At 32.8% G+C, this 100,290-nt stretch carries 78 protein-coding genes, 8 pseudogenes and 2 riboswitches; of the genes and pseudogenes, 71 read left to right on the forward strand and 15 right to left on the reverse strand.

Annotation, left to right across the window (positions count from 1 at the left end; all coding sequences use genetic code 11):
- Positions 1-199: 199 nt before the first annotated feature.
- Positions 200-1,435 carry an MFS transporter gene (locus ABH960_RS23995; protein ID WP_404448843.1) on the forward strand — a complete coding sequence of 412 codons (1,236 nt, stop codon included), beginning with the start codon at positions 200-202 and terminating at the stop codon, positions 1,433-1,435.
- A gap of 273 nt (positions 1,436-1,708) precedes the next feature.
- Here the strand turns inward: ABH960_RS23995 and ABH960_RS24000 are convergent, their stop codons facing one another.
- Positions 1,709-2,038 carry a YkvA family protein gene (locus ABH960_RS24000; RefSeq protein ID WP_404448845.1) on the reverse strand — a complete coding sequence of 110 codons (330 nt, stop codon included), beginning with the start codon at positions 2,036-2,038 and terminating at the stop codon, positions 1,709-1,711.
- Positions 2,039-2,241: 203 nt separating this feature from the next.
- Between ABH960_RS24000 and ABH960_RS24005 the strand changes: the two are divergent.
- A pseudogene (locus ABH960_RS24005) lies at positions 2,242-2,673 on the forward strand (MBL fold metallo-hydrolase); the annotation flags it as partial.
- 44 nt (positions 2,674-2,717) lie between these two features.
- On the opposite strand, the gene ABH960_RS24010 reads toward ABH960_RS24005, so the two are convergent.
- On the reverse strand, positions 2,718-3,476 hold the full coding sequence (locus ABH960_RS24010; protein WP_404448847.1) for a hypothetical protein: 759 nt from the start codon (positions 3,474-3,476) through the stop codon (positions 2,718-2,720).
- Between the two features lie 90 nt (positions 3,477-3,566).
- On the opposite strand from ABH960_RS24010, the gene ABH960_RS24015 reads away from it, so the two are divergent.
- The 14 genes and pseudogenes from ABH960_RS24015 (at position 3,567) to spoIISB (ending at position 16,213) form a co-directional block, all read left to right on the forward strand.
- A complete protein-coding gene (locus ABH960_RS24015) occupies positions 3,567-3,836 on the forward strand; it encodes a hypothetical protein (protein WP_404448849.1) in 270 nt (89 codons plus the stop codon).
- A gap of 73 nt (positions 3,837-3,909) precedes the next feature.
- On the forward strand, positions 3,910-5,262 hold the full coding sequence (locus ABH960_RS24020) for a DEAD/DEAH box helicase (protein ID WP_113709454.1): 1,353 nt from the start codon (positions 3,910-3,912) through the stop codon (positions 5,260-5,262).
- A 276-nt stretch (positions 5,263-5,538) separates the two neighbouring features.
- Positions 5,539-6,018, forward strand: a complete 480-nt coding sequence (locus tag ABH960_RS24025; RefSeq protein WP_404448851.1) for a DUF1648 domain-containing protein — start codon at positions 5,539-5,541, stop codon at positions 6,016-6,018.
- A 395-nt stretch (positions 6,019-6,413) separates the two neighbouring features.
- A complete protein-coding gene (locus ABH960_RS24030) occupies positions 6,414-7,049 on the forward strand; it encodes a TetR/AcrR family transcriptional regulator (RefSeq protein ID WP_404448853.1) in 636 nt (211 codons plus the stop codon).
- Positions 7,050-7,095: 46 nt separating this feature from the next.
- On the forward strand, positions 7,096-8,358 hold the full coding sequence (locus ABH960_RS24035) for an MFS transporter (RefSeq protein WP_404448855.1): 1,263 nt from the start codon (positions 7,096-7,098) through the stop codon (positions 8,356-8,358).
- A 6-nt stretch (positions 8,359-8,364) separates the two neighbouring features.
- Positions 8,365-10,703, forward strand: a pseudogene (locus ABH960_RS24040) (ABC transporter permease).
- A 12-nt stretch (positions 10,704-10,715) separates the two neighbouring features.
- Positions 10,716-11,477 carry an ABC transporter ATP-binding protein gene (locus tag ABH960_RS24045; protein WP_113936504.1) on the forward strand — a complete coding sequence of 254 codons (762 nt, stop codon included), beginning with the start codon at positions 10,716-10,718 and terminating at the stop codon, positions 11,475-11,477.
- Positions 11,478-11,583: 106 nt separating this feature from the next.
- Complete coding sequence (locus tag ABH960_RS24050) at positions 11,584-12,294, forward strand: class I SAM-dependent methyltransferase (protein ID WP_113936503.1); 711 nt, start codon at positions 11,584-11,586, stop codon at positions 12,292-12,294.
- Positions 12,295-12,412: 118 nt separating this feature from the next.
- On the forward strand, positions 12,413-12,826 hold the full coding sequence (locus ABH960_RS24055) for a VOC family protein (protein WP_002012925.1): 414 nt from the start codon (positions 12,413-12,415) through the stop codon (positions 12,824-12,826).
- A gap of 450 nt (positions 12,827-13,276) precedes the next feature.
- Positions 13,277-13,753, forward strand: a complete 477-nt coding sequence (locus ABH960_RS24060) for a MarR family winged helix-turn-helix transcriptional regulator (RefSeq protein WP_002017049.1) — start codon at positions 13,277-13,279, stop codon at positions 13,751-13,753.
- Positions 13,754-13,906: 153 nt separating this feature from the next.
- Complete coding sequence (gene gpmA, locus ABH960_RS24065) at positions 13,907-14,644, forward strand: 2,3-diphosphoglycerate-dependent phosphoglycerate mutase (RefSeq protein ID WP_002032137.1); 738 nt, start codon at positions 13,907-13,909, stop codon at positions 14,642-14,644.
- Between the two features lie 338 nt (positions 14,645-14,982).
- Complete coding sequence (locus ABH960_RS24070; protein WP_113936499.1) at positions 14,983-15,723, forward strand: type II toxin-antitoxin system SpoIISA family toxin; 741 nt, start codon at positions 14,983-14,985, stop codon at positions 15,721-15,723.
- 112 nt (positions 15,724-15,835) lie between these two features.
- Positions 15,836-15,961, forward strand: a complete 126-nt coding sequence (locus ABH960_RS24075; protein ID WP_000588712.1) for a hypothetical protein — start codon at positions 15,836-15,838, stop codon at positions 15,959-15,961.
- A 75-nt stretch (positions 15,962-16,036) separates the two neighbouring features.
- Positions 16,037-16,213: a stage II sporulation protein SB gene (gene spoIISB / locus ABH960_RS24080; RefSeq protein ID WP_003189253.1), complete on the forward strand. Its 177-nt coding sequence runs from the start codon at positions 16,037-16,039 to the stop codon at positions 16,211-16,213.
- A gap of 20 nt (positions 16,214-16,233) precedes the next feature.
- Here spoIISB and ABH960_RS24085 read toward each other — a convergent pair whose 3' ends face one another.
- Entirely contained in the window at positions 16,234-16,623 is a 390-nt protein-coding gene (locus tag ABH960_RS24085; RefSeq protein WP_033733970.1) for a YxeA family protein, read from the reverse strand.
- A 251-nt stretch (positions 16,624-16,874) separates the two neighbouring features.
- Between ABH960_RS24085 and ABH960_RS24090 the strand changes: the two genes are divergently transcribed.
- The 28 genes and pseudogenes from ABH960_RS24090 (at position 16,875) to ABH960_RS24225 (ending at position 48,796) form a co-directional block, all read left to right on the forward strand.
- The gene (locus ABH960_RS24090) at positions 16,875-18,344 is read left to right on the forward strand and encodes an aminoacyl-histidine dipeptidase (protein ID WP_016102002.1); all 1,470 of its coding nucleotides are present in this window, start codon (positions 16,875-16,877) and stop codon (positions 18,342-18,344) included.
- A gap of 359 nt (positions 18,345-18,703) precedes the next feature.
- Positions 18,704-18,853 (forward strand): hypothetical protein, encoded by a 150-nt coding sequence (locus ABH960_RS24095; RefSeq protein ID WP_002069316.1) that lies wholly within the window; start codon positions 18,704-18,706, stop codon positions 18,851-18,853.
- Between the two features lie 376 nt (positions 18,854-19,229).
- On the forward strand, positions 19,230-19,889 hold the full coding sequence (locus ABH960_RS24100; RefSeq protein ID WP_404448860.1) for a CatB-related O-acetyltransferase: 660 nt from the start codon (positions 19,230-19,232) through the stop codon (positions 19,887-19,889).
- A gap of 721 nt (positions 19,890-20,610) precedes the next feature.
- Positions 20,611-21,372 carry an ABC transporter ATP-binding protein gene (locus ABH960_RS24105; RefSeq protein ID WP_404448862.1) on the forward strand — a complete coding sequence of 254 codons (762 nt, stop codon included), beginning with the start codon at positions 20,611-20,613 and terminating at the stop codon, positions 21,370-21,372.
- Between the two features lie 16 nt (positions 21,373-21,388).
- Positions 21,389-23,236 (forward strand): FtsX-like permease family protein, encoded by a 1,848-nt coding sequence (locus tag ABH960_RS24110; RefSeq protein WP_199627548.1) that lies wholly within the window; start codon positions 21,389-21,391, stop codon positions 23,234-23,236.
- A gap of 538 nt (positions 23,237-23,774) precedes the next feature.
- Positions 23,775-24,941: a hypothetical protein gene (locus ABH960_RS24115; RefSeq protein ID WP_404448930.1), complete on the forward strand. Its 1,167-nt coding sequence runs from the start codon at positions 23,775-23,777 to the stop codon at positions 24,939-24,941.
- A gap of 344 nt (positions 24,942-25,285) precedes the next feature.
- The gene (locus ABH960_RS24120; protein WP_113936495.1) at positions 25,286-25,972 is read left to right on the forward strand and encodes a response regulator transcription factor; all 687 of its coding nucleotides are present in this window, start codon (positions 25,286-25,288) and stop codon (positions 25,970-25,972) included.
- Positions 25,969-26,956 (forward strand): annotated as a pseudogene (locus ABH960_RS24125) (sensor histidine kinase). The gene ABH960_RS24120 and the pseudogene ABH960_RS24125 overlap by 4 nt, the downstream one beginning before the upstream one ends.
- Before the next feature lie 207 nt (positions 26,957-27,163).
- Positions 27,164-28,267: an efflux RND transporter periplasmic adaptor subunit gene (locus tag ABH960_RS24130; protein ID WP_404448865.1), complete on the forward strand. Its 1,104-nt coding sequence runs from the start codon at positions 27,164-27,166 to the stop codon at positions 28,265-28,267.
- Positions 28,264-28,938 (forward strand): ABC transporter ATP-binding protein, encoded by a 675-nt coding sequence (locus tag ABH960_RS24135; protein ID WP_016126976.1) that lies wholly within the window; start codon positions 28,264-28,266, stop codon positions 28,936-28,938. The genes ABH960_RS24130 and ABH960_RS24135 overlap by 4 nt, the downstream gene beginning before the upstream one ends.
- Positions 28,939-28,964: 26 nt before the next feature.
- Positions 28,965-30,116 carry an ABC transporter permease gene (locus ABH960_RS24140; RefSeq protein ID WP_483862332.1) on the forward strand — a complete coding sequence of 384 codons (1,152 nt, stop codon included), beginning with the start codon at positions 28,965-28,967 and terminating at the stop codon, positions 30,114-30,116.
- Between the two features lie 253 nt (positions 30,117-30,369).
- Positions 30,370-30,627, forward strand: a pseudogene (locus ABH960_RS24145) (rRNA adenine N-6-methyltransferase family protein); the annotation flags it as partial.
- A 225-nt stretch (positions 30,628-30,852) separates the two neighbouring features.
- Positions 30,853-31,539 (forward strand): response regulator transcription factor, encoded by a 687-nt coding sequence (locus ABH960_RS24150; protein WP_016126979.1) that lies wholly within the window; start codon positions 30,853-30,855, stop codon positions 31,537-31,539.
- A complete protein-coding gene (locus ABH960_RS24155; protein ID WP_113936491.1) occupies positions 31,536-32,615 on the forward strand; it encodes a HAMP domain-containing sensor histidine kinase in 1,080 nt (359 codons plus the stop codon). Before ABH960_RS24150 ends, ABH960_RS24155 begins: the two co-directional genes overlap by 4 nt.
- Before the next feature lie 523 nt (positions 32,616-33,138).
- The gene (locus ABH960_RS24160) at positions 33,139-34,452 is read left to right on the forward strand and encodes a D-alanyl-D-alanine carboxypeptidase family protein (RefSeq protein WP_002185854.1); all 1,314 of its coding nucleotides are present in this window, start codon (positions 33,139-33,141) and stop codon (positions 34,450-34,452) included.
- Between the two features lie 754 nt (positions 34,453-35,206).
- Positions 35,207-35,722: a transglycosylase SLT domain-containing protein gene (locus ABH960_RS24165; protein WP_002141806.1), complete on the forward strand. Its 516-nt coding sequence runs from the start codon at positions 35,207-35,209 to the stop codon at positions 35,720-35,722.
- A gap of 142 nt (positions 35,723-35,864) precedes the next feature.
- Positions 35,865-37,022 carry an acyltransferase family protein gene (locus ABH960_RS24170; RefSeq protein WP_404448870.1) on the forward strand — a complete coding sequence of 386 codons (1,158 nt, stop codon included), beginning with the start codon at positions 35,865-35,867 and terminating at the stop codon, positions 37,020-37,022.
- Between the two features lie 89 nt (positions 37,023-37,111).
- Positions 37,112-37,243 (forward strand): annotated as a pseudogene (locus ABH960_RS24175) (Fic family protein); the annotation flags it as partial.
- Positions 37,244-37,405: 162 nt separating this feature from the next.
- On the forward strand, positions 37,406-38,437 hold the full coding sequence (locus tag ABH960_RS24180) for a VanZ family protein (protein ID WP_404448872.1): 1,032 nt from the start codon (positions 37,406-37,408) through the stop codon (positions 38,435-38,437).
- A 169-nt stretch (positions 38,438-38,606) separates the two neighbouring features.
- Positions 38,607-39,200, forward strand: a complete 594-nt coding sequence (locus ABH960_RS24185; RefSeq protein WP_002127450.1) for an SGNH/GDSL hydrolase family protein — start codon at positions 38,607-38,609, stop codon at positions 39,198-39,200.
- A gap of 451 nt (positions 39,201-39,651) precedes the next feature.
- Complete coding sequence (locus ABH960_RS24190) at positions 39,652-41,625, forward strand: penicillin-binding transpeptidase domain-containing protein (RefSeq protein ID WP_483862331.1); 1,974 nt, start codon at positions 39,652-39,654, stop codon at positions 41,623-41,625.
- Positions 41,626-42,021: 396 nt separating this feature from the next.
- Complete coding sequence (locus ABH960_RS24195; protein ID WP_002085493.1) at positions 42,022-42,726, forward strand: response regulator transcription factor; 705 nt, start codon at positions 42,022-42,024, stop codon at positions 42,724-42,726.
- A 2-nt stretch (positions 42,727-42,728) separates the two neighbouring features.
- On the forward strand, positions 42,729-43,715 hold the full coding sequence (locus ABH960_RS24200; protein ID WP_404448875.1) for a sensor histidine kinase: 987 nt from the start codon (positions 42,729-42,731) through the stop codon (positions 43,713-43,715).
- Between the two features lie 128 nt (positions 43,716-43,843).
- On the forward strand, positions 43,844-44,614 hold the full coding sequence (locus tag ABH960_RS24205; RefSeq protein ID WP_002017024.1) for an ABC transporter ATP-binding protein: 771 nt from the start codon (positions 43,844-43,846) through the stop codon (positions 44,612-44,614).
- Positions 44,589-46,526: an FtsX-like permease family protein gene (locus tag ABH960_RS24210; protein ID WP_404448877.1), complete on the forward strand. Its 1,938-nt coding sequence runs from the start codon at positions 44,589-44,591 to the stop codon at positions 46,524-46,526. Before ABH960_RS24205 ends, ABH960_RS24210 begins: the two co-directional genes overlap by 26 nt.
- Positions 46,527-46,561: 35 nt before the next feature.
- Positions 46,562-47,242 carry a lipoprotein BA_5634 family protein gene (locus tag ABH960_RS24215; protein ID WP_016101987.1) on the forward strand — a complete coding sequence of 227 codons (681 nt, stop codon included), beginning with the start codon at positions 46,562-46,564 and terminating at the stop codon, positions 47,240-47,242.
- A 203-nt stretch (positions 47,243-47,445) separates the two neighbouring features.
- Positions 47,446-47,979 (forward strand): RNA polymerase sigma factor, encoded by a 534-nt coding sequence (locus tag ABH960_RS24220; protein ID WP_404448879.1) that lies wholly within the window; start codon positions 47,446-47,448, stop codon positions 47,977-47,979.
- Complete coding sequence (locus tag ABH960_RS24225; RefSeq protein ID WP_404448881.1) at positions 47,969-48,796, forward strand: SH3 domain-containing protein; 828 nt, start codon at positions 47,969-47,971, stop codon at positions 48,794-48,796. The genes ABH960_RS24220 and ABH960_RS24225 overlap by 11 nt, the downstream gene beginning before the upstream one ends.
- 11 nt (positions 48,797-48,807) lie before the next feature.
- Here the strand turns inward: ABH960_RS24225 and ABH960_RS24230 are convergent, their stop codons facing one another.
- On the reverse strand, positions 48,808-50,568 hold the full coding sequence (locus ABH960_RS24230) for a peptidoglycan D,D-transpeptidase FtsI family protein (protein ID WP_404448883.1): 1,761 nt from the start codon (positions 50,566-50,568) through the stop codon (positions 48,808-48,810).
- A gap of 410 nt (positions 50,569-50,978) precedes the next feature.
- Here ABH960_RS24230 and ABH960_RS24235 point away from each other — a divergent pair, with 410 nt between their 5' ends.
- Positions 50,979-53,114: a peptidoglycan D,D-transpeptidase FtsI family protein gene (locus tag ABH960_RS24235; protein WP_404448885.1), complete on the forward strand. Its 2,136-nt coding sequence runs from the start codon at positions 50,979-50,981 to the stop codon at positions 53,112-53,114.
- A gap of 282 nt (positions 53,115-53,396) precedes the next feature.
- Complete coding sequence (gene bla / locus ABH960_RS24240) at positions 53,397-54,323, forward strand: class A beta-lactamase Bla1 (protein ID WP_404448936.1); 927 nt, start codon at positions 53,397-53,399, stop codon at positions 54,321-54,323.
- Between the two features lie 7 nt (positions 54,324-54,330).
- Here bla and ABH960_RS24245 read toward each other — a convergent pair.
- A pseudogene (locus ABH960_RS24245) lies at positions 54,331-54,417 on the reverse strand (undecaprenyl-diphosphatase); the annotation flags it as partial.
- Between the two features lie 607 nt (positions 54,418-55,024).
- Here ABH960_RS24245 and hblC point away from each other — a divergent pair.
- From hblC to ABH960_RS24275, 6 genes and pseudogenes are all read left to right on the forward strand, one after another.
- A complete protein-coding gene (gene hblC / locus ABH960_RS24250) occupies positions 55,025-56,344 on the forward strand; it encodes a hemolysin BL lytic component L2 (protein WP_404448887.1) in 1,320 nt (439 codons plus the stop codon).
- Positions 56,345-56,406: 62 nt separating this feature from the next.
- Positions 56,407-57,636 (forward strand): hemolysin BL lytic component L1, encoded by a 1,230-nt coding sequence (hblD, locus tag ABH960_RS24255; RefSeq protein ID WP_404448938.1) that lies wholly within the window; start codon positions 56,407-56,409, stop codon positions 57,634-57,636.
- Positions 57,637-57,667: 31 nt separating this feature from the next.
- Positions 57,668-58,801: a hemolysin BL binding component B gene (gene hblA / locus ABH960_RS24260; protein WP_404448940.1), complete on the forward strand. Its 1,134-nt coding sequence runs from the start codon at positions 57,668-57,670 to the stop codon at positions 58,799-58,801.
- A 511-nt stretch (positions 58,802-59,312) separates the two neighbouring features.
- Positions 59,313-61,919, forward strand: coding sequence for a putative mucin/carbohydrate-binding domain-containing protein (locus ABH960_RS24265; protein WP_404448889.1), 2,607 nt, complete (start codon positions 59,313-59,315; stop codon positions 61,917-61,919).
- Between the two features lie 148 nt (positions 61,920-62,067).
- Positions 62,068-62,448 (forward strand): annotated as a pseudogene (locus tag ABH960_RS24270) (GNAT family N-acetyltransferase); the annotation flags it as partial.
- Positions 62,418-62,654: an SH3 domain-containing protein gene (locus ABH960_RS24275; protein WP_404448891.1), complete on the forward strand. Its 237-nt coding sequence runs from the start codon at positions 62,418-62,420 to the stop codon at positions 62,652-62,654. The pseudogene ABH960_RS24270 and the gene ABH960_RS24275, both read left to right, overlap by 31 nt.
- Positions 62,655-62,955: 301 nt before the next feature.
- Here the strand turns inward: ABH960_RS24275 and ABH960_RS24280 are convergent, their stop codons facing one another.
- Entirely contained in the window at positions 62,956-63,903 is a 948-nt protein-coding gene (locus ABH960_RS24280; protein ID WP_404448892.1) for an LCP family protein, read from the reverse strand.
- A 123-nt stretch (positions 63,904-64,026) separates the two neighbouring features.
- Positions 64,027-64,190, reverse strand: a riboswitch (M-box (ykoK) riboswitch).
- 416 nt (positions 64,191-64,606) lie between these two features.
- Positions 64,607-64,783, forward strand: a riboswitch (M-box (ykoK) riboswitch).
- A gap of 211 nt (positions 64,784-64,994) precedes the next feature.
- Between ABH960_RS24280 and mgtE the strand changes: the two genes are divergently transcribed.
- The 3 genes and pseudogenes from mgtE to mgtA all read left to right on the forward strand — a co-directional run bounded on the left by mgtE (position 64,995) and on the right by mgtA (position 70,397).
- Positions 64,995-66,323 (forward strand): magnesium transporter, encoded by a 1,329-nt coding sequence (gene mgtE, locus ABH960_RS24285; protein WP_404448894.1) that lies wholly within the window; start codon positions 64,995-64,997, stop codon positions 66,321-66,323.
- Between the two features lie 88 nt (positions 66,324-66,411).
- Positions 66,412-67,526 (forward strand): annotated as a pseudogene (locus tag ABH960_RS24290) (FtsW/RodA/SpoVE family cell cycle protein).
- 240 nt (positions 67,527-67,766) lie between these two features.
- Entirely contained in the window at positions 67,767-70,397 is a 2,631-nt protein-coding gene (gene mgtA, locus ABH960_RS24295) for a magnesium-translocating P-type ATPase (RefSeq protein ID WP_404448942.1), read from the forward strand.
- 638 nt (positions 70,398-71,035) lie between these two features.
- Here the strand turns inward: mgtA and ABH960_RS24300 are convergent.
- From ABH960_RS24300 to ABH960_RS24320, 5 genes are all read right to left on the reverse strand, one after another.
- Complete coding sequence (locus ABH960_RS24300) at positions 71,036-72,163, reverse strand: Ger(x)C family spore germination protein (RefSeq protein WP_404448896.1); 1,128 nt, start codon at positions 72,161-72,163, stop codon at positions 71,036-71,038.
- Positions 72,160-73,263, reverse strand: coding sequence for a GerAB/ArcD/ProY family transporter (locus ABH960_RS24305; RefSeq protein WP_404448898.1), 1,104 nt, complete (start codon positions 73,261-73,263; stop codon positions 72,160-72,162). Before ABH960_RS24305 ends, ABH960_RS24300 begins: the two co-directional genes overlap by 4 nt.
- Entirely contained in the window at positions 73,250-74,758 is a 1,509-nt protein-coding gene (locus tag ABH960_RS24310) for a spore germination protein (protein ID WP_002185801.1), read from the reverse strand. Before ABH960_RS24310 ends, ABH960_RS24305 begins: the two co-directional genes overlap by 14 nt.
- 850 nt (positions 74,759-75,608) lie before the next feature.
- Complete coding sequence (locus tag ABH960_RS24315) at positions 75,609-76,652, reverse strand: Fic family protein (RefSeq protein ID WP_016091364.1); 1,044 nt, start codon at positions 76,650-76,652, stop codon at positions 75,609-75,611.
- A 1,689-nt stretch (positions 76,653-78,341) separates the two neighbouring features.
- Positions 78,342-78,665 carry a hypothetical protein gene (locus tag ABH960_RS24320; RefSeq protein WP_002127477.1) on the reverse strand — a complete coding sequence of 108 codons (324 nt, stop codon included), beginning with the start codon at positions 78,663-78,665 and terminating at the stop codon, positions 78,342-78,344.
- A gap of 459 nt (positions 78,666-79,124) precedes the next feature.
- On the opposite strand from ABH960_RS24320, the gene ABH960_RS24325 reads away from it, so the two are divergent.
- Positions 79,125-79,418, forward strand: coding sequence for an ArsR/SmtB family transcription factor (locus ABH960_RS24325; RefSeq protein WP_002141834.1), 294 nt, complete (start codon positions 79,125-79,127; stop codon positions 79,416-79,418).
- A 185-nt stretch (positions 79,419-79,603) separates the two neighbouring features.
- On the opposite strand, the gene ABH960_RS24330 is transcribed toward ABH960_RS24325, so the two are convergent.
- On the reverse strand, positions 79,604-80,728 hold the full coding sequence (locus ABH960_RS24330; protein WP_404448901.1) for an alpha/beta hydrolase family protein: 1,125 nt from the start codon (positions 80,726-80,728) through the stop codon (positions 79,604-79,606).
- A gap of 147 nt (positions 80,729-80,875) precedes the next feature.
- On the opposite strand from ABH960_RS24330, the gene ABH960_RS24335 reads away from it, so the two are divergent.
- Positions 80,876-81,451, forward strand: coding sequence for a TetR/AcrR family transcriptional regulator (locus ABH960_RS24335; protein WP_404448903.1), 576 nt, complete (start codon positions 80,876-80,878; stop codon positions 81,449-81,451).
- Between the two features lie 288 nt (positions 81,452-81,739).
- Complete coding sequence (locus ABH960_RS24340; protein WP_404448906.1) at positions 81,740-83,116, forward strand: lytic polysaccharide monooxygenase; 1,377 nt, start codon at positions 81,740-81,742, stop codon at positions 83,114-83,116.
- Positions 83,117-83,269: 153 nt separating this feature from the next.
- Here ABH960_RS24340 and ABH960_RS24345 read toward each other — a convergent pair whose 3' ends face one another.
- Together ABH960_RS24345 and ABH960_RS24350 are read right to left on the reverse strand one after the other, a co-directional pair.
- Positions 83,270-84,685, reverse strand: a complete 1,416-nt coding sequence (locus ABH960_RS24345) for a phosphatidylinositol-specific phospholipase C (protein ID WP_404448908.1) — start codon at positions 84,683-84,685, stop codon at positions 83,270-83,272.
- A gap of 421 nt (positions 84,686-85,106) precedes the next feature.
- Positions 85,107-85,676: a methyltransferase gene (locus ABH960_RS24350; protein WP_404448910.1), complete on the reverse strand. Its 570-nt coding sequence runs from the start codon at positions 85,674-85,676 to the stop codon at positions 85,107-85,109.
- 599 nt (positions 85,677-86,275) lie between these two features.
- Here ABH960_RS24350 and ABH960_RS24355 point away from each other — a divergent pair.
- The 13 genes from ABH960_RS24355 (at position 86,276) to ABH960_RS24415 (ending at position 99,380) form a co-directional block, all read left to right on the forward strand.
- Positions 86,276-87,118 carry a metallophosphoesterase gene (locus tag ABH960_RS24355; protein ID WP_404448912.1) on the forward strand — a complete coding sequence of 281 codons (843 nt, stop codon included), beginning with the start codon at positions 86,276-86,278 and terminating at the stop codon, positions 87,116-87,118.
- Between the two features lie 216 nt (positions 87,119-87,334).
- A complete protein-coding gene (locus tag ABH960_RS24360; RefSeq protein ID WP_002017002.1) occupies positions 87,335-87,586 on the forward strand; it encodes a hypothetical protein in 252 nt (83 codons plus the stop codon).
- A 184-nt stretch (positions 87,587-87,770) separates the two neighbouring features.
- On the forward strand, positions 87,771-88,496 hold the full coding sequence (locus ABH960_RS24365) for an ABC transporter ATP-binding protein (RefSeq protein WP_404448914.1): 726 nt from the start codon (positions 87,771-87,773) through the stop codon (positions 88,494-88,496).
- The gene (locus tag ABH960_RS24370) at positions 88,493-89,512 is read left to right on the forward strand and encodes an ABC transporter permease (RefSeq protein WP_404448916.1); all 1,020 of its coding nucleotides are present in this window, start codon (positions 88,493-88,495) and stop codon (positions 89,510-89,512) included. The genes ABH960_RS24365 and ABH960_RS24370 overlap by 4 nt, the downstream gene beginning before the upstream one ends.
- A 24-nt stretch (positions 89,513-89,536) precedes the next feature.
- A complete protein-coding gene (locus tag ABH960_RS24375) occupies positions 89,537-90,190 on the forward strand; it encodes a TetR/AcrR family transcriptional regulator (RefSeq protein WP_404448918.1) in 654 nt (217 codons plus the stop codon).
- A gap of 4 nt (positions 90,191-90,194) precedes the next feature.
- Positions 90,195-91,163: a YbgA family protein gene (locus ABH960_RS24380; protein WP_404448920.1), complete on the forward strand. Its 969-nt coding sequence runs from the start codon at positions 90,195-90,197 to the stop codon at positions 91,161-91,163.
- Positions 91,164-91,379: 216 nt separating this feature from the next.
- Complete coding sequence (locus ABH960_RS24385; RefSeq protein WP_002032227.1) at positions 91,380-92,525, forward strand: acyl-CoA dehydrogenase; 1,146 nt, start codon at positions 91,380-91,382, stop codon at positions 92,523-92,525.
- Positions 92,526-92,540: 15 nt separating this feature from the next.
- Positions 92,541-93,878: an acetyl-CoA carboxylase biotin carboxylase subunit gene (locus ABH960_RS24390; RefSeq protein ID WP_404448922.1), complete on the forward strand. Its 1,338-nt coding sequence runs from the start codon at positions 92,541-92,543 to the stop codon at positions 93,876-93,878.
- Between the two features lie 26 nt (positions 93,879-93,904).
- On the forward strand, positions 93,905-94,120 hold the full coding sequence (locus ABH960_RS24395) for an acetyl-CoA carboxylase biotin carboxyl carrier protein subunit (protein ID WP_001985297.1): 216 nt from the start codon (positions 93,905-93,907) through the stop codon (positions 94,118-94,120).
- A 21-nt stretch (positions 94,121-94,141) separates the two neighbouring features.
- Positions 94,142-95,053: a hydroxymethylglutaryl-CoA lyase gene (gene mvaB, locus ABH960_RS24400; protein ID WP_002017011.1), complete on the forward strand. Its 912-nt coding sequence runs from the start codon at positions 94,142-94,144 to the stop codon at positions 95,051-95,053.
- A gap of 4 nt (positions 95,054-95,057) precedes the next feature.
- A complete protein-coding gene (locus ABH960_RS24405) occupies positions 95,058-95,846 on the forward strand; it encodes an enoyl-CoA hydratase (protein WP_113936467.1) in 789 nt (262 codons plus the stop codon).
- 2 nt (positions 95,847-95,848) lie between these two features.
- Positions 95,849-97,390, forward strand: a complete 1,542-nt coding sequence (locus ABH960_RS24410) for an acyl-CoA carboxylase subunit beta (protein WP_404448925.1) — start codon at positions 95,849-95,851, stop codon at positions 97,388-97,390.
- A gap of 49 nt (positions 97,391-97,439) precedes the next feature.
- Positions 97,440-99,380 (forward strand): AMP-binding protein, encoded by a 1,941-nt coding sequence (locus ABH960_RS24415; RefSeq protein ID WP_404448927.1) that lies wholly within the window; start codon positions 97,440-97,442, stop codon positions 99,378-99,380.
- Between the two features lie 441 nt (positions 99,381-99,821).
- Here ABH960_RS24415 and ABH960_RS24420 read toward each other — a convergent pair whose 3' ends face one another.
- Positions 99,822-100,019, reverse strand: coding sequence for a hypothetical protein (locus ABH960_RS24420; RefSeq protein ID WP_061690213.1), 198 nt, complete (start codon positions 100,017-100,019; stop codon positions 99,822-99,824).
- Positions 100,020-100,290: the final 271 nt, after the last annotated feature.

Below are 100,290 nucleotides of genomic sequence, written 5' to 3' on the forward strand. Positions count from 1 at the left end.
TGAACTTTCTCCGATCCCAATTTTCTCTCATTATACAAGAAATACCCTATAGAATAGACTTTTTTTTCAGTGTCTATTCTATAGGGTACATTTTATAGTAAGGCTACCTTTTTATTATTGTATTTTTGTTGACTAATCAACAAAACAGAGTTATTATTTTGTTGACTAAGCGACAAAATGTTTTAAGGAGAGAAGTTAAATGTCTATTTTTAGATCACAAAATGAAAGCGAAACTGAAAAAAACATAGATAAACATGCTTTAATATTCGGTCTTATTTCTGTATTTCTTTGTGGTATAGGTTTCAGTATCATTATGCCTGTAGTGCCATTCTTAGTGCAGCCTTATATAAGTAGTCCAGAAGAACAGGCTCTAGTTGTTACGCTACTGACCTCTGTTTATGCTGTCTGCGTGTTTTTCGCTGCTCCTGCAATCGGGGCTTTGAGCGATAAATATGGCCGTCGTCCATTACTTTTAATATGCCTTTTCGGTTCCGCAATCGGGTACTTAGTTTTTGGTATAGGAGGGGCTTTATGGGTACTATTTGCTGGACGCATAATAGAAGGAATAACAGGCGGGAGTATAAGTACAATTTTTGCATATTTTGCAGATATCATTCCTCCAGAACAGAGAACGAAGTACTTTGGATGGGTGAGTGCAGTGGTAGGTGCAGGAACCATTATTGGACCAACACTTGGGGGATTACTTGCCAAGTTTGGTCATTCTGTACCTTTATATTTTGGAGCGTTCATAACTTTATTAAATGTCTTATATGGGATGAAATATATGCCTGAGAGTCTTGACAAAAATAATAGGTTAAAAGAGATTACTTTTGTAAGGTTAAATCCTTTTGTACAACTTGCAAACATACTTTCCATGAAAAACTTAAAATGGTTACTTGTCTCAGCGTTTTTACTTTGGATACCTAACGGATCTTTACAAGCAATTTTCACACAATTTACGATGGATACTTTTAGCTGGAAGCCTGCACAAATCGGACTTATGTTTTCAATTATGGGCTTTCAAGATATCATTTCACAAGCTTTTATAATGCCAAAGCTTTTAATCAAGCTTAGTGATAAACAAATAGCTATACTTGGAATGGTTTCGGAGATTATTGGCTACAGTTTTATTGCAGCATCAGCTTTGTTTTCCCTATATCCTCTTCTAATCGTTGGGATGTTACTGTTTGGTTTTGGTGACTCGATTTTCGGACCTTCATTCAATGGGATGCTTTCAAAGTCTGTCGATTCTAGTGAACAAGGGAGGATTCAAGGTGGTAGCCAATCTATTCAAGCTTTGGCAAGAATGATTGGTCCAATTATTGGAGGGCAAATTTATGTATCACTTGGTCATGCAGCTCCTGCTTTTATGGGGATGATTCTTATAGTAGTGGTAATAGGAGTTTTGTATAAAGGGACGCATGTAACTGTATAAACTATCTGCACTATTATGGTCTTTCTTTATATAAGGATGTCTCTACGGGAATCTTTCCTGAATGAATTGTATAACAGATAAATATAAGAACAAATAATAGGGTGTCAGAACTTAGGAACAAGTACTGGCCCCTATTTGTTTACAGTTTGAGAGCTAAGAAAAATTAAGAATTTATTCTGTAATGCTCTCATGGTGAAGGTTAAATAGAACTATCAATAATTAAAGTTAGCTTTTTTGAAAGTAAAAAGCTATGTAAATGACTAGATAGTTTAATTATGCTTGTGCTGAAGTAAATAATGACTCCATTTTTACTTTGCTCTTTTCTCGAATTTCACTGTCCGCATAGCGCATTACAAATTTATGCGCTATAGCGATTGCTAAAACATCATCTAATAAGCCGATCCCAATAATAGCAGCTATATCTGGAATGAAGTCGATTGCTAATACGTAATAAGATAAAGCAGCTAATATTATGAATTTCGCTTTAGTAGGTAACCCTTTTTTTCTCATTGTGTAGTATAAAATAATACTTTCATATACGCTTGATTTCCCGAGGTTTGCTGAGCTTTTTTTGAATTTTTTCCAAAGGGTCTGTTTCTCCATATAAACACTCCTATTACAAAAACATAGATTTTTTAAAAGGATAGACAAAGAAGTAGGGAAATAATCAATTTTATTGTTTTTCTTATGTATATTCCATAAAAATAGGAAATTACCTGTTCAAAATAATATAATGTTTGTTTTGCAACGACGCACAGTGTCCCGTTACATAGTCTGTATTGTAAAATGTATGTGGATGATTTTATATTATTGCTAGTGAAATTGAATCTATCTATATTAGTGGTGATATAAAATCAGAGAGGTTGGTTCAAGCTGAAGAAATGCTAGAACATATGCAAAATGAAGAAAAGGAATTTGGTGAATGGTTTATACAGCAGTTAAAAAATGTAAGTCATATTCCTGTTGATGAAAAAGTACATGATGGTCAAATGATTTTGAATAATGAATGTAAAATACTGGCGACGCCAGGGCATACTTCGGGGCATATTTCATTATATTTTCCAAATTTGGATTGTGTAATTACGGGAGATGCAGCTGTTCAAGATAATCGAAAATTAGTAATTGCGAATCCGAACTTTTGTTTAGATATAGAAAAAGCGGAGGAGTCTTTAAAGAAGATTAAAAATCTTAAAGCAACAAGGTATTATTGCTATCATGGAGGGAAACTCACTGTATAAAATAATAAAAAAACGATCTATTTTAAAATAAAAAGATCGTTTTTTTAATTCATAGATTCTGCAATTTGAATCAAATCATTAACATTGAATTCTCTTTTTATATGCAGTTTGTTACCAATTGCAATTTTATATTGAAAACCAACTTTTTGAAATAGAAGCTCATATGCGAAATCAAAATGAGGATTATATAATGCTTTTATATTATTGTTTAAATGATAGAATTTGGTTCCTCTATGTACATATTGGTCTAATTTATTATGGACTGGTGAAACAGTGATTTTTAAAATTCCACTAATATCATCATTATAGTAACGTAGTTCCAAGTAATCGTTATAGATGTAACCGTGAAATCCCTGAATTTCGAATGGGAATTTTGTAGGTGTTAGTATATGCCGTTTAACCTTCAATTCATATTCTTTTACAATAGTAGCTTCTTTCATAAACGGATTAGTTCCATCATAAATTTGATTAATTTGAGATATTTTCTTATTTTTTGTTACTATTTCTAAAATGAAACCGATAGTACTTACATCATCAGTGTCTTTGAAATAAGAAATAAGAATTGTAGTGTCCTCTTTTGGAGATGGTACTACTTTAATTTCATGAATAGGTTTATCTTTTGGGAAAGTAGGTAGTTTAATCCCTTCTGTTACATATGACTGCATTAATTTTTTATCATTATTAAGTAAAGCGTGTTTAAACTTAATTATTATATCGGTTTGAGATTTGGCCATAATAATTGAGATGGATTGAAAAAATAGTAAGAAAAATATGCAAAAAATCTTTATTAATTTAGTGTTCACTTTTATCACCCTCTAACTATATTTCCGTAAATTTTAAATATATATGTAAAGGAACGTATATATGTAATAGAAGTCATAGGAGGGAAGGCTATGAGCTCTTTATTTGATGTGATTTCAGATATTATTTTGTTTTATCCTCGAAATGACATGAAATTAAAACATCATATTGCAAAATTAAGCGAATTTGAGTGGTTTCGAAGGTTACACGAAGATCAGAAATATACAAGTTTAATTTGGAGTAATAGAAAAATTAAAAAGTATATTTTGACTTCTGCAAATATGGAAGCATTAATAAAATCCGAGAAAAAACAAAAAGAATTTGTTCATCTAGTACAGGATGAATATAAAAAAAGAAGATAAGAATTTTTTTATTTTTCATATTTGGCGAAACAAATGGTACAATGAAAGCTAATGTGAAAAATAAGGAAAAGAAGTGGTCTATTTGAAAAACTTTTTAGAATTAGGAATTAGTGAAACTTTTAATCATACATTACGTGAAAATGGAATTACAGAAGCAACACCGATTCAGGAGAAGGCAATTCCTGTTATTATGTCAGGTAAAGATATTATTGGGCAGGCGAAAACAGGAACGGGTAAAACGTTAGCATTCGTGTTACCGATTTTAGAAAAAATCGATCCAGAGTCTAGTGATGTTCAGGCTTTAATTGTTGCACCAACAAGGGAACTAGCACTGCAAATTACAACTGAAATTAAAAAAATGCTTGTTCAAAGAGAAGATATTAATGTACTAGCGATATATGGTGGACAAGATGTAGCACAACAATTGAGAAAATTAAAAGGTAATACACATATTGTTGTAGCGACACCAGGACGATTATTAGATCATATACGACGTGAAACAATTGATTTAAGTAATCTTTCAACGATTGTACTAGATGAAGCAGATCAAATGCTTTATTTCGGATTCTTATATGATATTGAAGATATTTTAGATGAGACACCTGATAGTAAACAAACGATGTTATTCTCAGCAACGATGCCAAAAGATATTAAAAAATTGGCGAAACGTTATATGGAAGAGCCGCAAATGATTCAAGTACAAAGTGAAGAAGTAACGGTAGATACAATTGAGCAGCGTGTCATTGAGACGACAGATCGTGCAAAGCCAGATGCACTTCGTTTTGTTATGGATCGTGATCAGCCATTTTTAGCAGTTATTTTCTGTCGTACAAAGGTTAGAGCAAGTAAGCTTTATGATAATTTAAAAGGACTAGGTTATAATTGTGCTGAACTTCATGGTGATATACCTCAAGCGAAACGTGAAAGAGTTATGAAGAGTTTCCGCGAAGCTAAAATTCAGTACTTAATTGCGACTGATGTAGCAGCTCGTGGACTTGATGTAGATGGTGTAACGCACGTATTTAACTTTGATATCCCTGAAGATGTAGAAAGTTATATTCACCGCATTGGCCGAACAGGACGTGCAGGTGGATCAGGTCTTGCAATTACGTTCGTTGCAGCGAAAGATGAAAAACATTTAGAAGAAATTGAAAAAACGCTTGGTGCACCAATACAAAGAGAAATAATCGAACAACCGATGATAAAAAATGTAGATGAAAATGGAAAACCGGTACAAAAGCCGGCTCCAAAGAAATCAGGTCAATATCGTCAAAGAGATAGCCGTGAAGGTTCAAGAAGTGGTTCAAAAGGTGGACCAAGAAACGATTCAAGAAATAGTTCTAGAAATGATAACAATCGATCATTTAATAAGCCAAGTAATAAGAAAAGTAGTGCAAAACAAGGTCAGCAAAGACGTGGCCGTTAAATAGTTATAATTTTAAAAGAGGCGCAAATAATTGCGGCTCTTTTTTATTTTTATACAATGAAGTCGTTTGAAAGATAATGAGATTTTCTAAAAAATACGAGTCCTGTTATTTAATAATTGGGACATATTCTATAATAATCAATTGAGAAAATATCGTAAATTTGAGATAATTTGGTTATATGAATCGGAATTTAAAATGTAATACAGGATATGTATTACTATAGATATCGTAGAAGGGGGAGGAGAAATATAGTGAATTCATGGGGAAGACCTAGAATGAAAATCCAAAAAACAAAAAGTGAATGGATTTGGGATATCATTGGATATTCATTTTTCTTAGGATCAATAATTTTTTTGATCACCATTTGGGGAGGATTACCTGAGGAAGTACCGGGACATTATAACGCAAATGGGGCTGTAGATCGCTGGGGGTCAAAATGGGAACTTTTTACTCTACCAGGAATCGGGACATTTATACTACTTTTAATGCAGACTTTAGAGAAGTTTCCAGAAGTTAATAACTATCCACAAAGATTTAATGAATCGAATGCTAAGCAGTTTTATTTAAATAGCCGAAAAATGATTAATCAATTAAAAAATGTTTGTTTAGTTATTTTTGCTTTAATCCAATTTGAGACAATTTCAATAGTTTTAGGTTGGAGCGGGGGTTTAGGTAAATTATTTTTACCAATAATAATTATCGGAACAGTTATTCCAATTGTTATAGGAATAATAAGGAAACGGAAAATTAAATAATACGGAGTGAATAAATATTCTAATTTATGACATTATTTCGTTATCGGGCGCTATTATGGGATGTAATTTAGAATTTTAAATGAATTTATTATAAATTTCGTATAGGGAAGTTTTTTAAATCCAAAATTAAACAACTTTATTTTACCTCCATCTTAATTTTAGGACGGGGGTATGCGTGTTTGCAGTTTTAAAATTTAATAACCTTAATGTCTTTCTACAGGGGATGCCAAAAATGAAATTTTAAAATTTCATTCACCGTATTAAAAATAAATTTTAAAATTCATAAAGGAAATATAAAGTAGGTTGTTGTATATGTACGATAACAGGAAACTTTTCACATACTAAACATATACTTTAAATAAACCGACAGTCGGTCCGTAGGAAGGAGTACATGAATGAGGATCGTAAAAGAATATGGGGAGCGTAGAAATGAAATTTTAGAAACTGCTGAACGTTTGTTTGTTACAAAAGGGTATACGAAAACTACAGTAAATGACATTTTAAAAGAGATTGGTATAGCAAAGGGGACGTTTTATCATTATTTTAAGTCGAAAGAAGAAGTAATGGATGAAATTATTATGAGGATTATTAAAGCTGATGTTGCTAAAGCGAAAGCAATTGTCTCTAACCCTAATATCACAGTTTTGGATAAGTTATTTCGAGTTTTAATGGAACAATCACCAAAATCAGGAGATGTAAAAGATAAAATGATTGAACAATTTCATCAGCCAAATAATGCGGAAATGCATCAAAAAAGTATAGTACAATCAATTATTCATTTATCTCCTGTTTTAGCAGAGATTTTAGAACAAGGAATCGCTGAAGGCATATTTTCTACTCCATACCCACAAGAAACGATTGAATTATTACTCTCTTCAGCACAAGTCATATTTGATGAGGGTTTATTCCAGTGGAAGCCGGAAGAAATGATGAGGAGGGCTAAAGCTTATATCAAAATGATGGAAGCATCTGTTGGAGCGAAAGAGGGAGCCTTTGATTACATGGTGGAGGTTTTAATCAAACAGAAATAGTAATTTTCTGTTTGGATATTATCGACCGACAGTCGGTCTGAATCGAATGAAAGGTGTGATAAGTATGTCAGCTAGTATAAGGTCTTCGATGAAAGATTTTCACTTAATGGTGAGTGGACAAATCATTACTATTTTAGGTTCAACACTTTTACGTTTTGCCCTGTCATTATATGTGCTAGATATAACAGGGCGTGCTGATATATTCGCAGGATTATATGCGGTAACGAGTATTCCGTTTTTACTAGCTCCTCTCGGCGGAGCGATAGCAGATCGTTTCAATCGCCGTAATTTAATGGTTATTTTTGACTTTATCAACGCTGCGATTGTATTAAGCTTTATAGTTTTGTTATTTACTGGACCTGTATCTATTATATTGATTGGAACAATTATGTTTTTACTAGCAGTCGTTAGTGCAATGTATTCACCTGTTGTAATGGCGAGTATTCCGCAATTAGTTCCAGAGAATAAGTTAGAGCAAGCGAACGGTATCGTAAATGGTGTGCAAGCATTATCGAATATAGTTGCTCCTGTATTAGGAGGAATACTGTACGGCATAATTGGTTTGAAAATGCTCGTAATAATAAGTTTTCTTGCTTTCTTTTTATCTGCGATTTTAGAAATGTTTATTAAAATACCTTTTATAAAAAGAGCACGAGAAAGCCATATAATACCGACAATTGTAAAGGATATGAAAGAAGGATTTATATATGTTTTAAAACAACCATTTATTTTGAAATCTATGCTTTTAGCTGCATTACTAAATTTAATACTTACACCGCTATTTGTTGTTGGCGCTCCAATTATTATACGAGTAACAATGGAAAGTAGCGACACGTTATACGGAATTGGAATGGGATTGATCGATTTTGCTACTATTTTGGGTGCATTATCAATAGGTTTTTTTGCGAAAAAGCTACAGATGAAAACATTGTATTACTGGATGCTTTTAATAGCTTTATTAGTACTACCAATGGCACTATCAGTTACGCCAGTTATTCTTAATTTAGGATATTATCCACCATTTATCCTCTTTATACTTTCTTCTATTCTAATTGCAATGATCGTGACAATTGTATCCATCTATGTGATTACTGTAGTCCAAAAGAAAACACCAAATGAAAACCTAGGAAAAGTAATGGCAATTATAACAGCGGTATCTCAATGTATGGCACCAATTGGGCAAGTCATTTATGGTTTTATGTTTGAAGGATTCAGTATGAAAATTTATTTACCTATATTAGTTATTAGTTTCATAATGATAATAATAGCGATAGTGACGAAGAAAATATTATGGAATGAAGGGAACTAGCTCCATATGATTAGGAGAATGTTAAAAAGAGATTTCTCTCAAAATAAAATGATAATTACCATTCTATTTATGTTTATCATGTTATCAAGTCTTTTAATCGCAAGTGCTTCAAGTAACGTTATAAATCTATTGAACTCAACGGATCAATTGTTTAAAGCATCAAACGCACCGCACTTCGTACAAATGCATGCCGGAGAAATAAACCAAAAGTCAATTGATTCATTTGTAGCGCAAACTCCTTTTGTAAAAAAACAACAAACAGCAGAGATGGTTCAAATAGGCGGATCTAACATTTTTATAAAGAAGAAAAATCAAGCGGAACATAATAGTGTAATGGACATTAGCTTCGTTAAGCAAAATACTATTGTTGACTTTTTATTAGATTTAAATAATGAATTGATCGATGTTAGGAAAGGGGAAATAGGTGTACCAATTTATTATATGCAAAAATATAATTTGCGTATTGGAGATAAAGTAAGGCTTGTGAAAAATAATAATGAGCTAGAATTTACTATTTCGGCATTTGTTCGTGATGTTCAAATGAACCCATCACTTGTTAGTTCAAAACGATTTGTAATAAGCGATGAAGACTTCGAAAGAATAAAGGGTAATTTTGGAGAAAGTGAATATCTTATTGAATTCCAGCTAACAGATTTAAATAAAATAAATGAATTTGAAACTTTATACCAGTCATCAAACTTACCTCAAAAAGGTCCCTCTATTACGTATTCACTCTTTAAAACACTCAATTCATTAACAGATGGAATAATAGCTGCAGTGCTGATCATTATAAGTGCATTATTAATGCTAATCGCGATTTTATGTATTAGATTTACGATTATGACTTCAATGGAAGAAGATTATCGGGAAATTGGTGTTATGAAAGCTATAGGCATTCAAAGTAAAGATATTCAAAAACTATATGTAACAAAATATGTTGTTATTTCAGCTATCGGATGTATATGTGGATATATCCTTTCGTTATTTGTTACAAAAATATTTACCTCTAACATCGCACTTTATATGGGGACAGCTAATAAAAGTATTTTATATTATGTTGTGCCATTGATAGTCACAACATTGTTATTTCTAGCCGTTAGCCTTTTTTGCCGCATCATTTTGCGGAATTTCAGGAGAATTACAGCAATAGACGCTTTACGATCAAGAGATAAACTAGGAAAAAGAAAGATTAGAAGATTTTTTCTCTCTATCAAACTAAAATTACAAATGTAAATATATTTATTGGTATACAAGATGTAGTGAAACGATTTAAGTTATATCGAGTATTAAGTATCGTTTTAATTATTGCAGTGTTCATGATTGTTGTACCAGTTAACTTTTTGTACACGATTCAGTCACCGCAATTTGTTAATTATATGGGAACAGGAAAGAGTGATATACGAATAGATTTACAGCAATCTGAAAATATAGAAAAACGGTTTAATGACGTTATATCGTATGTCGGAAACGATGAAGAGGTAGAAAAATATGCAGCATTTGTAACGAGTACATTTAAAATGGTGAAAGCTGATGGTACACATGAAAACTTAAATGTAGAAGTGGGAGATTTCGCCCAATTTCCAATAGAATATGTTAAAGGTATGGCACCAAAAAATGAAAATGAGATCGCTCTCTCTTATATGAACGCAAATGAATTAAAAAAGAATATAGGGGATGAAATCGTTTTATTTGTAGAAGGAAAAGAGAAAATGCTAACTATTAGTGGTATATATCAAGATGTAACGAATGGAGGAAAAACAGCTAAAGCGAGTTTTTCTTATAATAAAGAAAATATATTATGGTACGTAGTAAATGTAGATATGAAACCCAAAGTGAATCTACAAGAAAAAGTGAAGGAGTATAAACAAAATTTTAATTCTGCAAAAATAACAGATACGGATAATTATTTATCTCAAACTTTAGGAGAGACAATTAAACAATTAAGACTCGTGACACAAGTGGCAATTTTGATTGCTATATTGATATCGGTTTTAATAACTGCGATGTTTTTTAAAATGTTATTGGTAAAAAATTCTTCGCAAATATTAATTATGAAAAGTATCGGCTTTTCCTACAAAGATATTCGTATACAATATGTTACTCGTTCTATTTCTATAGTATTAGTAGGTATTTTAACAGGGACATTTATAGCTGCTACGTTTGGAGAAACACTAATAAGCTGGTTAGGTTCATTTATGGGAGCAGCTCACATAAAGTTTGTTGTTAATCCAATCATTTCTTATGTAATTTGTCCAGCTATTTTATTTATATCTGTGACCGTAGCAACACTTTTCAGTAGTTTTACAGTGAAACAAACAAATGATTTAAAGCTAAATGGGGAGTAGGAGGTGTGTAATTTGAAAAAAATTTTAGAAGTAAAACAATTAAATAAAAAATACGAAATGGATGGAAATAAAACTTACCATATGTTAAAAAATATAAATTTAGAGATTTATGAGGGAGAGTTTATATCGGTTATGGGACCTTCTGGTTCAGGGAAATCGACGTTACTATATAATATTAGCGGAATGGATCAAATGTCATCAGGAAGTGTGAAAGTTGATAGTAAAGAAATAACATGTATGAAAGAAGAAGTGTTAGCAAAATTACGACTCAGCGAAATGGGATTTATTTTTCAACAGAGCAATCTTCTTAGAAATTTGAATCTTTTTGATAATATAGTTTTGCCTGCGTATTTAGCAAAATTTGAGAGCAGGAAAATAATAAATAAACGTGCACTTGAATTGATGAAAAAAACGGGAATTAGTCAAATTGCAACTAATAATATAACTGAAGCATCAGGAGGAGAATTACAAAGGGTATCTATTTGTAGAGCACTCATAAATAAACCTAATATTATTTTTGCTGACGAGCCAACGGGTGCTTTGAATTTAAAAGCGACAGAAGAGGTAATGGATATTTTAGCAAATATAAACCGTATGGGAACTACAATTTTGCTAGTTACTCATGACGTAAAGGTAGCAGCTAAAACAGAAAGAGTTCTTTTTATGGTGGACGGGGAAATTGTTAGCGAAATACAGATGGGTAAGTATAGAGACGATGATTTGAAAGTGCGAGAAGAGCAGTTGTTAAAATGGTTAACCGTACTTGGATTTTAAAGAGATAATATTTTTGACTCCTATTGAATATAGGAGTTTTTTCTTTGTTTGAAAGTTCAAAAAGAGATATAATAATTTTCTGACTATTGATTATGGAGGGGTATAAATGAAAAATGAAACGTTACGTACACAAGAAGATATATTAAAAATGCTTGATTCATTATTAAGACCTGCAGAACCATTTTGGAATGAATTTTATGTGAATAGAGAAAAAGATGTTCCGTTTTTTGAAAATGTTCCAGATGAGAATCTAGTTTCGTATATACAAAAAGAGAGTGTTTCAAAAGGGAAAGTATTAGAACTTGGATGTGGTCCAGGAAGAAACGCAATTTATTTAGCGAATGAGGGATTTGATGTAACAGCAGTAGATTTATCTATAGAAGGTATTAATTGGGCGAAAGAGAGAGCATTAGAAAACGGAATAGAAATACAATTTGTTTGTGAATCGATTTTTAATTTGGATTTTCAAGATGAATATGATTTTGTATATGATTCCGGTTGCTTGCATCACGTTCCACCACATAGAAGAATGAATTATGTTGATCTAGTTAAAAACTCATTAAAATCGGGTGGTTATTTCGGATTAACATGTTTTGCAGCAGGTGATTTGAATGAGCGAAATGGATCGGAAATAACGGACTGGGATGTGTATAGAGGATGGAGTTTGCAAGGTGGTCTTGCATATTCAGAAGAAAAGTTAAGAGAGATATTTAAAGAATTTGAAGTAATTGAAATTAGAAAAATGAAGCAAATTGAACAACCAAATAATATGTTTGGAGAATCATTTCTTTGGACAGCATTATTTAAGAAGAAATAAAACATAGATAATTGACAAACTCATGGTTTTTATAGACAATACACTTATAAGAATATACGTTCGGTTTTATTGTCCGATGTATGTTTTGCATAAATACATAACAAGGGGATGTCTCTAAATGGGTAACACAAATCAAAAAATCACTACATTTTTAATGTTTGAGGGCAAAGCTGAGGAAGCGATGAATTTTTACACATCGCTATTTAATCAATCAGAAATTGTAAGTATCTCTCGTTATGATGAGAATGGACCAGGTAAAGAGGGAACTGTAATTCATGCAACTTTTACGCTAAATGGACAAGAGTTCATGTGTATTGATAGTTATGTAAAGCATGATTTTACATTCACTCCAGCTATGTCTCTTTATGTAACTTGTGATACGGAAGAGGAAATCGAAACCGTTTTTAATAAACTAGCACAAGATGGAAAAGTTCTTATGCCTTTAGGTTCATATCCGTTTAGTAAAAAGTTTGGCTGGTTAAATGATAAGTATGGTGTGTCTTGGCAGTTAACTCTTGCTGGAGATGAATAATTAAAATAATATGGTGACATTAACGTCATAACAAAAGGGATGATTCAAGATTAATATGTATCATCCCTTTTATTTTTTGTTTTACAAACGTCACTGGTTTTTAAAAAACGTTGCATTGTTATAACTAAAGAAGAAAGACCATCGTTATTCAATAAGATTAAAATAGATTTAGCTACCCGTTGTATTTATAACAACTTTAGGTTTGTATATAATATAAAACTGCTAATTTAATTTTTTAGCTTATCTAGTAATGGAATTCATTAACTGGAAGAAGTCTTTAAAAAGTAATTTGGATACTTTATTTGAAGGTATGGTTTACGAATTAAACAACCTTCAAAAAATATAATAGTTGAAATTTGTTGGTTTTAGAATGAAGAAATTAGGCTCAATATACCAACTCAATTATTCATAATTGAGTTGTGGTATAATTTACATACAGGGGGAAAGTAGATGACACAACATAAAGAAGAGCAAATGAATGAGGCATTAGCATTATTTTACTTTGCATATAAAACTTTTACAGAAAAACCAGATGAAATAATAAAAGAGTATAGTATACAGCGTGTACATCATAGAATTCTGTTTTTTATCGCTCGTTTTCCAGGGCTTAGTGTAAATGAGCTGTTATCACTTTTAGAAATAAGTAAACAAGCTCTTCACGGACCGTTGCGCCAACTGTTAGATAAAGGACTTATTGAGAGTAATGAAGCTGCACATGATCGTCGTGTGAAACAGCTGTCTTTAACAGAAGAAGGAACAGACTTAGAGAAAAAACTGAGCGATGTTCAAAGAGAACAAATGGGAGCTATTTTCTCACAGTTTGGCGAATCGTGTGAAGAAAATTGGCATCAAGTTATGAATGAAATGGCAAATAGCCGTTCAGGATTTGATGCATGGACGTCTAAGCGTGAAATACCAGTAGAATAAAAGATAGAAACAGTATCTTGTTTTATAGTTTGAAAAATCATAAATTTTTATCTGTATATTTGGCAACTATGGATAAAAAATTCACATTGCCAAAAACTTTATATGTGTACGTATTGAAATTTTAAAATTCATATTTCCGAGAGGGGAATTATAATGATAAAACTTGTACTCATTCGTCACGGACAAAGTTTGTGGAATCTTGAAAATCGATTTACAGGATGGACAGATGTGGATTTATCAAAGAATGGATTAAGTGAAGCGAGAGAAGCAGGAACAATATTAAAAAAGAATGGATATACATTTGATGTTGCGTATACCTCGGTACTAAAACGAGCAATTCGTACATTATGGATTGTACTGCATGAAATGGATCTCACTTGGGTCCCTATACATAACTCATGGAAGTTGAATGAACGCCACTATGGTGCACTACAAGGATTGAATAAAGACGAAACTGCAAAAAAATATGGAGATGAACAAGTTCATATTTGGAGAAGAAGTATAGATGTGAGACCGCCTGCACTTACTGAAGATGATCCTCGATATGAGGCGAACAATCCAAGATATAAAACGTTAAAAAAAGATGAATTCCCATTGACTGAATGTTTAGAGGATACGGAGAAAAGAGTAGTTGATTATTGGCATTCAGAAATTGCACCGTCATTAAAAAGTGGTGAGAAAGTAATTATTTCATCGCACGGTAATACAATTCGTTCGCTAGTGAAATACTTAGACAACCTTTCAAGTGATGGTGTGGTTTCATTAAATATTCCAACTAGCATTCCGCTTGTTTATGAGTTAGATGAAAAATTACGTCCGATTCGTCATTATTACTTAAGTATGGATGGAGAAGTACCTGAAGGGGAAATTCCGAAACATATTTCTTTTTAACATGAAAATTTGAAACGCATGCTTGTCTACATATACAATGTAGATTCATGATAAAGTGAAACTTTAATCAGTGGAGGGTGTTCATCCCGCACTGATTATTAGCCTTCACCAATCGGGCTTTTATGGGCAGTTGATCCCGCACCTAACGTCTTTGCTTTCGCTGAATTTTGAGGTGGGGGGGCTTACTGCCCGTTAATGCGGGATAAAAGACGTGGCCTGTTTCTAATGTATATGCGATGTTGCTAACTTTAGAAGGTTGTCCACGTCTTTTGTCATAAAGAGAGCTGTTTGCGCATGTAATGGTATCGTGAGTAGTTTTGGAATGGAGGGTGATGTGATTGACGATCTCTAACATTCGAATTGGCTTATTTATTTTAGCAATCGTCTTTATTGTTCTTGTTTTCTTTTATTGGAGAAATGAAGAGTTGTACGAGGAGAAGAAACAACGAATTCGAAAAACGTGGTACGGTTTGTTCATAACATCAGTCACAGTTTATTTCACGATAAAAGGAATAGATTTAACCCTCTGGAAAAATCTTTTAATGTTTACTGCGATGGTAATTTTCGTTGATATTGCATTCATTTTGACACCAAATATTTCAGAAATATGGGGCGCAAAATTCAGCGATATTGGAAAGACGGTCCAATCAATTAAAAGGTCATTAATTGCTTCAAAAGCAAGGGGAGAAATATATACGACAATTATTCAAAATGTGAATCCAACAGCCTTTGGGACAATGGAATGGCATACGGAAGAGGAATATACAAAAAGCTTAAACACATTTTTAGATTCATATGGGGAAAAGATTGGTGCGAAAATTGTTGTATTTGAAGCGGTGAAGGAATTAAATACAAACTTTCGTGGTATCCGCTCTCAATTTAGTATTATGGTTCCATTAGAACACATCGAGCAATTGAATGAGCAGAAAGCGGTGCAAGTAGAAAATGTCGGAATTATACCAGCAAAAATAGTTAGTGATGTTTTCATTGTTATTGATGGGAAGAAAAATAACCTTCAAGATCGAGATTTTGAAAATGTATATAATTTAACAATTCATCATAGTTATTTTAGTAAATGAGGACAGAATCTTTTTCTGTCCTTTTCACCTATACATAAAGGGAGAACAAATTCAGACAAGCTTGTATAAAATTGGACAATCATTCCTACACTAGCACGTAGAGGTGATTGTAGTGATAAAAGATTATGACAATGATTTTTTTAAAGAAGATAATGAAGATACAACAGATTTCTCTTTAATAAAAGGAGATACTTTGCAGCAAGTAGAAGAGTTAGAAGAAGAATTAAAAAGAAAATGATACGTGTACACTCTGTCTGCATTTGCTATATAATATAAATAAAAGGTTGTATCTTTTTGAAAAGGGGGAGAAGAGATGGCAGAAGTAAATGCTCAAAAATCTTCGTTTTTTAAAACTAAAAAAGAAGAATCAAATACAGATTTCTCTCTTGTGAAAGGTGCATTAACAGAAAATATAAATCGTTTAGAAAAACTTATGGATAGTAATAGTTCGAAATATGCTCGAGTGAAAAAAATACAGGAAAATGCATAAGAGCATTTTCCTGTATTTTTTTATTTTGCATTAAACTTTTCTTTTACTTTTAAAGGTAAATCCGCTTTTTGAATTTCTTCATAGGATTTTACTTCAATCGATGATATTTCATTTTTATCTTTATTTTCTTGGTCTACATAAATGCACAAAAATGCCTTTTCATTTAATTTTTGATCGTTTGATTGTTTTTTACTTCTAAATGTAATTTGTTTTCTTACTCCATCTTCATCATATGCCGGCAATGTGTAGTTCCGTAAGTTTCTACCTTCTATCTTTTCAATAAACCCTTCACCTTTTATCTGTACGTAATATACATCCTTACCGATTCTATTTAGAGAAGCTCTTTCGCACCCGATAGTTAAGTTGCAAAATAATAAACTTAGTGTAATAACAGATAAAAATTTTTTCATTTTCATTATCTCCTTTAAATTATGTATTTAAAGTATGCGGTTATTTTTTAAATAGAAAAATCGATTTTGATTACAGCACTCTTACAATCTTGTAAGAGTATAGCTTATTTACACTAAATTAAAAAATATGAGGATGGAATGAATAGGTTATAATGAATTTTTGAAATCTTAAAATAAAAGTAAAATAATGAATCATGGTATAATAATAAAGGACGTACATATTATTTTGTCAATTGGAGAGGAGCTTAAAAATGTATTCTACTTTAGAACAATTAACAAAGCACCCTGTATTTTATCATTTTGCAGAAATTTCAAAGATTCCTAGAGGATCAGGTAATGAAAAAGAAATTAGTGATTACTTAGTGAGTTTCGCAAAGGAACGTAATTTAGAAGTTATTCAAGACGAAGCGTTAAATGTCATTATAAAAAAAGAAGCTACTTCTGGTTATGAGAATGTTCCAGCTATTATCATTCAGGGGCACTCTGATATGGTGTGTGAAAAAAACCAAGCGACAGTTCATGATTTTGAGAAAGATCCAATTGAATTAAGGATTATTGGAGATATGTTATATGCAAACGAAACTACTTTAGGTGCTGATAATGGTATTGCCGTTGCATATGCATTAGCATTATTGGATTCAACAGACATCCCGCATCCAGCTTTAGAAGTTGTTATTACAACTGAAGAAGAAACGACAATGGGCGGTGCATTCGCTGTTGATTCAAATCATTTTGACGGAAAAATATTTATTAATATTGATTCTGAAGAAGATCATAAATTACTAGTGAGTAGCGCAGGTGGTGCGAAAGCAGTTGAAACGATTTCAGTGATTTGGGATGAAGCGTCAGTAGATATGGACACATACCGACTATATGTTGGGGGACTTAAAGGTGGACATTCTGGTTTGGAAATTGATAAACAACGCGGTAATGCGAATAAAGTATTAGGACGAGTTTTACGTGATTTATCACTTCACATTCAGTTTAATATGAGTGAAGTTCATGGCGGCTTAAAAACAAATGCAATTCCGCGTGAAAGTGTAGCTACAATTTTATTACGTGCAGAAGATGTACAGCAAGTAGAAGAAAAACTAAAATCATGGACACGTATGTTACAAGAAGAGCTACGTGCTGTTGATCCGGATGTTCATGTTTCACTTACAAAAGTAGAAGAAAAGGCGGAAAAAGTCTTTTCTAAAGAAACACAAAAACAGCTTATTTCTTCATTATTCTTAATTCCAAATGGTATACAAAGTATGAGCATGGATATTAAAGGTCTTGTAGAAAGCTCAACTAATTTAGGAGTTATTCAAACACTGCAAGATGAGATTAAATTACGAAGCGAAGTGAGAAGTTCTGTAAGTAGCTTAAAACAACATATTGTAGATGAAATTAAGTATATTGCGGAATTAGTAGGGGCAACATTTGAAAAAGAGTCTGAATATCCAGAGTGGCCATATAATCCTAATTCGCCTATCCGTAATTTATTCGAAAAAGTGCACCAAGAAAAATACAGCAAAGATGCTGAAATCTTCGCAGTACATGCAGGAATTGAGTGCAGTGTATTTGTTCAAAAAATGCCTGAGTTAGATGCTATTTCATTCGGTCCAGATATCTTTAATGTTCACACTCCAGATGAACATATTAGTATTTCTTCTGTTGTGAATAACTGGGGATTTTTCGTTGATGTAATGCAGGGAACGAAAGAATTAGCTAAGTAATAAAAGACGGAATAAAAAGCAGCCTAAATTTATAGGTTGCTTTTTTGTATAGAATTTTATGTGAAGCAAAATAATGGCCAAGAAATTTACCTATTGTTGATTTAAAATAAAGTTTGATAAAAAGATCTATTTTGCAGAGTATCTCTTTCTTCAACAATCGGTCCATTTAATTGAATAAGACTACACAAAAAGTCGCTTTCCCTTACCTAAGAAAAGCGACTTTTTAGATTGGTTTTCCCCTTATTATCAAGCTTTTTACTTTAAGTTCCTTTGACTAATAAGGTTTACTTCAGTAAAATAAGGTATATTATATTTGTTGAATAGATTCTCTTTAAAGACAAGAAAAGTAGGTGAACAAAGTGGGGAAATATCAATTGGATTACAAAGGTCAGGCAGCTGTGGCAAAGTTTCATGAAAAACAGACGCCTGCCAAATTTGATAAAAAGCAGCAACTTGAAAAATTGCGTGCGGAGTATTTGAAAAAGAAGCAAAAACAAACAGATAAATAATACGTTATGTTTTTCTGAATTTTCTTTATGTAATGCAAACAAACACAAGAAAATAGGTAAGTTATTCATCGTTCAAATATATACAGGCTATTTTTTCAAACCTCTTACTTAATGAACTAAAAAGTCGATTCCTTGAGATGGAAATCGGCTTTTTTAATAAGTGACATTTCCTTAGCGTTGTAAATCCGCATTCTCGGATTTATTATAACTTGGTTAATTTGACTTGTGTAATTTATTACGTTATGATTTTTCATTATAACTGAAAGGCTTGAAGATAATGATTCGTCGTTTGAAAAAGTTTAAAAATGTCGCTGTCGTATTAAGCTTCTAAGGAAATTGCAAAAATCTACAATACTTAGAAGCGAGGAATATAGTTATGAAGCATCCATTATTTAATCATTGGTCTGAAACAAAGTATTTAAAAGATATAGTAACAAATCCACTCATTGAAGTAGGAGAGTACTCCTATTATTCAGGGTATTATGGAAATCAAAATTTTGAAGATGGTTGTGTAAGGTATTTATGGGGCGATGCTAAGTCCCAAACACTTTTCAATCCAATTGAACAGATGGGTTGGCATCTTGATAAGCTCATTATTGGAAATTATGTTTGTATTGCAAGTGGAGTTGTCATTCTAATGGGTGGGAATCATAATCATCACGCTGAATGGATTACAGTGTATCCATTCGCTGAGCAAATCGGACAATCTTATGAACCGAAGGGTGATACAGTCATTAAAAGTGATGCCTGGATTGGTATGAATGCTACAATAATGCCTGGCGTTACAATCGGTGAAGGTGCAATCGTTGCGGCAGGATCTGTCGTATGTAAAGATGTTCCGCCATATACAATAGTGGGCGGTAATCCTGCTAAGGAAATAAAAAAACGGTTCACTGATACAGAAATTAATATGCTAATGGAAATGCGTTGGTTTGATTGGGATAGAGAATTGATTGAGAAGGTAATTCCTCTTTTATCTAGTCCAGCCATTGAACCATTATTTACTTTTTATAAAAATGAAGTGAAAAATAAATAAATCAGCTAGAAAAACTACATTCAATATAGGATGTAGTTTTTTTATTATTTGTACTAGAAACAATTATGAAATAATCTCCCCATTATGGTTTAGTTTTTATAAATTATCTTAAGAAAAATTACGAAATATAACCAGTAGTTCTTAATATATTTTATTTATAATTCAAATGATTGAACAAAATTGTTTCTTCATTTTCCCTGTAAGGTTTTCCATCACGAAGTATTCGCCAGGAAGTAGAAAAAAGGTAGCTCATATATTAGAAGTTTCAGCGATATTCCAAAAGTATTCACCTGAAGTATTTGGTGGACAGCAACATGTGTACTTGTGCATGAGCCGGCCATTATACAGTTTATAAAATCTGCAGCAATGATTCTTTTTTTGTGAGATGGCGAAAAGGGATTTTTTATGTGCAATTCATTATGTTTTCTTAACAAAACATCTAGTGCTTTCTTATCTTAAAGGGGAACATATTTATTACTTAGATTGTCTATTACATGTATTACTAAAAATGGATATTCAAATTAAATACAATAAATCCCGTTTGATACCCATTTTTATGTATTACAAAAGTATGAAAGGACTTATTATTTTGAAAAATAAAAGGATGTGTATTGGTGGTGGACAAGTTTAATACTTTTACAGATGAAGCATTGCAAGTGGAAACGAAAAAGACATAACTCAAACAGTAGCTTATCAATCATACAAACGTAGGAGGATATATATGACGAAACCAGTTGTAGACGTAAAAAACATTCAAAAAGTGTACGGTAAAAAAGGTGAGAATCAATCACATGCATTAAAAGGTGTTTCATTCTCGATTCAAGAGGGGGAGTTTGTTGGGATTATGGGGCCATCTGGTTCTGGCAAAACGACATTATTAAATGTAATTTCAACTCTTGATAAAGCGACAGGTGGCGTTATTGAAATTGCAGGAACGGATATTACGAAAATGAAGCAAGGTGAGCTTTCTGATTTCCGTTCGCAAAAGTTAGGATTCATTTTCCAAGACTTTAATTTATTAGAGAATTTATCTATTTACGAAAACATTGCACTTCCATTATCCCTTCAAGGTGTCCCATCACGAAAAATTGGGCCGAAAGTAGAAAAGGTAGCTGATATGTTAGGGATTGTAACAATACTTCAAAAGTACCCATCTGAAGTATCTGGTGGACAGAAACAGCGTTCAGCAGCAGCACGTGCGTTAGTGCATGAGCCTGCAATTATTTTAGGGGACGAGCCAACAGGAGCTCTTGATTCTAAAAATGCAACTAGTTTACTTAATGCGATGACAAATTTAAATAAAGAACAAGGCGTATCGATTATGATGGTTACGCATGATCCATACAGTGCAAGTTACTGTCAGCGTATTTTATTCATTCAAGATGGTGAGTTATATAAAGAAATTTACCGTGGTGGTAAACGTGAAGAGTTTTATAAAGAAATTTTAGACGTGCTTGCAGATTTAGGCACACAAAAAGCGTAAGAAAGGAGGTTTGGGCATGTTATTTAAACTTTCCATGTCAGGGTTGAAAAGTAAATTGCAAGATTATATTGTATTACTTATTGGTCTTATTGTATCTATTTCTACTTTCTATATGTTTCAAACGCTATCACTAAATAAAGTGTTCCTTGAATCTAATGCAAACATTGGTCCTATTGTATTAATATTCCAAATAGGTTCCTCTTTATTAGCGATTGTAACATTTTTTTACATTATGTATGCAAACTCTTTCTTATTATCTCTTCGCCAAAAAGAGTTTGGTATGTATATGATGTTAGGAGCAAAAAAGTATAAAGTTACATTACTGATGTTCCTTGAAACAATTATATTAGGTGCGGCGTCACTTGTGATTGGGATTACAAGTGGTGTAGGACTTGCAGAAGGTATCGGACAGTTATTAATGAAACAATTGGAGTTGACTGGAGAAGGTTACCAAGCTTTGTACATTCCATCAATGGTCGTTACTTGCATCTTCTTCTTTGCATTATTTGTACTATCAGCAAGTATGAATAGTATTAAATTGTCACGTATTTCTATATTACAACTTGTACATGCAGGTGCACAAACAGAGCGTGGCGCGGTAAAAGGAAAAATGACAGTTGTAGTTGCATTACTTGGTCTGATTTTGTTAGGTATTGGTTATGCATCATTGCTCTATATACCACAGGCAAAAAATCTAGGAACCGTTCCTACATTAATGGCTCTTGGATTAATCGCAGCAACTGTTAGTACTTACATGTTGTTTGGATCACTTCTCCCAGTTATGATAAAAAAAATAAAAAGTAATAAAAAGCGTAGTGAAAAAGGGCTTAATGCTTTTACCTTTGCTCAATTAAACTTCCGCATTAATGGCTTAACAAATGTGCTTGCGACGGTAGCAATCTTAGTAGCCCTTGGAGCAGGTGGAATTGCGTGTGGTATGGCATTTAAAAACGACGTTTTAAAGCAGACTGATAAAGGAACAATTTACGATTCGGTAGTTCATAATCCAACAGCAGAAGAAAAGAACATTTTGAGTAGTATTTTATTTCAAGAGAAACTTGAATATCGTTACAAAGTAGATGATAAGTATGTTTATTATATAAAAGAAGAGCTAGAGAACAATCATCCTTTAGTAAAAGATAGAAAAAATGAGAAGATAATGAAAGTTTCAGAAGAGATTCCCATGGATGCATTTGCATTGTCAAGACAATGGGGTAAAGAGGATGCAAAATCAAAACAATGGAGCGACGCTTTCGAAACAATTCAGCCAAATTATATATATCCTAATCATAAAATAAAAATTGTAGATCAAAACATATACGATAGTATGAAAGGTAAAGAAAGTACTGTGTTTATTGGGAAAACAGATGATTTTGAAGCATATTTAAAAGAATGGAAAAAACTTGATGAATTACAGGTAGTTAAGTATAAAAATGTGAAATCTGAAGAGCTGTATAGTAAGTATCAACAATATATTGCAAATCAAGGTTTTTCCAGCGGACTAATGTTTATGGGGTTCTTCGTTGGAATTGCGTTTTTAGCAATGATGGCAAGTTGCTTAATGTTTAAAATTCTATCTGGTGCATCTAAAGATAGTATACGTTACCAAATGCTTCGTAAAATTGGTGTTCGCCAGGAATTATTAACACAATCGATTTATAAGGAGTTATCCTTCGTATTCTTAGTCCCAGCAATTATCGGGATTGTTCACATATTAGTTGGTATGAATATGTTTGGCCCTCTTTTAATCGATCCGTATTTTCGTATTTGGTTACCAATTGTTATTTTCATAGTGATTTACTCGATTTACTACTGGATTACAGTTCAATTGTATAAAAGAATTGTACTTCCGAAAGAAGGTTAATGTAATAATGTTATGTATACTAAGTATCATCATAATTGGCCCCCGTTATGATGAAGTGAAAAAATATCATGTAAGCAAAATAGAAAGTGGATTTGAGATACAAATATGCAGCAATGAGCGGCAGAAAGTGTTAGAAAAAAAGTAAATACAAGTAGGGGGCGCATTTCATGTATAACTTACAAGAAGATATGTATGAGCAATTAAAAGAGAAAAATACTATTCTTTCTATATCTTAATAATGAAGGGAAAAGAAGAGGGAAAATAGCATCGTTCCTACATTGAGTACTACTTTAACCTTATTTGTAGGAACTCTTGCACTATCCCCTTACAATAAAATTGAATAATCATCCAATATTAATTGTTAACTATTATCGGAATTTTGACAGGATAGAACAATTTTCAAAAAAATATCTTGTATTCATTGTGTCTATTATAGCTATTATTTAAAATTGGGTTTGCACCAAAAGAGTGTAAATAAACATAAAACTTGTAAACTTTATTCATCATAAGGATTATCGTTTTAGAAAAGGAGTGTGTGTTGAAAAAATTTTTAAAGGTAATTTTAATCTTATTAGTAATATTTATAGGAATTATGTTGGGAAGCATAATTTTAAATAAAACATATCATACAGAGTTTAAGTCTTTAGATAACACGGATCAAAACATGTTAAAAGAATTATCTACTATTTATAAGAGCTTCGAAGAATCGAGTGATAAACTTTGGAATGAAGATTATCGCTTCGAAAAAATGCCATTGGTTCTGATACGTAGTAATAAAGACGGGGGATTCTTTAGACAAGAAGCTTATGCAGTTAATGTAACGGGATTAGAAAATAGTATTTTTGCAAAGGAAATAAAAGTCTCAAATTCTCTGCATCTATCTAAAGTCTATCGCTTAACTCGTTTTGATTTTAGAACTATTTCTACCTGGATTCCTTGGAACCTTGGGACAATAAATATTAACGATATGGATGTATTTTATTTAAAATATCATCCTAAAATGTTTAGTAATCCAGATTTATATTTTGATTTTTCATCTTTCTTATTACATGAAGGTTTTCATGCTTATAAACAAAAAGATTGGACATATGATGCAAATGGTGGAGAGTCTATTCACGAATATCCGATTAATAAAGAAAATTACGCGCTAATGGGATTAGAATTTAAGCTATTAGATAAAGCAATGATTGATACGAACCCAGAAAGTATTAATCAGGCATTATATGATTGGACAATTGTACGTAACTATCGCTATAAAAAATGGCCTCAATTAATTGGAGAAACAAAAACTGAAGCAATAGAAGGTTCAGCACGATACTTAGAGTATCGTTATAGTAAATTAACTGGTGGAAATCTTATGGTACTTGCAAAGAAACAGAAGCCATATCATGTTACTTTTATGGAGGCGTTCAACTTCATTGCTAATGGACAGGCAGAATCTCCAAGGTTTTTAGAGCGGAATATGAGATATGAGACTGGTTCAGCCCTTGAATTAAGCATGGACAAAGTAAATATTCCATGGAAAGAAGCTATTGAAGATAGTGCAATCAAACAAGGAAAGACACCATATGAAGTATTAAATACGTACTTTAATATAAATAATACGCCCACAATTGAAAATAAAATCAAAGAAATTAAAGAGAACAATGACTATGAAACACTTTTAGAACAAGGAGAAAAACTGGTGAAAATAAGTAACGAGTAAAGAAAATACGATTTGAAAAAGAATTTTCTTTAAAGAGCGTATTGAAGAGGATTCTTTTTTCATTTTATAAGTTATATACACTACCGGTGTAATCAAAAAAAATTAATTAAAAGAAGGAATCTCAAAATAATTTTTTTTATTAAAAGCTAAATTTAATGAAGAAGAAAAATTATTAATTGTAAATGAATCTAAAGAAAATTTTGAACAATATTTAAGACGTTATCTTTTATATCGATTATGTTACTTTTGGTCATTCAATTGCAGGTTTACAAAAAAGAGGATAGAAATGTACCGTCTGCTTATGCTTTTAGTTGTTCAATATGAGAAAAATGTGGAGGAATCATATGGAGTCAAAAATTCTTATTGTTGATGATGATAAAGAGATTAGAAATCTTATCTCTGTATATTTGGAAAATGAAGGTCTGAAAACTCAAAAGGCAGAAGATGCTATTGAAGCGTTAGAACTGTTAGAAGAAAAGCGATTCGATCTTATTATTTTGGATGTTATGATGCCTAATATGGATGGCATTGAAGCGTGTATGAAGATTAGGGAAGAACGAAATATGCCTATTATCATGCTTTCTGCAAAATCAGAGGATATAGACAAAATTCAGGGTTTAGCCTCTGGTGCCGATGATTATTTATCAAAACCGTTTAATCCGTTGGAGTTAATCGCTAGAGTAAAATCCCAATTAAGAAGGTTTAAAAAATATAATACAAATACAGATAATGATAAAAGTGTCCTAGAAATTGGTGATTTGACCATAAATACAGATACACGTCAAGTATGGATAAGAGGCACGGAAGTAAGGCTAACTCCAAAAGAGTTTGATATACTCGAACTACTTGCTCGTAACAAAGGGATTGTTCTGAGTGTTGCAAAAATATATGAAGCAGTTTGGAAAGATGCTTTTTATAAATCGGATAATACCGTCATGGTGCATATTACAAAAATAAGAGACAAAATTGAAGAGGATTCTAAACATCCAATTTATATTAAAACTGTTTGGGGAATTGGGTACAAAATATGAAGAAGGTTAGTTTTAGAAATAAGATAATAATAAAACTTCTTGGTGCTGTTGCAGTTAGTTTTTTTGTTTCGTTTGGTTTAACAATCCTCACTTTTATATATATTATAATACCATTAAATCTAAATCACTATCTTGATGATCTTAGTACATTTGAAAATAATATACTTACATTTCTTATATTTGCGTTAGCGATCTTTACTTTTATTATCATTTTTTTAATATTGGTTCGAAAGAAAATAGTATATTTGAAGCTCATTTCTGATAATGTGAATGATATTGCCAATGGAAAACTGGGTTTGACAATTGGAACGTACAAAAAATGAACTCATAACCAACGTATCTCATGACTTACGCACACCGTTGACATCTATTATCGGCTATGTAGATTTATTAAAAAGAGGGCAATACGACAGTAAAGCACAATTACAGGAGTATCTCGAAACCACTTATTTAAAATCACAGAGATTGAAATATCTAATTGATGAACTATTTGAGTACACCCGTTTATCAGACATCGATGCTAAGTTAAACATTAACGAAGTTGATTTATCAGGCTTGTTGGAGCAAATAGTTGGAGAATACATTCCTATATTTGAAAAGGAAAGCTTAATCGTTCAAAAATCAATCACACAAGAAACAATACCTATCTTCATAGATGTAGAAAAAATGGTACGTGTATATGAAAATCTCTTTATGAATGCGATAAAGTACAGCATAAAACCATCCGAATTATCCGTATGTCTTGAATTAATGGATAACAAAGCAATTTTGAAAGTGTCAAATACAGTCGAGAAACCGCCTGTTAGCGATCCAAATAAATTGTTTGAAAGGTTTTTCAGGGGGGACAAGGCAAGAAAAGATGACCAGGGAAATGGTCTGGGGCTTGCTATCTCAAAAAGAATCGTTGAGCTTCATAATGGTAATATACATGCAGAATATAAAGACGACTGGATGTCCTTTATTGTTGAACATCCAATTAAATAGAATGGCTTATGGAATTATAGGTTCCATAAGCTTTTTTTATAAAACTTAAGAATTCTTAAGAATTTTATGGGGTGTTTCCTAATTTTCATAGTTTATCATGTATGTATTGAAAGCGATGAGGAGAGTGAAGAAATTAAAAAAGAAAATTTTCTTTGTAGCTTTCAGGTGGATACATAGTGACAATCTCATTGAAAAGGTGATAAATAGATGAAGAAGAAAAATAAAGTGTTAATTACTAGTGTATTAGCAATTGGAATTGCTGCTGGATCATATTTTGCATTTGCTGGCGGCGGTTCGGAAGTAGCAATGGAATATAGCGGTTATAAAGTTATAGAAAAACAAATTGAAAATGCACAAAAATTTGGCGGTGAAGTTATTCCAAATGGAATTGAAACAATTTCATTCGATCCAACAAAAGGTACGTATGAATCAGCTGTTAAAAAAGGCGATGAAGTGAAAAAAGGTCAGCTTCTGTTTAAATATAATGCCCCTACTGCTAAACAAGGTGTAACGGAAGCAGAAATGCAAAAGAAAATCGCACAAAAAGAAGTAACATTGTATCAAAAACAACTTGATGCAGCGAAACAAAAATTACAAAAAGATAAAAATGCTGGTCTTCCTCAGGAAGCATTAAAAGCATCGGAAATCGAAGTGCAACAATTAGAATCACAACTTGAAATGAAAAAATTTGAAGTTGAAAAATCTGATGAAATGATTAAAGAAGCAAAAGAGAAAGTAAACACACTTTCTGTAACGAGTCCTGCTGATGGTGTAATTGATGATATCGTAAAAACTGCTGATGAAAAAACAGGTATGAGTGGCATTACATTTCGTCACGCTGGTCCATTTAAAGTAAAAGGTCAACTTTCTGAACATGAACTTGCTAGCATGAAAGTTGGGCAAGAAGTAACTGTCTCATCAAAAACTGTCACTGGTAAGAATTGGATAGGAAAAGTAACAGAAATCGGTTCTACACCATTAAAGAGTATGGACGAAAATAAAACTGTTTCTAATTATCAATTCACTGTCACATTAGATAATAGTGAAGAATTACAAAACGGCTTCCATGTATACGTAACGAGTAAATCTGGCGAAGCAACTGGTACGATTGTTCCGAAAAGCAGCATCGTGAAAAAAGGTGACAAAAATGTTGTCTTCGTTGTAAAAGACAGTAAAGCGAAAGAACAAGCGATTACTGTTGAATTCGAGACAGATAGCGAAGCAAAAGTTTCTGGAGTGAAAAAAGGAGAACAAATTATCTCTAAACCTGAAAAAGATTTAAAAGATGGTATGGAGGTTGTCGTTGAATGATTAATTTAAAAGGCATCACGAAATCCTTCCAAAATGGTGCAGAAGCCGTTCAAATATTACACGGAATTGACGTAACTCTGAACCAAGGAGAATTCACTTCTATTATGGGACCGTCTGGTTCTGGTAAATCAACATTAATGAACATTATCGGTTGCTTAGATAAACCAACGACAGGTACGTACGAACTAGCTGGTCAAAATATTTCAAACATGTCTGAAACAGAACTTGCACATGTTCGTAATAAAGAAATCGGATTCGTATTCCAAAACTTCATGTTACTACCAAGACTTACAGCACTACAAAATATTGAATTACCTCTTATTTACGCTGGAGTCGATAAAAAAGAAAGACGTGAGCGCTCATTAGCTGCTTTAACAAAAGTAAGTTTAGCTGATCGTGCTACTCACCTGCCAAATGAATTATCAGGTGGACAAAAACAGCGTGTTGCGGTTGCTCGTGCAATCGTAAATAACCCGAAATTTATTTTAGCCGATGAACCGACAGGTGCACTTGATACGAAAACAAGTACACAAATTATGGACCTCTTTTATGAATTAAACAAGCAAGGCTCAACAATCATTATGATTACCCACGATCGTGAAATCGGTGAAGCGGCTGCCCGCCAAATTGTAATTCGTGACGGAAATATCGTCCAAGATTGGAGAGGTTAATTTTGAACACGAGTGAAACTATACGCATGGCCCTTTCCTCTATCTTTGCTCATAAAATGCGTTCTATCTTAACGATGCTAGGAATTATTATCAGTATTAGCGCCATCATTACCATCATTTCAATGGGTGATGGTACAAACGCAAAGTTTAAAAAAGAATTAGGGCAAGGAAAAGATACGGAAGTAACCATTTACTATAACAACCCCGATTATGGAACAGATAGTGCCAAAATCACAACTGATATGCTCAAACGTCTTCAAACTGTGCCAGGCGTTAAAGATGTTGATCCAGATGTGAGTATGAAAGTAAAAGCATCTTCTGGTTCAAAAGAAGTCTCTCTTAATCTAAAAGGTGGAACAGTCGCCTTTATGACAGATGCGAAAATAAAATTAGTTCACGGTCGGGAATTAAACGATAGTGAACTAAAACAAGCAATCTCTGCAGTTATTTTAAATGAAGAAACTTTCAACAAATTATTTAATGGTTGGGAACCAAATCTATATACAGACATAAAAGGAAAACCGTATAAAGTAGTCGGTGTTTATGAAGCAAAAAATGATTCCGGAATGGCTATGTCAGCAGGTTATACATCACTTGAAAATGCTCCTGTCATTTCAGGAGTGACTGAGTATGAATCTGTAAAATTAACACTAACTTCACCAACAGAACGTAAAAGTGTAGAAAAACAAGCTGTTTCTATTTTGAACGAGATGAAAGCTCCTAAATTTGAGCATAAATTTAAAGCTCAAGATATGGGTGAATTTACGAAGCAATTAGACGAATCAATCGGTATGATGAAAATGGTATTCGGTGGTATCGCTGCTATCTCCTTACTTGTTGGTGGTATCGGTGTAATGAATATTATGCTTGTATCCGTAACAGAACGTACACGTGAGATCGGTATTCGTAAAGCACTTGGTGCAACACGCGGTAAAGTATTAACACAATTCTTAATTGAATCTTGTATTTTGACTGGACTAGGTGGTTTCATCGGATTCATGCTCGGTATTTTCTTCGCTTGGATCGTCTCAATCTTTGCCGGATGGCCTCTCGTTGTCTCAACAGAACTTGGACTTCTTGCAGTAGGCATTTCAATGCTAATCGGTATTGCATTTGGTTTACTACCAGCTAACAAAGCTGCAAAACTTGATCCAATTGAATGTTTACGATATGAGTAAAAAAACGTAGGAGTGTAAACTCCTGCATTTTTTCTGTTGAAGCCGAGAAATTTTAACAGTTTTTTTAAATCTTAAGGATTATTAAGGATTTTCACTCCAGTTTCTTCATGTTTGGATTTTAAACTATGGTTGTAAAGTTAATCTATTGGAGTGACTAAATATGAAGCATTTGTCTTTTTTATCTCAATGTATAACTAATCCAAGAAACGTCGGTGCAGTACTTCCAAGTTCAAAGTTTCTCGCAGAAAAAATGATGGAAAACATTAATTTTGAGAACGCTAAATATATTATTGAATATGGGCCAGGTACGGGTGTATTCACTGAGAAATTACTTAAAAAACGAAATTCGAATACCACTCTTATGCTAGTGGAAAATAATAGAGAGTTTTATTTAATGTTGAAAGAAAAATTTAAAAAAGAGAAAAATTTATTCATTGTATGGGGGTCTGCGGAAAATATCGACGAGTATCTAAAAAACTTCTCTATTCCTTATGCAGACTATATTGTTTCTGGTCTTCCTTTTGCTAGTTTGCCCCAAAATGTTTCAGATGAAATTTTATTAACTACCACAAAAATTTTAAAGAAAGATGGGGTATTTATTACTTTTCAATATACAAAATTTAAAAAGAAGTTCCTTAATCAGTTTTTTGATACAATAGATGAGAAATGGGAGCTTAGAAACGTACCACCTGCTTTTGTTTTTAGCTGTTCAACACCAAAAATAAGGGAGAAAAATATGGAAGCTAAAATTCTTATTGTTGATGATGATAAAGAAATCAGAAACCTTATTTCTATTTATTTGGAAAATGAAGGTTTGCAAACTCAAAAGGTTGAAGATGCTATTGAGGCCTTAAAACAGTTGGAAGAAAAAGAGTTTGATCTCATTATTTTGGATATTATGATGCCTAACATGGATGGAATTAAAGCATGTATGAAGATTAGGGAAGAACGAACTATTCCCATTATCATGCTTTCTGCAAAATCCGAAGATATGGATAAAATTCAGGGGCTTACTTCTGGTGCCGATGATTATTTGTCAAAACCGTTTAACCCATTAGAATTAATTGCTAGAGTAAAATCTCAATTAAGAAGATATACAAAATATAATACTGAAACGAACAAGAATAAAAATATTATTGAAATTGGTAATTTGACCTTGAATACAGATGCACGTCAAGTATGGGTAAGGGGAAAGGAAACCAGGCTTACTCCTAAAGAATTCGATATACTTGAACTTCTTGCTCGTAACAAAGGGATGGTCTTAAGCATTGAAAAAATATATGAAGCTGTTTGGAAGGAGAATTTTTACAAATCGGATAATAATGTAATGGTACACATTACAAGAATTAGAGATAAAATAGAAGAAGATTCCAAACATCCCATCTACATTAAAACAGTATGGGGAGTAGGATATAAAATATGAGGATGTTTAAACTTAGAAATAAGTTAGTTGCAAAACTTCTTATTGCGGTAGCAATTAGTTTTTTTGTTTCACTTGGTGCGATATTTCTCTTCAGTAAATTGCTTTATCATCTATCCGTAAAAAATTATCTGCCCGAAGTTACTCTAGTTACAGGTTATATTTATACGCTAATTTTGTTTTCAATCATAATCTTTATCTTTATTGCAGTATTTTTGTTAATGGTGCGGAAAAAATTATTATATTTGAAACTTATTACCGAGAGCGTTCACCATATTGCTAATGGAAAACTTGGTTTAACAATCAGAATAGAAAGTAGGGACGAATTGACCCAACTTGCTCAAAATATTAATTATATGTCCAAGGAATTGGAGAATACATTTGAACAGGAAAGACAATTGGAACGTACAAAAAATGAACTCATTACCAACGTATCTCATGACTTACGCACACCGTTGACATCTATTATCGGATATGTAGATTTATTAAAAAGAGGGCAATACGACAGTAAAACACAATTACAGGAATACCTCGAAACCACTTATTTAAAATCACAGAGACTGAAATATCTAATTGATGAACTGTTTGAATATACCCGTTTATCAGACCTCGATGCTAAGTTAAACCTTAATGAAGTTGATTTATCAGGTTTGTTGGAGCAAATAGTTGGAGAATACATACCTATATTTGAAAAGGAAGGTTTAATCGTTCAAAAATCAATAACGGAAGAAACAATACCTATTTTCATGGATGTAGAAAAAATGGTACGTGTTTATGAAAACCTGTTTATGAATGCGATAAAGTACAGCATGAAACCATCCGAATTATCAATAAGTCTTGAACTAATAGGTAACAAAGCAATTTTAAAAGTATCAAATAAAGTCGAGAAGCCACCTGTTAGCGATCCAAATAAATTGTTTGAAAGGTTTTTCAGGGGAGATAAGGCAAGAAAAGATGACCAGGGAAATGGTCTAGGACTTGCTATCTCAAAAAGAATTGTTGAACTTCATCATGGTAATATACATGCAGAGTATAAAGACGGCTGGATGTCCTTTATTGTTGAACATCCAATTAAATAGAATGGCTTATGGAATGAAAGGTTCCATAAGCTTTTTTTTAAACTTAAGAAACTTCTTAAGTTAATAATTCAAGTAGGCCATTCATAGTAGACATGATACTGATAAGTTAATTTGATTTATTATTATAAAGTGATTAATCGAATAAAGGGGAAGTTCATTGATATGAATAATGTAAGAGACGATAGTAAATTTAGTAACCAGTGTGTTTTGGTATTCAACCGGGGCACACTGGTTTTATTTTTTTATAAATGTGGAACAAATGTATTACTTAGATTGTCTATTAAGTGTAATCCTAAAAGATATGAAAGTACAGATCATTTCGAAAAATACAAAGGTATTAAAAAGAGGGAGATGTGTGGGAACACTAAGTGTCAGTGTGCCTAAAAGGGTGGGATGGGATGGTCTATATGAAAGTGGTTCTAATGTCTTATATGTATATAGAATTTGATAACGCTGTCTATTTTTTGGAGGATTATGTTAAAATAACGTTTTTTTGAGTACAAAGATATTGGAGGTAACAGAAGTGAAAAGTATGTTTTGCAAGAGATTTATTACAATAGTAACAGTGCTTACACTATTTTGTAGCATGGCCGTTACATTTGGAAGAGCATCAGCGGAAACAGTTCCTGCTATAGACGTAGAAGCAGGATCAGCAATTTTAGTAGAAGCAAATTCCGGGAAAATTTTATATCAAAAAAATGCAGATGAATCATTAGCAATTGCTAGTATGACAAAAATGATGAGTGAATACTTAGTTCATGAAGCGGTGGATAAAGGGAAACTTAAATGGGATCAAAAAGTTAAAATTTCTGAATATGCATATAAGATTTCGCAAGATCGCTCATTATCAAACGTTCCATTAGAAAATGGTGGCTCTTATACGGTCAAAGAGTTATATGAGGCAATGGTAATCTACTCTGCAAACGGTGCAACAATTGCTTTAGCTGAAGAGATTGCTGGAAAAGAAGTCAATTTCGTGAAAATGATGAACGATAAATCAAAAGAGTTTGGAATGAAAAATTATAAATTTGTAAACTCTACAGGTTTAACAAACCATGATTTAAAAGGACATCACCCAGAAGGGACAACTCCAGACGAGAAAAATAAAATGTCCGCAAGAGATTGTGCGATTTTAGCACAACGTCTTATTCAAGATTTCCCGAAAATATTAGATACAGCAAAAATCCCTAAAAAAACATTCCAAAAGGGTGGCAAGTATCCGATTGATATGACGAACTTTAACTGGATGTTAAAAGGCTTAATTAAGCAATACGAAGGTGTAGATGGGTTAAAAACAGGAACTACTCCAGAAGCCGGAGATTGTTTTACTGGTACAGTAGAAAAAAACGGTATGCGTCTAATCTCTGTAGTTATAAAAGCAAACTCTCATACAGCACGTTTTGATGAAACAAAGAAATTATATGATTATGGATTTGCGAATTTTGAAGTGAAGAAGGTCTATGGAAAAGATTCAGTAGTAAAAGGTCATGAAACAGTGCGAGTAGCAAATGCAAAGGACAAAGATATAGTTGTTCAAACGAAGCAAGCTGTTTCACTTCCAATGCCAAAGGGCAACAAAGACGTTTATAAAAAAGAATTTAAAGTATCGAATAAAGAACAAGAAGCGCCTATTAAAAAAGGTGTAACAATTAGTCAAATGATTATATCGCCTAAAGATATTACAGATCCTGGGTTCTTATCAGGTAAATCATTACAAGTAGACCTTGTAACAAAATCTGAAGTAGAACAAGCAAATTGGTTTACACGTTTTATGCGCGAAATAGGATCTTTCTTTAGCGGTATGTGGAATAGTGCGGTTGATATAGTAAAAGGCTAACTTTGTAGGATAAAACTAAATATTAGCCTGAAATAAAAGGTTTCAAAGTATTATAGATTCTTATGTGGATGGCTTGGAATGGAAGATTGCATTAATTCTCAAATCTGGTTCTTCGGAACTTTCGGTATTGCAATCAAGCTAAGATAAATTTGTATCCATATAATCAAAAAATGCTATTCTTTTTGTAGAAATATACAGAAAGGATGGCGTTTATTATGAATTGTTCGATTCAAAGGGTTCTGGTGCAAGGCTAGTTTAATAAAGTTACATGATGAAAACACATTCATTATTCCATCAAGTGACAATAAAAATAAATACCTGGTACTTATTCCTGTTATTAAAATTTATAAAAATTTAATAAAATCTTTTCTTCTTATTAAATATTTTGTTTTAAATTAATTATATAAAGAAATGGAGGCCGAAAAATGAATTTTTTAAAGAAATTTAAGTATCTTTTTATAGTGTTTATCCCTATGTATATAGTTATTCTTTAATTTCAATCGAATAAAAAAGCAAGGTATTCGAGAAAAAAGTACGGTACCATACAGAGAAAACGCTCTCCCATACAAAAGTAAATTGTACCGAAAGTGATAAAAGCGAATGTTATATGGAGGGAACCCCCTAATAATTTCACCTGAAAATCGGTAATTAATGAAACAAACAATAACAAGATGATACATGATTACGAGTTAATATCCCCAAAAGATAGGATTACTAGTGACAATCTTTGATACTGACAATTGAGGTGACGTCGATGAGAGGGACATTAATAAAAAGTGGAGTATTTATTTTAGTTTTAACAGGAGGGCTATATCTTACAAAATACGCATATGACCATCATACTAACCGAGTTAAAGTAAGAGACACGATTCAACAAATATCAATAGAGCATGGTATACCGCCATGGATTCCTTTATCTATTGCATTCCATGAAAGTAAGTTTGATCGAAACGCAATTGGAGATCAGGGCACATCATTTGGACTGTTTCAGCTTCATCGAGGTGGACTAGCACCTAAAGATTTAACGAACGAAGATTTGAAAAATGCAGAAACCAATACTCGAATTGCAATATCTAATATGATAAATGCATATAACCGTGGTTTACAGCAAAATTTAAAAGGACCAGAGCTATTAAAATATGTTGCTAATACCTCAGGGTGGCCTGGGAATAAGGGTGTTCAATGGACAAATAAGCAGACAGACTATAACGAGGGTTTAGAAAACAGTTTTAAAATGTTTTCTAAACGACAATATGATTTTATAGAATGAGATTTCTTTTTTCTTTCTATTATTATATAACTTATGCCTAAATACGAAAGTTTCCTAAAACAGATACATAGATTGACTTTGTACTGCTTATATTAGGAATTTAAAGAAACAATATGTATAATTCTCCCACTACAATAGTATAGTGGCCTTTATTAACAGCAAAATCTACAATTTACAAGGAGAACATTTTATGAGTAAGAGAATAAAAGAATTAGATTCCATACGAGGGTTAGCGGCACTGACAGTGGTATTTGGACATTTTTGTTTAATGCTACCATCGTTACCTAATTCTATTAAATTTTCTCCGCTTAGGTTTTTATGGGCTGGCGGGGAAGCTGTAATCGTTTTTTATGTACTCAGTGGTTTTGTGTTATCTATGGCACTTTATCATTCAAAAACAAATTATTGGGGATATTTAATTAAGCGATTTGTACGAATCTATATTCCTTATTATTTTTGGATAATCATTACCTTTGCTTTATTTATTTTGTTCTCGCCGTATGAAGTGGCTGGACTACGGGATTGGTTCTATGATAGGTGGCAAGGGTCTATAACAAAAATAGATATTATAAACCATTTTGTACTTCTTAATAACTTTTTTACGGAAAATTATAATCCAGTTATCTGGTCATTGGCTCAAGAAATGCGTATATCTATTGTGTTTCCGTTGTTATTCCTTCTTTTTTATAAACTGAGTTGGAAGAAAACGATACTATTTGCTTTGAGCTTTTCTTTAATTAGTGTTTTCCTTAATATGTTGCATTTAGGGAAAGCAGAGGGATTTTATAATGGTTATGCCGATACACTGCATTTCACATCGATGTTTATGGTTGGAATGTTACTTTTTAAGCATCAGGAAAAGCTTATCTACTTATATAGGAATATGAAAAAATTTAATAAAGGATTTCTTATTGCATTAGGGATTATTCTATATTTATATTCCATTTTAATTTATGGTTTTTCCCGTAATGATACTACTTTCTTATTAAAAGATTGGGGTGTCGTAATCGGTGTTAGTATATTTATAATAATGGCCATGAGTAACCTAAAAGTGAAAGCATTTTTAAATAAGAGTGTATTTGTATACTTAGGAGAAATTTCATACAGTATCTATTTGTGTCATTTTCCAATCATGATGGTACTATTTAAACTTTTGTATACAAAGATACCTATCTTTTTCCTTCTTGCTTTGTGTATTTCAATGACAATACTTTTTTCTATAGTTTCGTATCATTTAATTGAAAAGAAATGTATCAACTGGGCAAAACAAAGAACAACAAATTTTCGAAAAAAAGTGTAATGCTTGAAGGAATTTTATTTCTTTAGTAAATATACGAATATGACCGATTCCTAAGTATATTAGGAATCGGTCAATTACGGATTCTATATAAATATACTAAAATTGAACGAATTTTTAATTTTATACTTAACTCCAAAAATCCTCTTACTAAAGAGAATCTTCGTAACGTTTTTCCAGACATAGCCGAAAGTACAATTAGTAAAACGCTAGTTTCCTTGTAGCTGCTTGGTCAAATAAAGCTAGTTTCAAGAGGAAGAAATGCTCAATGTATACAGGTTTAATTCTGTATTAATAATTATTAGGGGTAACAACACATCGCTATCTATATCTAAAATGTTATATAAAACTATTGAATATTTTATTCGTAAAAACAGAGGTGTAAAATGAATTTTATTTCCGAACTACTTGTTACCTTTGCAATTCCTACAATACAACTCACATTCTTGTTACTACTCATTTTTGTTTTTAGCTACTTTGTAGTATACAAAAAAGTATGTAAAGGAGGGGGGGAATTTACCGTACAACAAGTTATATTGTTTATATTGATAATAGGATATTATTCCCTTGTATTATCAGCCACTTCATTTGGTCGTCCAGATGATATAACTTTCGCAAGAACAATTGACTTTGATGTACTTAGTGTTTATAAAAAAGCATGGAACACCTTTTCATTTTCTTCTTTTTTCCATATCATTGTGAATATAGGTATGCTTTTTCCGTTAGGAATTTTATTACCTTTATTTAGTAATGTTTTTCAAAAAACAAAATGGATGTTAATCAGCTCAATTATAGCAAGTTTATTGCTTGAAATCCTTGAATTTATAATGCAACGTGGAAGTATGGAACTAGCCGATTTACTTCATAATACTTTAGGAATGATGCTAGGATATTCTATGTTAAATATAGTTCTTATATTGTTGAAGAAAAAAGAAACAGATACACAAATGACCAAATATTTATTTCTTCCGATTACAGTAAGTTTTGTTGCACTTGGAATAATGATTTCGTATCAAATGAAGGAATTTGGGAATATGCCTTTAGATCCCATTACAAAAACAGACATGACTGATGTCACTATAAAAACATCAATAGAGTTAAAAGACGAAGGTAATAAAATGCCTGTTTACAAAGAGGAAATTACAAAAATGCCTAATGACAATGAGCCAGTTACAAAAAAATCACATATTCGAGATGTCGAAATTCTGTCTCCCAAAGAAGTATTTCAAAAACTAAAACAAGGAGACTTTGATCCTATAATATCTTTCAAAGCAGGTGATACATTAGTCATTACAGATTATAATATAGATTACTACGCTGATACAAAAGGCTTTTCTCAACCTATATATGTTTTTCAAGTACGCTTAAATGATAATGGGAAAGATAGTTGGTCTCAACCTATTTCTGCGAGAAAATAACGTAGATTTTCATGTTTTTGTTCATGTGAAATAGTTTAATCGAGTTGTCTTGCTCATTTGAAAAATCTCCTATGGAATTTAATTGAAATTGAAAAACATTTAAGAAGAACAATTACGCTGTGGGCTATTGTATAGTGTAGATATGAATAACAAAAAAGGGGGACTATATATGTGGAAGCGATTTGTAGCGATTGGTGATAGTTTTACAGAGGGGATAGGGGATGAAGTTGAGGGAATAGCATTAAAAAGCTGGGTAGATCATTTTGTTCAACTGTGTGTAGATGATTTAAAATATGCTAATTTTGCAAAACGTGGGTTAGTAACTAAAGAAATTCGCTCACAGCAATTGGAACAGGCATTAACTTTTAATCCAGATTTGGTTAGTCTAATTGCAGGTGCAAACGATGTTTTAAAAGGACGTTGGAATCATCATGCATATAAGAACGATATGGAATTTATGATAGATACATTAAGTAAAGCAGGTGCTGATATTATTATAGCAAACCTTCCAGATTTTACTGTTAGGCTTCCATTTCCTTCTGAAAAAAAACAAGTATTAAAAGAACAATTATTAGAGGCAAATGAAGTTATACTTTCACTGAGTAGAGAGTATAAGCTTCATCATGTTGACTTTTGGAATCATCATTTAGTTAATGACAATACGCTTTGGTCTACGGATTTAATTCATCCAAACTCAAAAGGATATGTAAAAGTTGCTGAATTGATTTTTAGTAGTTTGCCTGTACACGACTCTTTTAAATAAGCTGTAGAATGACCTAAACTCCTGTCGCATGCTGTACAGGGGTTTTTGGTGCGAAAAAGAAGGATATAGAGTGCCTATAAATTATACTTTAAGTAATTCTTTTTATTGTTTATATCTTTGTTATTTTCTGTTGCAGAATCCTTATTATAAGGATTCTTTTTTTGTATCAATAATCTATAAAGAAAAAAGATGAAATTGGCGAAAATGAACTAAAAGGTATTTTAAATGAATTGTTAAAACAACACTAATAATGATAACGTTCGCTAAATATATTCGTCGTTTGTAAGAATTTTAAAATCTTCCCTTTTTGAATGCAGCTTAACCATAAATTTAATTTTTTTGTAAATGTGGAACTATTTCATTACTTACACTGTCTATTAAGCGTTAAAACATTTTTTATTTAACATATTTAGAAAGGAATAATCATTTTTAATTAAGGGAGAAGATTGAATTGAAAAAAATATGGATGCTGCTTTTCTTTTGTTTTGGAGTTATGTTGGTAGGATGCAATAAAGATGAGCCGCCAAAACAAGCATTTGAAGAATATATCAATTTATGGAATGATAAAAAATTTACAAATATGTATGATTATTTATCAGAACATGCAAAAAAAACGATTTCTAAAAAGGAGTTCACAGAGAAATATCAAAAAATTTATGAGGGTATTGGAGTTAAGAATTTAAAAATTAAAACGAAAGGAGAGAATACTAAAGATAAAGAACTTTTTCTTTTTGAAGTTAATATGGATACGGATGGAGGAACAGTTTCATTCATCCATGAAGCAAAACTCGTGAAAGATAAAGATAAGGAATCTTGGAAAATAGATTGGACACCAGACTTCATTTTCCCAGGTATGAAAAAAGATTACAAAGTACGTATGCAAACAGAGCAAGGAAAACGCGGAGAAATATATGATCGAAATGGAAAAGGGCTTGCAACGAATGGTAAAGCGACTGAAGTTGGAATTATTCCAGAGAAACTAGGTGAAACGGCAGCGCAAACAAAAGAAATAGTAGCACAATTACTTGATATGTCTACAGAAGAGGTCGATCAGAAGCTCGCAGCGAAATGGATAAAACCAGATTCCTTTGTACCAATTGGTATTTTAAAAGAGGGAACCAGACAGAATGATTATATTGAATTAGAAGGAGTTTCATCTCGCCCAGTAAATATTCGTACGTATCCATTAGGAGAAGCAGCGGCACACTTAACGGGATATATAGGAAAGGTAAATGCAGAGGAGTTAAAATCGCTTCAAAAAAAAGGTTATCAAGCAGATGATTTAGTGGGTAAGACAGGTTTAGAGAAAGTATTAGAGAATAAATTGCGTGGTGAAAAGGGTGGACGCGTATTTATGGAAGATGAGAACGGGAAAGAGATTAAAAACGTAGCAAAACAAGAAGCAAAAAAAGGAGAAAATGTTACGTTAACTATTGATGCTGCAATTCAAGAAAAAATCTTTAATGAGATGAAAAATGAAGCAGGATCTAGTGCAGCGGTCAATCCTAAAACGGGTGAAACAATCGCACTTGTAAGTAGCCCTGCTTATAATCCAAATACAATAGTTAGAGGAGCATCAAAAGCTCAACGGGAAGCATGGAATAACGACTCGAAACTGCCAATGATGAATCGCTTCACACAAGCATTTGTACCAGGTTCCGTATTTAAAACGATTACAGGTGCAATTGGTTTGGAAACAAACACAATAAATCCTAAGGAAGAATTTAAAATTCAAGGATTAAAGTGGACAAAAGATTCATCTTGGGGAAATTATTATGTAACACGTGTGAAGGATGCTAGTCCAGTTGATTTTGATAAGGCAATGAAGTACTCTGATAATATTTATTTTGCTCAACAAGCTTTGAAAATAGGAAAAGATCAGTATGTAAATGAATTTAAGAAATACGGATTTCATGAAAAATTACCAATTGAATACGAATTCCCTATTTCAATCATTGCAAAAGATGGGATAAAAAATGATATTCAACTAGCAGACACGGGGTACGGACAAGGACAAGTATTAATGACACCTCTTCATTTAGCATTGACTTATGCACCGATTGTCAATGAGGGTAACATTCCGTCACCGCATCTTATAAAAAAAACAAAAGAAGCGGGAAATTGGAAAGAAAATGTGATTTCTACCAAGAATCAAGAGATATTAAAAAGTGCGTTAATAAAGGTTATTAATGATCCTGATGGTGCTGGGAGAATTGCTAAAGTTGATGGTGTAACTCTCGCTGGTAAGACAGGTACAGCAGAACTGAAAGAATCGAAAGAAGCAGAGGGTAAAGAACTTGGATGGTTTGCAGCTTTCGATGCAAGCGCGCCAAACATGATTGTTACCATGATGATTGAAGATGTAAAAGGAAGAGGCGGGAGCAACGTTCCAGGTGAAAAAATAAAACATGTTTTTCAGAAATAATACTTAATTAGAAGGTGAAATTTACTTCTTTAGTAAATATACAAACCTTACCGATTCAAGATTATATTAGGAATCGGTTAATTTATGTCTAAACGCAGATTTTATGATTTTAATAATCGTATTTAATTACGTGTTTTTTTACACAATTAAATACGATTATTTTTTATTTAAAAATTATAAAACAACAAATTTTTAAATGTTAAATTAGATAGTTGAAATTTAAAAAATAAGAGCTATTATACTTAACTTTATTTTCAGAAATATTACAAAGCTGTTAGTTTGAAGTAAGGTTATTCAATATAAGTAAGAGGGGAATTTCTTTATACTAAAAGATAAAAGTATTAATTAGATATTTCTAGATAATAAATAGATACATAAATAAAAGGAGCTAAATATATGTATAAAATCATGATTGTAGAAGATGACCAAAAAATTTCTAAACTACTTCAATCCCATATTAATAAGTACGGGTATGAAGGAAATATTACAGAGGATTTTGAAAATATTTTGGCTAACTTTGAAAAAATTCAACCTGATTTAGTTTTATTAGATGTAAATTTACCGAGTTTTGATGGTTTCTACTGGTGCCGACAAATTAGAACGGTCTCTACTTGTCCCATTATATTTATATCAGCACGTAGTGGAGAGATGGAGCAAGTTATGGCACTTGAACATGGTGCAGACGATTATATCACTAAACCGTTTCATTATGAAGTTGTAATGGCAAAAATCCGAAGTCATCTTCGAAGAATTTACGGAGAATACGCACCGAAAGCGGAAGAAAGAGTTGTTCAGCAATCCGGTTTAATACTTTATCCAGAAAAAATGGAATTAAAGCTAAATGATAGCATGTGTATACTGTCAAAAAAAGAAACTGTTTTACTAGAAACTCTCTTACGACAATCTCCTAGTATTGTTAGTCGAGAGAAAATTTTAGAAAAACTTTGGGATGACTATACGTATGTAGATGATAATACGTTAAGTGTAAATGTTACACGTGTCCGAAAAAAATTAGAGGAAATCGGAATAAAAAATGCATTAGAAACAGTTCGTGGTGCTGGATATCGTTTGAAAATAACTTGGAAGAATGATGAGGTATAATAATGAATTTATTTTTACGTGAACATATCCCTTTCATTTGGTTCTCAATCATTCAGCTATTTGTCGTTCTAACTGTTTATTGGCTGGATGGATATAACCACTTATCTACTGCGTTATATAGTGTGTTTTTAGGAGGATGCTTTTTAATTGCGTTTTTACTTTATCGCTACTTTAGCCATCGTAGATTTTATAACAAATTATCCAACCCTTCTGAAACATTAGAGGACTCCTTAGAAGAACTCGATTCCACTCCATTATCAGTAGCACTTCAGCGTGTGTTAAAGACACAATACAGTCAATATCATCAACAGTTAAAGACTTGGGAATATAAACAAAAAGAGCACCTTACATTTATTAATCAATGGGTGCATCAGATGAAAACGCCCCTATCAGTTATTGAACTGATCACACAAGAAGAGAATGGGGAGGTTTTTGAAAGTATTGTGGAAGAAGTAGATCAAATGCAGTACGGATTAGAAATGGTCTTATATATGGCGCGATTACAAACGTTTGAGCAAGATTTTTATGTGGAAAGAGTTTCGTTACAGGAAATCGTTCAAGAAGTAATCCGTGAAAATAAACGTCTGTTTATCCGTAGCTATGTTTATCCAGAAGTAAAAGTAAAACAAACTATTATGGTAGAAACCGATAGAAAGTGGCTTCGGTTTGTTATTCATCAAGTGATATCCAATGCCATTAAGTATTCAGCAGGAAGTAGAAAAAACGTTACTATTACTACATTAGAAGAAGAGCGCTCAGTAATCCTTGAAATACACGATCATGGTGTGGGCATTCCAAAAGAAGACCTCCCGAGAGTATTCCGCCCATTTTATACGGGAATAAACGGTCGGAAATTTAAGGAATCTACTGGGATGGGATTATATCTTGTGAAAAATATTATAAAAAGATTGGAACATGATATTGAAATAAAGTCGGAAGTAGGAAAAGGAACAACAATCTGTATTATTTTCCCTTATGCAAATCGTTAGAACGGTGTTTAGTTTGATTTTTCAGAAACATTACAGGCCTGTTAGATATATGAAAGGTTAATCGATATGAGAAGAAGGGACGCTTAGATAAACTTAGGTTATTAAAAGATAAAAAGGAGCAAAACGATATGGAAATATTAAAGGTCTGTGAACTGAGTAAAATCTATACAGGAAAGGTATCTTATGAAGCGCTCGCCGACATTAATTTGAGTGTGAAAAAAGGGGAGTTTGTAGGAATAATGGGACCATCAGGAAGTGGAAAAACTACTTTGTTGAACATGGTTTCTACTATTGATTCTCCCACATCAGGAGAAATATTGATTAATGGAGAAAATCCATATCAATTATCTCAAAATGAACTGGCATTATTTCGAAGACGTGAATTAGGTTTTGTGTTTCAAGCATTCAATCTTCTTACAACATTAACTGTAAAAGAAAATATTGTTCTTCCTCTGACGTTAGATGGTACTAAAGTTGAGGATATGAATCAGCGTGTAGAAGGTATTGCAGAAAAATTAGGCATTCAAGATATATTAAATAAACGAACATATGAAATATCGGGCGGACAAGCACAAAGAACAGCAATTGCACGTGCTCTAATTCATAAACCTAAATTATTACTTGCAGATGAGCCGACAGGAAACTTAGATTCAAAAGCGGCTAATGATGTAATGGAGTTATTAAAACGATTAAATAAAGAACAAGATGCAACAATGATGCTTGTTACGCACGATCCAGTGGCTGCAAGTTTTTGTGATCGCGTTGTATTTATTAAAGATGGAAAATTATATAACGAAATTTATAACGGAGAAAACCAACAAATGTTTTATCAAAAAATTATAGATGTACTTGCATTACTAGGAGGTCGTAAGCATGACTTTTCAAAGATTCGCTTTTAATAATATCATTCGAAGTAAGCGGACTTATGCTGCACACTTTCTAAGTAGCTCATTTTCAGTTATGGTTTTTTTCACATATTCACTCTTACTTTTTCATCCTGATTTACAAGGAGAACTAGCCTCCACAAGTAAAACAATGAGCCTTTTAGGAACAATGGGGATGCAAATCTCTCAATATCTCATTTTTGTATTTTCATTCTTCTTTCTTTTATATTCGGTGAGTTCTTTTTTAAAAACAAGAAAAAAAGAATTTGGAATTTTAATCATGCATGGTATGACACCGGCGCAGTTAAATAAATTAATTTTTTTAGAAAATATGTTAATTGGAGTCGCTTCAATTACATTTGGTATCTTAATTGGTTTGATATTTTCAAAGCTCAATTTATTGGCAAGTGAAAATATATTAGCGATTGATAAGGGTCTTCCTTTTTACGTTCCTATAAAAGCTGTCTTTACGACAACTGGCGCATTTTTGATTCTGTTTCTAGTCATTTCGTTGTTTACTTCTAAAATGGTAAAAGCAAACAAGTTAATTGATTTGATGAAATCAGAGGAAAAGCCAAAACCAGAGCCAAAGGCATCAAAAGCATTAGCATTCCTTTCCGTATTATTAATTGGATTAGGGTATGGATGTGTGTTCTATTTCGTACTAGAAAGAAACTTCATTATGCCTTACTTACTTGGAGGGGTAGTCTTTGTAGTGATAGGGACATATTTTCTATTTTCACAGTTGAGCGTGTATGTAATACGTGTCTTAAAGAAAAAAGACACTTTGTTTTTTAATAAAACAAACCTTCTTACTATATCTGAATTGGCCTATCGTATGAAGGATAATGCAACTATGTTCTTTATGCTAGCGATTGTTTCCGCTGTGGCCTTCACAGGGATTGGTACATGCCTAGCAATGGGAAATAAGGGATTAACCGAAATGACCAACCCATTTGCATTTACATATACTTCGTTAGGAGAAAATGCACAAGAAGAAGAGCACATTACAGAAATAAAAAAACAACTTACTCGCTCAAATTTCTCTTATCAGGTAGCGGTTACGAATCCTAAATTCACGGAAAATAATTTAGTGCTAATCAAAGTATCAGAGTATAACAAGTTTGCAAAAATCTTCGGGTATGAAATGGAAAAGATAGATAATGATCAAGAAGCGATTATAGTACCCTCAATCATTTCGCAAAAAGAAAAGTATGCAAGAGGAAAAGATATACCCGAGAAAATAGATGTAGTACAGGAAAACTTAGAAATGTTCCTCCGGGTCAAGAAGGCGGTCCCACATATAGTTCTCCCAAATTCAATTGGAGCCATTATTGTTGTTTCGGATTCTCTGTACGATAAAATCCCTAACAGAAAGACGGAAGATGATTCTTACGTAATGAAAAGTCAATATGGTTTTGTCGTGGAAAATTGGGAGAAATCAAGAGTGGTTACAAAAAAATTAGAAGAAACAATGGGTAATCATAATTCGGGGCAAGCACATCATTATTTTAAAGCGTTGTATTCTGAATGGATTTCTTCGAAACAAGAGAACGGTATTTTACTTATTGTCAGTGTATTAGTAGGGATCGTATTCTTTACGTTTGCAGCCAGCCTATTATATTTCAGGCTATATGCAGATTTAGAAAGAGAACAACAACAATACGAAATGATTGCGAAGGTCGGTCTAAGTAGAAAAGAACTAAAGAAAATCGTAACACGACAGCTTATACTAATGTTCTTCTTGCCTATCATTATAGCGATTATTCATAGCGGGGTCGCTTTTATAGCCTTGCAACAGCTAATTGACTACTCTGTTTTAAAGATTTCGATTTTAATTATACTAGCCTTTATATCCATTCAAAGTGTGTACTTTTTCACTGTCCGTTGGCGTTATTTACAACGGTTATATAAAAAAATTATGTAGCGTATTGATAAAACAAGCAAAGAGGAGAAAAAGCAATGAAAAAAGTAATGAAAGTGTGCGTGGCAGGGATTGTATCTATTTCTATGTTAGGAGCTTGTTCTTTTGGGAAGAAAGAAGAACCAAGGAATGCCGCTTTATTAATTGGAGGAGAACAATCATTAAAAGGAATAGTAAATCAACATAAAAGTGAAATTAAGACCAACACTTTGTATAAAGTGAAGCAAGCAGAAATTGATGGTAAACAAGTATTAATGATGGATCAAAAAACAGCGAAAAAAATGGTTGGGTTAGGTGTATTAAGAGAGTCAGATAATGATGATGAAGTATGGAGTTCAGACCCAATTAAGTCAGTACCTTCAGTTCCAAAAGGTAAAGCTGTCTTACTAGCTAGTAAGAAAAATAAAAAAATCAAGGAATTAACAATTAATGAAAAGAAAATAGATGTCCAGTATGCTAGTGATACTTGGTTTGGTCACTATCGTAATCCAAATTACGAGGAATTGATTGTAATTGTTGATAATGCAACTTTCAATCAAATCCCTGTAAATGAAACATCAATGGAAATCCTTCATTTCAATAAATCGTATGGTGAAGATAGACCATATAACACAGATGATGTTACGGCTGTACAAGCAGAAACTGAATGGAAAAAACTCACTAAAACTATGGGGAGTCAAGTGGATGTATTAGATGCGGTTTCTATTATAAAAAAATAATGAAAATATATTTAATACAGAAAAACCAGGATGATTTTAAGAATTTATCCTGGTCTTTTTTATTACATTTTTTTAGAAATATCATCTGTCGAAAAAAAAGATAAACAATGGAACAAATGAAACTTGTATCATGTCTATATATTGAAACCATATTAAAAGTGAGGGCAGCTTTATGTTTATTCAAATAAGTTTGAGGTGTGGAAATGGAACAGAAGTTTATTGAAAAATGTAATCATGATGAGCTTGACTATGTTATAAAAGACTATTGGCAAGATGTATGGAATTATTCATTTATTATTACGAAAGATCCACACTTATCAGATGACATCACACAAGATGTATTTATTAAGGTTTTTAAACATTGGAATTCGTTTCGAAAGGAGTCATCTATTAAAACGTGGATATTAAAAATTACAAGAAATACGGCAATAAACTATTTGAAATCCTCTTATTTTAAAAGGATATCTTTAGTGGGATTTTTTAGTGACGATAAGCAATCTCCATCGGCAGAACAAGAATTTTTTAATCAAGAGGAAATGAATGATGTGTGGGATGTTGTATTAAAACTACCTAAAAAACACCGCGAAATACTAATATTGGACGCGAAATATGAATTATCTTATGAAGAAATGGCTGAAACATTAGGTGTATCCATTGGAACAGTCAAATCTAGGTTAAGCAGAGCAAGAAGTAAAGTTTCAAAATTAATAGGGGAGGATAGAAGTGATGAACAGTAAAAAAAATCCTGACTGGTATAGCAAATTAAAAAATGGACCAATGGAGCGTCGTAAAGATGAAGAAGCATTTATTTATAAAATAAAGCAATCGATATACCAAAATAGTGAAGTAGACTCTGTACCATACAAGAGACCATTTCGTAAAAAAGCATTGCCTATTGTAGTTGTTTTGGTTTGTACAATGTTATTTTTTATTGTTCAACAACCTTGGCTTGATGATAATAAATCACCGGTACAAAGTAGTACTCAAATTAAGCCTAAAACAAAAGATGAGTCTGCTCAAGATCCATCATTAAAACAATTTATGAATGAGTTATATCGAAGTACAAATTCAAAAAATGAAAATGACCTGTATAGAGCGTTAAATGATGAAGTTCTATTTAAAGGGAAAATTTATCAGAAGGATGAATTGAAGTTTGATGAGGATATTTTTCATGAGTTGCAAGTCGCTCTCACAATGGGGGGAGAATTTGCAAATGATACAAAGAAAGCATACAAAGTACCAAGTGGATTGACAGAAAGTAACCAACCAAAGCAATCGCATTTTATATATGCAACTGTTACTGGAAATAAAACGAAAATTTTAGCTGAACCAAAACGAGAATCACAAGTTTTATATGAAGTATCTAATGAAATGGTAAAAGCTTTGATTCCAGAAAAAGCGCAGAATGATGGATATATAAAAATATCGACAATTAACGGTTATACTGGATATGTACAAAAAGAGTATGTTTTAACTGATATTAAATATTCTTTCATATTTGAAAAGAATGATGAAGGTATATGGGAAATAACGAATATAGATTCTATATGGTAAAAGAGGAAGGTTCACTTTAATGAACCTTCCTCTTTATCTTTATCCTCTTTTTGAAGTGAATTCCAGCACTCTAAAATTTCTGATGTAACGAGAGCAGCAATATTTTTTTCCGAATTACTACCAGGAATAACGACAGAAATAGCAATTTTTGGATCTTCGGCAGGAGCATATGCAATGAAAAGAGAATGATTTATCATTCTTTCTTGCTCGTTCGGAGAGCCAGTTATCCCTGTTTTACCCGCGACATGAAAGGGCAAGTTTTTAATCTCCTCTATATTTTGACTCATCCCACCTTGCACGACACCCCAAAAATTCATAGGATAACGATTTGAACTTTCTAAGAGTGGTTTAAACTTTTTTGTTTCCTTATCGTCTTGACCAATAATAGCACTTATGATTTGAGGTTTATATTTATCACCTTTACTTGCCAAAGTTGCTGCATATTGAGCAAGTTGAAGAGGGGTGTGTACTTCATTTCCTCCCCAAGATGCATTTAATAAAGCAGAGATTCCATTTTCAAACTTATTAGATGGATGGAATTCATATTCCCCGTCTTCTTCAAAGGGTAAATCAATACCAGTTTTAGAGCGGAGGCCAAATTGCTTTAAATAATCTGTCCATATATTTGCTACTTTTTCTATATTCCCATTATTTCGGTTGAATAAGGGGAGAGCTACTTTTGCTGTCATAAATGTATTTGATGAATTAATGATAGCTTGACTCGGTGTAATTTCACCTGTTGGTGTTCCAGGAGCATTAGTGATGTTATTTTGATTATCATACTGAAAACTACCATTATCCAAATATGTATCTTCAGGTTGAAAAAGCTTTTCATTTAATCCGATTAAAATAGTAAGTGGCTTTATAGTAGAGGCCATATTTACATAAGATTCACCATACTTTAATTTTTGAATTGCTTTATTTTGCGAAAGGGATTTAATGTTTTCTTTTTTAGATGATACATGTGTATTTAATATATTTGGATCAAAAACTGCCGAATTGGCCATAGTTAATATTGCGCCAGTTTTTACATCGGTTACTACTGCATAACCAGCATTAGCATCAGGTACTTTCTTAATTTGAGATCTTAGTGCTTCCTCTGTTTTTTGCTGCAATTTAGAGTCTAAAGCTAGCCGGACATCTTTTCCTTTTTGTACTTTTTGAATGTTCCATAAGAACTTTTTATTATTCATTTTAAAAATCAGAGTTTTTCCGGGTTTTCCTTTTAAATCATTTTCATATTGAAACTCAATCCCACTTTTACCAACAGGTACATTTTTAGAATTAAGGTCATTTTCTACATACCCAATTACTTGTGAAGCAATTTCGTTCTTTGGATAATATCGAATGAATTCGTCTTTGATCACTACATTTTTAGGTTTATTCTTGTTTATGAATGAAATTTCATTTTCACTTATATCAGAGTATAAGGATGTTTCATTCATAGTCTGCTTATTACAGGATTGTTGTAATTGAGATTTTATGTCCTCTGTAGAAATGTCATGTTGAAACTCGTTTGAAAATTGATTGAAAAAAGCTAATGTGTTTGATGTATCTTTATTCGATAGTTTTTCATCATTAGAAGTGCAATATAGAGACTTAACTTTCTTATTTGTAGCTAGTATTACACCATTTTGATCAAGAATTTTTCCTCTTTCAGCTGAAGAAGTTGCGATAGTAATTGAAATGAAGTTGATTTTTAATAAAATTAGTAAAATCACACTTACAATAGAAAGAACCGCAAAAAATCTCCATCTTTTCGTATGTAACATATAACCCTCCCTTATGTAGCCTATTCCATCTTATAGTTAATTATTTTTTTTGTAAATGTGGAACAACTTTATGATTTAGATTGTCTATTAAGTATTACAGCATGAAGAAAGGAACAATCAGTATGAAAAAAAGTACATGTTAATAGTAAGTCTATGTGTAAGTTTAATATGAGTCATTATACAGTTTAGCATTTCTAATGCAGGCGACAAAAAAATAGAGAAAAAAACAGGAAGGGAGATTTATCAATTACACGGCTAAACCAAAAGGAATGGATGCTTACAAGGATTTAACAAAAAAGATAAGACACTATTATAACTGAATAGTGGTTTCTAATATATAGGGAACGCTTTTAGTATATTTATTTACTAAGTATTAGTGAGGATTTCCTGAAGAATTATATGGAGGATTTATGAAAGAACAAAAAGTAAAGAAACAGAAGACATATATATCTATTCGATTGAATATAATGTTCCTTTGCATATTTGTACTATTCTCAGCTATTATTATGCAGCTAGGAAAAGTACAAATCGTTGAGGGAGAGGCTTATAAGAACCAAGTGGAAAACAGTCAAAATGAAACAACTAGTATACCAGTTCCACGTGGACAGATTCTAGATCGAGAAGGGAAAACGGTCGTTAATAATAAATCTCTTCGCACAATTACGTATACAAGGGTGAAGGGGATTACGAGTGAAGATATTTTAAAAACAGCAAAAGACTTGGCGAAGGTACTTGAAATGCCTGAGCAAGATATAAATAAATTAACCGATATCGATAAAAAAGATTTTTGGATGCAATTGAATACGAAACGTGCGGAATCAAAGATTACTAAAAAAGACATAGGAAATTTTAAAGAAAAGGGAATAGAGGGAAAAGAACTAGACAAAAAAATTCAAGACTTAAGACGAAGTCGCGTTACAGAAGTAGAATTGGCAGAATTAACAGCACAAGATTTAAAGGTGTTAGCTATTAAAAGTAAAATGAGTTCAGGTTATCAACTGACACCACAAATTATAAAAAAAGATGTGACAGATCAAGAATATGCGCGGATAAGTGAAAAACTTGCGGAGTTTCCAGGAGTAGATACAACAGTTGATTGGGAACGTAATTATGTAAATGGTAATTTATTTCGTTCCGTGTTAGGTAATATTACAAGTAGTGAAGAAGGATTACCGAAAGAAAACTTAGATTCTTATTTGGTACGTGGATATAACCGTAATGATCGTGTAGGAAAAAGTTATATTGAACAACGATATGAAGATGTATTACACGGCACAAAAGAAGAAGTGAAAAACATTACTGATAAATCAGGAAACATTATAAACACAGAAATAATCTCTAAAGGAAAAAGTGGTAATAGTTTAACATTAACGATTGATATGGAATTACAAAAGAAAGTGGAAGAAAGTATAGAGAAAAATTTGAGAGCTTTTAAGAGTTCAGAGCCACTGTTGGACCGAGCGTTTGTCGTCATGACAAATCCAAATAACGGACAGATTTTATCTATGGCAGGCAAAAAGATTGTAGAAAAAGAAGGGAAAATAGAGATTGAGGATTTGGCATTAGGTAACATGACAACTTCGTATGAGCTAGGGTCAGCTGTAAAAGGCGCAACGTTATTAACTGGATATGAGACAGGGGCAATACAGCCAGGAGATCAATTTTATGATGCACCGATGAAATTTAAAGGTACACAAGCCAAGAAATCATGGAATGTATCCGGATTTGGTAATATTAATGATTTACGAGCTTTACAAGTATCTTCGAATGTATACATGTTCCAGACAGCTTTAAAAATTGCGGGAGTTAATTACGTACCGAATGGTTCATTGGATATTAAACAAGAAGCATTTGATAAAATGCGTTATTATTTTAAACAATTTGGTTTAGGGGTACCAACAGGTATTGATTTACCGAATGAAATAATTGGGCAAACGAGAAAAGTAGATAGTCAACCTGGGTTTTTACTAGATTTTTCTATCGGTCAGTATGATACGTATACGCCATTGCAATTGGCGCAATATATTTCAACTATTGCAAATGGTGGATATAGAATGCAACCCAAAATTGTACAAGAAATACGAGAGCAATCAATAAAAGAAGAAGAGGTCGGTAAAGTTATACGCTCTATAGAGCCTGTCGTATTAAATCGAGTTGATATGAAGAAAGAACATATTGATCGGATAAAAGAAGGTTTTAGATGGGTATTCCAAGAAGGTGATGGAACTGGCGTGAAATATTTCAAAAATGCGCCATATAAACCAGCAGGAAAGACAGGGACAGCTCAAACTGTATATGGTGGAGATGATCCAATTGGTAGAAATGCAAAAGGAGAACGTATGGAATGTTACAACTTAACATTAGTTGGATATGCTCCATATGATAATCCAGAAGTAGCATTTTCTGTAGTAGTCCCATGGCTTCATGATGATAAAAATGGAATTAATTCTATAATTGGAAAGGAAATTTTAGATGTATACTTTGATTTAAAAAAGCAACGTATACATGGTGAAGCTGCTAGTACAGATAGTTCGAATCAAAGATAGTAAAATTTGTGCACTTTTCTCAGGGGAAGAGACCCTGTTTATATAAAAGCCTTTATAAGTTAAAGAAAAAGGAAGATTTGAAATAAGAGATAGCGGCTATCATAGTTGCTATCTCTTACTTTTGTTAATATCTTGGCTACTAGTTAAAAAGGTTTTAAATTTATGGAACAAACTTGTTTCTTAGATGGTCTATTATGTGTACGTATAAAAACAGGTTTTCAAATAGGATACAGTGTATTGAATTTACTACTTGTTTTCAGTATTGAAAATTTGAAAGGAATGATGATTTTGAAAAACAAGAGGATGTTAAAAATAGGTTTATGTGTTGGTATATTAGGTTTAAGTCTTACAAGCCTAGAAGCTTTTACAGGAGGGGCATTGCAAGTTGAAGCGAAAGAAAAGACCGGACCAGTTAAACATAAAAATCATGCGACGTTTAAAGAATTCTCTCAACTTGAGAAAAAATTTGATGCTCGATTAGGTGTATATGCTATTGATACTGGTACAAATCGAACAATTGCTTATCGACCTAACGAAAGATTTGCCTTTGCATCAACCTACAAGGCATTAGCGGCAGGAGTATTGCTACAGCAAAACTCAACTGAGAAATTAAATGAAGTTATCACTTATACGAAAGACGACTTGGTGGAATATTCACCCGTTACAGAGAAACATGTAGATACAGGCATGAAACTTGGGGAAATTGCAGAGGCGGCTGTTCGTTCCAGTGATAATACCGCCGGGAACATTTTATTTAATAAAATAGGCGGACCTAAAGGATATGAAAAAGCACTTAGACAGATGGGTGATCGGGTTACTATGGCTGATCGCTTTGAGCCGGAGTTAAACGAGGCTACTCCAGGAGACATTCGTGACACTAGTACAGCGAAAGCCATTGCTACCAATCTTAAGGCTTTTACGGTCGGAAATGCACTTCCAACTGATAAACGTAAAATTTTCACAGAGTGGATGAAAGGAAATGCTACAGGAGACAAACTTATTCGTGCAGGCGTACCAACTGACTGGGTAGTTGGAGATAAATCAGGAGCTGGAAGTTATGGGACACGAAATGATATTGCTATCGTTTGGCCACCGAACAGGGCACCTATTATCATTGCAATCTTATCTAGTAAAGATGAGAAAGAAGCTACCTATGATAATAAATTAATTGCAGATGCAGCTGAAGTTATAGTTAAGGCTCTTAAATGATAATTTCTCAATTCTTTATGTAATGTAATTGAAAATAGGAACCTAGAAAGCGATTCTTTTTACTGTGAAAAGAATCGCTTTTTTGTATTCCTATAATGAATAGTAAGTATATAAGCGAAAATTATTATTTCATGGACAATTTATCCCCTAAAGTGCATGAGGGGAATTTTCTCCTGTGGTGTTCGTAGCAATATGATTATTATGTATACGATAATAATATTTTGGAGTAGTTAAGCTAGATACTCCTATATGGATATGTAATTTTACATATCCATATAAAAGACACATATGTGTTAATCACTATTAAATTATATTGAAATCATTTTTAAGTAAGGGATTCATATAGATTTAAGGGAATCAAAGAATTTTTATGTTTAATTATCATAGTATAATTATTTCACTTTATGAAATGAAATTTGTATTTAACTTTTTTAAATATAATATTTTTAAATTCGAATAATAAATATCTGAAAAATTAAATTTAATCAATGTGATTTTCAGGTTTACTTATGAAAAACATAGTGTTTAAAATGAGGGGGAAGTAAGGTCCTTATATTCTATCAAAAATAAATAAAAAACGAGATACGATTACTCTATCGAAACAATTTCTATCCTCAAGTGTGTGTGATGAAATCCTAACGTTAGGTTGTACAAAATTTACGATTAAAACTGTAAAAAACAATAGTGAAGAGGTGTACGGAATGAAGAATAAAATTATGACAGGATTTTTAATAACATCAATCGTTACTGGAGCGACTATTCCTATCAATACTCTCGCAATGCCAATCGTTCAGGCAGAAACGAAACAAGATAATATAGATATTTCCTCAGCATTACGAAAAATAGGTGCACACTCCAAATTAACACAAACCTATATAGATGGAGCCTTAGCAAGTCCGAATGTGCAACTTGAAGAAGTTCCATCTTTAAATACAACTCAATTTCTAATTAAACAAGATATGAAAGAGTGGTCATCAGAACTATATCCAAAATTAATTCTACTAAATTCAAAAAGTAAAGGATTTGCAACCAAATTTAATAGCTATTATCCAACATTAAAAGGATTTGTAGATAATAAGGAAGATAAAGAAGGGTTTATAGATAGACTGGAAGTTCTTCAAGATATGACTATAACAAACAAAGAAAACGTGCAACGTCAGATTAATGAGTTAACAGATCTTAAACTACAGGTAGATAAGAAACTGAAAAATCTTGATACAGATGTGGTAAAAGCACAGAGTGTACTTAGTTCAGAGGGAACAGGAAAAATAGACAAGTTAAAAAATGAAATGCTAAATACAAAAAAATCAATTCAAAATGATTTAGAGCAAATAGCATTATTACCAGGAGCTTTAAATGAACAAGGGCTAAAGGTATTCCAAGAGATTTATAGCCTATCAAAAGATATCATTGAACCGGCTGCTCAAACAGCGGTAGTAGCGTATAACAAAGGAAAAGAAATAAATAATACTATTGTAGAAGCAGAGAAGAAAGCAGAGCAGGAAGCAACAGAAAAGGGAAAATCAGCTATAGAAATTGAAGCTGCCAAAAAAGAAGCACGTGAAGCGATAGAGAAAAGTAAAAAAGGTGAAATTGCTGCAGCTGCAGTTACAAAAACGAAAGAGTATGATCTTATGAAGGTGATTGATCCTGAAAAAATTAAAAAAACATATAGTACCTTTGCCGAAATTAATAAACTAACAGCAGAGCAAAGAGTATATTTAAATGATTTAGAGAAACAAAATCAGAAATTATATGACTTAACAACTAAATTAACAGTAGCAGATTTACAAAAATCAATGATTCTTTTCATGCAAAATGATTTGCATACATTTGCTAATCAAGTAGATGGAGAAATTGAGCTAATGAAACGTTATAAAGAGGATTTGAATCTAATAAATAATAGTATTAAAAAATTATTGACTGAAGTTGATACTAGTAACACTCAGTCTCAAAAAGATACATTAAGACGACTAAAAAATGTAACAAATCAACTCGAAGAACAAGTTCATAGATTTTAATATTAAGAATTTAGGATTAATAAAAAGATAATAACTCAATTGAAAATAAGGAGGAGAATCAAATAATGAAATTTCCATTTAAGGTCATAACTTTGGCCACTTTAGCAACGGTTATAACTGCTACGAATGGTAGTACTATTCACGCACTTGCACAAGAACAGACAGCACAAGAACAGAAAATAGAAAATTATGCGTTAGGACCTGAAGGGTTAAAGAAAGTGTTGGCTAAAACAGGCTCTCATATTCTTGTAATGGATTTGTACGCAAAAACAATGATTAAGCAACCGAATGTAAATTTATCCAACATTGATTTAGGCTCAGGAGGGGGAGAATTAATCAAAAACATTCACCTGAATCAGGAACTGTCACGAATCAATGCAAATTACTGGCTAGATACAGCGAAGCCAAACATTCAAAAGACAGCACGTAATATTGTAAATTATGATGAACAATTTCAAAATTATTACGACACACTAGTAGATACTGTAAAAAAGAAAGATAAGGCGGGCCTCAAAGAAGGAATAGGGGATTTAATCGGTACAATTCATACAAATTCAAATGAAGTTACGGAAATTATTAAGATGTTAGAAGCTTTCAAAACAAAGTTGTATACAAATACTGTAGATTTTAAAAATAATGTTGGAGGTCCAGATGGACAAGGGGGATTAACGGCTATATTAGCGGGAAAACAAGCACTAGTCCCACAACTTCAGGCCGAAATTGAGAATTTACGTTCTACGCAGAAAGCACATTTTGATAATGTATTAGCCTGGTCAATTGGTGGTGGATTAGGAGCAGCTATTTTAGTTATTGGAACGATTGCAGGAGCGGTAGTAATTGTTGTGACCGGTGGCACAGCGACACCAGTTGTTGTTGGTGGTCTAACAGCTCTAGGGGCAGCTGGTATCGGTTTAGGAACAGCAGCTGGTGTTGAGGCATCTAATCATATGAACTCCTATAATGAAATTTCGAATAAAATTGGAGAATTAAGTATGAAAGCTGATTTAGCTAACCAAGCAGTTATTTCACTTACTAATACAAAAGACACTTTAACATATTTGTATCAAACAGTTGATCAAGCAATTATGTCTCTAACAAGTATTCAGCAACAATGGAATACGATGGGAGCGAATTATAAAGATCTATATGATAATATCGACCAAATGCAAGAACATAAACTTTCTTTAATACCTGATGATTTAAAGGCTGCAAAACAAAGTTGGAATGATATTCATAAGGATGCAGAATTCATTTCAAAAGACATTGCTTTTAAACAAGAAAAAACAAATTAAAAATCAATATATATGTATAGGAGGAATTGAAATGAATAAAAACTTTCCTTATAAACTACTTGCTGTATCGACGTTTTTAACTCTGACAACAACTACTGTAGTTTCTCCAGTGGCAGCCTTCGCAAGTGAAAGTAAAATGGAACAAACTAGTACCGAAGATATATCTCTTTCTGTAAACAGCGAAAAGATGAAAAAAGCTTTGCAAGATGCTGGGGTATTTGCAAAATCCATGAATGATTACTCTTATTTGTTAATTAAAAACCCAGATGTTAACTTTGAAGGGATTGACATTAAAGGATATACAAATCTACCTAGTCAAATTCTACAAGATCAAAAGAATGCAAGAGAGCATGCTACTAAATGGGATACGCACATAAAAAGACAACTTTTAGATACGTTGACGGGTATTGTGGAGTATGATACCAAGTTTGACAATTATTACGATACACTAGTAGAAGCCATTGATGAAGGAGATGGAGATACATTAAAAGAAGGAATTACAGATTTACAAGAAGAGATTCAACAAAACCAAGCGTATACACAGAATTTAATACAAGAATTAGCTAAGTTAAGAGATAGTATTGGAGAAGATGTCCGAGCATTTGCAGGTCATAAAGATATTTTGCATTCGATTCTGAAAAACCAGGCATCTGGAATTGATGAAGATGAAAAGCGCCTAAATGAAGTTTTAGAGCAAGTAAGACATTTTAAACAAGTAGAATCAGATGGAATAATAACTGTATCAATTCCCTCAATTCCTACGTGGATTGCTGGTGGTGTAATGATAGGGGTAGCAAGAAATAATTTAGGTACGTTAGAGTCGTTGTTAGCACAATTACGTCAGACTATAGATTATAAAGTAACATTAAATCGTGTAGTCGGTGTTGCGTATAATAACATTAATGAAATGCACAATGCAATTGGGTCGGCTATTAATGCTCTTACTTATATGTCTGCACAATGGCATGATTTAGATTCTCAATATTCAGGAGTACTTAGTCATATTGACAAAGCGTCCCAAAAAGCGGATCAAAATAAATTCAAATTCCTAAAACCTAATTTGAATGCAGCGAAAGATAGTTGGAAAACATTGAGCGCGGATGCGTTTACATTAAAAGAAGGGATAAAAACATTAAAAATGGATCCTGTTTCTTCAAAAAAATAGCGGAATACGGTATTTGTTGCAAGGGCATTTATATAGCTATAAAATGATTTTTTGTTCTTTATAAATTGAAAAGACGGAGGTATAATCAGGCCTCTGTCTTTTATTTTATTGAAATATTTTTATAATTCCATCCTATATGTAGAAAGTAGTTATACAAGTTTGAATTTTTAAGGTGAATGATTTTTATGAATTTTTCCGCAAAACCTAATCTATGATTAGTGAGCTTTATATTCTTATTTTCCTAATTGAATACTTTTATACAATTAGATGGAAGTTAACAATACTAAATCAAAACATAATAGGTTGTTATTGATGAGTTTATCGCAAAGTTGTTATTTTATGTGTCATCAAATAACATTTATAAACAATTAGAAATAAAGAAAAGGAGATTGTTATGAGAAAAAATAGAGTATTAGATACAACATAAATAGCGTAAATGATTTTCGGTGTAAAAATATAATAAATAAAATAATAATCCTTACATGCACTAAGGAAAAATGAGGGAGATAATATGGGGAATAATTCAAAATATAAAACTAGAAAAATACTTGCAGCTACTGCTACAGTAACTATGCTTACGACTGGAATGGTTTCTTCATCAGATGTCTTTGCAGAGGAAACAAAGCAGCAAAAAAAAATATCGACATCACTGCAAGAAGAAAAGTCAGTTAAATCAGAAAATAGAACATATACAGTCCCAGGAAAAGGGGATGTTGAGGTACTAAAACAACAGGAAAGAAAAAGTATGGCATTTAGTCCATATGAACCAACTGGTTTATATGCAAAACCAAATGAACAAATAACGATTAATGTAGAAGGAAATCAAGATATTCAAGCATACATTGGAACGTATTCGTATGATGCTTCTTGGAGAGAAGATTCTAAAATAAAATCATTTACATTAAAACCGGGGATAAACACAATCCAATCTCCAAATGGAGGGATGATTTATTTTTATAATAAACAACAAGGTGGTACCATTCGAACAACAGTCACAACAGGTGGAACGACTACTCCTTTTTTTGAACTAGGAAAGCATACGAAACAAGATTTAATAAACATGCTGGACCAATATCCCAATGCACATGCAGTGGAGTTAAAAGGAGAACGTATATTAATTACGGCCAGCCCTGCACGTGTTAAGAAATATTTGTTAGGTTCTAATACAGATCCTGTACAACTCTTAAAAAAGATGGATGAAGCTACTCGAATTCAAGACAAAGTAGCTGGTTTATCCGAGGAACAAGTAGATAAACATTATATTCATTACGTAGAAGAAAATCATTCTCCCGATTATTATATGTATGCAACTTCTTATCGAACCGCATATGTAGGAGATGCAATCCAATACGTGTTAGATATTAATAAATTTATAAAAGATGGCTGGGGTCCTTGGCATGAGGCAGGGCATTTGAGACAGCAATCACCTTGGAAGTTTTATAATATGACAGAAGTACAAAATAATATTTACAGCCTTTCTGTAGAAAAAGCATTTACATCTAATCAATCTTTTAGATTGCAACAGGAGGGCGCTTATACTAAGGCATTTCAATACTTAGAACAACCTAATAAAAATTATGACGAAGTTAGTGATGTTTTTGTTAAGCTTGTTATGCTTTGGCAACTACAGTTAGCATATGGAGAGGACTTCTATCCTAAATTGCATCAATTGTATAGAGACATGTCTTCAAGTGAACTTCCACAAACTGATGAAAATAAAAAACAATTATTTATGATTTCGGCATCAAAAGTAGCCAAACAAAATTTGATACCTTTCTTTGAGAAGTGGGGATTGCGTCCAAATAACGATACCATTCAAAAAGTGGCTGCATTAGGATATCCAATTTTAACAGCAGAGATTTGGAAGGGTACGGATTCTAATCCAATTAAACCAGATGTGCCTAATGAAAATAATATTTTAGAAGGAAGCCAATTTGCATGGTCACTAAAAGGGATTAGTGATTTCGAATTTGCTAAAATCAATTTCAATAAGTCGACAGAAGAAATGAAAATTGACTTAAAAGCAGGCGTACCGCATCATTATTTTAATGAAACATATGCGAGTATTAAAGTACAAAATGCATCAGGAAAAGTAGTATACAATAAAGACATCTATGGAAACAAACAACAAAATGCTGAATCGCAAAAAGTTCCAGTTAAAGTAGGAGATTATATTGAGTTAACACATCTAGAAGGTGTGCATAGAGCTACTTTCACAAATGTAGATAACAGTAAACAAGAAAGCTTTGGAAAAAAAGCAATGTACGAAGTTACAAAAGAAGGCTTGAAGAAAGTAGAAAAAATGCCAGAAGCAACAATTTTAGATGGAAATCAATTTGGCTGGTCACTAAAAGGAATTAGTGATTTCGAGTTTGCTAAAATCAATTTCAATAAGTCGGCAGAAGAAATGCAAGTGGACTTAAAAGCAGGTGTACCGCATCATTATTTTAATGAAACATATGCGAGTATTAAAGTACAAAATGCATCAGGAAAAGTAGTATACAATAAAGACATCTATGGAAACAAACAACAAAATGCTGAATCGCAAAAAGTTCCAGTTAAAGTAGGGGATTATATTGAGTTAACACATCTAGAAGGTGTGCATAGAGCTACTTTCACAAATGTAGATAATAGTAAACAAGAAAGCTTTGGAAAAAAAGCAATGTACGAAGTTACAAAAGAAGGTTTGAAGAAAGTAGAAAAAATGCCAGAAACAACGGTTTTAGACGGAAATCAATTTGGTTGGTCTTTAAAAGGATATAGTGATAGAGAAATTGCAAAAGTAAATTATAATAGGGTAACAGAGAAAATACAGGTGAATTTAGAAGCAGGCGTACCACATTCTTATTTTAATAATACGTATGCAAGTATTAAAGTACAGAATTCATCCGGTAGTGTTGTGTACAATAAGGAAATAGTGGGAAATAGACAGCAAACTGCTGAAAGACAAACTGTGCTAGTCAAAGTGGGAGATTATATCGAGTTTACCCATATAGAAGGGGAAGCAGTAAAGGAAAAGACACGGGCTACACTTATTAACCTTGAGAATAGTAAACAGGAATATATAGGTAAAAAAAGAACCTATCAAGTTACTTCTACGGGATTATTAATAAAATAGATTAAAAGATGTCTAAAGAACATAAGTTTTATAGACATCTTTTTTGTCTATAAAAAATATATAACTATGTATTATAAAGATAAAACTAAAAAATCTATGAAGTAACGGAATCTAGCTCACAGCAAATGTAGAGAAGAGAAGAAAGGTTATGGAGAAATATGATCAAGCTTTTTGGAAAACAGATCGTCTTATTTTGAGAAGGTTTAGTATTAATGACACTAAATAATTTCATTTCTATCGTCCTAATACAGAAGTAGCTAAATTTCAGTCATGGGATAATTATCAATATCATGAAGAAAAAACGTTTGTAAATGAACAAATTAATAATAATCCTAATTAACCAGGTACTTGGTTCCAGTTCGCAATTGCTTTGGCTGAGAATAACAAAATGCTTGGAGATTGTGCGCTTCACACGCTTTTAAGTGAGCCTCATATCGTAGAAAGCGGATTTATTCTTTCTCCAGAATATCAGGGAAATGGCTATGCAACTGAGGCTATTTGTACTTTATTACATTACCTATTTCATTCATCAATAATAAAATAGGTGTTGTTACCATAACTGGTTCTGGAGTAAATCTGCGCAAGGGACCCGGGACGGCTTATGAAGTAATTCGTAAACTAAATAAAAATGAATCATATTCTGTATATAAGGAACAAAATGGATGGTTAAGTATTGATGATGATCAATGGGTATATTATGATCCGAGTTATATCCTTTTTACTAAAAATAAATAGTTACTAAATGACTCGTGTAAAACAGAAAGCATTCTTGTTAGCAAGAATGCTTTCTACTTTTTTATATTTAAATTTCAAATATTGCGAGAGATTTATATAAGGAAATTTATAAATCATTTCATTTGTATAAATCTTGTTTGAAATAAAATACAGTGAGCCACTCGCCATTTAGCAATGCTTAAAGTGGAAGCTTCTCAGTTTCACGACGAAAGCAATCATTCATCTCCGACCTACCGTTGGGCTAGCGCCCTTCACACGCTTGAGGAAGGGGCATTCTTTCGGCACATTTGTTAAAGAACTCTTATTTCTTTTGTAATTCCTGTTTTAAATCTTGCGAAATCTGTTGAACACTTTCTATATCAGGTTGTGCATAGTAGATAGCATCTATAAATTTATCATCACATTTAATCTGCATTTTGTTAATGTTAGGTGAGTGGTCCATCATAGTTTTAGCAATAGAAAACATATCAGTTGTGGATAAATTGGTAGACATATGTGGACTAACTTCATCTAGTATACTATTCAACTTGCTTAATGAGTTCATGGTTAATATCTTTTTTCCAATCGCCTCTATAACTAATAACTGCCGTTGTCCACGCATAAAATCATTATCAATATGGCGTGTCCTAGTCAAGGCAAGGGCCTGTTCGCCATTTAGGTGCTGATATCCTTTTTCCAAATGAATAGCATCAGCTTGGTCTTGGCTATCCTGTTCTGTAAATGTGACGGGAACATCTACATCAATTCCTCCAATTGTATCAATAAGATTTAAGAATGAATCAAAATTAAATTTAATATAATAATCAACAGGAATATCCAAAAACTTTTCAACAGTATCGATTGTACTATCTATACCACCAAATGCATGTGCATGTGCAATTTTATCTTCTTTTGCTTTTATTGGTATATAGACTCGAGTATCACGTGGAATACTTAATAAATTTATTGCTGCAGTCTCTTTATTAATCGTAGCAACCATTAATGCATCTGACCTTGCGTTTTTTCCATATTCTCCTTCTCGTGTTTCACTATTATCCTCTCCCATGATTAAGATAGAGATATTATCTTTTAAAGGGGATATTTTATGTTCTCTTTTCATAGATTTGCGTCCTCTTTCAAGCTCACGATATGTTTTATCACTAAAATTATAAAATTGAGAGTATATATACGTTCCTCCCAATAGGAAAATAAAAAATAAAGTACCCAAAATAACTTTTATTTTATTTTGATAGATCCAATTTTTTTTCATGGAGATTCACCCTTCCTTTTTGTACTATATTCACATGAAATAGGCCTCTACTCATATGAGTAAAGGCCTATTCCAAGACAAACAAACCTTGTTAGGAAAAAGCTAAACAAGTCGTTTTATCATAAAGGTCCCCCTCATTGAGTTTTAGCACTGTACAGCATAGGTTTAAAACCAGCTACATTAAGAAGGGCCTTAATTCGACCGTTCCTGTTGACCCATTGGCGTCTCTCGACATTTTTGGGTAGCAGCGTTTCTCTATACAGGAGCCTCACCTAACAGAGACATATTTTATTTGCACTAATAAGCAAATTATATGTTGTGTTTTTATCTAATGTGAAAATAATGAGTTTAAAATTCATCCCTTTTCAAGATACAGGTTATATCGAAATTGAGAGGAAATCAAGTTGAAATTTTTGTTATCTATCGGACTTTTTTTGTTTTTTGAAATTTTTCCAAACAATAATCTTCAATAATAAAGCGTCAGGACACGTGTAATAATAAAAAAATAATTTAATAGTTTATAAAAATCATTGCATAAATTGTAAAGTTTGTTGTATTTATATAAATCATTATACAGATGTTTATCTCTGTGATTTGGGAATGTTATGATATCAAAAAGTGAAGAAATAGGTTTTATTATTACTTGACAAGTTCAAAAATAGTGGATATGCTTTAACACGAAACGAACAAAAAATTTTAAATATTTATAACCTGTTAGGTGAGGCTCCTATACAAACACAGGCTATTGCCCAAAAATATCGAAAGATGCCAATGGGTAGAACAGGAATTGTCGGATTAAGGCTCTTCTTAAGATAGCTAAGTGATGAAAGATTCATCCTTTACGTTGTATAGTGCCAAAACTCAACTAGGGGGAATGAGCTTTATTTAGCTATGTCTTTTTTAAATCAACCTCCTTTAGTTGAATCACTAGGGGAGGTTTTTTATATGCAAAATTTTATTTGTAATAAATCTCTTATAAAAGGAGGGAAAACTAATGATTGATGATATTGATCCCATATTTATTAAGAAATTTGTTTTCCCAGAAGTGGGAAAATGATAACAAGTACCACTGTCCTTAAGGAGGAATTACAATGAAAAAATGTTTACAACAATTATTAACGACAAAAGACATACACTTAGTGCAGGAGCTTATAAAAACTCAATCCTATGACATTGCAATGGAAATGAAAGATTTTCAACATAAAGATCAGATATCTTTAATGAAATGTTTTCCTACTGAAAAAGGTGCAAAAATTCTTAGTTACCTTACACCAGAGGAGCAATATAATATTTGTACCAACTTGCCTGTGGATAAAGGGGGAGAGCTATTAGCAAGGCAATCTATTGATGACCTTGTTGATGTAATTCTTTCAATTCATCCACTTCAGGCTGAAAAGCTGATACAACTTTTGTCTGAAGAATCTCAACAAAGAATTAGAAGTCTGCTGGTTTTTCAACCTGGAACAGCGGGCAGTCTGATGACAATTGACTATATTGCTGCAAGGGAAAATTGGAAAGTGAAAGATACGCTGTCGCATATTAGAAAAATTGGGGCAGGGGTTGAATCAATTTCGTATATTTATGTTCTGGATACGCGTGGTCAGCTTAATGGAATTGTTTCTATTCGTGAATTATTGCTAGCCTCAGATGATAAGACTTTATCGTCAATAATGGCATCAGATGTTACTTCAGTTTCAGTGGACCTAGACCAGCAGGAAGCTGTACAAAAGCTAATGGATTATGATTTATCTGCTATACCTGTAACAACGATGGATAATCGGATGATAGGTATCATAACCTTTGATGATGCAATGGATGTTTTTGAAGAAGAAGCAACTGAAGATATTCAAAAATTAGGGGGGAGCACCCCATTAGATAAGCCATATTTCGAAACCTCTATTTGGCAAATATACCGTAAACGTATAGGTTGGTTATTACTTCTGTTTGTAGCGGAAGCATATACTGGTTCTGTACTTCGACATTATGAAGAAACTTTGACTCATGTAGTTGCACTGGCTTTCTTTATTCCATTGTTAATTGGAACTGGTGGAAATACAGGCACACAGGTCGTAACTACATTGGTTCGTGCTGTAGCCCTAAATGAGGTGAAATTTAAAGATATATTTCGTGTTATGAAAAAAGAAGCATTAGTAGGTATTTTACTTGGGCTTACATTAGCCGTGGCGGCATTAATTCGTGCGTACACTTTAGGCGTAGGTACAGAAGTCGCACAAGTTGTAGCTATAACTGGATTATTCATTGTTATTTGGTCGTCTATTGTTTCATCTGTATTACCTTTAATTCTAAATAAGCTAAAGTTGGATCCAGCTGTTATTTCAGGTCCGTTCATTACGACATTAGTCGATGGGACAGGGTTAATTCTGTACTTTACCATTGCAAGAATGTTACTAGGTTTATAAAAAATTTATATTAGTTTTTATACCTAAGTTTGTTCACGTAAAGTTTGTAGATAAACTTGTTGGAAGCATGAAGAAAGAGAGAATAGAAATGAAAAAAGTATTCAAGTTACTAGATTATTCGTTGGTGTTTTCGCTTATCGTTACAATTATATTTGGAATTTTAATGATGTATAGTGCTAGCTCAATTGTTGCAGTAAAAAATTATGACTATAGTAGTGATTCCTTTTTTCGTTCTCAATTAAATAAACTATTTTTAGGTGTAATAGGGTTAATAATTTGTATTGGACTACCTTTTCATATATGGAAAAAACGCATCGTTTCAGTGTGTATTGTAATTGTAAGTATTGTATTACTATTTTAGTTTTATGGAAAGGGAAAGTTGTTAATAATGCACAATCTTGGATATTTGGAATATAGCCTGCAGAATTTATTAAACTGGGTGTGATTATTGTACTAGCAGGTTTTTTTTCAAAACGTCAAGAGGTACAAAAATCATTTTGGCAAGGCAGTGGCAAAGTTATTTTGTTTTTAATGTTTATGTTCTTTTTGATATACAAACAACCCAATCTAGGTTTTGCATTATTAATTTTAGGAATAGGGGCAAGTATGTTTATATGTTCTGGAATAAACATTATTATTTTAATGAAATGGATAACTGTTACTTCAATTGTTTGGGTACCGACTTTATACTTTCTTTTTAGATTTGGTTTATCTGATGTTCAAATCGCACGTATTACAACGGTGTTCAATCCATTTCTTGATGCAAAAGGGGATGGTTACCAACTTGTAAATTCATTTATTGCCATAGGATCTGGTGGAGTTAGTGGACGTGGGTATGGAAATAGTATTCAAAAGGAAGGCTTTTTACCTGAGCCTCATACTGATTTTATTATGTCAATTGTATCTGAGGAGCTTGGAATTATAGGGGTACTAATCATATTAACTGGTTTATTAACTATAGTAATACGTTCTTTTAAGATTGTTCAAGAGTGTAAAAGTCAATTTGGAAGTCTAATATCAATAGGAATCGGAAGTATGATAGGTCTTCAATCTATTGTTAATTTAGGAGGTGTCACGGGAATTTTCCCCCTTACAGGCACCCCACTTCCATTTATTAGTTTTGGTGGAAGTTCTTTAATGGCTAACTTAATAGCAATGGGACTGTTAATAAATATCTCAATTTTCAATAAAATAAACAGATAATATATTTGCTTTAGGAAACTTATAAATAAAAATTACTTTTTACGGTGAGAATAATACTATTTAAGTACAATTGCACTTCTAAATTTGATTAAAAATTCAGGGTAATTATAAAAATGTAGCTTTAAAATTATATTTTGAAAAAACAGGGGGATTTTATTTAATGGATAGGAGGTTAAGTTATTGCGATCTAATAAAAAAAAATCTTTTTATAATCAGGAAGTACTAGGCAAAAATTATAAAATGCTAAGTGAAATTGCAAAAAGTGATGTTGAGTCGACGTTTGCTTTTTTTAAAACGACGTCTCATGGACTTTCTCAGGAAGAAGCTACTAAGCGGCTTGAAGTATATGGGGAAAATAAAGTGATTTATCAAAAAAGAATAAAATGGTATATAACATTATTTAACTCTTTTAGAAGTCCGTTTATTTCTCTTCTAATCATATTAGGGATGTTATCTTTTCTTACTAATGATATAAAGGGTACTATTATTGTAGGGATTATGGTGGCTGTAAGTGTGTTAATTCGGTTCATACAAGAAATTCGTTCTCAGAAGTCTATAGAAAAATTAAAAAATCTTGTATATGGAAAGGTAACTGCTCTCAGGGGGGGAGATGTTTTATATAAGGAAAATAAGAGGGCGGTATTAGAAGAAAGTGGAAAGGTACAAGTTGCTCTTGAGAATCTTGTACCAGGGGATATTATAGAATTATCTGCCGGGAATATTGTACCTGCAGATGTACGAATCATCTCATCGGAAAATTTACTTGTAAATCAATCATCACTAACAGGGGAAGCATTACCCATTGTTAAAACAAATCAGTATTTCCATATGTACAAAAAACGTAAAATTAGAAAAATCCAAAATTTGATCGAATTGGAAAATCTCTGTTTTATGGGAACTCATATTATAAGTGGTACCGCAAAAGCAATAGTTGTAGGTACTGGAACAGATACTTACTTTGGTTCAATAGCAAAGAATCAGTTTAAACTGAACAAGAAATCTGATTCTAGATTCGATAAAGGGGTAAGCAAAGTTAGCTGGCTATTAATTAAATTTATGATTATCATGACCCCTATTGTTATGATAATACATGGATTTATAAATGGGAATTGGTATGAGGCATTTTTATTCGCTTTAGCTGTAGCGATTGGACTTACTCCAGAGATGCTTCCAATGATTGTGACCGCTAATTTGGCTAAAGGTTCTATTAATATGAGTAAAAAGAAGGTACTTGTAAAACAACTATCTTCTATCCATAATCTTGGAGCTATGGATATTCTCTGTACCGATAAAACAGGCACATTGACAGAAGATAAAATGGACCTGGTATGCCATACAGATACTAATGGAGAGAAGTCGGATGAGGTTTTGAAATTAGCGTATTTAAATGGCTACTTTCATACAGCATATAAAAATGAAATTGATCTATCGGTTATGCGTTATGTAAGAGATAGTAGTGAATATGATATATCTCAATACTCAAAAATAGATGAATGCCCATTTGATTTTAATCGAAGACGAGTTTCAGTTGTTGTAGAAACAAATGCTAACGAACGAATAATGCTATGTAAAGGTGCTGTTAGAGAAGTTATATCAATTTGTAGTTATATAAAAGAAAATAATAAGATAATTCCTATTACAGATGAAATCCAACGTAAAAATAAACACTTAATTGAACTCTGGCAGGAACGGGGGATGCGTGTTGTTGCAGTTGCATATAAGCAGTTAAAGAGTGATAAAGTGGGGAGTTACTCTATTGATGATGAATCAGATATGATACTTGTTGGATATGTTGGTTTTTCAAATCCACCCAAACAATCGGCTATGGCTGCACTTCATACTCTACAAAAGAAAGGGGTACAAGTGAAAATTTTAACTGGTGATAATGAGTCCGTGACAAGAAATGTATGTAGGAAAATGGGCTTGTATATAGGAGAACCAGTACTGGGTTATGAAATTGATAGTCTTCCTGATAAAGCATTAGTAAAACTTGCAAGTAAAACAAGTGTGTTCGCAAAATTAAATCCTAGTCAAAAATTTCGTATTATTAAGGCACTTCAAATGAATGGCCATACAGTTGGATTTATGGGGGATGGAATTAACGATGTGTTTGCTTTAAAACAGTCTGACGTTGGTGTATCTATCCATACAGCAGATGATATCGTTAAAGAGTGTTCAGATATTATACTTATAGAAAAGAATTTACATGTATTAGAAGATGCTATTGTGGAAGGGCGGACAACGTTTGGAAATATACTGAAGTATATTAAGATGACAGCAAGTTCAAATTTTGGAAATGTATTAAGTTTATTAATTGCTAGTGCATTTCTTCCTTTTCTTCCAATGCTACCAATTCAAATATTATGTCAAAACTTACTATATAATCTATCCCAACTTTCAATTCCGTGGGATAAAGTAGACAATGAATTTTTAGTAAAACCAAGAAGTTGGGATACAAAAGATTTATTTCGTTTTATTATTTTTATTGGGCCGGTAAGTAGTGTTTTTGATATAATCATTTTTATCGTAATGTGGAATATATTTGGTGCAAATATTCCTGAAATGCAATCCTTATTTCAAACGGGTTGGTTCGTAGTAGGGTTACTAACACAATTATTAATTGTGCATATGATTCGTACTCAACATATTCCTTTTCTACAAAGTACGGCTGCTAGACCTGTTTTGATACTTACAGGTTTAGTTATGATTATAGGGATTTCCCTTCCATTTACCAAGTTAAGTACCCAAATTGGCTTAACTCCACTTCCGTTGTATTATTTCCCGTGGTTATTTGGAATTCTAACAATATATGCTCTAGTTACTGAAATTATAAAGAAAATATACATCAGGAAGTTTAATCGATGGCTGTGAACTACTCGCCACTTAGCAAAGCTTGAAGTGGGAGCTTCTCAGTTCCACGATGAAAGCAAACTTTCGTCTCCCTGAGCGTTACTTCGGGGTGTTCCATCCCTAGATGTCCAACGCTTGGACGCTCTTTTGGTACGGTTGATATTTTACGCAGGAACCGAATGGCTTGGTTTTCGCACTCTATCTTCTTCTTGCAACCTCATATATCAAGTTATCAAAGAACTTCATATAGCTAGTTTATCAAAAGCTTTTGGCTATGCCAAACCGAAATTCATCTCCCACCTACCGTTGGGCTACGCCCTTCACACGCTTGAGGAAGGAGAATTATTTCGGGGAATTCGTTAAAACTAAAACATTTTATTGAAGTTCATTGTACGTTGAAAAGGCGGAGTCTCTTTGGAGACTTCGCCTTTTCGGTATATCATGAATTACAGGAATTACTAGTAGCCTCATAATATTTCCTCATATATTCATGCCTCTGTTTATCTCTTGAGAAACTTTGCACCAGAACCATATATACCCTAGAAACACATGTTTCCCTACAGGAAAGGTGAATTCATCTTCCACTTAACTTATTGGTGCTATGCACCTTCACACAAATTGAGGGGGAAGGTTTCTTGGCTAAAAATAATCTAGATAGTTTAATTTCTAATTGTTCCTGTATCTTTTATTTTAACGTGTGTATTCACACGTATTTTAGCTTTTGAAAAAGCGCGCAACCAATCTTCTTTTACCTTTTTCCATTCTTTATATTGAAAAGATCTAGCGTGTAATGATAAACCAATTGGATCAATTTTATTTCTCTGCATATCCTGTAACATGCCTTGTAATTTTTTATTGAACTCTTCCTGGATTTCATGTTCCAATCTACCTATATTCTTATTACCATGTAAACGAGTTTTAGTTAAGTTTCCGTTGGTTTTTTCAATTAAGGATACATTCATACTTACATCTATATTAAAAATAAATTTACCTTTTTGGAAATCAACACTAATTTTTCTCTTTGCATTTTGTACGAAAACAGACGCATTTGGCTTTTTATCAGATTTTTTTGGAGAAAGAACAAGGTGTAGTATCATCCGACCTGTATTTTTTGACTTATTAATAAGGTTAAAAAACTTCACATCGGTTTTAGGAATCTTCGTTAAGTACTTTCCTTGATGATTTAAAAATGCAATTCCTACCGTATCAATTTCATTATTTGTTTTCTTGATAATGGGAACAGTTTGCGTCATTCCCTGTTCATTTTTTTCTCTCATTAATTGTTGAATTGTAGAAGAGACGGATTGATTATTTTGAATTGAAGACTCGATTACACCATTTATATAAGATGGAAGTGATGGCTTATCAGGCCTATTAACTTTAAACATATCTTCTGCCGGTCCATCAACAAGCACTACTTTAGCATTAATGGTAGCGTAAGGATCACGGTAAGAGGAATCGAGCGCCTGTATCCAATTTTCTTCTTGTGCTAATTTATCCCCAATTAAAATAACTTCAGCTTTGGATGATGTCACATACCCTGTTAATTTCGTATCCATTTTGCTAAATCCATCATATATGGTTGACGCCTGAACCCAATGCTCTACAGTACTGCTTTGCTGTTTATGATGAAAGAGTGGTATGCTTGTGCCCACTTTTATGTTTCCATTAGAAGTACTATCTAAGCCGATTAAAAGGATTAAAGAAACTTTTTCAAGAGGAATTCTCTGACCACAACCAATTAAACATACACAACAGATTACAATCCATATCCATTTTCGAATCAAAGCTGTTTCCTCCTAGTAAACCAAGTAAAAACAATGCTGTAAGCGAAAAAGAAGATTGGTAATAGAATAAAGAAAAGGATATTTAAGATATCCATAAGAGAATATATAAATAAATATTGATCCACATCGGGATTTAGAAAAACGAATAAGCCGACTATTAAAAGCATAAAACCAACCAGCACCCAATTGCGAACGGTTTTTTGAAATAAAATGGTCACAGATTCGAAACTGAAAAATAAATACGGATATATTGTAGTGGAAAATACAATCAAATAGTAAGCGATATATAAAATTTCTAATCGTTCTATGAAAGAAAAACGAACTCCTTTTAACAGATGAAATACTGGCCAAATTACGTCTTTTATCCCCTCCGGACTAAAGTATATATAAGAAAGAATAGTCACATATAGATAGAAAAACATGGTTCCAGTATTCGCTATTAGTATTCCTTTTATGGCTTTTTGTTTTTTTTGTAAGAACGGATAAATAAAATATGCAATTTCTAAGCCCGCATAAGGAGTAATGGTTTCTTTTGTTGCCTTTACAATAGGGTATAAGCCATCTTTAAAAATAGGTAGTAGGTGTAAAGGATTGTAGTTACTCTTTAGTGAAAAAAGAAGAAATAGTGGCATCCAAGTAGTGAAGAAGAAAACAAGCATAGAATAACTAGTAAGAGCCCTTAACCCACTCAGGGTTAAAATAATAAAAGGCAATAGTAATAATATGGAGATTTGATAAGCAGGAGTGGAGGGGAATATCCACACTTTTACAATATCAGTTGCCTTTAATAAAGTATTAAAACCAGCAAAAAATAGATAAAAGGCATATAAAAGAAGAAAAATTGTTCCTAGCCATTTACCAAAGTATGCATTTAAGATCTGAGAGAAATTTTTGTTAGGATTTTTTTGTAACATTAATATAATAATTACGCCAATTATAGAAGTAATTATCCATCCCAGAATGATAGAAATCCAGCCGTCTGTACCAGCGGTAGTGGCAAGAGGGCTTGGCATAATTAGCATACCTGATGCTAGTTGCAGTGAATGAATGAAAACAATATATTCGAATGAAGTTATGTTTTGGAATTTAAGATTCCCCATGTGAACCACCTTCTTTTTTCTTTCTTTGTTTCGGCTGTCCTGTACTCGAGCGGGTGGTGATCATAGAAATTGGAAATCTTACAAAAGAATCTTTTAACTCTTGGAGACGAAATGGTGCAATTGGCAATCCATATGGTGAACCATAGGAAGTTAGTGAAACAAAATGAGCAAATAAGAGCATTAATCCACTAACAATACCTACAATTCCAAAAAAGTAGGCAAATAACATCATTGGAAAACGAATAAGCCGAATACAACTTGATAAATCATAATTAGAAACAACAAATGATGCAATGGCAGTAATAGACACGATAATAACCATAACATTACTCACAAGCCCTGCTTGAACAGCTGCTTGTCCAATTACAATACCTCCAACAATTCCAATGGTTTGTCCAATTGGTTGTGGTAGACGAATACCAGCTTCACGAAGCATTTCTAATGTGATTTCCATAATAAATGCTTCTAGTAAAGGCGAGAAAGGGACTTTAATTCTTGACGTTGCAATAGAAGTATATAGATCTAAAGGAATGATTTCAAAGTGGAATGAAACCATTGCAATATATATTGCGGGTAAAAATATAGCTATAATAAATCCTAAAAATCGTAATAAGCGAAAAGATGATGCAATCAGCCAATGTACATTATAATCATCGGGAGTCTGAAAAAATCCAATTAAATTCATTGGAACGATCATTGCACCAGGAGATCTATCAATTAACACTGCTACTTTACCATCAAGAATATGATTAGAAATAGCATCTGGGCGTTCACTTAAATAAGCCTGTGGAAAGGGAGTCCAATTTTGATCTTTTGTAAAGTTGGACAATTCTCCTACGCTCAATACTGTATCAGTTTTAATTTTACAGATTCTTGTCTCCACTTCCTGTACCACATCTTCGTTAGCTACATCGCCTAAGTAAAGTAAATATACAAAAGTAGTGGCCCGTTCTCCGATTGTCATTTTTTTAATTTTCAATTCAGTAGAAGGAATATATCGACGAATCAGACCTATGTTTTTAGTGACATTCTCAATAAACCCATCATGAGAACCTTTAATGGTAACTTCTGAAATAGGTTCCTGAATTGATCTTTCTGCCCATCCCTTTGTATTAATGAGAAGGGCTTTCTTTTCTCCTTCCATAAACAGTACACATTGTCCCTCAAGTAATCCTTCTTTAATTTCATTCCACGTATATACTATTTTGGTATGAGTAGCAATAATATTAGAATTAAATATTTGACTGTCTTCATTCACTTCTTGTAATAATGGTGTAACAACATTTCCTTTTAATGCAACACCATCTGTAAGGCCTTCAAAATAATATAGTAAAATATTCGTGTTTGTTTTTAATTGCAAAGGATGTTCAATCAAATCTGCACTAATATCAAAGATGTTATCTAATGTATTTTTAAGTTCTTTTAAGTTACTTGTTTGGATTTTTTCAATGGTTTTATCTGTCTTTGTTTCTAGGGTCTTTTCATTTAAGGACAAAATTGACACCTCTTTAATATATAACGATTAGTTGTAGTTATTATTTTTATATGTTTGAATTTTATTCACTAATTTAAACGGATTGAGATCAAGAATAACTAAAATTGAAGTACTATATTATAAATTCAATAATTGAGAGTAAAAAAGTAGATGTAATTTGTGTAGAAATCTAAGTATCAAGATAGAAGTGAAATTTGAATGATTATAATAAAAAAGAACCCTTGATAGGTTCTTTTTAATAGTTGGTAAATATGTTGTCAACAATAGATGGCGATAAAGGTAGTAATTTAGATGTCTTTATGTTACTCAGCTGAATTTTGTAGGAAGAATTATTTTTTCATACCTCAATGCTCAATAAAAAAGGACATTTCATTTATTTGGGTGTTTTAGTGTATTTGAATTTTGCACGCTAACAAATTTTGTTTAGGGACAAAATGTGAAGTTTTATTCTGAAATAACAGAAAGTTAATGCGGCAAAATTCCTATTGGTAATTTGGATAGGTATCAAATATTTCTTTGGCCTTATTTTCTTGATATGACCGTACGTTTATATGTTTCTAAGGGAAAGAAATATTTTCATTTTTATTACCATCTATTGTTTGATTAAGATGGTAACACGAAAATGAAACGTTTACAACCAGAAAATAAAGAAAAAATATTAAAATGCGACTTTTTTCGACAAATATTCCTATAAACCGTTTTGTGTTTTGTAGGAATTAGAAATAACTAAATTAGTAATAATAGCTTAATATATTAAAGTGAAATTCAATGAATAAGAGTCCAAAGGCATGAATTTAAATGATAAAGTTATAATTTTCTTTTTTGAACTGTAAGTGTTTTACAAGTATAGTTAAACTTTAATCCAACTAGCATTTCTTCCTTTTGTCACTAGCTTAATATGGCCAAACAATTGCAAGGAATTTAAAGCCTTACTGATTGTACTCTCTGCTATGTCTGGATATGTGTTACGAATACACTCCTTAGTAAAGGGTTGTTTTTGTTTAAGGATAAAATCCTGAATTCTCTCCACTTTAGTATGCTTACATATAGAATCTAGAACTGTATTATGAAGATCTTTGTACGCCTCTAATATAATAGTTAAAAACGTTTTTAACCAAAAGCTACTATTATGTTCCTCGCAGTACCAATTTACCGAAGATTTATAAATTGAATTGTAATATTCAGATTCGTTTTTCTTAATGTATTTATCCAGACATACATATTTTACAAATGTATTTCCACTCTTAATTAATAGCAATTGCATTAACATAAGTGCCAATCTGCCGTTACCCTGATTAAAAGGGACTATGCAATAAAAATTAAATATAAAACGAGCTATTAATAAAAGTGAATGATGGCCCTTACTAGAATTTAATGAGTTATATTGATCACATAATTGTTCCATTACTTGTGGAATAAGCTCATGTGGAAGAATGCGGTAACTATTTAAGTGCATTCCGTTTTCAGGAATACCTGGAATAGTAAACGGTTTTTCGCGCCATTTGGCACTGTCAGAGGTAATGTAATGTATTAATTGAAAATGTAATTCCTGTATAGTCTCTGGATTGATTAATAAATCACAGGAATTCTTATGTACAAAAGTAAGTGTTTGATAAAAACAAAAGATAGCATCTTCCGAAATATTTTGAGGTACTATATCATCTAAAATAAGTTCTTTTAATCTTTTATTAGGGACTTTTATATCTTCATAGGTAGTAGTAAAGTTTTTTATGTAATGAAGTGGTATGGTTTTTTCTAAGCTAGTAAATATATCAGGATTTTGTTCCTGATAAGCAGCTAATTTTCCTTTTAATTCACTAATTTCACTAATTATATTTAATAGTCTCCTTTTTAATTCAATATTTTTATACCTGTCATCGAAAAAATTTCTCATTTTTATTCCCCCTGTAACCCCTTAACATGCTGTTACATAAATCTTTCCATTCTAAAGATAGTTTACAACATTATTTTGAAATAACAATATATTTATTTGGATTTTGAACTTATTTTAGAATCAAAATTGTTATTTAAATTTGATTAACGAGTTAGAACTTATAATTAATCATGTTTGAATAAAGAATGAATATACACAGATAAAAAATATAGTTTGACTTAAATTCCTTTTTATGAATTTACGAGGTAAAAATATAATTTTAGAATTATTATTAGTGTAGTTTGCTGTATTATTGCTGGGAATTTACTAGAAAGTAACTAATTTTCACAAATAAAATAAAGAAATCTTAAAGAGGAATCAATAGGATCTAATTTGAATAGGCATAATCCTAACATTAAATGTGCAAATGTACAATAATTAAATGAAAAAAATATGAAAATATCGACTTTTTTCGACAAAATAAATTAAATAGAAAAACAATCTAATGTAAGAAAATTGTTGCTTTAGATGGTCTCTGCATTTCATAAATTAATATTGAAGGAATTATCAAATGATTTTTACGAGTAATAAAAGAGTAGATATATAAATTAAATTGTGACAATTATAAAGTTAGTATTCTCCATTTTCATTATTTAATTTAACAAATTTAATAATATTAAGGTGACTTTTCTATATTTAATATAAGTATTTGATGGGGTATGCTCATAAAAAGTGTCATTTTCTATATATCCATGTAGCATTTAGCGCTTGTATTGCGAAATATTTTGACATAAGTTAATTTAAATATTAGGTACAGAAACATTTTAAGGAAAAGAGTCAGTATAAAAGTAACCTGAAAAACGTTTCACCCTAAAAACGTTTTTCCTCAAGAGATTTTCAGGAGCACTAAAGTTTTTTAATTTGTTTCTGTGCCTTATTAGATAAAAATAATATAATAAGTTGTTTAGAAAAGGTGAAAAATTCCCCCATTATAAAATGAATTCATATCACTTAACGTCCGTATGTTCTAGTTAAAGTAGGAATTTAAAGAAAAGGAAAGGGCTAGCTCTAGTTATAATTAGTGCAATAAATAGGGGGCTACTCAAATTTTTTTGTTTGATTTGGTAGGAGTAATATTTACGTTTGTTGGACTAGGTGTTATTAAAGTGCATACCCTTTTTGATTCAACCGATGAGGCGCTAATCAAGGATTTAATCATCTAGAATTTAAAAAGGTTAAATGTGGAACTGAATTTTCTGCTAAATTAGTAGAAACTAAAACAATCCCCTTAAATTGAACTATTCACTACTTAACGTCCTGATAGATTGTTTGAAGTGTTAGTAGGCAAATCTAAAAATAAAAAAGGATATTCTACTCTTCTTTTATGTATATAAAACAAAGTGTAAGGTAAGTTCCAGATCCAAAGTGTTTTATTTAATATTCATTCAATCTCATGCGTACTACTTTTATTTTCTTAAGAGCATGTATTTGCGTGGATGCTCTTAAGAGAATAAAATGCCTAAAAAAATAAGTATAAGCATACATTTTAAAAATTGATATATCGTATATTATAAAAAACTCCTTGTTCTTCAAATAACGAACAATACAATGTGAATGAAACTCTCAGAAGAATTTACATATAGAATTCACCTTAACTCAAAAAAACACATTTTATGCAAAATTATATTTGCTGCTATAGAAGGGTGGGGGTTAACATGACCAAAACTTGGTGTAGGTTCGTATTCCTTGTAAAATAAGTGATTCTTTACTGTTTTCTCTAGTTGTATCTATTAATGATTCATCAGGTTTCCTTCCAGTGGAAGGGACATAAGTTGTTACTACCCTTGGAAATATATTAATAAACACCCATTCAAATTTGTCGATATTTCTATTTCCAAATTCTAATGTTTCAATTGGCTTAATTGTATTTTCTCTATCAAAAAATTTTATTATGTAAAACCTTTTTGAGAGGTCACTACTATGTTCAATAGTCCAAATTAAATTTTCCATTTTCTTGATTTGCAACAAGTCCATTTCCGAAAATCCTTTCATACATAAATATAGCGAATGTTCCTATTCTATACTATATATTTTGAAATTTAAATAGTTATCTTATACGATGGGATAAAAAGAAGTTAATACTCTAAAATTTATCTTAGAAAAGGACACACCTACGCATACATATGCTATAGTTGTGTCCTTTTTTAGTTGTTTATAAGTTTCCTACAGAGTTATTGAAGTAAAGTTTCAACAGTGTCTCCATAGTGAAGTGAGATTCATTATTTAAGATTCATTTAAACCGTATATTAAGTTCATATGAATCGCATATTGGAATTTTACAATATGTGTGTAAGGCGTTTCTGGAATTATATTATTTTGAAAATATAAACTTCAATATACCAAAAAGTAAGAATATTAAACCGTAATAATTTTAGAATATACTTCTAATTAAAAGACGTGCGGAAATGCACGGATAATAAAGGAGAATTTCTTATGACAATGTATAAAAGTGAAATGAAAAAGAGTGTAATAACTGAAGAGGATGTAGATATGTTAAAAATAATGGCACATCCAATTCGATTGCAAATTATAAACGAGTTAATTCAGTATAAAAAATGTAATGTTACACAATTGACGGAGCTTTTAAAAATTCCACAATCTACTGTTTCCCAACATTTATCGAAAATGAGAGGCAAGGTGCTAAAGGCTGAAAGAAAAGGCTTAGAGATGTACAATTATATTACTAATTTAAAGGCGAGTCAGATTGTAGGGATTTTAGGTTTGTAAATAAACAAAACTTCACACATATCATTATAAGTAAAGCACAGAATAATCCCCCCACAAATAAGTGGGGGATTTCTTTTATGACAAAATATCAGTTTTTTTGAGGAGTGTCACGATAGTCACCATGTTCTAATGTGTTATTAGTATATGAAAAATTTTGAAAGTGCTAAAATGCTTGATATTATTCACTAGAAGTTATGTCGCAAAAATCTTTTAATTTCATCAAAAGCTAAGTGACGATGACCAGCCTGACAATGTTGTTCACCACCAGTTTTCTTAGTGAAAACTACAGAAGTGATGGAGGCTGCATTACATAGCTCCGATTCGATTTGCGGTAATCGGCTAATTGGAACGTACTGATCGTCTTCACCAGCCAGGAGCAATACTTCTTGATTTATGAACTGACCGATTCCTGCCATCGTATGTTTTTCAAAGTTTTTAAGTAAGTTAAATGGCGTTTTTTCACCTGTATTTTCCATACCTTTTTTAACTTTCCAGTTCAGGTCGATGCTGGTGGCCATCATTTGTTTAAACATGGTATTAATTTTGTCAGCTTCATTAGTAGCCAGAAGCGTGGTCAATTTATTCCAGATATTTTCCGGCATGCGCATCTTGAGTGCATCAAGGCCACTATAAAAAATATTAAAGGCGATGACTTTGTCGATTCGTTTTTCAAAAGCGGCGGCACGCATTGCCAAGTAGCCGCCCCAAGAAGCTCCGAGAATACTAACACGGTCAAGTTTGAAATAGTCAATGACTGTGGAAACGGGCTTCTCCCAGTTGTGGATGAATTTTAAGCCGTTTTTCAGTGCTGTTCCTTGTCCAGGTCCATCAAAAACTATAATATTATAATTGATTCCTATGAGGTAGTTCATCATCTTCATCATTTCCTCCATGTAGGAATCGTAGCCTCCAAAGAAAAGTAGTGTACTACATGCGCCTGGTGTCATGAATTTGATTGCAGGAAGATAGGAATCTTCATAAGGAATTTGATAGGTTTCATACTCAAAGTCATGAAAGCCCTTATAAAAAGTTTCACGGTATTTTTGGTACACTTTTTCTTTTTTTTGATTGGATGATTCCATATAAAACTCGGCAGCCTGATAATAAACCGAAGCCAGATCGAAGTCTTTCTGATGCTCCCGCATTGCTGCATATTCTATCCAAGTGTTATACCAGCTGTCCGTGTCTGTAAGTCTTGGGATGATGGCTTGCAAATCCTGATTTGCCCGCTCATCGTCTTGATAGAAATCGTTGAAAAAACGGTTAATTTGCAAATTGAACTGTTCGTTGTTTACATACTGTTTAAACATAAAATCCCTCCTTATATTTGACTACAAGGTAAGGATAAGAGAAGTATATTATAGAAACAACAAGCAGGAAAGGGTAAGAAGTACGAAATCGAACCATAAGGATATAAATGGTTTGATAAGCAACTTTGGGAAGGAGATTGATTATTAATGGGAGAGGATGTTCGCGTTTATAAAACGAAGAAAAATATTTCTAATACACTTATTACCCTCTTGAACGAAAAAGAGTTTGGGCGAATTACAACTAAAGATATTTGCATACATGCTATGGTGAGTAAGTCCACATTTTACAGCCATTTTGCAGATAAATATGATCTTTTGGAAAAATTAGTGCAAAATTATGTCTGCTGGTTCAAGGAAGAAATTGAATTTCGTTTCGCATTAATAGAGAATGGAAATGTGGCTCAAGCTATTAATATGATAACCGATAAGATCTCAGCGCGAAAAAAAGAGATTTCAACTTTACTCCATGTACGTGTTCCCTCAGCGGATTTACGTTTAGAATTAGAATCCATTTTATATAATGCCTGCTATTCCTATTTGAAAGAGCAGCAGGTTGAAGTAAGTGTGCCGATTGACTTTGTAGCTCAGTTGTATACAGCAAACGCAATGGTGTCAATCAATTGGTCGCTGAGCAACGATAAAAATCCAGATGTGGTTGAACTAATCGATAATATGCAGGGATATGTTTTTGATCTGATTTTGTCAGGTGGCGAGAGAATGTAATAAATCATGAAATCTGCTTAATAATGTAGTTATCGTGTGGGGGGTGGTTGTAAAAAATTAAGTAATCGATATTTGGATTTTTTGTGAATCTTTATTGGTTTTTTATAAACTCTTTACTACATAATGTTACAAAATAGAATTAATTTGCTTAATTTAGCCCCATATCAGGTTAATAAATAAACTAAATGTGTTTATGTTATTGAACTATTAATATATTAGTAGGTGATTTGTTCGTTTATCCCTATATTGCTATTATATTAGCATAAACAATATATTGGGGGGACAAGTATGAATTTGAAGTTAACACCTAAGTTAGAAAGATTAAGAAAAAGTAAAAAAGGAATTGGTGCTTGTGTTTTAGCTGTAGGGTTGACGGCAATTACAATGATTCCTCAAAGTGCATATGCACATGGGTTTGTTGAAAAGCCGAGTAGTCGTGCTGCTTTATGTAGTCAGAATTATGGAGCATTAAATTTAAATTGTGGAAATGTAATGTACGAACCTCAAAGTCTAGAAGCACCTAAAGGATTCCCAGATGGTGGACCGATTGATGGGAAAATCGCTTCGGCAGGAGAACTGTTTGGAGGGATTCTTGACCAACAAACATCAAATCGCTGGTTCAAAAACACAATAAAGGGGGGAGCAAATACATTTACATGGAAATACACAGCGGCACATTCTACAAGTAAATGGCATTATTACATTACCAAAAAGGGATGGGATCCTAATAAACCATTAACACGTGCTGAATTAGAACCAATTGGAACTGTGAAACATGACGGTTCGGCAGCATCAAATAATTTAACGCATACAATTAATGTACCAACTGATCGCAATGGTTATCATGTTATTTTAGCTGTATGGGATGTAGCAGATACGTCAAATGCGTTTTATAATGTAATTGATGTAAATCTAGTAAATAATGAAGCTCCCGATACAGTAGCTCCAAGTCAACCAACTGGATTAAATGCGTCTAAAGTTTCTGCCAATAGTGTTGAACTAACATGGAAGGCCTCAAATGATAATATAGGCGTAAAAGAATATCAAGTGTTACGTAATGGAGAAGTAATTGGTACGGTACTAGGTACAACTTTTACTGATAAAAAACTAAAAGCAAATACGGAATATACCTATACAATAAAGGCATTAGACGCTGCTGGAAACATATCAAAAGAAAGTGAAAAACTAAAGGTTAAGACAACAAATGAAACTCCAGATAAAGAGGCTCCGACTCAACCAAAAGGATTACATAGTATGGGTACAACAGCGACAACTGTTGATTTGATGTGGAGTGCGTCTGAAGATAATGTAGGTGTTGATCATTATGTTGTATATAGAGAAAGCACTGGGGTTATGAATAAAATTGGGACAGCGGATAATACATCCTTTATGGATAAAGATTTAAAAACTAATACATCGTATAAATATGTAGTGACGGCGGTTGATTTAGCTGGAAATGAGTCTAGTAGAAGTGATGTTTTAACTGTAGCAACAAAACTAGAGGACTCTACTTATGAAAAATGGGATGCAAGAAAAGCATACAATAAAGGTGATAAAGTAGTACATGAGGGAAAAGTGTATGAAGCGATTCAAAGTTATCAAGGGAACGGCGATCCAAATTGGATTTTTGCACTATCGCTTTGGAAGCCAGTTTTAAATAAATGATAAGTGGAAAAGGGTAGTTATCACTTATTCTATGTGCAATACCGGAACAGGGGTGCAATTTTTACTCTTCATCCCAATATATACGAAATGAAATTATTAAAGAACCCCAATGGTATTCCATCAAAAAGGAATTCCATTGGGATTCTTTATTTTTTAATTTGTAATAGCGTATATTTTCACTGTAAATTTGTTAGTGGCACCAAGTGGGCTTGCAATATAATATTTAGCATTCGTATAAGCTTCAGTCCTAGATCCATGTGAAATATTTTTCCAACGAGTAGAATCTGTACCTAGGGAAACGTCAATCATTACATTGAAAGAGATAGAAGAAGGATGATCTTTTTCTGAAGGCTCAATAATCCATTTTAATTCCTTAGTACCTACAGGTAAACTATCAATTTTAAAGTTTTGACTGGATCGATTTTGTTGTCCGGATAAAGGGCTAGATTCGGATGAAATTTGCGAAATTAATATTTCTTTTTCATTCGAATGTATACCATTTAATTTAATGATACTATCAATTAAACCTGGACCAGGAAAATCAGCTGCGATAATACCAGAATGTTTAATTCCACCTTGTTGCAAGAGTTCGGTCCCAAGTGTATTCATTCCACCATAAAATACTTGACCATTTATATCACGAGGGAAATCTTCCCACGCATTAGTTGTAGCTTTTTGAATCATCTTGGGGTTACTATCAGTATTTCTGCTCTCTTTACCACTTGCAACAAACCAAGGATAAACATTATTTAATAATGCAGCAGCACCACCTGTGCCACTAAAATGGTTAAGATAGATTTTATCATTGTTAAAATTATTATTTGCATTTTGAAGGTGGGTTCTCACCGCATTCCATTTTTCATACATTCCGTCTGGTCCGTTTTCAATTTCAAATGTATCTTGTATATTTAAGCTATCGTAATTAATACCATATTGCTGAGAGGCTGTAAAGTTTTGTAAGATTACAATTTTCCCTCGGATGTCTCCTAGAGTAGGGTTATTTCTTTTTGAAGCTGGTACAGAACTTGGATCCCAAAAATAAGAAGAATTAAGGTCTTTGTATTTATTAAGTATTTCCTCGAATGATAGTGAGCCACTTTCAGGAGTAGTTTCTTCTTTTAAGCGCATTAAAATTGTTTCTGTAGGATGATCTTTTAAAAATTGAATTGCCTCTTTTAATACATCTTCAAACATTGCTTTTTGATTTACAATCCCATGGTACATTGCAAAAGAATCTTTTACACGTTTAACACGCATATCTACATATCGAATTCCGGAATTTAATTGTTGTGGTAGACTCATAGTTTGATTTCTTGTCAAATTTTCATCAAGAAAACTTGCTCCATGTAAAGCCATTGTACCGTGAGTCCCTGGAATAGATATTTCACTCAATTTTGTTGAATCTGCTACTTTCGACATCCATGCTGGGTTTTGATAGCCTATATTGGATTCATAGGAATAACCTGGATGACTATCAGCAAAAATAGTAGATGGTGTACTTAAACTTGCTAGTGTGAAACAAGTAAGGATACTAATTTTAAAAAAATTCCTCATTTTTATTTTGTTCATTTTATCTCTCCTGACTTTTAAACAATAGATATAATAAAACAAGATGATTTTTTACTACATCTATTGTTTTCATTCTTAAAGTAATGAATTTTTGTGTTTGAAAAAATCAAAATAGGGTAGGAAGTTATTTGAGATTTTAATAGTTTGTTGTAATAAATTGTATCTAATAGTCAAACGGATTCTTAAAGAATTGAAGCATAGATAGGTAAAAAACAAACTTTCCGCTGTACTGTATACAAACAAAACAGAAGTCTTAAAAAAGACTTCTATTTTGTGACATATAATGAATGATAAGGTGGTTAACAAATCAAGATAATGTGACTGAGTGGTAAAAATCTATTTATAGCTGTTTCAGAATTTTTTATAACAAGGTTACTTATGAAAAATGGGACTCTGTTAGGCTAACAAAAATTAAGAAATTCTACTCATTAAAACTTAAACTAACTACAGTTGCGATAGATTGGGCTGCATGTTCCCAGCTTCCATCTATCACTTTTCCAATCTGTTGACCAAGTGCATTTAAATCATTTGGATTAACTGGAATCCCATTATACGCAGCAAGAATTGATAAAAGTGGAGCAGCAAATGGTGTCCAACCACCTCTATCAATATTAAATACAGGCTTATCTATTACCTTTCCATCTTGCACTGTAAACTCATAATAAAATTGATCATCTGGACGAAAACTTAAATGATGAGAAATTTGTCCCTTAACATATGTTTTACCGCCACCTAAATTTACTACTTCAATTGGTTTTACATTAAATTCATGCTCAAATACTTTTATTTTTTTGACTTCTGGACCATTTAAGGCAGCGTCAACTGCTGTTTCCAAATTATTTTGTGCAAATGGTTGAATACTCATCTGTGTCTCTTCTTGTTGGATAGGAGCCTCTTTTTCAGCAGCAAACACCGATGTACTTGGTAGTGCACCTGTAGCCAATGTAGCTGCAAGCGCAGTCGTCATAATGACTTTTCTTTTCTTCTTCATAGTTTTCTTCCTCCTTTTAAGTTATGATATATAATCTTTTAAAGACTGACACGGGCAATATTTTGTTTCATAATGCACGCAAAAAACTAGTTTAAGAATTATGTGAAAATATGTCAGAAAATTAAAGTTAATTATATATGCACTTACAATGATAGCTATCTACACATGTTTTTTCAATTTTCTAACAAATAATACAGTAATACCTTTTCATAAGGCAATTTAGTGTTTCAATTCTCTCTTTGTACGTTTTAAACAAATTAAAATCGTAGTGGTAATAATATATTTGTAATCAAATGTCGTATATACTTCGAGAAAAGTACACAATATTTTTATAAAAAACTATAGGAATTATCATGATATAGTTATCAAACTAAGTAAGATAAATGTTAATATTATGAAGAGATTCCAGTGATCCGCTATAAAATTACTGAAAAATGAGCATGACATCATACACACATGCGATTGAAAAATTTTATAAGTGGCGTATAAAACTATAACAAATTCTACAAATCAATTAAAAAATTTCAGTTATTCTGAATGCGAAGGGCACGTAATATTTATTGTGAACTGTAGTACTGATTAAGATTTTAGGAGGAAGTATGAACAAGAAGACTAAAAGAATCATATTAATTATTGGTATATTAGTAGGCATTAGTATCTTTTTATATTTACAAAACAATTTAATAAGTATAACTGAGGTTAAAATAACCTCTAGTAAAATTCCCTCTTCTTTTAAAGGATATAAAATACTACAAATTTCAGATTTACATAATAAAAAATTTGGTGATAATCAAGACGTTTTAATTCAAAAAGTAAAAAGCATAAATCCAGATATTATTGCTATTACGGGTGATTTAATAGACAGTAAATCGTACGATGCAGAAATGAGTATGCAAGTAATACGAGAACTTGTGAAGGAATATCCGGTATATTTTGTGACAGGAAATCATGAAAAATGGTCAGGAAAATATAACAGTTTAGAAAAAAATTTAAAGAAACAGCATGTCACTGTTTTAAGAAATGAACATGTAATAATACAAAAGGGAGGACACGAAATAAACTTGTTAGGAATTGATGATCCGGAATTTAATACTGGAGATATTGATGAAGGAAGTATTGTAAAAGATGCAATTGTAAAAGCAAAAATTGAAACGCAGCCAGATAGGTATAATGTATTATTATCCCATAGGCCTGAATTTCTAGAAGAGTATGCTGAGGAGAAAGTAGATTTAGTGTTATCGGGTCATGCACATGGGGGACAAGTTCGGTTACCTTTTATCGGGGGATTAGTTGCTCCTAATCAAGGAATACTGCCCAAATATACAGCGGGTTTATATGAACAACAAAATACGTCTATGATAGTTAGTAGAGGATTAGGCAATAGTATCATTCCGCAAAGAGTTTTTAATAGACCTGAGATTGTAGTCGTGCAGTTAAATTAATCTGTATGGCTTTTTTGTTCAGGAGAATAATTTAAAGGTAGTTTTTCTTGAGTACAAGTTTCCATTACAATTTTGTTAAAATTTTTCAACGTTACATAAAGTAACAAAATTTGACCTATTGAGTTTGTTATAGTGTAAATAATCAAAAAACTTAAAAATTAGTCGAGTTAAAATAGTTATTATTAAGCAATATTAAAAATATAAAGGGGTGTACAAATGCATAAAGAATTTGAAATTGAAGAATATACGGCGATTGAGGAGCAAATTCATTATTATAGTACGTCTTTATTAGTAAGTCATCCTGAGCAAATTGTAAAGTATTTAGAAAAACGGTTGGAAAAGTATGCAGAAACGTTACAATATGCACATTTATATCCGGAAACGGTTATATTACCAATACAGCAAATAGTTATCGAATATTCTTTAGATGTTGCTAGAATTAGAAGGTATTTAAATTTAAAAACATAACAAAAATCGAATAATTTACAATGAAACAGAGTCGACTTTAAGAAAAGATATTCTAATGTCGACTCTGTTTCATTGATTTAGTAAATAACAGAAAAAATATATGTTTGAAAAGTTTGACATATAATAATTCGAGAGTAAAATAAAAGTGAGTACTCACTCATTTTAAAGAAAAGGGGGATTTTTAGTGCAGCAACCTTCAATTATTTTACGAGATGTATCAAAAAATTTTGGGAAAAAAGAAGTTTTGCATAACCTTTCGCTGCAAGTAGAAAAAGCAGAAATTTTTGGCTTGGTTGGACCTTCCGGATCAGGGAAAACAACACTCATTAAAATGATTGCAGGTATTAATGAGTCAACTACAGGGGATGTAATTGTTTTTAATACAAACATGCCTAATCTAAATGAAATGAAAAGAATTGGTTATATGGCTCAGGCTGATGCATTATACGAAGAACTATCGGCATATGAAAATGCAGATTTTATTGCAACGATGTATGGGTTAAAAGGTAAGCGTAAGAAAGAGAGAATCGTAGAAGTTTTTGAACTTGTGCAATTATCAGAGCATATGAAAAAGCAAGTACAGCATTTTTCAGGTGGAATGAAAAAACGTTTATCATTGGCGATAGCACTCCTTCATGAACCAGAAATATTAATTTTAGATGAGCCAACAGTTGGGATAGATCCTCTACTTCGAAAATCGATTTGGGAGAAGTTTTATGACCTTAAAAAGAAAGGAACAACTATTATTGTAACAACGCACATTATGGATGAAGCTGAGTTTTGCGAACGTCTAGGGCTAATTAGAGAAGGGAATTTAGTTGCGATTGGCACACCGGAGGAATTGAAAAAACAAACATCTTCTGGACGAATTGAAGATGTCTTTATGTTAGAAGGAGTGATTGAATCATGAGAGCTAATGGTGTAGTCATCCGTATCATTCGTCAATTTTTTCGAGATAAGCGTTCTTTAGCAATGATGTTTGGGGCACCAATGTTATTACTTTGGTTATTATCGCTAGTATTTACACAAAAAGACTATATACCGCATATTGCTGTAGTCGATGTACCTGCTCCTATAGTAAAAGCAATGAAAAATCAAGAAGCATCAATTTATGAATATAGTAAAGACAAAGCAATTTCGGAATTAGAAAAGCAAAAGGTAGATGCAGTAATTCATTTAGAAAATGGAAAAATGAATCTTCTATTAGAAGGCAGTGATTCATCAAAAAACCGTGCAGTACTTCAAGTATTGCAAAAGAGTACAGAGAAGAATGATGTATCAATGATGAAGCCTGAAGTGGATTATTTACATGGCTCTAAAGACATTACGATGTTCGATGGGCTTGGTCCCGTATTAATTGGTTTCTTTACATTTTTCTTTGTATTTATATTGTCCGGAGTATCTTTTGTAAGAGAACGTTTAAGTGGTACATTAGAGAGGTTATTGTCCACACCAGTGAGAAGATGGGAAATAGTTTTAGGATATATTATTGGTTTTGGAATCTTTGCATTTATACAATCTATTATAATTGTAAGTTTTTCAGTTTATATTTTAGATTTATATGTAGCTGGCTCAATATGGCTAACGCTACTTATAACATGTATGCTTTCTTTAACTGCACTAACATTAGGCACATTTTTATCGGCATACGCAAATAATGAATTTCAAATGATTCAATTTATACCGCTTGTTATCGTGCCACAAGTCTTCTTTTCTGGGTTGTTTCCAATGGAATCCATGAATACATGGTTACAAATGTTAGGTAAATTATTTCCACTCACATATGGTGCTGACGCTATGAGACAAGTAATGATTCGGAATCAAGGGTTTACAGAGATTGCATTAGATCTTACTGTATTACTACTTTTTTCACTATTATTTGCAGTAGGAAATGTATTTGCATTAAAGAAACATCGCAAAATATAATGATGATAAAAAGGAGCACAATAAATGAAGAAGGATTGGCTGGAAGAATTAGTTGCCGCAACGAATACTGATAAACGTAATGAACGTCAAATGCGTATATTAGAGGCAGCTGTTGATATGTTTGGAGAAAAAGGGTACGCCTCAACTTCAACGAGTGAAATTGCAAAGCGAGCTGGTGTAGCGGAAGGAACAATCTTCCGCTACTATAAAACGAAAAAAGATTTATTGTTTGCAGTCGTGATGCCGACCTTAACAAAGTTTGCTGCGCCATTTTTCGTACAAGCCTTTGCAAAAGAAATATTTAAAACAGAGTATGAATCGTATGAAGTGCTTTTAAGAGTAATAATTCAAAATAGATTTGAATTTGCTAAAAAGCACTTTCCAATGATAAAAATATTAATTCAAGAAGTACCATTTCAGCCGGAACTAAAAAGTGAAATACAACAATTAATAGAAACAGAACTGCTTGTACATTTTAAAAAGCTGATTGTAAAGTTTCAAGAAGAAGGGGAAATTATTGAACTTCCGCCATCTTCCGTATTACGTCTTACTTTATCAGCTGTATTAGGGTTGCTCTTAACGAGGTTTTTATTATTGCCGGAAGAGAAATGGGACGATGAAGTGGAAATTGAAAATACGATTCAATTTATATTGTATGGACTAACGCCACGGAGGTAATGTGATGCGACAATTTGCTAAACCGATAATTGTTGTAAGTAAATGTTTAGAATTTGATGCCTGTCGTTATAATGGAGAGATGGTTCCAGATTTAACAATTCGAAACTTGCAGCCATTTGTTACATTTATACCTGTATGTCCTGAAGTAGAAATTGGTTTAGGGACTCCTCGTGAAACGATACGTATTGTAGAAAAAAATGGTGCGAATATGCTTGTACAACCGTCAATACGAGAAGATGTAACTGAAAAAATGAATGAATTTTCAAATGCGTTTTTACAAACATTACCTGAAGTTGACGGTTTTATTTTGAAGAATCGTTCGCCAAGTTGCGGAACTCGTGATGTGAAAATCTATTCTGGTTTTGAAAAAGGGCCAGTAAAAGGAAAAGGAACTGGATTATTTGGCGGAGCAGTAATAAAAAAATTTTCGCATCTTCCAATTGAAGAAGAAGGTAGATTGTCGAATTTTATTATTAGAGAGCATTTCTTTACAAGATTGTTTACAATCGCGCATTACAAAATGATTAAACATACTAAAAACATAAAAGAACTCATAGCGTTTCAATCAGATTATAAGTATTTATTTATGGCATATAATCAGCTGAAACAAAAAGAATTAGGGCGTATTATTGCAAATCAAAAAAATGAAACAATTGAAGTCGTATTTGATAACTATGAGAAGATTTTATATGAATTATTTATTCGCGCGCCTCGCTATACATCGAATGTAAATGTATGTGAGCACATTTTCGGATATTTTAAAACAAAGCTAAAAAAACAAGAAAAAGATCATTTTCTAGAACTGATACAAAAATATGCAGAAAAGAAAATACCACTTAGTAGTTTGCTTACAATTTTAAAATCATGGGCCATTCGATTTGATGAAAAGTATTTATTAAGACAAACATATTTTGAGCCATACCCTGAAGGGTTAGTAGAAATTTCTGATTCGGGAAAAGGTAGAGATTATTAAACAATAAATTACATAATTCGACACAAAACCTCCTATGTTGTTGTAGAACAATGTAGGAATTTTTTTGTGCATTGGTACAGAATCTGTTTTAAAATTAAGTTATGACAGAATTATAGCAATTGTCTAACTAATATTCATGTCTTTTAAGAAGTAATGTTTGTAGTAGAAACTCGCACGCTGTCGAAACTCAATATTCGATAAGGGGTGTGTAGCGGAATGGAATTTACTCTAACTCGCGAAAAACAAATGATTAAAGAAATGGTACGTGATTTTGCTGAAAAGGAAATCGCACCGAAAGCTGTATATTATGACAAAACTGCGGAATTTCCATATGAAACATTTCAAAAAATGGGCGAACTAGGATTATTAGGTATCCCATTCCCAGAAGAGTATGGAGGTTCAGGTGGAGATACGTTATCGTACGCGTTAGCTGTTGAAGAAATTGGTCGTGCTTGTGGTGGAACAGGTTTAAGCTATGCTGCAACAATTTCATTAGGTGCTTCTCCAATTTATTATTTCGGTACAGAAGAACAAAAACAGAAATTTTTAGTTCCAATGGCGTCAGGTAAAACGTTAGGTGCTTTCGGATTAACGGAGCCAAATGCTGGATCTGATGCAGGGGGCACACAAACGAAAGCAATTTTAGATGGCGATGAATATGTTATTAGTGGTGAAAAGTGCTGGATTACAAACGCAGAGTATGCAAATACAATTATTGTAACCGCTATCAACGGTTTTGAAGACAATGGTAAAAAACGTATTTCTGCATTTATCGTACCGACTACTAGTGAAGGATTAACGATTTCAAGCCCTTACGATAAGATGGGTGTTCGTGCTTCTAATACTTGTGAAATCGTACTTGATGGTGTACGTGTACCGAAAGAAAATATTCTTGGTGATGTAAATAAAGGATTTAAACAATTCTTATATACACTTGATGGAGGACGTATTTCAATTGCAGCATTAGCAGTAGGTATTGCACAATCTGCATTTGAACGTGCATTGCAATATGCGAAGGAACGTCAACAATTTGGAAAACCGATTTCTAATTTCCAAGCGATTCAATTTAAATTGGCTGATATGGCGACTGAAGTAGAATTAGCGCGTAATTTAGTACATAAAGCAGCTTGGTTAAAAGATAACGATAAACCTTTCGGTAAAGAAGCGGCTATGGCAAAGTTGTTTGCATCTGAAGCTGCAAGTCGTATAGCAAATCATGCAGTACAAATTCATGGTGGATATGGCTATATGCGCGAATATGAAGTTGAACGATATATTCGTGATGCAAAACTTTTAGAAATTGGTGAAGGAACTTCTGAAATTCAACGTCTCGTAATTGCAAGACATTTAGGATGTAGATAAAAAGGAGGAGTCACTATGTTTCAAAAAATATTAATTGCTAATCGCGGGGAAATCGCAGTTCGCATTATGAAAACTTGTCAAAAACTTGGCATTCGTACCGTTGCTATTTATTCTGAGGCTGATGAAAATGCCCTTCATGTAAAATTGGCAAATGAAGCTTACTTAGTAGGCGGTCCACGTGTCCAAGAAAGCTATTTAAACCTTGAAAAAATTATTGAAATAGCTAAGAAGACAAATGCTGAAGCAATCCATCCGGGGTACGGATTATTATCAGAGAATCCATCTTTTCCGATTCGCTGTAAAGAAGAAGGAATCGTATTTATCGGTCCTTCAGAAGAAATCATTACTAAGATGGGAAGTAAAATTGAGTCACGTATAGCGATGCAAGCAGCAGATGTGCCAGTAGTTCCAGGAATTACTACAAATATTGAAACTGCTGAAGAAGCAATTGAAATTGCGAAACAAATTGGTTATCCATTAATGCTTAAGGCATCCGCGGGCGGCGGAGGCATTGGAATGCAGTTGATGGAAACTGAGCAAACGCTCACCAAAGCATTTGAAAGTAATAAAACAAGAGCGCAAAATTTCTTTGGTAACGGAGAAATGTATTTAGAGCGCTATATAGCAGATGCACATCATATTGAAATTCAGCTTTTAGCAGATACACATGGTAATACAGTGTATTTATGGGAACGCGAATGTTCAGTGCAGCGCCGAAATCAAAAAGTAATTGAAGAAGCACCTTCACCATTTTTAGATGAGGGTACACGAAAGGCTATGGGAGAAGTTGCTGTACAGGCTGCTAAAGCACTTGGTTATACAAATGCAGGTACAGTAGAGTTTCTTGTAGATGATCAAAAGAACTTTTATTTCTTAGAAATGAATACGAGATTACAAGTAGAACATCCAGTTACAGAAGAAATTACTGGGTTAGACTTAGTTGAACAACAATTACTTATCGCATATGGTGAGAAGCTATCATTTACACAGGATGATGTAAAACGTAGTGGTCATGCCATTGAGGCTCGTATTTATGCAGAAGATCCGAAAACATTCTTCCCATCACCTGGGAAAATTACAAATTTAACGTTACCGACAAATATACGTATTGATCACTTTTTGGAGAATCAAGTAACGATTACACCTTTCTATGATCCAATGATTGCGAAAGTAATCGCACATGGTGAAACTCGTGAAGAAGCGATTTCAAAATTAAAAATTGCTCTAGAAGAGTTAAAAGTAGAAGGTATTAAAACAAACACACCAATGTTACTGCAAGTACTCGGAGACGATGTGTTCAAAAGTGGTATTTATACAACGGGTTTCGTAACGAAACAACTTGTTAAAAAATAAGAGTTATGAATATTAAGGGGGAAAAAATGATGACGAAAGTATATGCATCGATGGCAGGAAATGTTTGGAAAATTGTTGTAGGAGTAGGAGATACAGTAGAGGAAGAGCAGGATGTCGTCATTTTGGAATCTATGAAAATGGAAATTCCAATCGTTTCAGAAGAAGCCGGAACTGTTATGAAAATTAACGTACAAGAAGGCGATTTTGTAAATGAAGGAGATGTATTACTAGAAATTGAATAGGGAGATATAGGGGGAAGCGAATTGAAACTACCTAATTTTGCTGTCATTAAAGAAGTCGGGCCACGTGATGGCTTACAGAATGAAAAAAAGATTGTTGGCACAAAAGATAAAGTAAAATGGATTCAACTACTTACAGAAGCGGGATTGTCGTACGTTGAAGTTTCCTCATTCGTTCACCCTAAATGGGTTCCTGCATTAGCAGATGCAAGTGATGTATTTTCTGAGCTAAAAAGGGATCCAAATGTTACATATGCAGCGCTTGTTCCAAATCAAAATGGTTTGGAACGAGCTTTTTTGCAAAATGTAGATGAGGTGAATGTTTTTTTATCAGCAAGTGAATCTCACAATAAAAGTAATATTAATAAATCTATTAAAGAAGCATTAGCTGTAATTGAAGATATAACAAAACAGGCAACGTTCGAAGGTAAAAAGGTAAGAGGCTATGTTTCTACTGTATTTGGATGTCCTTATGAAGGGGATATAAGTGCCACAGCAGTTGACGAAATATGTAATCAACTATTTTCATACGGCATTTATGAAGTTTCTCTCGGGGACACGATTGGTGTAGCGAATCCATTACAAGTAGAACAAGTATTAGAGCATCTATTAAAGAAGTATGATGCTTCGCAGTTTGCAATGCATTTTCATAATACGTATGGAATGGCTCTGGCGAATGTAGTTAAGTCTTTAGAATATGGTATTACAACGTTTGATAGTTCTTGTGGTGGACTCGGAGGATGTCCTTATGCACCAGGAGCATCGGGTAATGTTGCTACTGATGACTTAGTGCATATGCTCCATAAGCTGGGAGTCCAAACTAATATTGATGAAGAAAAGTTATTGAGAGCTAGTCAGTTTATTCAAAGTAAGTTAAATATCCAATTACCGAGTCATGTGTATAGAGCGCTTCAACATAAAACGATAAGTAGGTGAGAAGATGCTACAATTACAAAACATTTCAGTTGACTATGTTACACCGCACGTTGTAAAGATTTCGTTAAATCGTGAAAGACAAGCAAACTCATTATCCTTGGCATTATTAGAAGAATTACAAACTATATTAACTCAAATAAACGAAGAATCAAATACGCGCGTTGTTATTTTAACAGGGGATGGCGAAAAAGCATTTTGCGCTGGTGCTGATCTAAAAGAGCGTGCCAACATGAGTGAAGAACAAGTTCGCCATGCTGTGGGTATGATTCGTTCTACTATGGAGATGGTGGAACAATTACCACAACCAGTTATTGCTGCTATTAATGGAATCGCACTTGGTGGAGGTACTGAATTAAGCTTAGCTTGTGATTTTAGAATTGCTTCTGACACTGCAAGTCTAGGTCTCACTGAAACTTCCCTTGCAATTATACCTGGGGCGGGTGGTACTCAGCGCTTACCTAGATTAATTGGAGTTGGTAGAGCGAAAGAATTAATTTATACAGGAAGACGTATTTCGGCGCAAGAAGCGAAAGAGTATGGTTTAGTAGAATTCGTAGTACCAGCTGATTTACTAGAAGAGAAAGCAATTGAAATTGCAGATCGAATTGCTAATAATGGTCCAATTGCCGTTCGATTAGCAAAAGAAGCAATTTCAAATGGTATTCAAGTAGATTTACATACCGGCTTACAAATGGAAAAACAGGCGTATGAGGGCGTAATCGATACGAAAGATAGATTAGAAGGATTACAGGCATTCAAGGAAAAACGCAAACCAATGTATAAGGGGGAGTAAATATGTTAGATCAAAAACAACAATCTAGTCCATTTGAAGAACGGGTTGAAACAATTAAGCAAGGCGGGGCACCGAAATATCATGAACAAAACAAAGCAAAAGGGAAACTTTTTGTTCGAGATCGTTTAGCTCTTTTATTCGATAATGGTGAATATGTGGAAGATGCATTATTTGCAAATTGTGAACAAACTGGATTACCAGCTGATGGTGTTGTAACTGCGACTGGTAAAATACATGGTCGTACTGCGTGCGTAATGGCAAATGATTCGACTGTAAAAGCTGGATCATGGGGAGCACGTACAGTTGAAAAGATTTTACGTATTCAAGAAACGGCTGAGAAATTACGTGTACCGTTATTTTATTTAGTTGACTCTGCTGGGGCACGTATTACAGATCAAGTTGAAATGTTCCCTGGACGCCGCGGTGCAGGAAGGATCTTTTATAACCAAGTGAAATTATCTGGTAAAGTGCCACAAATTTGTTTATTATTTGGACCTTCAGCGGCTGGTGGTGCGTATATTCCAGCATTTTGTGACGTTGTTATGATGGTTGAAGGAAATGCTTCTATGTATTTAGGGTCTCCGCGTATGGCTGAAATGGTTATCGGTGAGAAGGTAACTTTAGAAGAAATGGGCGGAGCACGTATGCATTGCTCAGTATCAGGATGCGGAGATGTTTTATGTAAAACAGAAGAAGATGCAATTACGCAAGCAAGACAATATATTTCTTATTTTCCAAGTAACTATTTAGAAAAGACTCCTTTGATTACACCTCAAGAACCGAAACAGTTCGATAAAACGTTAGAAGAAATCATTCCAGAAAATCAAAATGCTCCTTTCAATATGAAAGATCTCATTAACAGAATTATTGATGAAGGTTCTTTCTTTGAAGTGAAAAAATTATTTGCTCAAGAACTAATTACAGGTTTAGCACGCATTGATGGTAAGCCAATTGGCATTATTGCAAATCAGCCGCGTATGAAGGGCGGCGTATTATTCCACGATTCAGCTGATAAAGCAGCGAAGTTTATAAATTTATGCGATGCATACCATATCCCATTATTATTCCTTGCAGATGTACCTGGATTTATGATTGGTACAAAAGTAGAACGTGCCGGAATTATTCGTCACGGTGCAAAAATGATCTCTGCAATGAGTGAAGCAACTGTACCGAAAATTTCTATCGTCGTTCGAAAAGCATATGGAGCTGGCTTATATGCAATGGCAGGTCCAGCGTTTGAACCAGATTGCTGCTTAGCATTACCGACAGCTTCTATTGCAGTAATGGGTCCAGAAGCAGCAGTCAATGCTGTATATGCAAATAAAATTGCAGCTTTACCAGAAGAAGAGCGTGCAAGCTTTATTGCTGAAAAACGAGAAGAGTATAAGAAAGATATTGATATTTACCGTTTAGCATCAGAGATGGTGATTGATGGTATTGTTCATCCAAATAATTTACGTGAAGAGTTAAAAGGACGATTCGAAATGTATATGAGTAAATATCAAGTATTCACGGATCGTAAACATCCTGTATATCCAGTTTAAAAGCCCTATTTAGGGCTTTCTTGCTCAAAAAGTCAAGGAGGGGAAAACATTGAAACAAGCAGTTTGGTTTCCAACAGAAGAATATAAAGAAAAAACGCGTTTATTTGGTTGGATGAAATCATTAGGCTATGAAGATTACGAAGCTTTTTATAATAAGTCAATTGAAGAAACAGCTTGGTTTTGGGGAGAAGCTGAGAGAGCAGTTGGCTATCAGTGGATGAAACCATATACAGAAGTGTTAGATTTAGAAAATGGTACACCGTTTGCACAGTGGTATACTGAGGGAACCTGTAACGTTGTAGAATCTGCTTTATCTCGCTGGCTTGCAGACGATAAAACGAAAACACAAGCAGCACTTATGTATGAAGGGGAAAACGGAACTTCGAAATCATTTACATATGAAGAGCTTGATAGCTGGGTAAGCCGTGTTGCCAACGGTTTGAAACATGCTGGTATTGAAAAAGGTGATCGTGTAACAATTTACATGCCAATGATTCCTGAAACAGTTGTTGCTATGTTAGCAGTAATGAAAATTGGAGCGATTATTTCACCAATATTCTCAGGTTTTGCTGCGGATGCAGTAATGACACGTGTACAAGCAGCGGGTTCAAAAATGATTATTACCGCAGATGGCTTTTCACGCCGTGGGAAAATTGTTTCATTAAAAGATGAAGTAGATAAAGCTTGTGAACATTGTCCAACTGTTGAAAAGGTGGTAATTGTTCGTCATGCAGGAAATGATTTTACACCGCATAATTATGATTTTTCATGGAGTACGTTAGAAAAAGAAAAACCATTTATACATGCTGAAGAAATGAACAGTGATGATCCATTAATGCTTATATATACATCAGGAACGACTGGTAAGCCGAAGGGGACAGTACACACACATGCTGGTTTCCCGCTAAAATCTGCATTTGATGCAGGATTTGGAATGAATATAAAACAAGGCGACCGCGTATTATGGGTAACTGATATGGGCTGGATGATGGGACCATTTTTACTATTCGGCTCTTTAATTAATGGCGCAACGATGGTTATGTACGAAGGTGTTCCAGACTTCCCAGAAGCAGATCGCTTATGGGAGACAGTTGATAAATATGAAATTACTCATCTCGGTATTTCGCCAACGTTAATCCGTGCATTAATGGCAAAAGGTGATGAATATGTAAATAAACATTCGCTCAAGAGTTTAGAAGTATTCGCATCAACAGGAGAACCTTGGAATCCAGACCCATGGATGTGGTTATTTAATACAGTTGGTAAAGGTAAAGTACCAATTTGTAACTATTCAGGTGGAACTGAAATTTCAGGTGGGATTTTCGGGAATGTCCTAATTAAGCCAATCGCACCGATTAGTTTTAACGCATCTTTACCAGGAATGGCAGCGGTTGTACTTGATGATCGAGGTAAACCAATTCGAGATGAAGTCGGAGAATTATGTTTAGAAAAACCTTGGGTAGGTATGACGAAAAGTTTCTGGGAAGATGATGAACGTTATGTAAACACATATTGGTCACGCTTTGAAAATAAATGGGTTCATGGTGACTGGGTCATTTATGACGGTGAACAATATATCATTACAGGTCGTTCAGATGATACGTTAAACATTGCTGGAAAACGTATTGGACCTGCTGAATATGAATCTATTCTTGTGAAACATAATAATGTAATAGAAGCAGCTGCAATTGGTGTACCTGACGATGTTAAAGGTGAGGTTTGTCATTGCTTTGTAGTATTACGAGACGGTGTAATATTTACAGCAGAATTAAAGAAAGAATTAATGAGTTTAGTAAATTCTCATATCGGAAAAGCATTATGTCCAAAAGATATTCATGTTGTAGAAGATTTACCAAAAACACGTAATTCTAAAGTAATGCGACGTGTTATTAAAGCAGCTTACTTAGGAAAAGAGTTAGGCGATTTATCGTCACTAGTAAATCCTGAAGTAGTACCCTTTATTCAAGGACTACAGTCTAGCAAACTATAACATTACGAATGAGCTCTATGTAAATAGAGCTCATTTTTAATGTTCACAAAAAGATACGAGAGAAAAAGTAAATTTGAAGTTAAAAAATCTACTATTAGTGGTAAGTATGTCTGTTTGTTTTTAGTTTTTATCAAAATAGGATACTGAGACTGTCTATTCAATGGAGTGATTGAATTTTGTGAAGAATGAAAATTTAGTGAAGAAAAAGTAATGAATAAAAGGAGAAATCCCTGGGGGACAGGGATTCGATAAGGGAGATAATATTGTCGTTCAATGTCGAAATTTGGCGTATCCGACAAATTAATATTATCACGAATTTTCAGGAGATTGTGATAGTGGATGTGTCAAAAATGTGTACGTGTTTCATATAAAAATATTATTTAAATAGGAAAAGGGAAAAGAATTAAGTTCACTCGTTCTTAAGATTTTTCCCTTTTAAATTTACTGTTTGTTCGTTGTTCTATATACATCAGAAATTGGTAAATCTTCGCCATGTAAAGCTTGAGTACTGTCCTTTTTATTTGAATCATGTGCCTCCTGAGATGCTTCTTGCATTTGCTCTTGGGCTTTACTAGGAGTATTCAGCGCATCCGATGACACATAATCAAGTTGTTGACTTAATAGATTTTTCTTATCCATGTTATGTAGCTCCTTTTTGAACTTAGATATAAAAACGATGTTTTTTTAAATAGTTACGTGGGTATTATGTATCTTTGAATGGAATTATATACACAAACTATATTGAGAATTTAACTAATAATAAAAAGTACTTGTGATGACAAGCTTAAGAAATATAAAGATCATTAGTCCTTAATAAAAGCGTTATTTGTGCGACACGTTTCCTCATAAGTGTGCAAACACGAAATAGGAGGGTTATCAATTTGATAACAACAACTGATTGACTGAAAGT

Origin of the sequence: Bacillus sp. RC252 (assembly GCF_044909215.1) — a bacterium.
Classification (GTDB): domain Bacteria; phylum Bacillota; class Bacilli; order Bacillales; family Bacillaceae_G; genus Bacillus_A; species Bacillus_A mycoides.

Bases quoted from the DNA above. Each gene is read 5' to 3' on its own strand.
- ABH960_RS24060 (WP_002017049.1), top strand. From the start codon at position 13,277: ATGACACAACATAAAGAAGAGCAAATGAATGAGGCATTAGCATTATTT.
- ABH960_RS24205 (WP_002017024.1), top strand. From the start codon at position 43,844: ATGGAAATATTAAAGGTCTGTGAACTGAGTAAAATCTATACAGGAAAG.
- ABH960_RS24345 (WP_404448908.1), bottom strand. From the start codon at position 84,685: ATGAACAAAATAAAAATGAGGAATTTTTTTAAAATTAGTATCCTTACT.
- ABH960_RS24050 (WP_113936503.1), top strand. From the start codon at position 11,584: ATGAAAAATGAAACGTTACGTACACAAGAAGATATATTAAAAATGCTT.
- ABH960_RS24055 (WP_002012925.1), top strand. From the start codon at position 12,413: ATGGGTAACACAAATCAAAAAATCACTACATTTTTAATGTTTGAGGGC.
- ABH960_RS24035 (WP_404448855.1), top strand. From the start codon at position 7,096: ATGAAAGGTGTGATAAGTATGTCAGCTAGTATAAGGTCTTCGATGAAA.
- ABH960_RS24090 (WP_016102002.1), top strand. From the start codon at position 16,875: ATGTATTCTACTTTAGAACAATTAACAAAGCACCCTGTATTTTATCAT.
- ABH960_RS24120 (WP_113936495.1), top strand. From the start codon at position 25,286: ATGGAGTCAAAAATTCTTATTGTTGATGATGATAAAGAGATTAGAAAT.
- ABH960_RS24380 (WP_404448920.1), top strand. From the start codon at position 90,195: ATGCGACAATTTGCTAAACCGATAATTGTTGTAAGTAAATGTTTAGAA.
- ABH960_RS24370 (WP_404448916.1), top strand. From the start codon at position 88,493: ATGAGAGCTAATGGTGTAGTCATCCGTATCATTCGTCAATTTTTTCGA.
- ABH960_RS24135 (WP_016126976.1), top strand. From the start codon at position 28,264: ATGATTAATTTAAAAGGCATCACGAAATCCTTCCAAAATGGTGCAGAA.
- ABH960_RS24085 (WP_033733970.1), bottom strand. From the start codon at position 16,623: ATGAAAAAATTTTTATCTGTTATTACACTAAGTTTATTATTTTGCAAC.
- ABH960_RS24410 (WP_404448925.1), top strand. From the start codon at position 95,849: ATGTTAGATCAAAAACAACAATCTAGTCCATTTGAAGAACGGGTTGAA.
- ABH960_RS24385 (WP_002032227.1), top strand. From the start codon at position 91,380: ATGGAATTTACTCTAACTCGCGAAAAACAAATGATTAAAGAAATGGTA.
- ABH960_RS24150 (WP_016126979.1), top strand. From the start codon at position 30,853: ATGGAAGCTAAAATTCTTATTGTTGATGATGATAAAGAAATCAGAAAC.
- hblA (WP_404448940.1), top strand. From the start codon at position 57,668: ATGAATAAAAACTTTCCTTATAAACTACTTGCTGTATCGACGTTTTTA.
- ABH960_RS24100 (WP_404448860.1), top strand. From the start codon at position 19,230: ATGAAGCATCCATTATTTAATCATTGGTCTGAAACAAAGTATTTAAAA.
- ABH960_RS24395 (WP_001985297.1), top strand. From the start codon at position 93,905: ATGATGACGAAAGTATATGCATCGATGGCAGGAAATGTTTGGAAAATT.
- ABH960_RS24340 (WP_404448906.1), top strand. From the start codon at position 81,740: ATGAATTTGAAGTTAACACCTAAGTTAGAAAGATTAAGAAAAAGTAAA.
- ABH960_RS24335 (WP_404448903.1), top strand. From the start codon at position 80,876: ATGGGAGAGGATGTTCGCGTTTATAAAACGAAGAAAAATATTTCTAAT.
- ABH960_RS24305 (WP_404448898.1), bottom strand. From the start codon at position 73,263: ATGGGGAATCTTAAATTCCAAAACATAACTTCATTCGAATATATTGTT.
- ABH960_RS24215 (WP_016101987.1), top strand. From the start codon at position 46,562: ATGAAAAAAGTAATGAAAGTGTGCGTGGCAGGGATTGTATCTATTTCT.
- ABH960_RS24405 (WP_113936467.1), top strand. From the start codon at position 95,058: ATGCTACAATTACAAAACATTTCAGTTGACTATGTTACACCGCACGTT.
- ABH960_RS24280 (WP_404448892.1), bottom strand. From the start codon at position 63,903: ATGAAAAAAAATTGGATCTATCAAAATAAAATAAAAGTTATTTTGGGT.
- ABH960_RS24110 (WP_199627548.1), top strand. From the start codon at position 21,389: ATGTTATTTAAACTTTCCATGTCAGGGTTGAAAAGTAAATTGCAAGAT.
- ABH960_RS23995 (WP_404448843.1), top strand. From the start codon at position 200: ATGTCTATTTTTAGATCACAAAATGAAAGCGAAACTGAAAAAAACATA.
- ABH960_RS24330 (WP_404448901.1), bottom strand. From the start codon at position 80,728: ATGTTTAAACAGTATGTAAACAACGAACAGTTCAATTTGCAAATTAAC.
- bla (WP_404448936.1), top strand. From the start codon at position 53,397: ATGATTTTGAAAAACAAGAGGATGTTAAAAATAGGTTTATGTGTTGGT.
- mgtA (WP_404448942.1), top strand. From the start codon at position 67,767: ATGCTAAGTGAAATTGCAAAAAGTGATGTTGAGTCGACGTTTGCTTTT.
- ABH960_RS24375 (WP_404448918.1), top strand. From the start codon at position 89,537: ATGAAGAAGGATTGGCTGGAAGAATTAGTTGCCGCAACGAATACTGAT.
- ABH960_RS24000 (WP_404448845.1), bottom strand. From the start codon at position 2,038: ATGGAGAAACAGACCCTTTGGAAAAAATTCAAAAAAAGCTCAGCAAAC.
- ABH960_RS24350 (WP_404448910.1), bottom strand. From the start codon at position 85,676: ATGAAGAAGAAAAGAAAAGTCATTATGACGACTGCGCTTGCAGCTACA.
- ABH960_RS24015 (WP_404448849.1), top strand. From the start codon at position 3,567: ATGAGCTCTTTATTTGATGTGATTTCAGATATTATTTTGTTTTATCCT.
- ABH960_RS24185 (WP_002127450.1), top strand. From the start codon at position 38,607: ATGTGGAAGCGATTTGTAGCGATTGGTGATAGTTTTACAGAGGGGATA.
- ABH960_RS24225 (WP_404448881.1), top strand. From the start codon at position 47,969: ATGAACAGTAAAAAAAATCCTGACTGGTATAGCAAATTAAAAAATGGA.
- ABH960_RS24360 (WP_002017002.1), top strand. From the start codon at position 87,335: ATGCATAAAGAATTTGAAATTGAAGAATATACGGCGATTGAGGAGCAA.
- spoIISB (WP_003189253.1), top strand. From the start codon at position 16,037: ATGGCAGAAGTAAATGCTCAAAAATCTTCGTTTTTTAAAACTAAAAAA.
- ABH960_RS24180 (WP_404448872.1), top strand. From the start codon at position 37,406: ATGAATTTTATTTCCGAACTACTTGTTACCTTTGCAATTCCTACAATA.
- ABH960_RS24105 (WP_404448862.1), top strand. From the start codon at position 20,611: ATGACGAAACCAGTTGTAGACGTAAAAAACATTCAAAAAGTGTACGGT.
- ABH960_RS24390 (WP_404448922.1), top strand. From the start codon at position 92,541: ATGTTTCAAAAAATATTAATTGCTAATCGCGGGGAAATCGCAGTTCGC.
- ABH960_RS24320 (WP_002127477.1), bottom strand. From the start codon at position 78,665: ATGGACTTGTTGCAAATCAAGAAAATGGAAAATTTAATTTGGACTATT.
- ABH960_RS24130 (WP_404448865.1), top strand. From the start codon at position 27,164: ATGAAGAAGAAAAATAAAGTGTTAATTACTAGTGTATTAGCAATTGGA.
- ABH960_RS24210 (WP_404448877.1), top strand. From the start codon at position 44,589: ATGACTTTTCAAAGATTCGCTTTTAATAATATCATTCGAAGTAAGCGG.
- ABH960_RS24220 (WP_404448879.1), top strand. From the start codon at position 47,446: ATGGAACAGAAGTTTATTGAAAAATGTAATCATGATGAGCTTGACTAT.
- mgtE (WP_404448894.1), top strand. From the start codon at position 64,995: ATGAAAAAATGTTTACAACAATTATTAACGACAAAAGACATACACTTA.
- ABH960_RS24235 (WP_404448885.1), top strand. From the start codon at position 50,979: ATGAAAGAACAAAAAGTAAAGAAACAGAAGACATATATATCTATTCGA.
- ABH960_RS24030 (WP_404448853.1), top strand. From the start codon at position 6,414: ATGAGGATCGTAAAAGAATATGGGGAGCGTAGAAATGAAATTTTAGAA.
- ABH960_RS24325 (WP_002141834.1), top strand. From the start codon at position 79,125: ATGACAATGTATAAAAGTGAAATGAAAAAGAGTGTAATAACTGAAGAG.
- ABH960_RS24355 (WP_404448912.1), top strand. From the start codon at position 86,276: ATGAACAAGAAGACTAAAAGAATCATATTAATTATTGGTATATTAGTA.
- ABH960_RS24200 (WP_404448875.1), top strand. From the start codon at position 42,729: ATGAATTTATTTTTACGTGAACATATCCCTTTCATTTGGTTCTCAATC.
- hblC (WP_404448887.1), top strand. From the start codon at position 55,025: ATGAAGAATAAAATTATGACAGGATTTTTAATAACATCAATCGTTACT.
- ABH960_RS24420 (WP_061690213.1), bottom strand. From the start codon at position 100,019: ATGGATAAGAAAAATCTATTAAGTCAACAACTTGATTATGTGTCATCG.
- ABH960_RS24165 (WP_002141806.1), top strand. From the start codon at position 35,207: ATGAGAGGGACATTAATAAAAAGTGGAGTATTTATTTTAGTTTTAACA.
- ABH960_RS24140 (WP_483862332.1), top strand. From the start codon at position 28,965: ATGGCCCTTTCCTCTATCTTTGCTCATAAAATGCGTTCTATCTTAACG.
- ABH960_RS24315 (WP_016091364.1), bottom strand. From the start codon at position 76,652: ATGAGAAATTTTTTCGATGACAGGTATAAAAATATTGAATTAAAAAGG.
- ABH960_RS24195 (WP_002085493.1), top strand. From the start codon at position 42,022: ATGTATAAAATCATGATTGTAGAAGATGACCAAAAAATTTCTAAACTA.
- ABH960_RS24155 (WP_113936491.1), top strand. From the start codon at position 31,536: ATGAGGATGTTTAAACTTAGAAATAAGTTAGTTGCAAAACTTCTTATT.
- gpmA (WP_002032137.1), top strand. From the start codon at position 13,907: ATGATAAAACTTGTACTCATTCGTCACGGACAAAGTTTGTGGAATCTT.
- ABH960_RS24025 (WP_404448851.1), top strand. From the start codon at position 5,539: ATGAAAATCCAAAAAACAAAAAGTGAATGGATTTGGGATATCATTGGA.
- ABH960_RS24230 (WP_404448883.1), bottom strand. From the start codon at position 50,568: ATGTTACATACGAAAAGATGGAGATTTTTTGCGGTTCTTTCTATTGTA.
- ABH960_RS24265 (WP_404448889.1), top strand. From the start codon at position 59,313: ATGGGGAATAATTCAAAATATAAAACTAGAAAAATACTTGCAGCTACT.